The 111,278-nt window shown below is 61.2% G+C and carries 96 protein-coding genes and 1 pseudogene; 52 read left to right on the forward strand and 45 right to left on the reverse strand.

The window, feature by feature from the left end; translation table 11 throughout:
- Positions 1-79: 79 nt before the first annotated feature.
- A complete protein-coding gene (locus ACV4UY_RS04335; RefSeq protein WP_491606422.1) occupies positions 80-1,039 on the reverse strand; it encodes an Rpn family recombination-promoting nuclease/putative transposase in 960 nt (319 codons plus the stop codon).
- 249 nt (positions 1,040-1,288) lie between these two features.
- Positions 1,289-1,570 (reverse strand): Rpn family recombination-promoting nuclease/putative transposase, encoded by a 282-nt coding sequence (locus tag ACV4UY_RS04340; RefSeq protein ID WP_491606423.1) that lies wholly within the window; start codon positions 1,568-1,570, stop codon positions 1,289-1,291.
- A 545-nt stretch (positions 1,571-2,115) separates the two neighbouring features.
- On the opposite strand from ACV4UY_RS04340, the gene ACV4UY_RS04345 reads away from it, so the two are divergent.
- From ACV4UY_RS04345 to ACV4UY_RS04355, 3 genes are read left to right on the forward strand one after another with little or no spacing between them, the layout of a single operon-like run.
- Positions 2,116-3,264: an FIST signal transduction protein gene (locus ACV4UY_RS04345; RefSeq protein WP_491606424.1), complete on the forward strand. Its 1,149-nt coding sequence runs from the start codon at positions 2,116-2,118 to the stop codon at positions 3,262-3,264.
- A 3-nt stretch (positions 3,265-3,267) separates the two neighbouring features.
- Positions 3,268-6,345: a hybrid sensor histidine kinase/response regulator gene (locus tag ACV4UY_RS04350; RefSeq protein ID WP_491606425.1), complete on the forward strand. Its 3,078-nt coding sequence runs from the start codon at positions 3,268-3,270 to the stop codon at positions 6,343-6,345.
- A gap of 23 nt (positions 6,346-6,368) precedes the next feature.
- Positions 6,369-7,346: a diguanylate cyclase gene (locus tag ACV4UY_RS04355; RefSeq protein WP_491606426.1), complete on the forward strand. Its 978-nt coding sequence runs from the start codon at positions 6,369-6,371 to the stop codon at positions 7,344-7,346.
- A 338-nt stretch (positions 7,347-7,684) separates the two neighbouring features.
- Here ACV4UY_RS04355 and ACV4UY_RS04360 read toward each other — a convergent pair whose 3' ends face one another.
- On the reverse strand, positions 7,685-8,341 hold the full coding sequence (locus tag ACV4UY_RS04360) for an ArsR/SmtB family transcription factor (RefSeq protein ID WP_491606427.1): 657 nt from the start codon (positions 8,339-8,341) through the stop codon (positions 7,685-7,687).
- A gap of 354 nt (positions 8,342-8,695) precedes the next feature.
- On the opposite strand from ACV4UY_RS04360, the gene ACV4UY_RS04365 reads away from it, so the two are divergent.
- From ACV4UY_RS04365 to ACV4UY_RS04410, 10 genes are all read left to right on the forward strand, one after another.
- The gene (locus tag ACV4UY_RS04365; RefSeq protein WP_491606428.1) at positions 8,696-9,517 is read left to right on the forward strand and encodes a sterol desaturase family protein; all 822 of its coding nucleotides are present in this window, start codon (positions 8,696-8,698) and stop codon (positions 9,515-9,517) included.
- A gap of 14 nt (positions 9,518-9,531) precedes the next feature.
- Positions 9,532-10,758 (forward strand): 4Fe-4S binding protein, encoded by a 1,227-nt coding sequence (locus ACV4UY_RS04370; RefSeq protein ID WP_491606429.1) that lies wholly within the window; start codon positions 9,532-9,534, stop codon positions 10,756-10,758.
- A complete protein-coding gene (locus tag ACV4UY_RS04375) occupies positions 10,731-12,053 on the forward strand; it encodes a multiheme c-type cytochrome (RefSeq protein ID WP_491606430.1) in 1,323 nt (440 codons plus the stop codon). Before ACV4UY_RS04370 ends, ACV4UY_RS04375 begins: the two co-directional genes overlap by 28 nt.
- A 45-nt stretch (positions 12,054-12,098) precedes the next feature.
- Positions 12,099-12,587, forward strand: a complete 489-nt coding sequence (locus tag ACV4UY_RS04380) for a DsrE family protein (RefSeq protein ID WP_491606511.1) — start codon at positions 12,099-12,101, stop codon at positions 12,585-12,587.
- A gap of 23 nt (positions 12,588-12,610) precedes the next feature.
- Positions 12,611-13,609 (forward strand): VTT domain-containing protein, encoded by a 999-nt coding sequence (locus tag ACV4UY_RS04385; protein WP_491606431.1) that lies wholly within the window; start codon positions 12,611-12,613, stop codon positions 13,607-13,609.
- 7 nt (positions 13,610-13,616) lie between these two features.
- Positions 13,617-13,991 (forward strand): J domain-containing protein, encoded by a 375-nt coding sequence (locus ACV4UY_RS04390; RefSeq protein WP_491606432.1) that lies wholly within the window; start codon positions 13,617-13,619, stop codon positions 13,989-13,991.
- Entirely contained in the window at positions 13,988-14,752 is a 765-nt protein-coding gene (locus tag ACV4UY_RS04395; protein WP_491606433.1) for a multiheme c-type cytochrome, read from the forward strand. Before ACV4UY_RS04390 ends, ACV4UY_RS04395 begins: the two co-directional genes overlap by 4 nt.
- A gap of 71 nt (positions 14,753-14,823) precedes the next feature.
- The gene (locus tag ACV4UY_RS04400; protein WP_491606434.1) at positions 14,824-15,885 is read left to right on the forward strand and encodes a methyltransferase domain-containing protein; all 1,062 of its coding nucleotides are present in this window, start codon (positions 14,824-14,826) and stop codon (positions 15,883-15,885) included.
- A 357-nt stretch (positions 15,886-16,242) separates the two neighbouring features.
- A complete protein-coding gene (locus ACV4UY_RS04405; protein WP_491606435.1) occupies positions 16,243-17,337 on the forward strand; it encodes an NADH:flavin oxidoreductase/NADH oxidase in 1,095 nt (364 codons plus the stop codon).
- Between the two features lie 104 nt (positions 17,338-17,441).
- Positions 17,442-17,933 (forward strand): pyrimidine dimer DNA glycosylase/endonuclease V, encoded by a 492-nt coding sequence (locus ACV4UY_RS04410; RefSeq protein ID WP_491606436.1) that lies wholly within the window; start codon positions 17,442-17,444, stop codon positions 17,931-17,933.
- Between the two features lie 289 nt (positions 17,934-18,222).
- Here the strand turns inward: ACV4UY_RS04410 and ACV4UY_RS04415 are convergent, their stop codons facing one another.
- On the reverse strand, positions 18,223-18,348 hold the full coding sequence (locus ACV4UY_RS04415) for a hypothetical protein (RefSeq protein ID WP_491606437.1): 126 nt from the start codon (positions 18,346-18,348) through the stop codon (positions 18,223-18,225).
- A gap of 540 nt (positions 18,349-18,888) precedes the next feature.
- Here ACV4UY_RS04415 and ACV4UY_RS04420 point away from each other — a divergent pair.
- The 5 genes from ACV4UY_RS04420 (at position 18,889) to ACV4UY_RS04440 (ending at position 26,293) form a co-directional block, all read left to right on the forward strand.
- Positions 18,889-19,686 (forward strand): sensor histidine kinase, encoded by a 798-nt coding sequence (locus ACV4UY_RS04420; protein ID WP_491606438.1) that lies wholly within the window; start codon positions 18,889-18,891, stop codon positions 19,684-19,686.
- 7 nt (positions 19,687-19,693) lie between these two features.
- Positions 19,694-21,907 (forward strand): sensor histidine kinase, encoded by a 2,214-nt coding sequence (locus ACV4UY_RS04425; protein ID WP_491606439.1) that lies wholly within the window; start codon positions 19,694-19,696, stop codon positions 21,905-21,907.
- Positions 21,908-22,420: 513 nt separating this feature from the next.
- Positions 22,421-22,879, forward strand: a complete 459-nt coding sequence (locus tag ACV4UY_RS04430) for a response regulator (RefSeq protein ID WP_420905802.1) — start codon at positions 22,421-22,423, stop codon at positions 22,877-22,879.
- Positions 22,880-23,045: 166 nt separating this feature from the next.
- Positions 23,046-24,314, forward strand: coding sequence for a sensor domain-containing diguanylate cyclase (locus ACV4UY_RS04435; protein ID WP_491606440.1), 1,269 nt, complete (start codon positions 23,046-23,048; stop codon positions 24,312-24,314).
- A gap of 5 nt (positions 24,315-24,319) precedes the next feature.
- Entirely contained in the window at positions 24,320-26,293 is a 1,974-nt protein-coding gene (locus tag ACV4UY_RS04440) for a response regulator (protein WP_491606441.1), read from the forward strand.
- Positions 26,294-26,373: 80 nt separating this feature from the next.
- Here the strand turns inward: ACV4UY_RS04440 and ACV4UY_RS04445 are convergent, their stop codons facing one another.
- The 10 genes from ACV4UY_RS04445 to ACV4UY_RS04490 all read right to left on the reverse strand — a co-directional run bounded on the left by ACV4UY_RS04445 (position 26,374) and on the right by ACV4UY_RS04490 (position 39,953).
- Positions 26,374-28,215, reverse strand: a complete 1,842-nt coding sequence (locus ACV4UY_RS04445) for a two-component system response regulator (protein WP_491606442.1) — start codon at positions 28,213-28,215, stop codon at positions 26,374-26,376.
- Entirely contained in the window at positions 28,212-28,655 is a 444-nt protein-coding gene (locus ACV4UY_RS04450; protein WP_491606443.1) for a response regulator, read from the reverse strand. Before ACV4UY_RS04450 ends, ACV4UY_RS04445 begins: the two co-directional genes overlap by 4 nt.
- Before the next feature lie 110 nt (positions 28,656-28,765).
- Positions 28,766-31,357 (reverse strand): sensor histidine kinase, encoded by a 2,592-nt coding sequence (locus ACV4UY_RS04455; protein ID WP_491606444.1) that lies wholly within the window; start codon positions 31,355-31,357, stop codon positions 28,766-28,768.
- Positions 31,350-32,387 (reverse strand): uroporphyrinogen decarboxylase family protein, encoded by a 1,038-nt coding sequence (locus tag ACV4UY_RS04460; RefSeq protein ID WP_491606445.1) that lies wholly within the window; start codon positions 32,385-32,387, stop codon positions 31,350-31,352. Before ACV4UY_RS04460 ends, ACV4UY_RS04455 begins: the two co-directional genes overlap by 8 nt.
- Positions 32,384-33,040, reverse strand: coding sequence for a cobalamin B12-binding domain-containing protein (locus tag ACV4UY_RS04465; RefSeq protein ID WP_491606446.1), 657 nt, complete (start codon positions 33,038-33,040; stop codon positions 32,384-32,386). Before ACV4UY_RS04465 ends, ACV4UY_RS04460 begins: the two co-directional genes overlap by 4 nt.
- Before the next feature lie 469 nt (positions 33,041-33,509).
- Entirely contained in the window at positions 33,510-36,068 is a 2,559-nt protein-coding gene (locus ACV4UY_RS04470; RefSeq protein ID WP_491606447.1) for a spermidine synthase family protein, read from the reverse strand.
- The gene (locus ACV4UY_RS04475; RefSeq protein WP_491606448.1) at positions 36,065-36,943 is read right to left on the reverse strand and encodes a protein-L-isoaspartate O-methyltransferase family protein; all 879 of its coding nucleotides are present in this window, start codon (positions 36,941-36,943) and stop codon (positions 36,065-36,067) included. The genes ACV4UY_RS04470 and ACV4UY_RS04475 overlap by 4 nt, the downstream gene beginning before the upstream one ends.
- A 397-nt stretch (positions 36,944-37,340) precedes the next feature.
- Complete coding sequence (locus ACV4UY_RS04480) at positions 37,341-38,096, reverse strand: energy-coupling factor ABC transporter ATP-binding protein (RefSeq protein ID WP_491606449.1); 756 nt, start codon at positions 38,094-38,096, stop codon at positions 37,341-37,343.
- On the reverse strand, positions 38,093-38,905 hold the full coding sequence (gene cbiQ, locus ACV4UY_RS04485) for a cobalt ECF transporter T component CbiQ (RefSeq protein WP_491606450.1): 813 nt from the start codon (positions 38,903-38,905) through the stop codon (positions 38,093-38,095). The genes ACV4UY_RS04480 and cbiQ overlap by 4 nt, the downstream gene beginning before the upstream one ends.
- A gap of 7 nt (positions 38,906-38,912) precedes the next feature.
- Positions 38,913-39,953, reverse strand: a complete 1,041-nt coding sequence (locus ACV4UY_RS04490; protein WP_491606451.1) for an energy-coupling factor ABC transporter permease — start codon at positions 39,951-39,953, stop codon at positions 38,913-38,915.
- Positions 39,954-40,054: 101 nt separating this feature from the next.
- Between ACV4UY_RS04490 and nikR the strand changes: the two genes are divergently transcribed.
- The 17 genes from nikR (at position 40,055) to ACV4UY_RS04575 (ending at position 52,714) form a co-directional block, all read left to right on the forward strand.
- Positions 40,055-40,480, forward strand: coding sequence for a nickel-responsive transcriptional regulator NikR (gene nikR, locus ACV4UY_RS04495; protein ID WP_491606452.1), 426 nt, complete (start codon positions 40,055-40,057; stop codon positions 40,478-40,480).
- Between the two features lie 275 nt (positions 40,481-40,755).
- Complete coding sequence (locus ACV4UY_RS04500) at positions 40,756-40,941, forward strand: hypothetical protein (protein ID WP_491606453.1); 186 nt, start codon at positions 40,756-40,758, stop codon at positions 40,939-40,941.
- 134 nt (positions 40,942-41,075) lie between these two features.
- Positions 41,076-41,309 carry a hypothetical protein gene (locus tag ACV4UY_RS04505; RefSeq protein ID WP_491606512.1) on the forward strand — a complete coding sequence of 78 codons (234 nt, stop codon included), beginning with the start codon at positions 41,076-41,078 and terminating at the stop codon, positions 41,307-41,309.
- Positions 41,293-42,426: an ABC transporter permease gene (locus ACV4UY_RS04510; RefSeq protein WP_491606454.1), complete on the forward strand. Its 1,134-nt coding sequence runs from the start codon at positions 41,293-41,295 to the stop codon at positions 42,424-42,426. Before ACV4UY_RS04505 ends, ACV4UY_RS04510 begins: the two co-directional genes overlap by 17 nt.
- Positions 42,423-43,100 (forward strand): ABC transporter ATP-binding protein, encoded by a 678-nt coding sequence (locus tag ACV4UY_RS04515; RefSeq protein WP_491606455.1) that lies wholly within the window; start codon positions 42,423-42,425, stop codon positions 43,098-43,100. Before ACV4UY_RS04510 ends, ACV4UY_RS04515 begins: the two co-directional genes overlap by 4 nt.
- Positions 43,101-44,099: a hypothetical protein gene (locus ACV4UY_RS04520; RefSeq protein WP_491606456.1), complete on the forward strand. Its 999-nt coding sequence runs from the start codon at positions 43,101-43,103 to the stop codon at positions 44,097-44,099.
- A 102-nt stretch (positions 44,100-44,201) separates the two neighbouring features.
- Entirely contained in the window at positions 44,202-44,699 is a 498-nt protein-coding gene (locus ACV4UY_RS04525; RefSeq protein ID WP_491606457.1) for a TlpA family protein disulfide reductase, read from the forward strand.
- 70 nt (positions 44,700-44,769) lie between these two features.
- Positions 44,770-44,967 (forward strand): hypothetical protein, encoded by a 198-nt coding sequence (locus ACV4UY_RS04530; RefSeq protein ID WP_491606458.1) that lies wholly within the window; start codon positions 44,770-44,772, stop codon positions 44,965-44,967.
- Between the two features lie 85 nt (positions 44,968-45,052).
- A complete protein-coding gene (locus ACV4UY_RS04535) occupies positions 45,053-45,289 on the forward strand; it encodes a hypothetical protein (protein WP_491606459.1) in 237 nt (78 codons plus the stop codon).
- Positions 45,286-45,954: a hypothetical protein gene (locus ACV4UY_RS04540; RefSeq protein WP_491606460.1), complete on the forward strand. Its 669-nt coding sequence runs from the start codon at positions 45,286-45,288 to the stop codon at positions 45,952-45,954. The genes ACV4UY_RS04535 and ACV4UY_RS04540 overlap by 4 nt, the downstream gene beginning before the upstream one ends.
- Complete coding sequence (locus ACV4UY_RS04545; protein WP_491606461.1) at positions 45,941-48,469, forward strand: heavy metal translocating P-type ATPase; 2,529 nt, start codon at positions 45,941-45,943, stop codon at positions 48,467-48,469. The genes ACV4UY_RS04540 and ACV4UY_RS04545 overlap by 14 nt, the downstream gene beginning before the upstream one ends.
- Positions 48,462-49,145 carry a sulfite exporter TauE/SafE family protein gene (locus tag ACV4UY_RS04550; protein ID WP_491606462.1) on the forward strand — a complete coding sequence of 228 codons (684 nt, stop codon included), beginning with the start codon at positions 48,462-48,464 and terminating at the stop codon, positions 49,143-49,145. Before ACV4UY_RS04545 ends, ACV4UY_RS04550 begins: the two co-directional genes overlap by 8 nt.
- Before the next feature lie 54 nt (positions 49,146-49,199).
- Positions 49,200-49,814, forward strand: coding sequence for a nitrous oxide reductase accessory protein NosL (locus tag ACV4UY_RS04555; RefSeq protein ID WP_491606463.1), 615 nt, complete (start codon positions 49,200-49,202; stop codon positions 49,812-49,814).
- Positions 49,811-50,329, forward strand: a complete 519-nt coding sequence (locus ACV4UY_RS04560; protein WP_491606464.1) for a nitrous oxide reductase accessory protein NosL — start codon at positions 49,811-49,813, stop codon at positions 50,327-50,329. The genes ACV4UY_RS04555 and ACV4UY_RS04560 overlap by 4 nt, the downstream gene beginning before the upstream one ends.
- Positions 50,326-50,580 (forward strand): hypothetical protein, encoded by a 255-nt coding sequence (locus ACV4UY_RS04565; RefSeq protein WP_491606465.1) that lies wholly within the window; start codon positions 50,326-50,328, stop codon positions 50,578-50,580. Before ACV4UY_RS04560 ends, ACV4UY_RS04565 begins: the two co-directional genes overlap by 4 nt.
- Before the next feature lie 179 nt (positions 50,581-50,759).
- Positions 50,760-51,077: an STAS domain-containing protein gene (locus ACV4UY_RS04570; protein WP_491606466.1), complete on the forward strand. Its 318-nt coding sequence runs from the start codon at positions 50,760-50,762 to the stop codon at positions 51,075-51,077.
- Between the two features lie 551 nt (positions 51,078-51,628).
- Complete coding sequence (locus tag ACV4UY_RS04575) at positions 51,629-52,714, forward strand: KamA family radical SAM protein (RefSeq protein WP_491606467.1); 1,086 nt, start codon at positions 51,629-51,631, stop codon at positions 52,712-52,714.
- Between the two features lie 70 nt (positions 52,715-52,784).
- Here ACV4UY_RS04575 and ACV4UY_RS04580 read toward each other — a convergent pair whose 3' ends face one another.
- The 7 genes from ACV4UY_RS04580 to ACV4UY_RS04610 all read right to left on the reverse strand — a co-directional run bounded on the left by ACV4UY_RS04580 (position 52,785) and on the right by ACV4UY_RS04610 (position 61,435).
- Positions 52,785-54,212: a sigma-54-dependent transcriptional regulator gene (locus tag ACV4UY_RS04580; RefSeq protein ID WP_491606468.1), complete on the reverse strand. Its 1,428-nt coding sequence runs from the start codon at positions 54,210-54,212 to the stop codon at positions 52,785-52,787.
- Between the two features lie 4 nt (positions 54,213-54,216).
- On the reverse strand, positions 54,217-55,722 hold the full coding sequence (locus ACV4UY_RS04585) for a hypothetical protein (RefSeq protein ID WP_491606469.1): 1,506 nt from the start codon (positions 55,720-55,722) through the stop codon (positions 54,217-54,219).
- A gap of 209 nt (positions 55,723-55,931) precedes the next feature.
- Complete coding sequence (locus tag ACV4UY_RS04590; RefSeq protein WP_491606470.1) at positions 55,932-56,798, reverse strand: FkbM family methyltransferase; 867 nt, start codon at positions 56,796-56,798, stop codon at positions 55,932-55,934.
- A gap of 46 nt (positions 56,799-56,844) precedes the next feature.
- Positions 56,845-58,893, reverse strand: a complete 2,049-nt coding sequence (locus ACV4UY_RS04595) for an O-linked N-acetylglucosamine transferase, SPINDLY family protein (protein WP_491606471.1) — start codon at positions 58,891-58,893, stop codon at positions 56,845-56,847.
- The gene (locus ACV4UY_RS04600; protein WP_491606472.1) at positions 58,893-60,029 is read right to left on the reverse strand and encodes a DegT/DnrJ/EryC1/StrS family aminotransferase; all 1,137 of its coding nucleotides are present in this window, start codon (positions 60,027-60,029) and stop codon (positions 58,893-58,895) included. The genes ACV4UY_RS04595 and ACV4UY_RS04600 overlap by 1 nt, the downstream gene beginning before the upstream one ends.
- Before the next feature lie 29 nt (positions 60,030-60,058).
- Complete coding sequence (locus tag ACV4UY_RS04605) at positions 60,059-61,054, reverse strand: NAD-dependent epimerase/dehydratase family protein (protein ID WP_491606473.1); 996 nt, start codon at positions 61,052-61,054, stop codon at positions 60,059-60,061.
- A 102-nt stretch (positions 61,055-61,156) separates the two neighbouring features.
- The gene (locus ACV4UY_RS04610; protein ID WP_491606474.1) at positions 61,157-61,435 is read right to left on the reverse strand and encodes a hypothetical protein; all 279 of its coding nucleotides are present in this window, start codon (positions 61,433-61,435) and stop codon (positions 61,157-61,159) included.
- A 354-nt stretch (positions 61,436-61,789) separates the two neighbouring features.
- Between ACV4UY_RS04610 and ACV4UY_RS04615 the strand changes: the two genes are divergently transcribed.
- The 11 genes from ACV4UY_RS04615 (at position 61,790) to ACV4UY_RS04665 (ending at position 76,386) form a co-directional block, all read left to right on the forward strand.
- On the forward strand, positions 61,790-61,882 hold the full coding sequence (locus ACV4UY_RS04615; protein ID WP_491606475.1) for a potassium-transporting ATPase subunit F: 93 nt from the start codon (positions 61,790-61,792) through the stop codon (positions 61,880-61,882).
- Positions 61,883-62,126: 244 nt separating this feature from the next.
- Positions 62,127-63,935: a potassium-transporting ATPase subunit KdpA gene (gene kdpA / locus ACV4UY_RS04620; protein ID WP_491606476.1), complete on the forward strand. Its 1,809-nt coding sequence runs from the start codon at positions 62,127-62,129 to the stop codon at positions 63,933-63,935.
- A 14-nt stretch (positions 63,936-63,949) separates the two neighbouring features.
- Entirely contained in the window at positions 63,950-66,013 is a 2,064-nt protein-coding gene (gene kdpB, locus ACV4UY_RS04625; RefSeq protein ID WP_491606477.1) for a potassium-transporting ATPase subunit KdpB, read from the forward strand.
- Positions 66,014-66,026: 13 nt separating this feature from the next.
- The gene (gene kdpC / locus ACV4UY_RS04630; RefSeq protein WP_491606478.1) at positions 66,027-66,662 is read left to right on the forward strand and encodes a potassium-transporting ATPase subunit KdpC; all 636 of its coding nucleotides are present in this window, start codon (positions 66,027-66,029) and stop codon (positions 66,660-66,662) included.
- A gap of 35 nt (positions 66,663-66,697) precedes the next feature.
- A complete protein-coding gene (locus ACV4UY_RS04635; protein WP_491606479.1) occupies positions 66,698-69,388 on the forward strand; it encodes a DUF4118 domain-containing protein in 2,691 nt (896 codons plus the stop codon).
- A gap of 314 nt (positions 69,389-69,702) precedes the next feature.
- On the forward strand, positions 69,703-70,407 hold the full coding sequence (locus tag ACV4UY_RS04640; protein WP_491606513.1) for a response regulator: 705 nt from the start codon (positions 69,703-69,705) through the stop codon (positions 70,405-70,407).
- 397 nt (positions 70,408-70,804) lie between these two features.
- The gene (locus ACV4UY_RS04645; protein ID WP_491606480.1) at positions 70,805-73,342 is read left to right on the forward strand and encodes a tetratricopeptide repeat protein; all 2,538 of its coding nucleotides are present in this window, start codon (positions 70,805-70,807) and stop codon (positions 73,340-73,342) included.
- On the forward strand, positions 73,339-73,692 hold the full coding sequence (locus ACV4UY_RS04650; protein ID WP_491606481.1) for a J domain-containing protein: 354 nt from the start codon (positions 73,339-73,341) through the stop codon (positions 73,690-73,692). Before ACV4UY_RS04645 ends, ACV4UY_RS04650 begins: the two co-directional genes overlap by 4 nt.
- A gap of 1 nt (position 73,693) precedes the next feature.
- Positions 73,694-74,350, forward strand: a complete 657-nt coding sequence (locus ACV4UY_RS04655) for a nucleotide exchange factor GrpE (RefSeq protein ID WP_491606482.1) — start codon at positions 73,694-73,696, stop codon at positions 74,348-74,350.
- A 3-nt stretch (positions 74,351-74,353) separates the two neighbouring features.
- Positions 74,354-76,090: an Hsp70 family protein gene (locus tag ACV4UY_RS04660; protein ID WP_491606483.1), complete on the forward strand. Its 1,737-nt coding sequence runs from the start codon at positions 74,354-74,356 to the stop codon at positions 76,088-76,090.
- Positions 76,091-76,098: 8 nt separating this feature from the next.
- The gene (locus ACV4UY_RS04665) at positions 76,099-76,386 is read left to right on the forward strand and encodes a hypothetical protein (protein WP_491606515.1); all 288 of its coding nucleotides are present in this window, start codon (positions 76,099-76,101) and stop codon (positions 76,384-76,386) included.
- Between the two features lie 152 nt (positions 76,387-76,538).
- On the opposite strand, the gene dtd is transcribed toward ACV4UY_RS04665, so the two are convergent.
- The 7 genes from dtd to ACV4UY_RS04700 form a co-directional block, all read right to left on the reverse strand.
- Complete coding sequence (gene dtd / locus ACV4UY_RS04670; RefSeq protein ID WP_491606484.1) at positions 76,539-77,003, reverse strand: D-aminoacyl-tRNA deacylase; 465 nt, start codon at positions 77,001-77,003, stop codon at positions 76,539-76,541.
- Between the two features lie 68 nt (positions 77,004-77,071).
- Positions 77,072-77,491 (reverse strand): response regulator, encoded by a 420-nt coding sequence (locus ACV4UY_RS04675; protein WP_491606485.1) that lies wholly within the window; start codon positions 77,489-77,491, stop codon positions 77,072-77,074.
- Positions 77,460-78,224 (reverse strand): response regulator, encoded by a 765-nt coding sequence (locus ACV4UY_RS04680; protein ID WP_491606486.1) that lies wholly within the window; start codon positions 78,222-78,224, stop codon positions 77,460-77,462. Before ACV4UY_RS04680 ends, ACV4UY_RS04675 begins: the two co-directional genes overlap by 32 nt.
- Before the next feature lie 47 nt (positions 78,225-78,271).
- Positions 78,272-78,583, reverse strand: coding sequence for an Hpt domain-containing protein (locus ACV4UY_RS04685; RefSeq protein ID WP_491606487.1), 312 nt, complete (start codon positions 78,581-78,583; stop codon positions 78,272-78,274).
- Positions 78,584-78,701: 118 nt separating this feature from the next.
- A complete protein-coding gene (uvrB, locus tag ACV4UY_RS04690; RefSeq protein ID WP_491606488.1) occupies positions 78,702-80,888 on the reverse strand; it encodes an excinuclease ABC subunit UvrB in 2,187 nt (728 codons plus the stop codon).
- Between the two features lie 80 nt (positions 80,889-80,968).
- Positions 80,969-82,153, reverse strand: a complete 1,185-nt coding sequence (nhaA, locus tag ACV4UY_RS04695; protein ID WP_491606514.1) for a Na+/H+ antiporter NhaA — start codon at positions 82,151-82,153, stop codon at positions 80,969-80,971.
- A 488-nt stretch (positions 82,154-82,641) separates the two neighbouring features.
- Positions 82,642-82,908: a hypothetical protein gene (locus ACV4UY_RS04700; protein WP_491606489.1), complete on the reverse strand. Its 267-nt coding sequence runs from the start codon at positions 82,906-82,908 to the stop codon at positions 82,642-82,644.
- A gap of 343 nt (positions 82,909-83,251) precedes the next feature.
- On the opposite strand from ACV4UY_RS04700, the gene ACV4UY_RS04705 reads away from it, so the two are divergent.
- Together ACV4UY_RS04705 and ACV4UY_RS04710 are read left to right on the forward strand one after the other, a co-directional pair.
- Entirely contained in the window at positions 83,252-87,436 is a 4,185-nt protein-coding gene (locus tag ACV4UY_RS04705) for a PAS domain S-box protein (RefSeq protein ID WP_491606490.1), read from the forward strand.
- A gap of 206 nt (positions 87,437-87,642) precedes the next feature.
- The gene (locus tag ACV4UY_RS04710) at positions 87,643-88,587 is read left to right on the forward strand and encodes a diguanylate cyclase (RefSeq protein WP_491606491.1); all 945 of its coding nucleotides are present in this window, start codon (positions 87,643-87,645) and stop codon (positions 88,585-88,587) included.
- 35 nt (positions 88,588-88,622) lie between these two features.
- Here ACV4UY_RS04710 and ACV4UY_RS04715 read toward each other — a convergent pair whose 3' ends face one another.
- Positions 88,623-90,746, reverse strand: a complete 2,124-nt coding sequence (locus ACV4UY_RS04715) for an AMP-binding protein (RefSeq protein WP_491606492.1) — start codon at positions 90,744-90,746, stop codon at positions 88,623-88,625.
- A 119-nt stretch (positions 90,747-90,865) separates the two neighbouring features.
- Between ACV4UY_RS04715 and ACV4UY_RS04720 the strand changes: the two genes are divergently transcribed.
- Positions 90,866-92,449, forward strand: coding sequence for a formylglycine-generating enzyme family protein (locus tag ACV4UY_RS04720; protein ID WP_491606493.1), 1,584 nt, complete (start codon positions 90,866-90,868; stop codon positions 92,447-92,449).
- A gap of 244 nt (positions 92,450-92,693) precedes the next feature.
- Here the strand turns inward: ACV4UY_RS04720 and arsJ are convergent, their stop codons facing one another.
- From arsJ to ACV4UY_RS04755, 7 genes and pseudogenes are all read right to left on the reverse strand, one after another.
- Positions 92,694-93,926, reverse strand: coding sequence for an organoarsenical effux MFS transporter ArsJ (arsJ, locus tag ACV4UY_RS04725; protein ID WP_491606494.1), 1,233 nt, complete (start codon positions 93,924-93,926; stop codon positions 92,694-92,696).
- Between the two features lie 141 nt (positions 93,927-94,067).
- A complete protein-coding gene (locus ACV4UY_RS04730) occupies positions 94,068-95,081 on the reverse strand; it encodes an ArsJ-associated glyceraldehyde-3-phosphate dehydrogenase (protein WP_491606495.1) in 1,014 nt (337 codons plus the stop codon).
- 33 nt (positions 95,082-95,114) lie between these two features.
- Positions 95,115-96,182: an ACR3 family arsenite efflux transporter gene (arsB, locus tag ACV4UY_RS04735; protein WP_491606496.1), complete on the reverse strand. Its 1,068-nt coding sequence runs from the start codon at positions 96,180-96,182 to the stop codon at positions 95,115-95,117.
- 50 nt (positions 96,183-96,232) lie between these two features.
- A complete protein-coding gene (locus tag ACV4UY_RS04740; RefSeq protein ID WP_491606497.1) occupies positions 96,233-96,736 on the reverse strand; it encodes an arsenate reductase ArsC in 504 nt (167 codons plus the stop codon).
- Between the two features lie 33 nt (positions 96,737-96,769).
- Positions 96,770-97,003, reverse strand: a complete 234-nt coding sequence (locus ACV4UY_RS04745) for a thioredoxin family protein (RefSeq protein WP_491606498.1) — start codon at positions 97,001-97,003, stop codon at positions 96,770-96,772.
- Between the two features lie 18 nt (positions 97,004-97,021).
- Positions 97,022-97,987 (reverse strand): permease, encoded by a 966-nt coding sequence (locus tag ACV4UY_RS04750; protein WP_491606499.1) that lies wholly within the window; start codon positions 97,985-97,987, stop codon positions 97,022-97,024.
- 237 nt (positions 97,988-98,224) lie between these two features.
- Positions 98,225-98,443: pseudogene (locus ACV4UY_RS04755) on the reverse strand (IS1 family transposase); the annotation flags it as partial.
- Positions 98,444-98,777: 334 nt separating this feature from the next.
- On the opposite strand from ACV4UY_RS04755, the gene ACV4UY_RS04760 reads away from it, so the two are divergent.
- On the forward strand, positions 98,778-99,896 hold the full coding sequence (locus ACV4UY_RS04760; RefSeq protein ID WP_491606500.1) for a glycosyltransferase family 4 protein: 1,119 nt from the start codon (positions 98,778-98,780) through the stop codon (positions 99,894-99,896).
- 3 nt (positions 99,897-99,899) lie between these two features.
- On the opposite strand, the gene ACV4UY_RS04765 is transcribed toward ACV4UY_RS04760, so the two are convergent.
- Genes ACV4UY_RS04765 through ACV4UY_RS04780 form a run of 4 tightly spaced genes read right to left on the reverse strand, consistent with a single transcriptional unit; the run spans position 99,900 to position 103,207 of the window.
- Positions 99,900-100,946, reverse strand: coding sequence for a lysylphosphatidylglycerol synthase transmembrane domain-containing protein (locus ACV4UY_RS04765; RefSeq protein WP_491606501.1), 1,047 nt, complete (start codon positions 100,944-100,946; stop codon positions 99,900-99,902).
- Between the two features lie 25 nt (positions 100,947-100,971).
- Positions 100,972-101,274, reverse strand: a complete 303-nt coding sequence (locus ACV4UY_RS04770) for a hypothetical protein (protein WP_491606502.1) — start codon at positions 101,272-101,274, stop codon at positions 100,972-100,974.
- Positions 101,271-102,626 carry a hypothetical protein gene (locus ACV4UY_RS04775; protein WP_491606503.1) on the reverse strand — a complete coding sequence of 452 codons (1,356 nt, stop codon included), beginning with the start codon at positions 102,624-102,626 and terminating at the stop codon, positions 101,271-101,273. The genes ACV4UY_RS04770 and ACV4UY_RS04775 overlap by 4 nt, the downstream gene beginning before the upstream one ends.
- A 41-nt stretch (positions 102,627-102,667) precedes the next feature.
- On the reverse strand, positions 102,668-103,207 hold the full coding sequence (locus tag ACV4UY_RS04780) for a hypothetical protein (RefSeq protein WP_491606504.1): 540 nt from the start codon (positions 103,205-103,207) through the stop codon (positions 102,668-102,670).
- Positions 103,208-103,513: 306 nt separating this feature from the next.
- Here ACV4UY_RS04780 and ACV4UY_RS04785 point away from each other — a divergent pair, with 306 nt between their 5' ends.
- Complete coding sequence (locus ACV4UY_RS04785) at positions 103,514-104,023, forward strand: prepilin-type N-terminal cleavage/methylation domain-containing protein (protein WP_491606505.1); 510 nt, start codon at positions 103,514-103,516, stop codon at positions 104,021-104,023.
- 8 nt (positions 104,024-104,031) lie between these two features.
- Here the strand turns inward: ACV4UY_RS04785 and ACV4UY_RS04790 are convergent, their stop codons facing one another.
- The 4 genes from ACV4UY_RS04790 to ACV4UY_RS04805 form a co-directional block, all read right to left on the reverse strand.
- Positions 104,032-104,970: a 4-(cytidine 5'-diphospho)-2-C-methyl-D-erythritol kinase gene (locus ACV4UY_RS04790; protein WP_491606506.1), complete on the reverse strand. Its 939-nt coding sequence runs from the start codon at positions 104,968-104,970 to the stop codon at positions 104,032-104,034.
- A gap of 5 nt (positions 104,971-104,975) precedes the next feature.
- Positions 104,976-105,788 (reverse strand): lipoprotein insertase outer membrane protein LolB, encoded by an 813-nt coding sequence (locus tag ACV4UY_RS04795; protein ID WP_491606507.1) that lies wholly within the window; start codon positions 105,786-105,788, stop codon positions 104,976-104,978.
- Positions 105,785-107,605, reverse strand: a complete 1,821-nt coding sequence (locus ACV4UY_RS04800) for a tetratricopeptide repeat protein (RefSeq protein ID WP_491606508.1) — start codon at positions 107,603-107,605, stop codon at positions 105,785-105,787. Before ACV4UY_RS04800 ends, ACV4UY_RS04795 begins: the two co-directional genes overlap by 4 nt.
- A 473-nt stretch (positions 107,606-108,078) precedes the next feature.
- A complete protein-coding gene (locus tag ACV4UY_RS04805) occupies positions 108,079-108,297 on the reverse strand; it encodes a DUF1858 domain-containing protein (protein ID WP_420904016.1) in 219 nt (72 codons plus the stop codon).
- Between the two features lie 337 nt (positions 108,298-108,634).
- Here ACV4UY_RS04805 and rpmB point away from each other — a divergent pair, with 337 nt between their 5' ends.
- Positions 108,635-108,931 carry a 50S ribosomal protein L28 gene (gene rpmB / locus ACV4UY_RS04810; protein WP_491606509.1) on the forward strand — a complete coding sequence of 99 codons (297 nt, stop codon included), beginning with the start codon at positions 108,635-108,637 and terminating at the stop codon, positions 108,929-108,931.
- A 427-nt stretch (positions 108,932-109,358) separates the two neighbouring features.
- Here rpmB and ACV4UY_RS04815 read toward each other — a convergent pair whose 3' ends face one another.
- A complete protein-coding gene (locus ACV4UY_RS04815) occupies positions 109,359-110,555 on the reverse strand; it encodes a cofactor-independent phosphoglycerate mutase (protein ID WP_491606510.1) in 1,197 nt (398 codons plus the stop codon).
- Between the last annotated feature and the right edge of the window lie 723 nt (positions 110,556-111,278).

A 111,278-nucleotide genomic window follows, 5' to 3' on the forward strand; every position in this document is an offset into this window, starting at 1 on the left:
TGTCAAACTGCTACTGTCACCCCGGCAGAGCCGGGGGTTTACCTGTTTTAATTAGAGGCTTTGGCAGGCATGGCTTCAGTCAATGCCGATCGACAAATACCTCGTCCAAGTCGTTGGCGAAGACGAAGTTGTCGCTCCATGCTTCAATCAATTCCATGTCTGCCGATTTCACCTTTTGGGCTACCCAGTCTGGTGCCTGGCCGAATTTGCGGCGCATCAGTTTGAGCAGCATGGAAGCGGCTTCGTCTTGGCGGCCTCTTTGTTCGCCGATTTGGATTCCTTCCTTTCGGCCTTCCTTTCGGCCTTCCTTTCGGCCTTCCTCCCGGCCTTCCTCTCGCGCCAACTCGACTCGTCCACGTGCATCCGCAATGGCGATGCCTGCTTTGTCGTAAAGCTCCAACTCATCCGCTGTCATGTTGGCGACTCTGGCTTTTTCGAACGCATGCCGAATCGGCGCGTCACACATTTTGGACGGAATCTCCTCGATGGATCCCGCATATTTGATGAAGTACAACCATTGATCAAATATGCGGTCACACGCATCCAGATCCTTGGTGAATTTGGGCAACTCCACAAAGTAGTGGATGATGTCTGAAAGATGGGATTCGCCGGTGATGGTCTCGCGGGATTCGTGGAGGGAGACGCAGTGGTCGAATCCCTCAAAGAGGACAAAATCCGTGATGGTGATGGCGATCACCTGTTTGAGTCGCGGATAATCCTCGCCGCGATTGATCTGTCCTGTGTAAGCCTTGGCGCTGTTGAACTGAATCCGTTTCAAGAATGCGGCAACTCTCTCGACCTGCATCTCGACGATGTAGGAGATACCACGGTGATCCTTGCAACGCACATCCAGAATGGTGGATTTGAGATCCTTCAGACGCGGGGCCAGGAATGGATCCAGGATGGTCAATTCCGCGATGCGCCGGTCACCTTCCAGTCCGAGCAGGTTTTCCAGGAAGGAGATGAGGATATCCTTGGCATCTTCGCTACCGAAGATCTTCTTGAAGGCGAAATCAATGCGCGGGTCGATGAATCGCATGGTGGCTGCTCCGTGGGCCAAGGCAAGAGCCCCCGCAAAAAGCTGTTTCTGGCCAAAGACAGGCTTCGCAACCTGTTGATGTTTCTAAACCATATCTACCATGAATGTCTGGTAAAGGAACTGTTGCGGGGACGCAGGCAAGAGCCTATTGCTTCTTGATATATTACCCCCTCTGGGCGACCGGAAGCCACGGATTTTTTATGCGGAGAACGTTTCCTCGCCTCTGCGCCCCCCTCCAAAGTGCTTAAATCACCCAGGTGCCCAAGCGACACTGTCCGCCTCGAACAGGCCATGCATGGACAGCGTTCGTATAGGTTTGCCGCGGATCGTCCTGGCCTCGAACAGACGATCCGAGAAAAAGGGGCGCAGGTTTTCCTCGACAAAACTGCCCTCGACCCGTTGCTGCGGTTCGGAGGACAACAACTGCGACACCTCCGGCGGCAAACGCTCCCGCAGCAAGGCTCCCGCCGTCTCTGGCATGGACAGAAGTACCCGGAACAGCCAGTCATGGGGTTGGGAGATTTCGCGCATGGGGTGAACCTATCAGATTCAAAGGGCGGGATGGTGGTGCGCTGGTTGGTTGTGCGGTCAGGACACCCTACTCCCGACCCGCCATGACAGGATGCATGCCCCTGCCATTCAGTTTTGGGTCAGGCTGGCAAATGCAGGCAGCACATTTCAAAGTCCAACGCAAAGAACCATTTCCGAGAAAACAACGGGGATTCAGACTGAATAAACTCCAACGGACTCTGTCTGTCACGAACGCCGAAATAAAAATTATACAGAAATTGCAATAAGAATTATCATTAATAATATGCTTTATATTGAATTAATGATGCGGACTCACCAGTCGATGCAGTCATGATCACGATGCAAAACGGTATCATTTTCAATAAACCATCACAAGTCATGCCGATTTTTTTGACTGTAACCAGAAATTTGGGATTGTTACCTCCATGCCGCTACGCTATGCTTTCTGGTAATCATGGTGCGGCATTTAATAATAATAAAACAACAATTACATCAAACGTTAAATCTTTACATCATATATTATAGGCAAATTGGAGCATCAACCCATGGAAGTCAAACAAATCCAGTTCCATCATGGCGTCTTGGATACGACACTTCTAAAACCGCTATATGAATTTGATCCGGATTTGGTCATCATCTTCTTTGATAAGAAATATTTTCGTGATTCATCGCTGGTTTCCAAATGGTTGACCGCCTTTCCAGACACATCCCTGGTGGGGGTCTCCACGGCAGGGGAACTCTCCAACCAAGGCGTGCATGACGGTTCCTGCGTGGTGAGCGCGGTGCGGTTCGCGCAAGGGAGTGCTCAGGTGGAGACGTACGAACTGCCTGACCCGCGCCTTTCCAATGAGGTCGGCAGGGCGTTGGGAGACAAGCTCTGCTCGCGGGAATTGCGTGGTGTTCTGCTGTTCGCTCCCGGATTGGCGGTAGACGGAAGCGCTCTGCTGGCCGGCCTTGGCGCAACCTTGCCCGCCGGCATTCCGGTCGTCGGCGGCTTGGCCTGGGATGCCCAGGCCGGGGAAAACGCCATGGTGCTCTCTGGCGCGGGCACGAGTGCCAGACAGGTCGTGGCCGTGGGACTTCACGGCAGTCGGATACGCGTCCATGCCCATTCGCGAGGCGGTTGGGCTCCCTTTGGTCCGATGCGTCGTATCACGCGCTGTGATGGCGATCTGTTGCTGGAACTCGATGGCGAACCGGCCTTGCGGTTCTACAGTCGCTACCTGGGCGAATATGCCAGGGAACTGCCGGAATCCGGGCTGCGTTTTCCATTCGAGATGCACCCCTCCGATCAACCGACCGACCCCGGATTGATCCGCACGGTGATCGGGGTGGATCGGAAACGGGACGGTCTGCGGTTGGGTGGACGGATCGATCCGGACGCCTGGCTGCGATTGATGCATGTCACCGGTTCCAAACTGGTGAATGGCGCCGGCCAGGCTGCGGCGTGGGCTGCCGATCAAGCGGGAGAATCCCCATCCGGCTTGGGGATCTTGATCAGTTGCGTGGGACGCAAACTCATCATGGGCGAGCAGATCGCCGACGAACTGGAGGAGGTGCATGAACGGCTGGGTCGCCGGCACACGGTGGCGGGATTCTATGCCCACGGCGAGATCGGCCCGATGGGGCTTGCGAATGAATGCGCGCTGCACAACCAAACCATGACCGTGGCCTTGATCGTCGAGGAGGCGTGAGCCATGCATCGTCTGCTGCGTCGGCAGTTGCTCAACGCACTGGGCATGACGGAAGAGGCACGGGTCGCCCGGTTGCTGGATCCGCAAGAGTCCGGAGCCGACGGATCGAATCTTCTGGCTGGCTTGGATGTGATCGGCCTGCTCAAGAGTGTGAATGCCGCTTACATCCGCCATGAAAGGGATCTGGCGCTTTGCGATCGCAGTTTGAATCTCTCCTCGGAAGAGTTGAACCAGGTCAATCAGCGACTGCGTCACGAATTGGCCTCCCAGGCGCGGGTCTTGACCGCCCTGCGCGAGACGGCCAATCAATTGTTGCAGGCCACGGATCAGCCGCTGTTGACCGACGACGCCGGCGGCTTGGAATCCTTGACCCGCCTGATGGCCGATATGGTACGGGAGCGGGAACGTTCCCGCCAGGATCTGGCGGAGAGCTTCTCCCAGATGAAGCGGGCCATCATCGAGAAGGCGGCCAATGCCATCGTCACCATCGATGCCACCGGCATCATCCGTTCCTTCAATCCGGCTGCCGAGAGCCTGTTCGGTCACACGGCTGCCGACATCATCGGTCAACCCCTGCAACGACTCATGCCCGCGTGCCGGCATGCCGCCTTCGAGCGCGCCCTGAGCAATCATCTGACCCACGGCATTCATCACATCATCGGCGTTGCCACGGAGATGGAAGCGGTGCGTGCGGATGGCGCTGTCGTACCGATCGAATTGACGGTGAGCGAAATGGTGGTCGGTGGCGCGCACATGTTCGTGGGCATCATGACCGACATCACGTCGCGCAAGCGGGCGGAGGAACGGCTGCGTCACAGCGAGGCCACGATACGCGCCATCGTCGAGACGGCGGTGCATGGCATCGTCACCATCGATGCGACCGGCGTGGTTCACTCGTTCAATCCGGCGGCAGAGCGGCTTTTCGGCTATCCCGCCTCCGAGGTGATTGGACAAAACGTCTCACGGCTCATGCCTTCTCCGCATCGAGAGGCCCACGATGGCTATCTGCGGCGCTACCTGGAGACCGGCAAACGACACATCATCGGCTCGGGTCGCGAGGTGGAAGGGGTGCGGCGTGATGGTCGTTCGTTTCCCATCAATCTGGCGGTCAGCGAATTGGGTGTCGATGGGGAACGGATGTTCGTGGGGATCATCACCGATCTGACCGCGCGCAAGGCCGTGGAACAGGCTCTGGTGGATGCCCGGCAACTGGCCGATCAGGCCAATCGCCTGAAAGGCGATTTTCTGGCCAACATGAGCCATGAAATCCGCACCCCCATGAATGCCATCATGGGGATGACCCATCTGGCGCTTCAGACCGCACTGTCGGAAAAGCAGCGCGACTATCTGGGACGGATTCAATATTCGGCCCGACATCTGTTGGGCATTCTCAACGACATTCTCGATTTCTCCAAGATCGAGGCCGGCAAGTTGACGATGGAGAGCATCCCGTTCCGGCTCGAGGAGGTTCTGGATCATCTGCATGGCATGCTGGTCACCAAGACCGAGGAGAAAGGCTTGACGCTGCGGATCGAACGCGCGGCGGATCTGCCCGAACGGCTGGTGGGCGATCCGCTGCGACTCGGGCAGGTGCTGATCAATCTGGGCAACAATGCGGTCAAATTCACCGAGCGGGGCGAGGTCCGCATCGAGGTGACGCCCCTGGCGACCGAGGGTTTGCGGTTGCAACTGGCTTTTTCTGTCCAGGACAGCGGCATCGGCATGAGCGAGGCGCAGTGCAAGAAACTCTTTCAACCCTTTATCCAGGCAGACTGCTCGACCTCGCGCCGTTACGGCGGAACCGGTCTGGGGCTTTCCATCTGCCATCGGCTGGTGACGCTGATGGGCGGAGAAATCCGTGTGGAGAGTTGTTCAGGCCTGGGCAGCACGTTCCGATTCACGGCCTGGTTCGACCTGCCCGCTCCAGTCGCCGAGGCCGATTCCGGGAGCAGCCTGCCGGAACGGACGCGTCGCGACCAGGGAACGACCCGGAGGCGGGATGGGGACGCCATTCATGCCATTCTGGGCGCCAGGGTGCTGCTGGTCGAGGACAATCCGATCAACCAGGAGGTGGCGACCGAATTGCTGGAGTCCAACGGCGTGCATGTCACCGTGGCCGGCAATGGCGTGACCGCCTTGAAGATCCTCTCCGAGACAACCTTCGATCTGGTGTTGCTCGACCTCCAGATGCCGGAGATGGACGGTTTCGCCTTGGCGCGGGCCGTGCGCCGTGAGCCGCGTTGGCGCCATCTTCCGCTCCTGGCCATGACAGCCCATGCCATGGCCGGCGATCGGGAGCGATGTCTCAAGGCCGGCATGGATGACCATATCGCCAAACCCATCGATCCGGACCGACTCTTCGAGATGCTGGTGACCTGGATTTCGTCCAGAGAGCACGACGCGACCGCGACTCCGCCAGCCATGAACGCCGCGCACCAGGCGGAAGAACGTTTCCCGACCAACCTGACCACCATCGACCTGGTGGTCGGCCTGCGACAGGTGGGAGGGAAACCGCCTCTGTTTCGCAAGCTGCTGCGTCAGTTCCATCGGGACTACCGCACGGTGATGGTACGTCTGCGTCGCTTGATCGCCGAGGAAGGCGCCATGCCCGAGGCTCTGCGGCTGGTGCACACGCTCAAAGGGGTGGCAGGATCGCTCGGTGCGCTGCCGGTGGCCCAGGCAGCCAGTCGCCTGGAGGTCGAATTGCAGTCACGGGAAGCCATGACCGATCCGACCGCGTTGGATGGACTGGAGACGCAGGTGGATCGACTCTGGTGCGAACTCTCCTCCCTGGTGCGCGAGGAGGAACCGGTGGTCGCGGAGATGACGAGCGACAGCGATACGGTCGATTCGGTCGTGGAGCTGGATCGGATCGCGGCATGCGTGACGGAACTGGTCAAACTGCTGCGATCCGGCCACTCGAAAAGTGGTGCCAGGATGGCCGAACTCCGGGCATTGGCAGGCCCTTCGCAAGATGCCGCTCTGGCGGAGTTGACGACCTTGATCGAGGAGTACGAGTTCGATTCGGCCCTCTCCGGTCTGTTGTCGTGGTCACATCGATTGAAAATCAAGATCTCATGAATGGAGAAGGAGCAGTCAACGACATGGACACGCCACGCGCCACCCTGTTGCTCGTCGATGACGAGCGCCTCAATCTTGAGGTGTTGCAGGATCTGTTGGAACCGGATTACGACCTGTTGCTGGCCAAGAGTGGCGAGCAAGCCTTGCAGCGGCTGCGAGGCGAAATTCGACCCGATCTGATTCTGCTGGATATCATGATGCCCGGCATGGATGGATATGAAGTGCTCGAACGGTTGCGCGCCGATCCGGCGACACGGGATATTCCGGTGATGTTCGTCACCGCCATGGGTGAGGTCGCGGATGAGGCCAAAGGGCTCGGCATGGGGGCGGTGGATTACATCACCAAGCCGATCTCCCTGGCGATCGTGCAGGCACGGGTCCAGACCCATCTGGCCCTGCGCCGCAGCCTGGTGGCCGTTCAGGAGATGAACCTGCAACTCACCGCCCAGAACAACCGTCTGGAAGAGTTGAATGCCCTCCTGAAGAATATGGCGATGCAGGACGGGCTGACCGGTATTCCCAATCGCCGCCGTTTCGATCAATACCTGGAGCAGGAGTGGAAGAGGGCGCTGCGCGAGGGTTCGGTCTTGTCCCTGATTCTCATCGATATCGATTTCTTCAAACTTTACAATGACCATTATGGTCATGCCGCGGGAGATGACTGCCTCAAGGCAGTGGCGCAAGCGATGGCCGGAAGCATGTCGCGGAGTGTGGATCTGCTGGCCCGCTACGGTGGCGAAGAGTTCGTTTGTCTGCTCCCGGGGACGTCTCCGGAAGGGTTGGCGGAAGTGGGTCGCAAACTGAGGGAGAGCGTACTGGCGCTCTCTCTCGAACATGCCCGCTCCCAGGTGGCCTCCCAGGTGACCCTCAGCCTCGGTGGAGCCAGCATGATCCCCACCAGCGATACGACACCCCTGGCTTTGGTACAGGCTGCCGACGCACGACTCTATCGGGCCAAGACATCGGGACGGAATCGCATGGTGTGCGAACTTGACGGATGAGAGGCAGGTTGAACCGTTTGACCTTCAAACCTCACCCGGTTTGGAATGTGTGTGGTGTCTCACGTCAACCTAACCACGCTCCCATCCATCTGTTATCGAAAGAATGGGGCGTGACACAGAGGTTTGAAGATTGCACCATGTGGCTTCCAGGATACCCAATGGGAGAAGCAAGATGGCGCATTAGGGACACCATACCTGACTCTGGGGACACCACTGAAATCTGGAGAATCTGGGGACACCAAACGGGAGAATCTGGAGGCACCATACCAACTTCACTTTATAGCCATAGATTCAATCGGCATCGTGTTCCCTGAATCCTGATGCCCCCCTGAATCCATTCAGTCACACTGTTCCACCGGCAATGCAGCCTGCCGCCACTCCGGAAACCCCTCCTCCAACCGTCTGGCTGCAAACCCTTGCTCGCGCAACCGGGCCACGGCCTCGAATGACAACACGCACCACGCCCCGCGACAATAGGCCACCACCTCGCGACCCGGTGGCAACTCGTGCAACCGTCGCTCCAACTCCCGCAACGGGATGTTGAAGGAGCGCGGCAGATGACCGGCCTGATACTCCTCGTGCGGTCGAACATCCAACACGGTCACGGTTCCCTCCCGCATCCGCTCCAGCAAGGTCTCGCGCGGAAGCGGTTCCATGTTGTCCTTGGTCAGCAGATAGTTGCGAACCAGAGCGTCCACTTCGGCCAGATGACGTTCCGACAGTCGCCGGATGACACCCAGCAGCGTGACGATCTCGGGATCCGACAATCGATAATGAACATACAACCCCTCCTTGCGCGCCTGCACCAAACCCGCATGACGCAACTGTTGCAAATGCTTCGAGGTGTTGGCAACCGACAAACCACTCAACTGCGCCAACGCTTCCACACTCCGTTCCCCCTGGGCGAGAAACTCCAGAATGGCCAATCGATGCCCCTGCCCCACAGCCTTGCCGATGCGTGCCAGATGGTCGAACAGTTCTTGTTTGAACGACATGGATCTTTACCCTGCCCCCCTGGAGCGGTTCATGGGAATGCTGGCTGTATGTTTCCAGAATGGAAAATTCCGGGCAAGCACAAACTTGCATGATGGGGACGCCCCCCTCACCCACCGACCCTGAACCGTTCTGACGGGCGTTCCAGGGTCAAAAAATGCTTGACAGACGATCAACAAGGTGATTGAATTTAATTCAACCAATTGGTTGATTATTCCCTCGCTTCGTTTACCTCGAAAGGATGGTCCGTGTGGCACGGAAGGGTTCCAGCGATTGATCAACAATTCAACCACAACCGGCGTCCGGTGCCGGGTTCATGAATGGACATTGCCAGTGGGTTGAGGGAGGAGCATAAAATGGCGCATGAAGCCCTATTACGGCTGGGTGTTTTCGTGGGCATGCTTGGGGTGATCGCGGCCTGGGAAGCGCGCTTTCCCCGTCGCCCACGCACGCTCACCCGTCAGGCGCGCTGGATTCCGAATTTGGGATTGGTGGTCATCAATACCATGCTGGTCCGCATGCTGTTCCCGGTCACCGCCGTGGGGGTGGCCGCCCTGGGACAGACGCGCGGCTGGGGGCTTCTGAACCAATTCGACTGGCCGGAATGGGTGGAGATCCTGTTTGCGGTGATGCTGCTGGATTTCGTGATCTATCTTCAACATGTGCTTTTTCACGCCTTGCCCGTGCTGTGGCGGTTGCACATGGTGCATCATGCCGATCTGGAGGTGGACGTGACCACCGGATTGCGTTTCCATCCCATGGAGATCCTGCTTTCCATGGGGCTCAAACTGGCGGCGGTGCATGCCATCGGCGCCTCTCCGATGGCGGTTCTGATCTTCGAGGTGCTGCTCAACGGTATGGCCATGTTCAACCATGGCAACATCCGCATTCCCGAGCAGATCGATCGGGTGATACGGTGGATCCTGGTTACCCCGGACATGCATCGTTCCCATCACTCCCACCTCTCCCCGGAGGCCAACATGAACTTCGGATTCAATCTTTCCTGGTGGGATCGTATCCTGGGAACCTATTGGCCACAACCCGCCGAAGGGCACGAAGCCATGGAGATCGGGCTGGAGCATCAACGCGAACCGGAGAAATGTCAACCTCTGATCGCCCTGTTGCTGATGCCCGTGCGTTCCAAATTGGGGGAGTACACCATCAACCGACGTTGGTGAAAAAAGGCATCGCGATGAATCACTCCCTTGCCGAACAGGGTCCGCCAGCTCCCCGACCAGCCGAACGGACGCGCGCCCTCCACCGGGTCCAGCACCTGCGCTTCATGCCGGCAAACCAGCAGCGCTCCCAGGCCGGACGCTATGCCTGGTGGGTCAAGGCGCTCAGCTGGGTGACCTTTGGCTGGGCCTTTCTCGGCTGGCTCAATGAAACCTGGTTCTTCAAGTTCGACTCACCGCTCTGGCTCAACCGGTATACCGAATCGGCGCTCATTCTGGCTTTCGGTCTCTGGCGCATCGTGGCGGAAAAAAATCCCTACACCCGACGCCGGTTGATCATCCTGGTGGCCAACGTCACGGTGCTCTGGTGGCTGATCCCCTGGGCCTACCCCTTCATCGAGCCGTATGTGGGGTATCTGGCCGGATTGCCGGCCTTCCCGTCGCTGCACACGCCGGGAACGATCACCTTTTTTCTGGTGCTTGTTGCCGTATTCCTGTTCGGACGCCGCGTCATCTGCGGTTTCAACTGCCCGTGCGTCGCCATCCGCGAGGTGGTCGGGTTTCCCTTCCGGCACGCCGATCATGTGCCGCGTTCGCCTTGGGCATGGCGTCTGCGCCATCTGAAATGGTTCTGGTTCGCGTTGTATCTGGGCGCGATGTGGGCGGTGATGCAACCGGCCAACAACAGCACCTCGGCCTATCTGGGCTTCTTCGGACTGATGGTCGGCCTGCCCTACTTCATCACCTTTCTGCTCTCGCCCTGGATCGGCAATCGCGGCTATTGCCGCTTTTTGTGCCCGTTCGGGGCCACCTTCGGACTGCTCAACAAGGTTGGCCAGTTCCGCATCGATTATCGGGCCGACTCGTGCATCCAGTGCGGCAAGTGCGAAAAGGTTTGCGATATGTCAATCCCGGTCTGGCGCATGGGTGCGGCCAATCAGGGGGTGGTGGATACCACCGAGTGCATGGGTTGCGGTCGATGCATCACCGAATGTCCCACCGGCAGTCTGGCATTCCACGATGTGCGCAACCGGCTCTTTTCGGGCCTGCATCAGGATCGCAAACATCTGCTCAGACGCACGGAGTGGAAACGAAGCGTCGTGCGTTGGCGCTCCGTCGGCTATGTGCTGGTTCTGGCCTGGGTTCTGGCCGAAGCGATCCACCATGCCAACCAGGTGGGCACCTTGAACGAACTTCCGGCCCGAATGGGGGCACTATGCGGATTGCCACACATCTCCTGGTAGCGATGCTGTTCTGGCCATGGTTCGCCTGGTCCGGGCTGGAGCCGGCAGCCATGGGCACGGGCGAGCACGCCGAACAGTGGCGTCCGGATCCCATGCATGAATATTGGGATCCGGGAACCCACCATCAACCGGAGCGTGATCGGGTGGAGGGAGTTTTCAAGGGCGAGGCGTGTCTGGAGTGTCATCTCGTGGTCACACCCGGCATCGTCAAGGATTGGCGCGACAGCCGTCATGCCCAGTCACCCGAACCGGTGCTCTGTCCGGCCTGTCACGGGGAGGATCACCAGAAGTTGAGCTTTCCCACGCCACAAACCTGTGGCGCCTGCCATCCGCAACGACTGGCCCAGATGGAGGAAGAGAAAAAATACGGTTTTCCCAGCCATGCCCTGGCCATGGAGCGCGCGGTGGATTCCAAACACTTCGCGGACAAACCCAAGGCCGAGGTCGCCTCGTGTCTCCAGTGCCATTCCGTGGCCACCAAGTGCGACTCCTGCCACACCCGCCATCGCTTCGATGCCGCCGAGGCACGCCGTCCCGAAGCCTGCATCACCTGTCACAGCGGGCCGCCTCATCCGGATGATGAATCCTTCTTCGACAGTGCGCATGGGCGGATCTATCAACAACAGGGAAAACAGTGGGATTGGCGCCAATCGCTCGCCAAGGGAAATTATCCCGCACCCACCTGCGCCTATTGTCACATGAAGGATGGCAACCATCAGGTCGCGGACAAGGCGGTGTGGAAATTCGGCATCCGCCAGATCAATCCAAGGAGCGCCGAGAATCAGATCAAGCGCAAACGCTGGCTGGAACTCTGCACCGATTGTCATGCCCCGGAAGTGGCCAAGAGATTTTTTGGTGAACTCGATGCCGAACGCTCCTTGGCCTGGGACAAACTCTACGGCGTGGAACGGCTGCTCAAGGGGTTGCGCGGCGAGGGCCGACTCATACCGAGCGCCGGGGATCGCCCCCCTTATCCCATGGATTGGCTAAGCAAACTCTGGCCCAGGGAGCGGATCGGCTTTTACGAGGGCCAGGCGTCGGCGTTCTACAATGTCAGCGCCATCGAACGGGACTATTTCGATCTGTGGTATTTTTCCAATCTCGGCGCCTACAAGGGAATGGCGCACGGAGCCAAGGAGATGTCCATCCGGTTTCACCAACGCATGGATGGCCAGGTTCAGGCCATCGGCAGCATGACCGAACGCTTGAAAGAGGCAAAACCACCACCGACCATTGACCTGAAATCCTTGTGGATGGAAGGGGAATACACGCAGTTCAATCGTGACAACAACTGATCCATGAAAAGGATGATAACGATGAAAAAATGGCTTGGGGGCTGGATGTTTGGCGTGGCCTTGTTGCTGGGTGCGCATGGGGCCGTGGCGGCGGAGCCTGCCAGGGAACCGCTCAACGATGTTGATGCCCTGCGGGGGGTGACGGTTGGCAAGGTGGTGTTCGACATCGGCATGGGCAATGCCCAGACCCTGCCGCTCTATTTGAAAGTGATCACCCAGACCCATGCCGATCTGGAACGTCAGAAGGTCAAGCCGGAGATCGTGCTGGCTTTTCATGGGGGCGCGGTGAAATTGATCTCCACCAACCGCGAGGCGTTGCCCATGGATCAACATCCGTTTCTGGAAGAGGTCGCCGCGTTGCTCGCCGATCTGGGAAAAAAACCCGGCGTGCGCATGGAGGCGTGCGGTCTGGCGACCAGGCTGTTCGGCGTGGATAACGCCACCATCCTGCCGGGCATCAAGGTGGTGGGGAATACGTTCGTCTCCCTGACCGGCTATCATGCCCAGGGCTATGCCGCCATTCCGATCTATTGATTTTTCCGCAAGGAGCCAGTTTGATGAACGCATCGCTCCCTGGGATGGCGCCAACGCGCAACCCCAACCGGATACGCTGGATTGCCGGAGTCGTCTTGATGCTTGCCGTTGGCACGGCCCTGTACCATCGGCAGGATCTGGATCCCGCGCGGCTCGAGGTCTGGGTTCGCGCCTGGGGAACCATGGGCATGATGTTGTTTGTCGGACTTTATGCCCTGGCCACGGTGCTGTTTCTGCCCGGATCGGTGCTCACCCTGGCCGGGGGCGCGATCTTCGGCCCCTGGCTCGGCGGCGGCTTGAGCCTGTTGGGCGCCACGATCGGTGCGGGGATCTCCTTTCTGATCGCGCGCCATCTGGCCGGGGCGTGGGTGGCCGGAAGATCGGCGGGGATGAGCGCCCGTCTGCTGGCTGGCGTGGAACAGGAGGGGTGGCGTTTTGTCGCCTTCGTGCGTCTGGTGCCGGTTTTCCCTTTTAATCTACTCAACTATGCGCTCGGGCTGACGCGCATCCGCTTCGATCACTACCTGATCACCTCCCTGCTGTGCATGGCGCCTGGCGGGCTGGCCTATGCCTGGTTGGGACATGCCGGCAAGGAGGCGGCCACGGGCAGTGCCGATGCGGTGCGCACCGGCCTGTGGGCCATGGCTCTTTTGACCGTGGTCATCCTGCTGCCGCGCTGGATCCGCACGATGCGCGGACAGAAAAACAGTCTCACCACATCGCGTCTTAAAGAGATGCTCGAACAGGGCGCAAACTTCGTGGTGCTGGATGTGCGCGATGGCGCCGATTTTTCCGGCGAGAACGGTCATCTGCCCGGCTCGATCAACATTCCCCTTCCGGAGTTGGATGCCCGCATCGACGAAATACGCCGCATCGGGCGTCCGTTGGCGCTCATCTGCCATACCGATCGGCGCTCCAGCGAGGCCGTGCGTCGGCTCGACGCCCTGGGCATCGGGCCGCTCCATCTGGTGTTGGGCGGGGTCAAACAGTGGCGACAGGAAGGTTTCCCGGTGGAACGATGAGGGTGCCATGGAAAAAAAATCCCTGGTGCAGCGCATGGCCGAAGCCCGGGAGATCCTGGGAATCGGCGAACAGGCGACCTTGGCCGAGATCGAAGCCAGGGGCAAGGTTCTGTTGAAACGGTGGCATCCCGACCGGTGTACGGATGATCCGGAACGCTGCACGGCAAGGACCCGGCAGATCGTGGATGCCATGGAGACGATGCGTCACTACTGTGCCCATTACCGCTATTCGTTTCATGTCGAGGAGGTGAAGAAATATCTTTCACCCGAGGAGTGGATGGCGATGCGGTTCGGTGGAAAGCCCTTCTGGGCCTCCGGAACGGACGACGCCGTGGACAGGATCCGCAGACCTCACGTCACCATGGAGCGTAAAAAAAGATGAACCGGATTCTGAAATGGCGCTTGGGGCTGTTTTTGTTCGTTCTGTTGGGCGTGTGCTCCCCGACGTTGGCCCAGGCGTGTCTCTCCTGCCACCAGGAACGGGATCCGGAGATGGCCAAGGCCTGGGAAAAGAGCGCCCATGGCCGCTCCGGGGTCGGATGTCCGGCCTGTCACACCGAAAATCACGATGGCGCCATGGCAGCCCATGCCCGACGCAACGCCACCTGTCTCACCGGCTGTCATGAGCGGGAGAGGAGCAGTTACACCTTGTCCAAACATGGGGTGATCGCTACTCTGGAAGCGGAGCGCGTGAATTTCTCCCTGCCCTTGAAAGAGGGGAACCAACGCTCCCCATCCTGCGCCTATTGCCATCTGCACGACCAGGAACACGATGCCGGGAGGGGCATCCTGCCATTGGACCCCTCCGGGCTCACGCCCGGACCAGACCTGGCCGCACGCATCGAGGCGCGTGACGCCCCCTGCCGGGACTGCCACTCCCCACGTTTCGTGGATACCTGGTTTTCGACCGGGGATCGGATGGTCGAGATCGGTCGCATGAAAGTGCGCGAGGCCGAGAGGGTGGTGTCGCGATTCGACACACACCAGGCTCGGACCATCCTGCGCCAGATGAAGGAGCGACATCTGAAAAATGTACGACTGGGCGTGGGTCACGCCTCCCCGGACGATCAGTGGTGGCATGGTCATCCGGCCTTGGATGGCGACCTGTTGCGCATCAAATCGCTGGCGGGGGCCGGACCTTAGCTGGTCTGGCATTGGAATCGCATGCACCAGGATGTTTTGCCCCCCATTTTTCAATGTTGTCAGGAGCAGGCATGAAGCAAGATCAACTCGATCGCGAAGGGATCAAACACTACTACGGCACCGTGCTGCAAGGGAGTCAGGATCTGAAAACCAACGCCTGTTGCGCAACGGATTCCGGCCTCACGCCCACCCTCAAGGCAGCCCTGGCCAACCTCGACGCGGAGGTGGTGCGCCGCTTTTATGGATGCGGCTCACCGATTCCGCCGTTGCTCTCCGGCTGTACGGTGCTGGATCTGGGATGCGGATCCGGTCGGGATGTCTATCTGGCCGCGCAACTGGTGGGACCACGGGGACGGGTGATCGGCGTGGACATGACCGAGGCCCAATTGGCCATCGCCCGCGCCCATCTCGACGCCCACATGGTCCGCTTCGGCCATGCACGGCCCAATGTCACCTTCTTGCAGGGCTACATGGAGGATCTGGCGGGCATGGGGATCGCGGACAACTCGGTGGATGTGGTGGTCTCCAACTGCGTTCTGAACCTGTCACCCGACAAACCCAGGCTCTTCGCGGAGATTTTCCGGGTGCTCAAACCGGGCGGGGAGCTTTATTTTTCGGACGTCTTCGCCGGTCGTCGTGTTCCGAAAGCCCTGCTTGGTGATCCGGTGCTGCATGGCGAGTGTCTGGCCGGGGCCATGTATCGCGAAGATTTCCGACGCATGCTGCGCGACCTGGGCTGTGCCGACTACCGGGTGACCGAATCCCGGCCCATCACCCTGGACAACCCGGAGGTGGCCCGTCGCATCGGCATGATCGATTTTCTCTCGGTCACGGTGCGGGCCTTCAAGCTCAACGATCTGGAGGATATCCGTGAGGATTACGGACAGACGGCGGTCTATCGGGGGACGATTCCGGACTGGCCGCACCACTTCGATCTGGATGACCGCCACCGTTTCCTCACCGGCAAACCGACGCTGGTCTGCGGCAACACCGCCTCCATGTTGAATCAAACCCGCTACCGGGACCATTTCAGCGTGCAGGGCGACCGTTCGGTTCATTACGGTCCTTTCGACTGTATGCCGACCGTTTCCAAAAGCCGCCCCAACGGAAATGCCGATGGCGACTGCTGCTGAACGGGTCCTGAGTGATCGTGCGTTCATGGCCTGACCGTTGATCACTGATCACCTGCGAGAAGAACCAAACGCGTATCTCAGAATCGTTTGAACTTCTTGTATCTTGTAAAAAACACCCCGGAAGGAAAGACCGTGATTTTTTCTGGACCAAGCGGGCATGAATCCGGGAAAATCAGATCGGAAGGGACCGCAGGAATCGTCCATCACAGCCTGTCATGCTGGGGAGTATCGGTTGTCTGATCTGGATTCAGGATACAAACCATCTTTTCAGCCATGCCGAGATGGTCCAAGATCTCAGGCCCATTCAATCAGAACTCCGCCTGGTGCGACTCTTTAACCATGGAAAAGGAAATCCCCATGTCCACACTCTTCTCCCCGTTTCGTCTCAAGGATGTGACGTTGCGCAACCGCATCGCGGTTCCGCCCATGTGCCAGTACAGTGCCACCGACGGCCTGAGCAACGACTGGCATTGGGCCCATTACGCCGGCATGGCGCGGGGCGGAGCCGGTCTGGTGATCGTCGAGGCCACGGCGGTCGCGCCGGAAGGGCGCATCAGCCCCGCCTGTCTGGGGTTGTGGGATGACCGGCAGATCGAGGGACTCGCCCGGGTCGCCCGCGCCATCCAGGCGGGTGGCGCAGTGCCCGGTATCCAGATCGGTCATGCCGGACGCAAGGCCAGCGCCAACCGTCCGTGGGAAGGGGATGACCACATTCCCGAAGGGGACCCGCGCGGCTGGCAGACGATCTCCCCCTCGGCGGTCCCCTTTGGTGCCCATCTGTCGCGCATGCCGCGCGCCATGACCCTGGAAGATATCGACCGGGTGCGCGCCGATTTCGTGGCCGCAGCCCAACGGGCCCGAGCCGCTGGTTTTGAGTGGCTGGAGTTGCATTTCGCCCACGGCTATCTGGGGCAGAGCTTCTTTTCGGTGCATGCCAACCAGCGCACCGATGGCTATGGCGGAGATTTCGCGGGACGCAGCCGCTTTCTGCTCGAAACCCTGGAGGCGGTACGCGCGGCATGGCCGGAAAACCTGCCCTTGACCGCCCGTTTCGGAGTGATCGAATTCGATGGTCGCGACGAAGAGGGGCTGGCCGAGTCCATCGCCCTGACCCAGGCCTTCCGGGAACGCGGACTGGATCTGCTCAACATCAGCGTCGGTTTTTCCACCCTGACGGCCAACATCCCCTGGGGACCGGCATTTCTGGCCCCGTATGCCAAAAAGGTGCGCCAGGCCACCGGAATCCCGGTGGCCTCATCCTGGGGCATCCATGCCCCCGAAGTGGCCGAACGGGTGATCGCGGAGGAGGCGATGGATCTGGTGATGATCGGTCGCGCCATCCTGGCCGATCCCCACTACCCGTACCGGCTGGCCCAGGCATTGAATGTGGAGCGTCCGGCCTGGGTGCTGCCCGCTCCGTATGCCCACTGGTTGCAGCAATATCGGATGTAACTTGTGATGGGGTGAGTCCCCTCACCCCCCGCATCATGGACCTCCCTTCGGGAGGTCCATGATGCGGGAGTCCATCGATCCACCCGCGACGCGGGATGCCACGCATGGCATCCCGCGTTCTGCCCGATGATCCTCTGCCGAGTCGACCCATGCGCATCTGGACCCTGCACCCCCGCCATCTCGACCCGCAAGGATTGGTGGCCCTGTGGCGAGAGACCCTGCTGGCCCAGAAGGTGCTCCAGGGGCTGACGCGCGGCTATGCCCGCCATCCGCAACTGTGGCGTTTTCGGGAACAGGATGAGCCGGTTGGCGCGGTATCCTCCTATTTGTGGGAGGTGCATCGGGAGGCGACCCGGCGGGGCTACCGATTCGATGCCGACCGCATCGCGGCGATGCCCTGGAGTGGCCGCATCGAGGCGACCAGCGGGCAACTGCTCCATGAGTGGCGCCACCTGCTCGGCAAGACCGCCCTGCGCAGTCCCGCCCATCATGCCATGCTGCTGACGCTTTCCAGGCCCGAACCCCACCCCCTGTTCACGCTGGTGACGGGTGACATCGCGATCTGGGAGCGGTCCGTGGGGAGTTCCATCCCTTAGCAAGGTCGGCGAGAGGCGCGCCTGCGACTCCTCCACGCGGATCACGCGGCGGAGTTCGTCGGGTCGTCATGCCCGCGCTTCCATCCGTTCCAGCTCCTGCCTCTCCCGTTGACAGGCAGGCCCGCGGTCGCCGAAAACCACCGTCAGGCGGCCAATGCCTTTTCGAAACGACTCTGCGCATAACGCCCTGCCGTGCCCGCGGCCTGTTGCATGACCGCCGCCTTGTCGAACCTGCCAGCCCGATTCAGCGCCTGGGCCAGCGCCTCGGCATGGCCGGCATGATCCCCGCTCAGCGCTCGATCATGGCACCGCTGAAAGCCTTGAAGATCGGTTTACCAGGTGTTGCAGAACCGAACGGCTGTCCGTGCGGATATCCGCCGAGCAGATACATCTCACCAGAGTGATTGGGATTCATGGTTGATCTCCAAGAATTTACCCTGAAATTCCCAAAGAAAAGGCCATGATACGGAGGATCCCCCCATCATGCACGTTACGAACAACGATTCATACTGTCGCAGTCTCCATCATGAACATGCAACAATAAAAATAATCAAACATTTAAGCGTATACTATCCCATTCAACAGCAGAACCAAAAGAACAACTGTCAACAACACCGATAAAATCAATCCACAATTACCGAACCATGCCTGGGAGTTTCAACAAGATCTGGCAAATTTGTTCAGCAACACACCCATTCAGCTCAATTCTGACCATCGACACATCATGACTTTAATTATCAATTCTTCCAGGCCGATTGGTGAATTCCGGATCGGGCCAGGATATCCTCCTCCCGCGTGACTTGAGCCTTGCCTCGCCCGCCCAAAGGGAACAGAATGACCCCATAAAAATGGAATGCCTTGCCATGGAACGCCCGAAGGGTGGTCCATGGCAAGGGGGGTGAGGGAGTTCTCCCCCCATCATGCACGTTTACTTCCGGGGGACACGATGGAAACCATGCCGGAGCCGATCACCGGGGCGGAGGGGAATCTTCTCGAACCATTCGAACCATCGCCCCGCGCGGTGCCTGAGCCGGACGATCCACGCCCGCGGCGCGACCAGGAGCTGGAGCAAATCCGCCAAGACCTGCGGCAGTTCGTCCATGCCGCCTCCCATGATCTCCAGGAGCCGTTGCGTCTGGTGGCCGGTTTCGCCCAACTGTTGCAGAACCGCTATCGCGGCACCCTGGACAGCAAGGCCGACAGCTACATCAACACCATCACCGCCGAGGTCGGTCGGATGCAGGCCATGCTCCAGGGCCTCACGGAACTCTCCCGAGTCGATTCCCGCGGGGGGGCGTTCGTGACCACCAGCCTGGACGAGTCCCTGGATCAAGCGCTCCTCCAGTTGCGCGCCGAACTGCGCGAAACCGGTGCCAGCATCCTCCGCGAACCCTTGCCCACCGTCCAGGCGGACCCGATCCAGATGGTTCAACTGTTCCGGAATCTGGTCGGCAACGCACTCCGCTTCCGGGGCGAGCCCACCCCGGAGATCCGAATCCGCGCCGAACACCGGGACAAGAGCTGGGTCGTCTCGGTGCGGGACAACGGCCTCGGCATTCCCGATCGCTTCGCCGAACGGGTGTTCGTGGTCTTCCAGAGACTCCACCCCCACGGTCGCCATCCCGGCATCGGGATCGGTCTGACCCTCGGCAAACGGATCCTGGAACGGCATGGCGGTCGCATTTGGGTGGAATCCGGACAATCACCGGGCGCCACGCTCTGTTTTTCCTTGCCGGATAAGGACGCCAGATAATCCCATCATGATCGCTCCGATCAAAATTCCCGAAACCGCGCGCATGCTGCTGCTGATAGGGCTGATGGCCGCAGTGGGGCTGATCATGAGCGGAATCGCCATCGTCATTCTCTACGACACCGCCTTCACCGAAAATGGGCAGCGTCTGAAACAGACCGTGGAGAGCTATGCGCGTCTGATCGAAGCGATCGCCCGCAACGAGCAGACCCATATCGCGGACCATGACATCCCGTTGACGTCGGCCATGCTCGAAACGCTGGTCATGGAACAGGTGCGCGAAGCCCATCGTCACTTCAAGGGGTTCGGGGAGAGCGGCGAATTCACCATGGGGCGGCAGGAGGGAGACGACATCGTTTTCGTGCTGCGTCATCGTCATTCCAACCAGGATGAACCCTTGCCGGTCCCCAGGAACTCCGGACTCGCCGAGCCGATGCGTCGGGCGTTGCAGGGCGAGTCCGGGGTCATGGTCGGGCTCGACTACCGGGGCGCACCGGTATTGGCGGCGCACGAACCGGTGGCCGTTCTGAACATGGGCGTCGTGGCCAAGATCGATCTTGACGAACTGCGACGCCCGTTCATCCGGGCGGGATTCCTGGTTGGCGTCATCGGCTTGCTGGTGATCATCGCCGGAACGGCGCTGTTCTACCGGATCGGCAAACCGATGGTGCGGCAACTCACCGAAACCTCGGCCCTGCGTGAAAGCCGCCAGGCACTGCTGCGTGTCCAGGTCGCCATGCAGGAGACCACGGCACAGCTCGACAGCATTCTGCGCGCCGCGGATCTGGCCATCGTGGCCACGGACTTGAAACAACGCATCCTCTATTTCAATCCCGAGGCGGAACATCTGTTCGGTCACGACGCCACCCGCACCCTGGGGGAAACGTTGGGATCCCTGCATCCGGCCTTGCGCGGCGACGATCTGTGCCAGGCCCTCCTCGCGGGAACGGAAAACCAGGACTATCCCCTCGAGATCTGCTTGCAGGTCGAGGGGCATGATTGCCGACTGGAAGCGGTCTTGTCGAAAATCATCAATCATGCCGGCGAATTGAACGGCTTCCTGCTGCTGGCCAGGGATGTCACCGCGTCACGAGCGGCCCTGGATGCCCTGATCCTCTCCGAGCGGCGTTACCGTCTGCTCATCGAGTCGGCCAACGATGCCATTTTCATCGCCGATGCCAAAACCGGGATCGTCCTCGACGCCAATCCGATGGCCGGAGAGCTGATGGGCCGCCCGGTCACGGATCTGATCGGCATGCATCAGACCGAACTGCACCCCGAACGGGAACGGGAACATTACGCCAAACTGTTCCAGTCACAGATCCGCGAAGGAAGCGGACTGGTGACCGGTATCCTCGTGGTTCGCCAGGATGGCTCCGAGGTGCCGGTGGAGATTCGCGCCGCGGTGACGGATCTGGGCGATCAACAGGTGATTCTGGGTATCTTTCGGGATGTAACCGAGCGCATCCGCCTGGAACAACGACAACAGGCCCTGAACCTGGAACTGGAACAGCGGGTCGAAGAGCGTACCCGCGAACTGAACCGCTCCAACCTGGATTTACAGCAGTTTGCCTATGTGGCCAGCCATGACCTGCAGGAACCGTTGCGGTTGATCGCCGGTTTTGTGCAGCTGCTGGAAAAGCGCTACCGGGGCCGGTTGGATGACCAGGCGGACAAATACATCGCCAGCGCCATCGACGGCGTAAACCACATGCAGAGCCTGATCCAGAATCTGCTCGGTTACGCGCGGGTGGCCAACACCCCCCGCGAACAGGTCGAGATCGATCTGAACGAAGTGCTGGCACAAGCCTTGCAACATCTGGAAACGATCCTCCACGACACCGCAGCGGTCGTCAGCCACGATCCGCTTCCGAAGTTGCGGGCCGATCCGATGCTGATGGGACAGTTGTTGCAGAATCTGCTCGGCAATGCCTTGAAATTTCGCGGCGAGGATCCCCCCCGCATCCATCTGGGCGCCACCCGGAAAACGGGGCTCTGGGAGATCTCGATCGCGGATAACGGCATCGGCATCGAACCCAGGCATCAAGAGCGGATCTTCCTGATCTTCCAGAAATTGCACTCCAGGGCACGTTATGAGGGAACCGGCATCGGACTGGCCCTGTGCAGACGGATCGTGGAGCTGCATGGCGGGCAGATCCGGGTGGAGTCCACACCGGGTCGAGGCAGCACGTTCCGCTTCACCCTCCCGAGTTCCGGAACCTGATCCTCAAACCCGTGGACAGATGGCGCATGATGTGTTAATGATGTGTCAGAAATATTGAGACCTGCTGGGGGGAACCTCCTCACCCCCCGACCGAAGACCTTCCCGGCGGGAGTGCCACGGCAACTGGCATGATGGGAGGAGAACCCCTCACACCCCGACCATGGACCTCCCTGACGGGAGTTCCATGGTCAACAAGACCAGATCAAATTCAGCAACGACCCGGCTGCTTTCGCCCGTGAACCAGACAACGACCCTGGATCCGGCAGTTGCGGGCGAACACCTGATAACGTGCATGATGGGAGGAGACCCCCCTCACCCCCCCATGGACCTCCCTTCGGGAGTGCCACGGTAACAACCTCGTGATCCATCCGGACAATCGGAACAAGGCCTCATGGCCGGCAAGGCAACTCCGGTTTCTTGCCATGCACCCTGCCCCCCATGCGTGCCCATGCAAGCCCCCGCAACCGCCGGATCCAGATCGAAAACGCCTTGTCAGACAAGGGAGATGCCCTGATGGACCCGGAACATGCCAAACCCGTCGAAATCCTGCTGGTCGAGGACAGCCCAGGCGATGTGGAACTCACCCGCGAGGCGCTGGCCGACTCCAAGCTGCTCAATCGCCTCTACGTCGTCGAGGACGGCGAGGAGGCCCTGGACTTTCTGCGCCGAAAGGGGCGTTTCGCCCATGCCGTCCGGCCTGATGTGGTGCTGCTCGATCTGAATCTCCCGCGCCGGGATGGCCGGGAGGTGCTCGAGGAGATCAAGGGGGATCCAGAACTGAAAGCCATCCCCGTGGTGGTGCTCACCACCTCCCGCGCCGACGAGGACATCCTGCGCACCTATCAGCTCCACGCCAACTGCTACATCACCAAACCCGTGGATCTGAATCAGTTCTTCGCGGTTGTCAAGTCCGTGGAGAACTTCTGGTTCTCGGTGGTGAAACTCCCCCCCAAAAACGGCGACGCCCTCTGACATGGGGATCCCCACCGTTCCAGAACGGAAAACCCCGACTTCCGACGCGGAACGATGCGGACGACGAAACAATTCCAGCCACTCCGACCCTTCTCAAAGTACGGCCCCCACCCATCCGGAAACGCATCGGCACGCTGTCGAACACCCGAAACGATCCACTGAAAACATGAACGATCAGGACAAGTTGGCGTCGATCGACGCAGGTCAATTGACCAACCTTGTAACCACCATGGCACAGGCCATCGCCGCACGGGATCATCTGCAAGAGATCCTGGACGTCATGGTCAACCCGGTCATCGTGAGCAGCCCCGAAGGAAAGGTCAGCAAAGCCAATCAGGCCGCCTGCACGCTTCTGGAACGACCCCCGGAAGAACTGCTCGGCACGGAGGTGTGGCACCTTCTGGCGGAAGGCAGACTGTGGGTCGAGGCGTGCATGCTGACGATCACCCATCAAGGCGCGATCCGTGATCAGGAGGGGTGGCTGCTCTCCGGAAAGGGCCGCAAGATCCCGGTGATTCTTTCCGTCTCCGCGCTGCGCACCCAGGATGGCTCCCTGGCGGGATACGTCTGCTCCGCGCAGGACATCTCCACCCAACTCAACCTTCAGGCCGCGCTGCGCGCCAGCAAGGATGGCTTCCAGTCCATCGTGGATAAAAGCGTGGATGGCATCCTGATCCTGGACGAAGAGGGACGCGTGGTCTTTGTCAATCAGGCAGCCACGAACATGTTGAACCGGGAGGCAAACGCCATGATCGGCCTGCCGTTCGGTTTTCCCGTCGGCTCCGACAGCGTTACCGAACTGGATGTGGTGCGTGCCGACGGACAGGTCGGAATCGTCGAAATGCGCACGGTCATCTCCCGCTGGCAGGAACGGGATTCCCTGCTGGTCTCCTTGCGGGATGTGACCGAAAATGTCCAGTTGCGGGATCAGTTGCGTCAACTCTCCATGGAAGACGAACTGACCGGACTCAACAACAGACGGGGATTCTTTCTGCTCTCCTCCCAGGAGTTGTCCGTTTCCGAACGCACCCATACCCGCTTTCTGATGTTCTTCATCGATCTGGACGGCATGAAAGGGATCAATGACCGCCTGGGCCACAAGTTCGGAGATCAGGCGCTGGTGGAAACCGCGGGCGTCATGCGCCGGGCGTTCCGGAAGTCCGATATCCTGGCCCGTCTGGGTGGCGACGAATTTCTGGCGCTCTCGCTCCGCATGAAAAGCGATCACGCTCCCGCGGACTCCATCCTCACCCGCCTGGAAACCGAACTTGCCCGTCTGAATGCCCAGCCCGGTCGCCCGTTCAAACTCTCGTTCAGCATCGGCCATGTCGAGGTGAATTGTCAGGCCGGATGCAACCTGGAACAACTGATCCTCGAGGCCGATGCCGCCATGTATCAGGTCAAAACCGCCAAAAGACAAAACCAGACGAGATGAGCGCCATGCCGTCCCCTTCGATTGCCATCCTGCTGATCGAGGATCACCCCGCCGAGGCCCTGCTGATCCGGGAGCTTCTCGAAGAGAGCGATCCCCTCCCCTATCGGGTCACGCTGGCCGACACCCTGCGCGATGGCCTGCTGGCCCTGGATCAACACGATTTCGATCTGGTGCTGCTGGATCTGAATCTTCCGGACAGTCAGGGGCTGGATACCCTGCACGCGATCCGCATCGCACAACCCCGCCTGCCGGTGGTGATCCTGACCAACCTGGATGACAAGGAGTTCGCCCTGGAGGGCGTCCGACGCGGCGCTCAGGATTTCCTGGTCAAAACCGCGCTGCAAATCGCCCCCGGCGATTTTCTCTCCCGTTCGGTCCGGTATGCCATCGCGCGCCACCGCACCCAGATCCGTCTGGTGGAGAGCCACTCGAGTTTCCGGCATCTGGTGGAAAATGTCGCGGACGGCATTCTGATCGTGGACCAGGATGGCATGATCCGTTTTCTCAACCGGGCCATGGAACAGATCCTCGGCGGTCCGGCCTTGTGCGTCGGCGACGAATTCGGGTTTCCCATCGTGGGAGACAATCAAACCACGGAGCTGGACGTGGTGCCGGCGGGCCGAACGGAACGGCGGGTGGTGGAGATGCGGGTGAGCCGGATTCTCTGGGAGGGAGATCCGTGTTGGCTGGCCTCGATGCGCGACATCACCGAACGCAAACTGGTGGAAGAGGAGTTGCGTCGCGCCAAGCTGAACGCGGAAAAGGCCAATCTGGCCAAAAGCCGTTTTCTGGCCACGATGAGTCACGAAATTCGCACGCCCATGAATGCCATCATCGGCATGGCGGATCTGATGAGCATGGAGCAACTGCCCGAGGAACAGGCCCAGGCGATGGCGATCATCAAGGATTCGGGCCATGCGCTCCTCACCCTGATCAACGACATACTCGATCTGGCCAAGATCGAATCCGGCGAAATGCGCGTGGATGAGGAGGAGTTCTCCCCGCGCGCGCTGCTGGACGGCGTATGCAACATCATGCGGATCCCGGCTGAACGACAAAAGGGGTTGCGCCTGATCTGCGAGGTTGGGACAAGCGTGCAGAACGCGGTGAAGGGGGACTATCGGCGCGTTCGTCAGGTGCTGATCAATCTGGTGGGCAATGCCATCAAGTTCACGGAACGCGGTTGGATTCGGGTCTCCGTGGAGCACGATTTCAATCAACAGGGATCCTGGTTGATGTTTTCGGTCGCCGATACGGGAATCGGCATCCCCGCCGAAAAACTCGGGGAGATTTTCGGACTCTTCGTCCAGGCGGACGACTCCATTTACCGCAAATTCGGTGGCACGGGTCTGGGACTCGCCATCAGCAAACGGCTGGTGGAGATCATGCGCGGCAACATCTGGGCCGAGAGTTCACCTGGCGAAGGGAGCGTTTTTTATTTCACCATTCCCATTCCCGCAACCGAAGGCGTTCCGTTCCGCCACGGCCTGCATCCGCTCCGCGAGGAGTCCCGGTTGGGAGCGCTGCCCGGCGCAACGGACACGGTCTCCTCGAGGCTCATCAAACGGCTCAAGGGACTGCCGGTCCTGGTGGTGGAAGACGATCTGCTCAATCAACTGGTGATCTTGAAAATGCTCAAGAAATTGGGCGTGCGACCGGATCTGGCCGGCAATGGACGCGAGGCGCTGGACATGATCGCCGTCAAGACATACGCGCTGGTGCTGTCGGATGTTCAGATGCCCGAAATGGATGGTCTGAGCGCCGTGCGAATCCTGCGACAGCAGGAGCGGGAGAACGGACGACCGCCCCTTCCGGTGATGGCGATGACCGCGTTCGCGATGCCCGAAGATCGACAGGCGTGTCTCGATGCCGGCATGGACGATGTGTTGTGCAAACCGATTCGCAACGACGATCTGATCGAACTCCTCTCCCGCTGGCTATCCGACCGCTCCCCCCGTGAAAACGGACCGCCGGGTTGACGAAGCCCCTTGATCCCCCGCCGACTCCTTGCACCGGTGGAAAAGTCGCGAACCCCGCCGGAGATCTCCCGGTTCCGGGCCTATCCCGCAACCGCCGGATCCGGGACCATGGCCGGATCGTGGAAATGGAACGTGGCACGCCCCGCTTTCTTCGAGCGATACATCGCCTCATCCGCGCACTTGACGAGAGTCTCCATTTCCCGGGCATCGTCCGGAAAGATCGCGATGCCGATGCTTCCGGAAATATGCGCCTCCCGACCGGTCGGGAAAAAAGGGCGTTCCAGCTGTTCGAGTATCTTGAGAGCCACCAGGTCCGCGAGTCTCGGATGCACGACATTGTGGAGAATCACGGTGAATTCATCCCCGCCCAACCGGGCCACGGTATCCGAACGCCTCACACACGACGCGATCCGATTCGCCGCCTCCTTCAACAACGCGTCTCCCGCATCGTGTCCCAAGGTATCGTTGACCGCCTTGAACCGATCCAGATCGACGAACATCAGGACCATGTAGGTTCCGCTTCGCTCTGCCAGGGCCAGCGCCTGTATCAGGCGATCCTCGAACAAACGTCGGTTGGGCAGGCCGGTCAGAGGATCGTATTCGGCCTGGGTGCGCAACCGCTCCTCGACCTCCTTGCGCAACGTCAGATCCTGCTGAACCGAAACGAAACGGCTCACCCTGTCGGCACGGTCCCGAACCGGTGAAATGGTGGTCTCCTGAAAATAGAGACGACCATCCTTGTGACGATCCACCATCTCGCCCCGCCACACCTGACCATCCCGAATCGTGTTCCACAACTGACTGTAGAACGCGTCATCATGCCGTCCGGACTTGAGGATGCGCGGCGTTCCGCCCAGGATCTCCTCGGAGGAGTAGCCCGTGATGCGGAAGAAGGCATCATTGGCCCAGAGAAAACACCCTTCCGCGTCGGTTATGAAGATCGCGTTCGCGGCCATCTCCAGCGCCGTGGCCTGGAGCCGCATCGACTCCTCCAGACGTTCCCTCCGCAAAACGGCTCCCAGGATGCTGGCCGCCGATTGCAGGGCATCGAGTTCCAGCGCGGACCAGATACGTTCCGGGCGACGTTCATCGAAACGCAACACGCCCCACAAGGATCCAGCCAGAAAAATCGGAATCAACAGCGTGGTGTGAAGTCCAAGCGCGATCAGGCGATCCCTTTCACCACCGACACACGATCCGGCGGCCAGAACAACGGCTTTTCCGGCCAGCAGATCCCGCGATTCGGACGGGGAGAGCATCTCCTGGAAATGCAGATCCGGATGCGACAGCTCCGGGGAGTCCTGGCCCGGGAGATCCTTCACCCACTCGAACAACAGTCCGGCAACCGGTTCGTCATCGGTGCCGGCACGGTTCCGAAGCTGGAACACCCCCGCCCGCCGCACGTTCGCAGCCGTGCCCAGGGCGGCCAGCAGGGCCGACATGCCATCACGCCAATCCTCGGATTTGAGCAGGATCTCCGCGGCCAGCGTGATGGCGGTGAGAATCGCGTCCCGATGACGCAAGGCGCGTCGGTCCTGTATGCGTTGCAAGGCCGAACGAATGGTGTGTTCCAACAGATCGAGCGACAAGGTATCCTTGGTCAGATAATCCACCACGCCGGCCCGCAACGCCTGAACCACCACCTCCTCGTCCCCCTGACCGGTCAGGAGAATGAAATCGCTGTCATTGCGCACCTCTTCGGAAACGCCGCGCACCAGATCGAGTCCGGTGCCCGCGCCCAACTGGTAGTCCACGAAGACGATATCGGGCGTGAAATCGCTCAACGTCTCGTGCGCCGCTTCGATCCCAGCGCTCTCGCGGATCTCGAAACGCCAGCCGGACAGCCGTTCCATCCAGCGCTGCACGCGCCGACGGTCCGCGGGATTGTCGTCAACGATCAACACCTTGATGATCGAATTCATGGCGCCTTCCCCTCAACGACGCCGGATGGCGTGACCACCAACTCGAACCAGAACTCGCCCAGCTTGCGTACCACGTCGAGAAACCGTCCCGGATCGACCGGCTTGGTGATGAAGGCATTGACACCTCTGGCGTAGGCGTCAACCACGACCGGTTCGTCGTCCGAGGTGGTCAGCATCACCACCGGCAGAGAGCGCAGGTCGCCATCCGCGCGAATGCGTCGCAACACCTCCAGGCCATCCAGTTTCGGCATGTTCAGATCCAGCAGCAACAGATCCGGACGCGGACAATCCTGACAATCCGCGTACCGGCCCTGTTTGAACAGATAATCCAGACACGCCTCCCCATCCTCGACCATCAACAACCGCACCGCCAGCCGGGCCTTGACGAAACCACGCTCCACCGTGCGCCGATCCGGTTCGTTGTCTTCGGCCAACAGCACGACGGCCTTTCTGCCTGATTGATCCGTAAACACCATCTCTCCCCCTGCTCCCCTTGTCGCCTGTCAAACGATCTTCCCGGACATCACCGTCCGATCTCGCGCGCCCCCTTTCAGGATACGCTCCCATCGTCATGCCAACACGGCAGAGTCACCGTGAAAACGCTGCCCCGCTCCGGTTCGGACTCGACCCGAATGCCACCGCCATGACGTTCGACGATCTTCTTGACGATGGCCAACCCCAGACCGGAGCCCGGATAGGCCTGTCTGCCGTGCAACCGCTTGAACGGCAGAAAGATGCGCTCCAGATATCTCTCCTCGATGCCGATCCCGTTGTCCGAAACCCGGATCCGCCACGCCTCCCCGTCCGCCTCCGCCTCCACGCGCAGCACGGGCGACACCCCGGATCGACGGAACTTCAGACCATTGCCCAGCAAATTCTGGAACACGCTGATCAGGGCCGACCGTTCTCCCCGGACCGTGGGCAGTTCACCCCAGGTCAGCGTTCCCGCGCACTCCTCCAGACTGGTTTGCAGATTCTCGCGCACCATCGTCAGACAGGTTCCCAGCGCCACCGGATGATCCTTCACCTCCAGCCGCCCGGAACGGGAATAGGCCAACAGATCCTGAACCAGGGTCTGCATCCGCCTGGCCGCATCGGAGATGAAGCGCAAATCCTCCTCAACGGCTCCCTGGATCAACGCCTCGCCCAGATCCTCGCGCAAGAACTCGGCGTAGCTGTTCATGGTGCGCAGCGGTTCCTGGAGATCGTGACTGGCCACATAGGCGAACTCCTTCAACTCCTGGTTGAGCGCTTCGAGTTCCGCGGTTCGCTGCATCACCCGCGCCTCCAACTCCACGTTGAGCGTCCGGATCTCCTCTTCGGCCCGCTTGCGCTCGGTGATATCCTGAAGGGTGCCACGCAGCATCCGCACCGCGCCATCGGCATCGCGCATCACCTCTCCACGGGCCGTCACCCAGCGCGTGCCGCCCCCGTTTTCCGGCACCACCTCGGCATCGAGACCAAAGGGCGTCCCATGCGCCAGGGTCTGTTCCACGGCAGCGGCCAGGGGTTCCCAACTCTCCCTCGTGAAAAAGGCGCTCACCTCCGGGTAGCCCACCGGCGACCGGGAAGAATCACGCCCCAGCAGATGAAACACCTCTTCCGACCAGGCATGCGTTCCGGTGCGCACATCCCATTTCCAATCCCCCAATCCCGCCAATCTCCGCGCCTCGCGCAGATGGGCCTCGCTCTCCCGCAGGGCGGATTCGGCCTCCTTGCGCGCCTGGATCTCCTCGATGACCGCGATGAAATAATCCGGTTCCCCGGAGGCGCGCCAAACCAGGGATGCCGTCAGGTTGATCCAGACCACATCGCCGTTTTTGTGGAAATAGCGCTTCTCCATGCTGTAGTTGGCGATCTCTCCGGCCAGCATGCGCCGCACATTCTCCAGATCCTTGTCCAGATCATCCGGATGGGTGATCTCCTGACAAGTCAGATGCATCAACTCCTCGAGCGCATAGCCGACGATCTGGCACAACTTGCGGTTGACCCGCAACCAGCGTCCTTCCGGTGAAACGACGGCAATGCCGACCGCGGCCTGTTCGAACGTGGCCTCGAAACGGATCTCGCTCTCCCGCAACCGCTCGGTGGTGGCGCGACGCAAGGCGGCTTCGGCCCTTTTGATCCGCCGCAGGGCGCGGGCATTCTCGATCACCAGGGTGCAAATGCCCGCCAGCGAACGGGCGGTCTCCAGATACCCCTCCCGATAGGCCGGGAAAGAGAGCCCCTCGACGACGAACACCCCCTGGAGATGGCCGGAACGCTCCAGTCGCAACAGGAATCCGGTGTCCGACGCGGTCCAGGCCCACTCCTCGCGCAACCCGCGAACCTGCGCGCTCAAGGAGGGAGAGAGCGCTTCCAACCCCTGCCATACCCCCTCCGCCCAACCGACGAAAAACAACTCCGAAGGCGCGAACAGCATCCGGAACATCTCCTCGATCGCAGCCACCGCCTCCGGTTCATCCTGGAGCATGGCCAACTGTCCGAGCAGATCCATCGCCGTGGTCAGATCCGCCACCTCGCGGGCCTGACGCCGATCCTTGCGCCGCACCCGACGCCGCTCCAACTCCCAACGCAACCGATTCACGGTCAACCGCAGCAGAAGGCGCGTGATGTCCAGACCCACCCGTTCCCGCCGCGCCGGCAGACCCACGGCCTGACTCATGGACTGCAACCGCTCCCCGGCATCGGACAACTGCCCGCTGTCGAGCAGCAGCAGTTCACAGGCGAAATCGCGAAAGAACTCTCCCGCCTGATCGGGTTCGAATCCCAACTTCGCCAGATGCGCCGGCCATTCGGCCAGCCACGAGGCGGTCATCAGGTAGGATCCCCGCGTGATGGCCTCGTTCACCAGGGTTGGCGCCGCGACCAGATGGAAACACTCCTGTTGCGGCTCGATCAAGGTCACCAGCTCCGAACCTTCCAGGGGTTCCAACCCGTTCAGACAGGCCCGCCCCATCACCGCGACGCCCGTCGTGCCCGCCGGCAGCAGCGGCAACAGCTCCTCCCAACGCACCGCCGGACAGCCACACCGCACCGGATAGGGGATCACCCGAACATCGTCCCACCCTTCGGCCCGCGCCGCGGCTTCCAGTTCCGGATGGAAAGCCTGGCAGCACAAAACGCTCAGCAATTCACGCATCGCACCAATCCAACGGATAACGTCCCCAGCGGCGCACCGCCTCCCCAATGGCCAACAGCACCGCGTCGGGAACCTGGAAGGGGATCTCCCCGTGGTTGTCGGACAACACGAAACCGCCCCCCACGCCCGCGCGACGAATCGCCTCCTTCACCTCCCGCTCGGCATCCTCGGGCGTCCAGCGACGCATGGCCACACCATTCAGATTGCCGACCAGGGTGAGTCGTCCGGCTGATGCCGCCTTCCAGTCGCCCAGATCCTCCAGGGCGCTCACCCCCACGCCCACGGCCCCCGTGGCCACCAGATCATCGACCAACGGCAACCCCCGACCCGCCGCCAGATGGATCAACGTGGCCCCCTGAATCCGCGAGAGCATCCGACGGGCGATCGGAAATCCGGTCTTCAGAAAGATCTCGCGGGGAATGTTGGTGGTGGACGACACCGGATCCGCGTAACCGATGGCCGTGGCTCCGGCCTGCAACTGGGCGTTGGCCCACTCCGCGCAGAAGGCTTCGTTGATCGCCATGAGCCGCTCAAAACGGGCCGGATGTTCGTAGATCAACTCCACGTAGCGGTCGAATCCCATCTGCATCACCGGCAGGGAGAACGGCGAGATCACCGATCCGGCGATGGGCACCTGGTCGCCCAACCGCTCCTTGAGTCCCCGGATGGCATCCAGCATGCGGAACAACGGTGGAGAGTCGGCAACCCGTGGCGGTTCGAGCCGGTCGATGTCGTCGAACTCCCGGATGATCGGCGGACCGGAGTTGGGTGGACCGTCGTCCACGAAAAGCGTCGAACCCCCAAACGCCTCCATCTCCATCGACGCATAGAAAAACGGGGTGACACAATCCCCCCCGTACCTGGCCAGCAGCCGCATCTGCCCCTCGACCACATGTTCGGCGCGTGCGTAGTAGTCGCGAATGGTCAGGCCCAGTTCCCTGGCGCCGTGCATGGTGGTCAACAAGAACCAGGGCACCCGGTCCGGTTCCCGATAAGCCAGGGTGGTCTGCACCCTCTGCATGGGAGTCATGACGCGAACGCTCCCTTCTGCCAGCGACGCAGCACCCGGATCCCGTCGGCGGCACTCCGCCCCATGGCATCCGCCTCCACCTCCCGCCACAGTTCCGGATCGAACAGAAACGGCGCGCCGCCCACGAGAATCCGAGGCTGCACACCCCGCTCGCGCAGAGCGTGACGCAACGCCTTCACCTTGAGCGCGGACGGCAACATGAGCACCGAAACCAGCAACTCGTCCAACCGGTCGGCGATCACCCGCTCCACCACCTCCTCGACGGACATGCGTCCGTAATCCAACAGACGGATGCCGCTGGCGCGCAGCATCGAATGCACGATGCGCTTGCCCATCAGGTGATAGTCATGCAGCACCACGATCGCCCGCCTGGGTTGGGACTCGTCCATCTCCGGGGCATCCACCGGAAAGGCCCGGCTGACCAGACTCTCGCAGATCCGGCCACTCATGTAGATCTGGGAAAGGGCCACGCGACCGCTCTCCCAATCGCCGCCGATACGCTCCAGAACGGGCACGATGAGCGTTTCCACCATCTCCAGCGGAGAACCCATGGCGAGCGCCTGTCCGAACAACCGCTCGGCCAGGGTCCGATCAAACGATTCCAGCGCCTGCCGGAACTCTTCGAACAACGGATGTTCTTCTGGGGTATTCATGTCCCTGGCTGACCTGCCCTCTCCTGATCCATCACACGGTGGCGATCTGCCGACCGCCGGACCTCTTGGCCTTGTACATGGCAGGATCGGCCCGTTCCGGGAATTGTTTCGGTGTCACGCCGCGATCCGGGAGGCAGGCCAGTCATGCTCGCCGAAGGGTATACGATCGTTCCCGACAACTGCAACGGTTGCTCTCCCGACGTTTGGAATAGATTTTCGGAATGCGGCCTCGAGGAGGGCCGAGACATTAGGCATGGACCTTGGGATGCGGCCCCGAGGAGGGCGGACCAAAGAGGTGATGCGCGCGCGTGTCCTGGGGGAAAGGCCGAACGGATGATCGACCAGGCGTCGCCGGAAGATCGGGAGAGGATGATCCATGACATCAAGGCCGAACGGATGCCCGGCATGGTGATTATCAAGAAAGCCATCCGTGACATTTTGACCGCAAAAGCAGAGAGAACTGCCGGAGTCAGGTCAAAGGGGATGGACGCAACAAAGCGAAGAAACAGGGCCAGGCCAGCAGGTAGAGCGCTGCCGCCAGATAGAGGTTGGCCGAAAGACCCACACTGACGGAGATGAGTGGCACGAGAACCGCGCTCATCACGGAAAACATGCCATTGATGCCCCAGGCCCACAGAAAGAAATGTTCCTTGCCAAGCCTGGCCAACCAACTCATGCCGGTGGCAAATGGAAAGCCCATCAAGAACGCCAACGGGAAAATCAATAAGATGCAGGCGACAATCCGCCAGGAGAGCGTTCCAATCGCCGGCAACCACACCCCCAGTTGGGTTCCATACAAAACCAGGAGACCCGCGATCGACGAAAAGATCAGGGGCATGACCGTCTGGGATCGCGCCAGAAAGCGTCCCGCCACCAAGGACCCCAGACCCGTACTGATCAACATCCCGGTGATCAATACGCTGGTTGAAATCACCTGGTTACCCAAGGCACTGATGAATTTCCCGATCAACGACACCTCGACCAGGATGTACCCCAACCCGAGCGAGAAAAAATATCCAAAGATTCCAAGCTTTCCGGGTTGTGGCGCGAAGATCGTTTTCCAGGCGAAAAGGAGAGGCAGCGAAATCAAGATGCACCCCGCCAGAACGGATTGACCCAAGGTCAACCACAACAACAGATAACCCCACTCGTCGGAAATGGTCTCCAGTCTGTTGGCAAAGGCGGGAATATCCTTGAGCCGAATGAAACCGCTGAAATAGGGTCGGTCGTCGGTGAGGCGTGCGATATCGAATGGATACGCGGCCAGATCCTCCGTATGCTCTCCACGGATCATACGATCCAGCAGGAGCCGATAAACAGCGGCCATCGAGAAATCTTCGCCCTCGTCCACGTCAGGAAGATGGGCCTCTCCTTCGTTCCGATCCGTGGACGCGACACCCAGAACGTTCTGGCGCACACCGGCCAGCAGGAGGGATGCCTTCCCTTGAAACCGTTCTCCAGGTCGGTATACCACGTCGAAAGCCATCTCCTTGGCATGACGATCGAGCCTGGCGATCTCTTCCGGAAGAAAGCCCCCTTTCTTGTATAGCACGGTAACCGTGGATAGAAAAACCTGCACGACGTAGAAAGAGTCGGTGACCTGTTCCCTTGCCACGGTTCGCCCGACCGAGGCCAACGTCGATAAAAGACGCAGGGTCGATTTGGGCGGATCCTCTTTATTCCACACCGTAACCGCCAGAATCCCACCCGGTTTCAGGGCATTGATGTAGGCCGTGACGGTCTCGTGCGTATAAAGGTACTTCTCCGTGACGGCAAACCCGCCTGGGCTGGAAAGTCCGGAAGAGTCGGGCAAACTCAAATCGATGACATCGAACTTCTGGTCCGTGTTGCGTATGAACAGGTGCCCATCCATCGGCACCAGAGAGATCCTGGGGTGCGTGAACAGATCCCCCGTGAATGGACGCATCGTTTCACTGGCCAGGGCAGTCTGGATCATGGGATTTCCCTCTGCCACGGTGATATGATGCGCACCACCGGCCAATGCGACACGCGTGGAGATTCCTCCACCGAACTGAACGACAAACAGGTTTTCAGGTTGGGAGTTGATCAGGTAAGGCATGAACATGGGGAGAAAACGGAAATAGTCCTGCTTGTCTGACGGAATCGGCTTCATGATGCCGACAGGTCCGTCGCTGTCCATGAACAGGCCCAGATAGGTATTTTTCGGAAGCTCTCCCATGGACAGGGATGCCATGTCGCTTAGGCCCGGTGCAAAATGAAAGTATGAACTTGCATAGATTTCCAACAGACCGTGCGTACCGGTTGCCTGGTACAGGCGATTCGCGTCCGGGAATTTGGTGACATAGCTCACCCCTTTGTAGGGGGAAACCTGAATCTGGGGCAACCAAACAAGCAAAACAATTGTAATGATTCCGGAAAGAGAGACCCACCCGGAAAAGCGTTTGTCACCCCAGGAGTGGAACCACGCCATGGCACCAGCCCACCAGAACAGGATGGGCACGACCAGAAGATAATCGGGTGGCACCCAGAGCATGACACTCAAGCAAACAAGGCCAGCGACACCCGAACCGAGCATGTCGGCGGCATACGTCGATTCGAAGCGGTGACGGCCAGCAAAAAAGGCGATTCCCAGCAAAAGCGACCCGGCGAGGAATGGGGTGGCATAGGCCAGAAAGTTGATGAACAGATTGACGATTTGATGGTTGTCGGTCAGCAGGAAAATCGGGTTGAACTGTGCATCCTGGGCCACCACGTTACCCAACACGCACAGGGGACCGAAGAGCAGCCAGCCAATCCGGGCCAGAAGTTCCATTCGGCATTCCAGCCATCTTTTGCCAAGGCACAACAGGGTGCTGGACAACCCAAAGCCAAACATGGCGACGCTGATCACCGTGGAACCGAAATGGGCCCAACCGGAAATGGCATACAGCCGCATCGCGATGATTTGCAGCGAAATGATGGCCCCTGCAATCAGGGCAACCGCCACAAAGAAAGAGAACCGGTGAGTCTGTATCGTCAGGACACCGCCTGATGGATGCCGGCTCAATGGGTACCCTTCCCGCTCCAGGTACCGCCATCCGCCTTGGTGAAGGGAACGAATGAGACGGAAAGCCTGCCATTGTAGACATCTTGGCGCGTGATGGTGGTTTTGCCCTGTTCATCCACCTCTTTGGTAACCTTGAGCAGGGTTTGTTTACCAGGAGGTCCCACGGGAATCACCATGATGCCGTTGGGTGCCAGTTGCTGCAACAGCGGCGGTGGGATGTGATCGACGGCGCAGGTGACGATGATTTTGTTGAAGGGGGCGAACTCGCTCCATCCATGGTAGCCATCGTCTGACTTGAGTTTTATGTTTTCGAATTCAGCCCGACCATTCTTGACAAGGTTGTCGAACACGTCCCTGGTTCGTTTGTGTAGTGGTTCAATGATTTCCACGGAGTGGACCTGGTTGGTGAGGTGGGCGAGCACCGCGGACTGATAGCCGGACCCGGTACCAATTTCCAGGACTTTATCAGAAGGTTGCACATCCAGGGCAGAGGTCATGCGCATCACCAGATGGGGACCGGAGATGGTGACGCCATAGCCGATATCGAGAAAGGCATGCTCGTAGGCGCGACGTTGATTCCGCTCCAGGGCGAACGCCTCGCGTTCGGTGCGCAGAAAGGCGATTTTCTCCTTATCTCTGCTCACATCTTTGTTGTTGACCAGTGCCTGGAAACGCTGATAACGCAATTTGAGCATTTCACGATTATGGCCGTATTTTTCATTCATGAAGTTGACGAACGATGTCTGGGCATCTCGCGCCTGCATGGCATCGGATTTTACATAATCCTGTATTTCCTCGGCAAAGGAAGCCGTCGTCGGGCTGCAAAGAATCAGCAGAAGAATCGCGATCACAACATATTGATTTTGTTTGCACATGACTCTTATTCAAGTGTGAGTATCCCACGGGAAAGCCGTGGCTGCATGGAAAAGCGTGCCGCGAACCTGAGCAATGGGCCGGATTCGGAGTTTTCCAGGGCCATGCGATTCACGATGGCCTCAAGGCGACCCATCTCGTCACGCCATGCAGACACTCTAGCACAAATCCGCCACTCAATGCACGGAGGTGAGACGGTCTGGTGATTCAACGGTCCGCAAAACTTACAGATGGGGGGACCCCCTCATCCCCGAACCATGGACCGCCCTTCGGGAGTTCCATGGTTCGGTGTTTGGCGATGCACGAGGTTCTGGCTCATCCATGCGTCCTCTCCCTTTGGAGCGGGAGACACGAACAAACGGATCACGCGGCAAGGCGCCCTTTTCATGACCGCATTCGTCACCAACCCGCGCCACACCAGGGGCAGGCATGCTCCGACGGCGACTCAAGCAATCCGCATCGGATCAGCACTTCAGGGTTGTCCCGCAAGGCCGACACGGGCCGATCCGCGAACACCCTGCCCTCATGCAGCACGACGACCCGCTGGCAACGCGGCAGAATCCAGCCCAGATCGTGGGTGGCCACGATCCAGCCACAAGAGAGCCCCGCCAGGATCCGCTCCAGCGCGTGCCGTCCCTTGGGATCCAGTCCGGAGGTCGGCTCATCCAGAAGCAACAAATCCGGACGGAGCGACAAAACCGCGGCAATGGCCACCCGGCGTTTTTCTCCGCCCGAAAGACGATACGGAGGACGATGGCGCAGTTCCCACACCTCCAGGCGTTCCATGCTCTCCCGAACCTGCCGCTCCCGCCGTTCGACGGGCAACCCCAGATTCATCGGACCAAACGCCACATCCTCCAGCACGGTCGGCATGAACAGCATGTCGTCCGGGTCCTGAAAAACCAGCCCGACGCGGTGTCGCAACCGTTCCTGGGCCGAGACCGGGATGGGCTCCCCATCCAGCAGGAGCGTACCGGTCCGCTCGGTCCGAACACCCGCCAGAAGCTGCAACAAGGTGGACTTGCCCGCGCCATTGGCGCCGATCAGCGCGATCCGCTCGCCCGGATCCACCCGCAGGGAGACCTCGGAGAGCGCCCGCGTCCCGTCGTCATGGGTGAACGTCAGTTGGATGGCTTCGAGCAACGACGCGCTCACGGGACGAATCCCATCAGCCAGCCTCCCAGACGCGGGACCGGATCATCGAAGCGCAACAGCAGAAACAGCACCGTCCAACCCATCAGAAACACCCCGTCCCGCGGGTGAAAACGCAAGAGAGTCCGCGCGGGCAACGTTCCATCGAACCCCCTGGCCAGCATGGCCTGATGCAACCGTTGCGCCCGCTCCAGGGAGCGCAGCAACAGGTGTCCAACCAGGCGGGCCGCGACCGGCCAGGCAGGACGCTTGACCCCGAAGGCCCGCAGATCGTGGGCGCGGCGCATTCGTTCGCCCTCCTCCGCGATCAGAAAAATGGCGCGCCAGGTGAGAAGAAGAACGGAAATCACCCCAGCCGGCACGCCGAAACGTCGTGCCGCCGCGCCCAGGGCAGGCATGCCGGTGGTGGCGGTCAACAGGAACAAGGCACTCAAGGCCAACAAAAATCGCAGCAGAATGGAGGTCAACGAAAACCAGCCTCCGGCGATCTCGACACCCGGAATCAACGCAACCGGCGCGCGGTCCAGAAGCGGATTGAGAGATCCCATCGCCAACACGAATGGCAGCGCCGGCCTGAGCGCCTTGCCGATGCGTGTGGGTGAAATCCCGGAGATCCTCGACACCACCAGGGGAAAACAGGCAAAAGGCAGCAGACCGGCAACGGCATGCGCGTCGAAGGAGGTCACGCACAGCACAAAAAGCAGGGTCGTCGCGAGTTTGGCGCGCGGGTCCAGCCGATGGACCGGAGAGCACCCCAAGGCCAGTTCATCCACCCGCGCGAGAGTCGCCAGGGGATGGGTTGTGCCGGACATGGCGGGTTCAAACCGATCGCGGATCGTCCGGACTCTTCCGCCGTTGCGGAATGCCGACGAGCAATCCTAGAATCAGCAGGGTGAGGAGTCCGCCCGCGATGCCGGCCAGGGAGGAGGCACCGTCCGGCGCACCCCAACCTTTTTCGCTTTTCTCTTCCGGCGCATCGGATGCGGGCCGAAAGGCGTAATCCGGCATGGGCGCGATGCTGGCCTGAATCCGCGCCGCCATGCGATGGAACGCGCTGTTGCCATCCAGGGATTCCGCCTTGCCGGTCAGGCGGGCCACCGACCACTCCAGCCCGTCGGGTGAGGCCGAGGCGAACCAGGAGAGCACGCCACCGGTCAGCAGGGCCGCGATTCCCACCGCCACCGGCAGTTTGCCCCAGCCGCGAGGCGTCGTCGGGGTCTGCCGGGTCAACGGCCAGTCGGGACGCGCCTTGAGCAGCAGTTCGACCACGACCACGGTGATGGCGCCCTCGACCAAGCCGATGGCCAGATGGATCGATCCCATGGTCAGAAGAAAGGGCGTGAACGACAATTCGGAGATTCCGGACAGCCAGGTTTCCAGCACCACGCCCAACGCGCCGACCAGCAAGGCGAGCCAGGCCGACATGAACACGGCGACCCGCAACCGTCGTCCCACCACCGGTTGCGGGCCGGCCATAGAACGAAACAGCAGCGGGTGGATCACCAGACAGGGGATCACCCCCATGTTGACGATGTTGGCCCCCAGGGCCAGCAGACCGCCATCGGCGAAAAAAAGCGCCTGGATGGTCAAAACCGAGGTCATGGCGAGCAGCGCCGGATGGGGCCCGAGCAGGATCGCCAACAGCATGCCTCCGGCCAGATGACCGCTGGAGCCGGTGCCGGGGATGGTGAAATTGACCATCTGCGCCGCGAAGACAAAAGCCCCCATCACCCCGGTCATGGGCGCCGCATGAGAAGAGATCGCGCGAACCCGTCGAGCGGCCAACGTCACCGCCGCACCGGAGGCCAACCAGAAGGCGGAACCCACCGGCGCGGACAACAAGGCATCGGACATGTGCATGACAAAGACTCCTGGCAATGGTATGAAGAATTAAAAAAAGATCATAACATCGTCCAGAGTTTAATGGATCGACGTTTCGCTTGTCAAAGGAGAGATGCGGCATGAGCCGGAATGTGGAGCGCTTCACCATTTCGCTGGAACCGGAGCTGGCGCGACAGTTCGACGCCCTGATCCAGGAGCGGGGCTATCGCAACCGTTCGGAGGCGATTCGGGATCTGTTGCATCGGGAGTTGGCCGAGGCGCGTCTGTCCGGCCCGGAGGAGTCCGAAGGGGTCGGGGTATTGGTCTATGTCTATGATCACGAAGCCCGAGACCTCTCCCGCCGTCTGACCCGAAAGCAGCACGACGGTCATGATCTGATCCAGGCGACGCTGCATATCCATCTGGACCATGACCGTTGTCTGGAAAGCGTGGTGCTGCGCGGCGGGGTCGGTCGCCTGGAACGGCTTTCACAATCGATCGTCGCCGAACCCGGCGTGCGGCATGGCCAGTTGCACCTGGTGCCACTGCGCGATGACCAGGCGTGAAAGGCACGCCTCGCTGCGGAGGTCGTAGCCGGATCGCAGAGCGGCGATGCGACGCTCCACCCGTCCGGTGCAACGACACAACCAAACCATGTGACCCCGCGCCCATCTGTGTACACACTGTGTCAGATCACACGGCAGGTGTGTCGATTGACACGGTAAAACACCCTTTTTCCAGATGACTAACCTTTTAAATCAAACAGATACAATTTGGATGGCATTATGCTAGAGTGTGTCGGGATACCACCCAACCCTTGCACGCGCTCCGGGAGTCACGCATGAAGTCGCCCTCGCCATCCGTTACGCGCCACAAGCCGATTTCGTTGGGCTCCTTGTTGCTGGGTACGGGGCTGACCCTGACCGCGCTCATCCTGATACCGGCCATGGCCCAGCGCTGGGGAGTGGGCGCCGGATTGACCGGAGCCTTGCGGGTGGCGGCCACGCGCGCGGCACAGAAAGTATGATCCCCCCTTTCGCATCTCGACGCGGAGGCGTGAAAATCGACGCCCGCAGACCGGCACGCACGGTGGTCCGGCTGGGAGCGGTCGGTCTGATCGCCTTTGGCGCCACCCTGCTGGACAGCTTCGGATGGCGCGGTATCCATCACGACAGCGCCGCGTCGCGGCAACTGGTCGAAAAGCTGCTCCTCACCGATCTGGCCCTGTTCACCGAAGCCCGCTACACGCGCCACATCACCCAGGCGGATCGTCACACCCCGTTTCAGGATCATCCCGTGGCCCTGGAGCACTTTCCGAGCGGTTCCCTGGTGCAGCCGGCGCGGATTCCGACGTACGATGCGACAAGCGAGGGCGATGATGTCCCCGTGGATTGAGCGTCAGGCGGCCTTCATCGACCATGCGGTCCGCGCCATGGGCCGACGCCGCGCCCATCAGATCGGGCTGTGGCTCGTCTACACCCTGCTGGTGTTCCTGCTCGCCTCGGTGATGCTGTTTGCGCACGCCCTGCGTCACGAGGCCCGTCAACTGCTGCGCGATGCCCCAGAGCTGGTGGTGCAACGCATGGAGGGGGGACGACACGCGCTGCTCTCCGCAGATCATCTGGAGCGTCTGCGGGGCATCCGGGGCGTGGGACGACTCTTTCCCCGGCTTTGGGGGTATCATTATGATCCCATCTCCCGCGCCAACTACACCCTGATGACCCCGCACGACGATCCGCCGCCACCCGGTCGGATGATCATCGGCGCCGGTATCGCCCGGGTGCGCGGGTTGGCGGTCGGGGATCTCTTCTCCTTGAAAGGGGGCGATGGACACTCCCGCTCCCTGACGGTGCAGGGAACCTTTTCGGCGGCCTCGGAGCTGATCAGCAGCGATCTGATCCTGATGAACGAGGCGGATCTGCGCCCCTTGTTGGGTATCCCGGAAGGGTGGTACACCGATCTGGCCCTGACCGTGGCCCAACCCCGCGAGGTGGGCAAGGTGGCCGAGAAGGTGCTGCAACGCCTTCCCGAAGCGCGTCCGATTCTGCGTGCCGAGCTGTTGCGCACCTATCACGCCCTGTTCGACTGGCGGGAGGGGATTCTGCTGACGCTGTTGAGCGTGGTGCTCCTGGCCTTCGTGATCCTGGTGTGGGACAAAGCCAGCGGTCTGGGCGCGGAGGAGCGCCGCGAGATCGGCATTCTCAAGGCGATCGGCTGGCAGACCGGCGAAGTGCTCGCCATGAAGCTCTGGGAGGGGGCGATCCTGTCGTTGAGCGCTTTTCTGGTGGGGTATGTGCTGGCCTATGTGCATATCTTCGTGGCCCCGGCGCCGCTTCTGGCCGCCATGCTCAAGGGGTGGGCGGTCCTCTATCCGGCATTCGTCCTGCCGCCGCGCGTGGACGGCTTGCAGGTTCTGACCCTGTTCTTTTTCACGGTCTTCCCCTTCATCGCCGCCATGATGATCCCGGCCTGGAAGGCTGCGGTGACCGATCCGGACGCGGTCATGCGATGATCCAGCTCGAAGGGGTGCGCAAGATCTTCAACGAGGGGCAACCGAACGCCTTTGCCGCAGTCGATGGCATCGATCTGGCCATTCGTTCCGGCGAGGTGACCCTGTTCACCGGCCCCTCGGGCTCGGGCAAAACCACCTTGTTGACCTTGATCGGCTGTCTGGCCAGACCCAGCGAAGGGCGTATCCATCTCGACGGCAAACCGGTCTCCGGGTTGCCGGAACGGTTTCTCACCGACTTGCGCCGCACCACCTTCGGGTTCATCTTCCAGCGCTTCAACCTGATCCACGGTTTGAGCGTGTTGGAAAACGTCATCCTGCCGGCAGCTCCCCTGGGGATTCCCCGGCAGCAGGTGATACGCTCGGCCCTGGAGATTCTGGAGCGGCTCGATCTCACCCGCCGGGCCGACAGCCCGGTGGCGTGGCTCTCGGGAGGCGAGGCGCAACGTACCGCCATGGCGCGCGCCCTGATCAACCGCCCGCGCGTGGTGATCGCCGACGAACCGACGGCCAACCTCGATTCGCGACTGGCCGGCGCGTTTCTTGAGATCATGGCGGAATTGCGCGCCGAGGGGCATACGGTGCTGATGACCAGTCACGATCCGCTGGTGGTACGATCGCCGGTGGTCGAACGGGTGGTGATGCTGCGCGATGGTCGCATCGTGGAGAGCGGGTGAATGATCTTTCAACCCGCGATCCTGGCCTTGCTGTTCGCCGACCTGGTGGCCATCCTGCTGCTGGGCTGGACCCTGGTGCTGGCCTGGCGGGTGGTGCGCCACTGGGACGTGAACCGATCCACCGCGTTGCAGGTGCGGCTGGAACGGCAGACGGTGCTGGCGGGCGCCCTGGTCTCCTTCGCCTGTCTGACCCAGGGGGTGTCGCTGCTGCTGCTGGTGCATACGGCGGATGCCCTGTCGGAACTGTTCACCGGGGCGATGTGCGCGGTGGGCACGCTGAATGCCGCGCCGGGGGGATTCATCGCCCTCGATCTGCGCATCGGCCTGTTTTTCCTGGCCGCCGCCTGGCTGGTGGTGCATCTTCTGGATGGGCAGTGTCCGGATTATCCGTTGACACGGGCCAAATTCGGCCTGCTGCTGGCGGTCCTGCCTCTGGCTCTCCTGGCGGCCTGGTGGCAGGGGTTCTATTTCCTGGGGCTCAAGAGCGATGTGATCACCTCGTGTTGCGGCGGACTGTTCGATGCGCGCGGGGAGAGCTTCTCCTCCGAGTTGAGCGGCTGGCCGGTGCGGCCCGCCATGTGGGCGGCGGGAATCTCCTGGCTCACCTTTACCGCCGCCGCGGGTCGGGTGGCCCGCTCCGGCAACGGCGCGCGACTCCTGGCCCTGCTGGCCGTGATCAACCTGCTGGTGACGGAGGCGGGCGTGGTGTCGTTCGTGTCGCCGTATGTCTACGAACACCCCAACCACCACTGCCCGTTCTGCCTGCTGAAAGTCGATTATCAGGCCATCGGTTATGGGATTCATGGGCCTCTGTTCCTGGCCACGGCCTTGTCTTTGGGTCTGGGCATGACCGCGCACTTGAACGCAACGCGCGACATTCCGGATCCGGCGCGGCCTCTGGCCCGTCGCCTGGCGCATGTCGTGATCCGGTTGTCCGGATTGCTGGCGCTCGTGCTGGTTTGGGTGGTGCAACGCTCGCACCTGCGTTTGATGGAGTGACGGATGAAAGCTGAAACGTGCCTGCCGAGGGGAGAATCCCCTCACCCCCCGACCGTGGGCCTTCCTGTCGGGCGTGCCACGACAAAACGATGGATGATGCGGATGATCACCACCGTCCTGCTGGCCGGATCGCTGGCCGGATGCGAAAAAGCGCCGGTGCTGGCCAAGGGCGATCCCGCCCCCCCGTTCAAACTCGAGGCGTTGCGCGGCGAGGCGCTCGCGATTCCCGAGGGCGTGACCGGACATCCGGTGGTGGTGCGTTTCTGGGCCGACTGGTGTCCCTCCTGCCGTTCCGAGATGGCGGTGCTGGAAAAACAGTACCAACAGCGCAAGGAGAAAGGATTGCGGGTGGTCGCGGTCAACGTCGGACAGGATCGCGCCACGGCGCAACGCTTTGCCGACGAATTCGCGCTCACCTACGACGTGCTGCTGGATGGCTCCTCCCAGGTGGCGCGTCGCTACGGGGTGAATGCATTGCCGATGACCTGTCTGATCGGACCGGACGGAAAGATCGTCAACAAAATCATCGGGGAAATCGACGAGAAGACCCTCGCCGGCCAGTTGGACCGACTGATGGAACCCGCCGTGCGGGGGCGCTGACTTGATCCGAAGGCTCATCCGGTTCATGATGGGCTCCAATCCACCTGATTGTTCGGGGGAGAAACGTGCGATGTCCGTTGCATCCGCTCTTTGCCATCTGTGTGGATTGCCCCTGCCCGCCGACCCGCCCGCCGTGCGGACGGACGACGGACGGCTGTTCAGCTTTTGCTGCGACAGTTGCCGACAGATCCATCAGATGCTCAATCCGGGAACCACGCCCATCGGGCACAAAGGCGGACAGGCCCGCGCCCCCGACCCGGACCCCTGACGCATCCCGCATGCATGCCGGCGGACAGAGGGACGCGGACGACGCATACCGATCATCACTCACTTTAATCTATGAAGGAGCCATCATGGCCATCAGCCCCTCGTTTTTCCGTCATCCCCTGGTCATGTTCGCGCTGGGCGCGGCCACCGGTGTCCTGGCCTACAAATACCGCAAGGAGATCGCGGGCGCCGTCTCGCGCGCCAGCGACGCGGGCCGCGATTTCATGCTGCACCAGAAAGAGTCCCTCAACGACCTGCTGGAGGAGGCGCGCGAGGCCGAAGCGACGGGCAACACCCCGGCCACGCCCCGCCACGATTCATGAGCGATCCGATGGAGCTGTTCTCCCAGGTGGCGGTGCGCCATCGGGGTGAGGGGCTGTTGCGACTGGAACTCCCCCCCTCCCTGCGCCATCCCGCCGTGGGACGCTATCTGACCGCCGGTCTGCGGGCCGGCTTCGGGGTGCGGCGCGTGGGATTCGATCCGGAGGGCGGACGGCTGGCGATCCACTATCTGCCCACCATGACCGATGACCGACGGATCGCCCGACTGCTGGCCAAACTCCTGGTCCGTCTCAAGTCGCCGTCGTCCGTCTCCCCGGCCCCGGTCCGCGCGCCGAGCCCCCTCGGCACCTCCCGTCCGTCGATCTCCCGGAGCCTCAAGGAGCGACTGTTGGCCATTCCGGCGCTCAAGAACACCCTGGGCCGGATCCCGCTGTGGCGCGCCCAGGCGCTGGTGATCCGACGCATGATCGGTCAGCAGATGGAGAACCGTCCGGCGTTGCAGATCTTCGGCAAGCGCCCGGAGACCGCGATCATCCATTTCATCAACGAAATGGTGACCTTCTACCTGATCCGCGTCCACTGGGACCGGATCACCAAGGTGTGGTTGCGCCACCCCCTGGGCCACTACAAGGAGTGGCTGGCCCTTGGTTACCTGGTGTTCCTGCTGGTGCGCTCGCGGCGGAGTGAGGACGATGACGACGCCTGATGATGCCCGTTTCGCGGTGGCGCATCGGCTCAACCGGCGTCTGCGGGTGGTGATTCCCGGATTGCGGCGGGACGAGGAGCGCTGCGCGCTGATGGCGGTGCTGCTCATGAAACACTCCGCCATCCGCCAGGTGCGGGTGACGGCGCGCATCGGCTCCCTGGCGATTTATTTCGACCCGGAGTCCATGGCCGAGGCGTGGCTGTTGCGCCTGCTCGGCGGGATGCTCGCCCAGGTGGTGGCCGCGCGCTTGTCGTCGGCGGTCGACATCGCACCGGTCGATCCCGACGCTCCGGCGGCAAGCGGGGCCTGCACCACCCTGGCGGTGGAGGGGATGAGCTGCGCCTCGTGCGCCATGCTGATCGAAATGCGTCTGCGGCGCCATCCGGGCGTGACACGGGCCCAGGTCCATTTCGCCACCGGGATGCTGGAGGTGGCGGGCCGACTCGACCGGGGCGAGGTGGCCCGCGTGGTGAGCACGTTGGGCTATGCGGTGCGCCCGCTGGACACCCCGACCCAGCGCCGGCTGGTGATCGAGCGGGAACGGCAGCTTCTGGCGCAAGCGCGGCGACGCCTGCTGCTGGCCGCGGCACTGACCCTGCCGGTGGCGGTGCTGGGCATGCTGATGCCGCGCGGTTGGGGCTGGAAAACCGTGGAGTTCCTGCTGGCCACGCCGGTGGTGTTCGGGGCCGGGGCCTCGATCTTCAAGCGGGCCTGGCTCCTGGCACGCCAGGGCAGCGCCAACATGGACAGCCTGATCGCCCTGGGCGCCGGTTCGGCCTATGTGTACTCGGTGCCGGTCTGGCTGCGCGGCGGGCATCATCTCTACTTCGAGGCCGCGGCCAGCATCATCACCTTCGTGCTGCTGGGACGCTATCTGGAGGAGAAGGCCAAGGGCAAGGCGGGCGATGCCATCCGACAACTGATGGAACTGCAACCCGAAACCGCCACCCGGATCCTGCCGGACGGTCGCGAAGAGTTGGTGCCGATCGATGCGTTGCGGGTCGGCGAGCGAATCCGCATCCGGCCCGGCGAACGGATCGCCGCCGACGGGGTGGTGGTGGCCGGCGACTCCTCGGTGAACGAATCCCTGATCACCGGCGAAAGCCTGCCGGTGGGCAAGTCGCCGGACGACAAGGTGGTGGCCGGATGCATCAACGGCGCCGGCTCCTTGCAGGTCGAGGTGCGGGCCGTGGGGGCGGATACGGTGTTGGCCGGCATCATCCATCTGGTGGAGCAGGCGCAGAACAGCCGGTTGCCGGTGCAAAAACTGGTGGATCGGGTGTCGGCCCGCTTCGTGCCCGGCGTGCTGCTTCTGGCCGGCATGACCGCCCTGTACTGGCTGGGGCGCGGCAGGCCGGTCGGCGTGGCGTTGACCAACGCGGTCTCGGTGCTGCTGATCGCCTGTCCATGCGCGTTGGGACTGGCCACGCCGACGGCGATCATGGCCGGAACCGGACACGCGGCCCGTCGCGGGATCTACATTCGCGGCGGCGAGAGCCTGGAGATCGCCTCGCGGTTGCAGGTGGTGATCCTCGACAAGACCGGCACCCTGACCGCCGGCCATCCGCGGGTGATCGATTTTCACACGCTCTCGCCCTGGTCCGATGCGCGAATCCTGACCCTGGCGGGCAGTGCGGAGTTGCCGTCGGAACACTTTCTGGGGCGGGCGGTGGTGAACCATGCGCGCGCGCTCGGTCACGCGCTGGAAAATTGCGAAGCCTTTGTCGTCCATCCGGGACAAGGGGTGGAGGCGCGCGTGGCGGGCCGGTCGGTTGCCATCGGCAATGCCGCCTGGCTGGCCGAATCCGGAATCGATACCGCGCCGTTGCAGGCTGACGCGGATCGCTGGGCCTCGCAGGGAATGACGCCTTTGCTGATGGCCGTGGATGGCGCGGCGGCTGCCGTGTTCGCGGTGGCCGATCCGGTGCGCGCCGATGCGCGCTTGGCGGTGCGACGGCTGCGACAGATGGGGTTGCGGGTGGTGATGGTGACCGGCGATCTGCACGCCACGGCCCGGCATGTGGCCGAGCGGGTGGGAATCCGGGAGATCCTGGCCGAGGCCCGCCCCCATCACAAGGTGGCGGTGGTCCAGCGGCTCAAGGCGGCGGGGTTGCGGGTGGCGATGGTGGGCGACGGCATCAACGACGCGCCGGCTCTGGCGGCGGCGGATGTGGGCTTTGCCATGGGCAGCGGCGCGGACGTGGCCATGGAGACCGCCGGCATGACTTTGGTGGGGGGTGAGCTGTTGAAACTTCCCGAGGCGATCCTGCTCAGTCGCCGAACCCTGTCGGTGATCCGGCAGAATCTCTTCTGGGCCTTGATCTATAACCTGGTGGCCATTCCCGAGGCGGCAAGGGGCCGACTCAATCCGATGATCGCCTCGGCGGCCATGGCGATGAGTTCGGTTTCGGTGGTGTTGAGCGCGTTGCGGCTGCAACATGGGCCGCCCGAGGAGATGGAGAACGGTAGCGAGGAGGAAGAACAGGCCGCTTCCGGGAGCGCGGCGCATGGCTGAGATTCTCGTGATGGCGTTTCTGGCCGGCCTTTTGGGCAGTGGCCACTGTCTGGGAATGTGCGGCAGTCTGGTTTCGGCCTTTTTCATCCGTTTCGTCCCCTCCGAGGCCCGCATCGGCGCCATGATCGCCTACCATGGCGGTCGCATCGGCATGTATGCGCTGGTGGGACTCCTGGCCGGCGCCCTGGGGATGGCGTTGACCTCCACCGGCATGATCGGCAAGGTGCAGGGGGTGTTGCAGATCGTCGTGGGCGTGGTGGTGATCGCCCTGGGTCTGGATCTGCTTGGTTTGAGCTGGTTTCGGGTCAACTACGATTTCTGGCCGATGAACCGTCTGTATCGCTTCTTCCAGCGGGCAGGCGAAAGCGGACCGGTGAAGGGGGCCTGGATCGGCGGCATGATCAACGGTTTGATGCCCTGTTCCCTGACGCTCGCCATGGCGGTCAAGGCCACGGCTGCCGAGAGCGCCGTGACCGGTGGCGCGTTGATGCTGGCCTTCGGGATCGGCACCCTGCCGGCCATGCTGTTCGTCAGCACCCTGTTCGGACGGTTGGGCGCCACGGTGCGCGGCTATCTGCTCAAGGCCGCGGCGTTGGTGGTGATCGTGCTGGGTGTGGGCACCCTGATGCAGGGGGTGGCTTATTTCAATGTCATGCGGCATCTGGCGGATCATTAGCCTGCTTTTTTTTCAGTTTCATTCACACCCCTTTTGACCTGGAGAACCCTCTTCATGAATACGAGTCGTCGTCAATGGATCCTGGGTACGCCGTGGCTGGTGGGCGCGGCGGTGGTCGGTGGGTTGATTCCGGAGGCCGAAGCCTCCGCGTGCCCCACCGACGGCACCCCGGAGCAGTTCACCCCGAAAAAGCCCAGGGATCCCAATCCTTTGGACAATGAGCTGGAAAAATATCCCACCTGTCCCTATTGCGGCATGAATCGGCGTGAACACCACGCCAGCCGTCATCTGATCCACTTCGAGGATGATTTGGTGGATGGGGTCTGTTCGTTGCATTGTGCCGCAATCAGTCTGGCGATCAATCTGGATCGCGGTCCCAAGGCGATTCATGTCGCCGACTTCGGCGGCAAAACCGAACCGCGCCCCCTGGTCGAGAGCGACAAGGCGATCTATCTGCTAGGCTCGACGATCAAAACGGCCATGACCACCCGCGGCAAACCCGGTTTTGCCGATCGGGGCGTGGCCGAGGCGAGGCGCAAGGAGCAGGGCGGGGAACTGGTGACGTTCGAGGCAGCCCTGACCGCAGCCCATGCCGATATGGCCAAGGATACCGTGGCCATCCGCAAACGCCGCATGGAACGACGCCAGAAAACGGGTCAGGGCGGATGAAACAGCGGATGGAGAGTCGCTCCTTTGTGCCGATCTGGCTTGCCTTGATATTCTGGATCGGCGCCTGGAACGCCAGCGCCGGAGAGTCCCCAGCCGACCGGGAAGTTCCGTCTGGGGCGAAATGCCCGGTGTGCGGCATGTTCGTCGCCAAATATCCGGAGTGGGTGGCCCTGGCGCGCTGGTCGGATGGTACGGTACATTATTTCGATGGCGCCAAGGATCTGTTCCGGTTTCTGGCCAATCCGGAACGCCATGCGCCCGGACGCGATCCGGCGGGCCTCGGGGAACTGTACGTGACCGACTATTATGGTCTGAAGCGCATTCCGGCCCGTTCGGCCTGGTATGTCGCAGGTTCGGACGTGCATGGTCCCATGGGACACGAATTGATCCCCCTGGCCCATGAACAGGAAGCGCGGGAGTTCATGCAGGATCACGGAGGACGGAAACTTCTGCGCTTCGAACAGATCACGACGGACCTTCTGTCCGCCTTGGATAAAACGGGAGATGCACCATGACTCAAGCCGTGATGACGGTGGAACGCGTTCCAGCCAATCGGAAGCGTCGGGATCGACAATGGGCCAAGGTGGGCATGGGCACTGCCCTGGTCACGCTGGTCGGCACCGCCCTGATCGGCGGACGCGTCCTCAAACAGGTGCATCTGGTGTCCGGGGTGGCCCTGCTGGGATTCACCCTGTGGCACTGGCGGCTCAATCGACCCGGAACCCGTCCCGGAAACGCCGCATTCCACACGGATCGGACGGTTTGAATGGGCATGGCGATCTTTTTTTCTTGCAAAATTTAAAATATGGTAGAAAATGGAGCCCATATTCGTCAAATATGAACCGTGCCGATTCCATGCATTGTGTCTGGAAACGGCACGGTGGATAGATGATGGTCGGTCGATCTTGGGTTCTGATTGATTTTTGTTGTCAGGAGATGACTATAATGGCGCAATTGAATGTGGAAATGATTAACAATTCTGCAAAGATTGAACTTCCAGAGGTGTTTGATTACTATCTGATGGAAAAGTTTTTGAACAGCTCAAAATCTTTGTCCGAATGCGAATCCATCGTGATAGACTTCAAGTACACAAAATACATCGATTCGCCAGCAATCGCCACCCTGTTCCGTTTGAGAGAACTGGTCAAAGAGAGAGATTGCATCAAGATCATCAACATCAATCGTACCATTTACGATCTTCTCACGATAACAGGTTATGTTGGGCTGCTGGGAGAAGGGAATTTTGACAACATCACCGCCTAGACTCAGGCTCGTCCAACCACGGAACACGCAATAACAAACCTGCCTGGGGGGAGCCCCGCCCCCCCCCGATCGTGGACCTCCCTTGCGGGCATTCCACGGTAAACCTGCCTGATGGGGCGAACCCCCACCCCCCGATCGTGCTCCCCTTGCGGGAACGTCTTGCCAGCCCCAAAAAATCACCAACCGATAAGCCTCAACCCGGACCGGGACTCCCGTCCTGGTCTTTCCGCTCCCGCGCACGCCATGCGGCGATCACGATCCGTCAAGGCACGGAACCGGTTCCCGGTATCGGCAAAGGGTGCCAACCCTGCAGCAACAACAGATCAGATATCCGCCCGCACTGTTGCACGCCCAAGGGTTTTCCGAACCGATTCCATTGCATGCATGCAACACGATCGGGGGAGAAAACGGCAAAAAATCGTTATAAACTATTGAAATAAATGCATTTATACCAATATGGCCCACATTCTGCAATTTTTAATGAATCCCAAGACCATCCAAACCGCACCCATTCCCCCACCGGGGTATGGCCCGTGACGAAAGGATTATCCATGAACAAGCAAAACACCTCCGCAATCGAAGCCTCAAACCATCGCCACGGAACTGCCGCGCATCCCGTACATGCCATGTTCGGCGTTTCCAATCAAGATTCGTTTCTATCCAACACCTATTATCTGTCCCTGATCGATTGGGGCAACCCGGCGGATCCGATTCGTCGTCTGGTGATCCCTTCCGAACAGGAGCATGAGGCGTGGGGAAGCGAGGATCCTTCCAACGAGGCGCAGTACATGCCGATATGCGGTCTGGAACACAAATATCCCAGCACGGCTCTGATGCTGATCTCGGACCGTTGCGCCAGCATCTGTCGCTACTGTTTCCGCAAGCGGATCTTTCAAGATGACCATTCGGAGAAGGTTCGCGATTATGATCAGGTTTTCGCCTATCTTCACCAGCACGAGGAGGTCAGCAACGTGTTGCTGAGCGGCGGCGATCCGTTGATGCTACCCACCAGAAAACTGGATCGACTCTTGACCCGGTTGCGTGCCATCGACCATATCGACATCATTCGCATCGGCAGCAAGATGCCCGCCTTTTTGCCCCAACGCATCCTGAAGGATGATGAACTCCTCAAGGTGTTGAAACGGCACTCCATGCCGGAAAGGCGGATCTACCTCATATCCCATTTCACCCATCCGCGGGAATTGACTCCCGAAGCCTTGGCCTGTCTGGACCGTTTGACGGCCAGTCGTGTGATCATCTTGAATCAATCCCCATTGATACGAGGGATCAACGACAAACCAGAGGTACTGGTCCAACTGTATCGGCAACTGGCGGCTACGGGTGTTCAGCCCTACTATTTGTTTCAGTGCCGGCCATCCAGAGGCAACCGACATTTCACCGTGCCCCTGGAGACCGGTTTGCAAATTCTGAATCAGGTGCAGGTGGAATGCTCTGGACTGGTCAAAAGAGCGCGATATGTCATGTCCCATCACACGGGAAAAATCGAGATGGTCGGACTGACCGACACGCATATGATCCTCAAATACTGGCGCGCGGCCAAACGGGAAGACAGCAACAGAATCATGACGTTCAGAAGGAATCCGCGCGCATGCTGGCTGGAGGATTACCAATCGTGAGCCGGGCATGACCCGCTTTCTCCGGCGGCGCGCGCCTGGGGGTGATCAAAGGGGCGGTTCCAGCAACCCGTCACTCAGGGGCGGGTTCGTCGGTTGGATGCAAGGTGTTCTCGGGTTCGGAGCGCCCGTGAATTTTCTTCAATCGACGCCACAAGGAGACCCGATCCATTCCCAGGACGCGCGCCGCCTCACCCTGGTTGCCTTGCAACTGCTTGCAAACCCAGAGAATGTAGTCACGTTCCATCTGTTCCAGCGAGGGATAGGCGCCCTCCTGGAGCGATGCGAACATTCCGACGGGTGCGCGCTCCTCCAGAAAGGAGGGCAGATCGCTCACCTCCACCTGATCACCAGGGGCGAAGGCCACGGCGCGCAGAATGATGTTTTCCAGTTCGCGAATGTTCCCGTGGAAAAGGTGACCGCTCAACCGATCCAGCGCAGGCCGTGAAATGCCCGTCACGGAGCGCTGCAACGCCTTGGCATGCTTGTCGATGAAGTGTTGAGCCAGCAGAGGCAGATCTCCCAACCGGCAAGAGAGGGGCGGAAGATGAAACTCGATGACATTCAACCGGTAATAGAGATCGCGGCGGAATTGGCCGGCTTCCACCGCGGCGCGCACATCCCGATTGGATGCGGCCATGAAACGCACATCCACGCTGACCGGGCGGGTCGAGCCCAGGCGCAACAACTCCTTCTCCTGGATCACCCGCAGCAGCTTCACCTGCATGGATAACGACATTTCGGTGATCTCGTCGAGAAACACGGTGCCGCCATGCGCGGTTTCCAGCAACCCCTTGCGATCGCGCACCGCGCCGGTGAACGCTTCCCGGACGTGGCCGAAAAGCTCGTTGGTCAAAAGCTCTTCCTGAAACGCACCGCAGTTGATCGCCACGAAGGGTTTGGAGGCACGATTGCCCATGTCATGAAGATATTTCGCCAGGATCTCCTTGCCCGTTCCGGTCTCTCCCGTGATCAACACCGGCAGTTCGAGCGATGCCGAGATGGTCGCCTGCTCCAGGATCTTCAACATGGCCGGATCCCGCGTGATCAGCGACGTGGCGAGCGATCGTCCTTGCGTTGGGGATGGTTTGGCCCGGACCTCTCCATCCGCCACGCGTCTCGCGAAGGCATGGGTGATCGCCTCGCGCAACTCCTGGGGTCGGATCGGTTTGATCAGATAGTGAAACGCCCCCAGTCGCATGGCTTCCACCACGGAGTTGACGGACACGGTATCGGAAATGAGAATCAAGGCGCATGCGGGACACAGGCGCAAACAACGACGCAGGAATTGACTCGCGTCCATGGGGTCGAGCCCCAGATCGGCGAGAATGACCTGAACCATCCGCCCGGTTCCACGGGCGGACTCCTCCAGATACCGCAAAGCGGCGGCGCTTCCAGGTGCAACCGCGACAGGATGCCCCTCCTTGCGCAGAATGTGTTCGAGATTCTGCACGGCCATCTTGTCGCGATCCACGATCAGTATCTGCGCGGCTTCCGACATGGGGTCAGATCTCCACCATCCGGTCAACCCGCCCCCCCTCGGAAGCCGGCAGCCACAAGGCAAATCGCCAACCGGCATCCCCATCCCCTTCAAACAGCAGCATGGCGCCCTGATGACGACGAACGATGCCCGGCAGCAGGGAGATGCCGGGAGATCCATCCTCACCCGGCAGACAGAGCCAGGAGACATCCGGATCGGTCTGCGAGAGGATGGGTTGAATCTCTTCGCGCCAGGGCAAGGAGAGTTCCACCACGTCACGACAGTTGGCGGGCAGCCAAACCAGGGGGCGCAGTACCGAGCGATTCACCAGCGCCTGCATCTCATCCGGACCGACGCGACGGGCCTGAAGGCTTTCGTCCGTGGATGCCGGATTGCGTTGCAAGGCCTGCATCATCCAATCGACCAGACCGCGTTCCAAAGATTTCGGATTGCCCGCCACTTCCAGACCAGAGGCGATTTCCATCTTCCATACACTGGATATTCCATGGGATTCGTGCAGATTCACCAGGACTCTCTCAAGCAGGTGTTTGAGATTGACGGGACGGTTGTTGCCATCCTGCTCTTGAACATACTCGCGAATATCGGCCAGCAGCCGACTGCCCTGTTCGGCCTGCTGCTGCACGCATCCGATCATCTCCCTGGTCTCTCCCGACCATCCGGAAGACTCTTCCATGAGAATCTGACAACTGGTCGAGATGTTGGTGATGGGTTTTTCAAGCGTCTTGACCAGCCTGGAGAGCACCTCATCGGAAAAGGCCAAGGGTGAGCGACGCATCGCCTCCTTTCGTTGCAGGTTGGCGTGTTCGATCACCTTGTTGATCACCGAGGTGGCATGGTTCACCTCGGAATCGGGGGTGATCATGCGCACCCGATCCTGTTGGCCCTCGAGCACCCGTTCCAGCTCGCGACGCAGATCGCACCAGGGGGAACAGGCCCTGCGCAAGAACAGAACGCCATAGAAGACCATCAGCATGATGAAGAAAAGATCCATGAAGACAATCGACGTGCGGGTGTTGTCCAGGATGGCGACGAGATTGTCCTCGGTATCTGCCGCCAACTGTTCGGAGAAGCCGATCAGTTTCTTGCCCAGTTGATGAATCGCCACCTCTTGCGCCTGGGTGGAATGGGGATCCTGTTCCAGCGCATTGAGATGTTTGAACAGGGCCTCCCGATACTCCAGGGTGACTTGCCCCATGCCCTGAAAGATGCGGTCTCCATGCTCCCTGGAGAGAATGGCGCTTCGATGTTCGCGCACCTGCCGCTCCACCTGATCCAGATAGCCCATGGCGTTCTCGAAGGCGCCACGATCCCGGAAGATGAAATAGTTCTTTTCGTATCTTCTCACCTCCAGCACGGTATTCAGAAGACTCAGGAACCCATGATCGTTCATGGCCTGCTGATGGATCCGACCGGTCTCCCGAAACAGGAAAAAGGAGATCGAAATCAGCACAACGCACAGAATGACCAATCCAACCACCACCATCTGGCTCAATGATGGAATTTTGCGCATGCTTTGGTTTTTCCTTGTGTGGATGGAAGCGTGGTTCAACGACTCTCCAGGAACGACCTGAAACCGTTCGATCTCCTCTGGTTGAGACAAGGCGTGATGGCGGCTTGCACGGAGTCTCCACCCAATCCGCCTTGGCGGTTGTCTGGCGATGGCCAAACAGCCGCCCATGCATCGTCATGCATCCTGATCGGCGTGACCGGTCGGACCGATCATGCGGCGGGGGTCAGGCACTCCTCGAGATGATCAACATACCATTTACCAGGGTTGTGATCCACCTCCTTCCTGCTTGCCAATTCATTCAAACAAAGCAGGACGACATCCATGGATTGATAACAATAATGAAGAATCAGGGCCATCTGTTTGAGCAATTCGGTCGGCAACTGCCCAACTTTCCGATAGTCCGCCACATACACCATTTCCGCGACCAGCAACTGCCTGACTGGCCAGCCAGGACTGTTGTTGATGATCAGCGGCTTGACGCCCCAGGTCTTGATCAGGGGCATGGCGTGCGGAATCAGCCCCATGGATCGAAGTTGCAGATCCAGCTCCCCGATGGTCGGTTGAGCCTGATACAGCGGGATAAAGGACACTTCGAGCTGAACAACCGCAACATCGGACAACTTGTTGCGACCATGAGCGAGAATCATCTTCTCGGATCCGCACACATTCATTTTCAAATGGTCGATCCGCGGAATCTCCTCGATATCGTCCAGGGCCCGCGTCCACACGTTCTTGCGCTCCACGACCTCGGTCAACTGATCAAAACGGTGGAAAAGCCCGCAAGCGACCGGATCGGGTTCCAACAGACTGGTCATCACCGAGGCGCGACACATGCGCAGCGTATGCAATCGTCCGTCACCAAGCAGATAGGGCAAATAGATCTCCTGGTGTTTGTGCAGGACGTTCAACCGCGCGGTGGTTTCGGCCTGGGGCTCGAATCCAAACAGTCGGCTGGGAATCTGTCCCAACAAGGGTCGATAGTGCCCAGTCGGATCCATGGGATTGGCGCCGGCATCCACGATGATCGTCTCAAGGGTTGGTCGGATGCGTTGAAGCAAGGAACGCGCGCGCGACATGTTCGTTGTCCTTATGCTGTTGTCATCATTGTTGGCATGATTACGGTCATTGACGCGATTCGCACCAGATGCGCCACATCCGTCGCCATGCCTGGGTCAGATTCCAGGCAAATCTCCGGTGGTCGAACAAAGGCGAATGCATGGCGCGCGCGCGCAACTCCGACCGCAAGCGCGCCAGTCCGTCCCGATCCGCGGCAAAGGCAACCGCTTTTTCCACATACGCGTCGCAATCTTCGGCAATCCATTCGGACAGTCCGACACAGGAGAGAATCGACTCTCCCTGGTGCGAAAGATAACGACTCCCCTTTCGGGTGACGAAGGGCACGCCCATCCACAACCCTTCCACGCTGGTGGTCACGCCAGGATAGGGAAAGGTATCCAAGGCCATATCGACCTGGTGATAGCGGGCCAGGTAGAGATCCCTCGATGAGGCCCCTTCCAACAGCAGGCGGTCGGCGTCGATGCCGCGCGCGGCAAATCGCCGGGTCATCAACGCCCTGGCTTGCGGCTCGATGAACGAACGCCCCTTCAACATCAGACGGCTGTTCGGAACCCGCCGCAGAATCTCGCTCCAGCAACGAATCACCTCGTCCGTGATCTTTCCGAGATGGTTGAACGAGCCGAAGGTGAAATGACCCTGGGTGAGCACCGGAAGTTCGGATACCGGTGGCGAGGGATCGGGAGGCGTCAAACACAGATAGCAATCCGGCAATCTCCAGGGTTTCTCGCAAAAATGGCCCGCCTCCTCTTCCGGCAGATTGATCGGGTCACCCAGGATATAATCCATGGCCAGAACCCCGGTCGTGGCAAAATAGCCCAACCAGCTGATCTGTACCGGAGCCGGTTTCCAGGCAAAGACCGGCAATCGGTTGAGCGCGGAGTGTCCGGACAAATCCAGCAGGATATCCACGCCATCCGCATGAATCATGCGGGCAACCGTTTCATCCCCAAGCCCGACCACGGATTGCCAGCGCGCCATGCGCGCCTTCAACCGTTGGGTCAGATCGTCTTCCAGGGTCCGATTGGAGTACGCATGAAATTCCACGACATTCGGGTCCATGACCGACAGGACGTTTTCCAGGAAATACCCAACCGGATGCTGAAGAAAATCCCCGGAAACCAGGCCAATCCGCAATGTCTTGTCCACTTGCCCAGGGTCGGGCCGATGCACGATGGGCCGGGCCAGACGGGCAACCGCCTTGCCATATTGAAGCGCCTCGCGCAGGGCCGCGACGGAATCTTCAAGATAATAGTTCTGGAGATACAGAAGATTGCCCCACACATCGAAATGCTGCGGATGCCTGGAAAGGATCTTTCGGTAACAATGGTCCGCCTGGGCGTGCTGGCCGAGTTCGGTATGAACCAATCCAAGATTCGTGAGAATCTGAACATCTGCCGGCTTCTTCGCGAGCGCACGTTGCAAGATTTCATGCGCCGATCCGAGCTTGCCCATCGAAATGAGCACATAACCAAGATTGTTCATGGCGGCGGTGTCGTTCGGATTGGCTGTCAGAACCTTCTGGAAACAGACTTCCGCCTCCTGCAAACGCCGGCTGTTGAACAGCATGTTGCCCAGGCCGATCCAGAGATCGCGTGAATTCGGATCGTGGCGCAGCCCGGTTTGATACACCTGCTCCGCCTCTTCCAGTCGCCCGGAAACCTGTAGAACGCTCCCAAGCGTGGCCAGGGCCAGAATCGAATCCGCCTGCCTGAGCAAGGCCTGACGGCAACTCTGTTCGGCCTCCGACAAACATCCCCTGCTCAATTGCGCGTTGGCCAGATTGACGTAGCCATTGACATAATCCGGCTCGATCTCCAGGGCGCGGCGGCAGAACCGTTCCGCTTCCAACAACCGTCCCTGCGTGCTGCGAATGATGCTCAGATTGCCCAGGGCACCCACATACTCCGGTCGGTCCGGGGTGATCCGCAGATAACAGGACTCCGCCGTGACCAGATCCCCTTTCAGATGGGCTTGCAGCCCGCGTTTCCACCAATCGACCGTTGGCCTGAACATCCGGATCGGGGTGGTGGTCAAACCCGTGGCATGACACTTCTGCAAATCGCCCATTTGGGAGGATGCCAGTTGTCGTGACATCACGCACGAACCTCCCACCCGGAAAAATCGTTGATGGCCTCCACCACCGTTTCCACCTCCTCGGGGGTGAGAAACGGATGGCAGGGCAAGGAAAGACAGGTTTGGGCATGCGTTTCGGCCCTGGGGAGCCCGGCGGGATCGATGCGGACCGTGGCGCCGCACGCCGGTTGGCGATGAACCGGCAGGGGGTAATGAAGGGCGGTTTGGATGCCACGGTCCTCCAGACAGGTACGCAAGGCATCCCGCACGGGCGAATTGACGACAAACAGATGATGCACATGGGAACCCTCGTCCGCGGGCAGGGCGGGCAGGGAAACCAGGGGATGACGGATGCCATCGTGATAGGCGCGCGCGATTTTCCTCCGGGTGTCGTTGCACTCTTGCAACCAGGTGAGACGGGTGGTCAGGAAAGCGGCCTGCAGTTCGTCCAACCGACTGTTCAGTCCGGGCACGCGATGAGGCGATCCAAGGCGGTCACTGTCGCGCCCATAATCCCGCCATTGTCGCGCCGTTGCCGCGATCGATTCATCGTGGGTGACGACCATGCCACCATCACCGATGGCGCCGAGGTTTTTGGTGGGGTAAAAACTGAATGCGCCAGCCCGCCCAAAAGATCCTGCCGCTCTTCCCTGAACGCGCGCCCCATGAGCCTGGGCGGCATCTTCGATCAAGATCAGGCCATGCTGGTTGCAAAAGGCAACCCAGGCGTCCATGTCGGCCAGACGTCCATAAAGATGGACCAGAACAACGGCTTTTGTGCGCGCGGAGAGAACACGGCGCGCACTTTCCCTGTCGAGGAGCGCGGTTCCAGGCTCGATATCCGCCACCACCGGGGTGGCGCCGGACCTGAGCACGGCCAGCAAGGTGGCAAACGCCGTGATGGCCGGCACGATCACCTCATCGCCAGGAACGATGCCGCTGGCGCGCAGCGCGATTTCAATGGCATCCATGCCGTTGCCCACGCCGATCCCGAACCGCGTGCCACAGGCGCCGGCCCAAAGCGATTCAAAGCACTTCACCCGCCAATCCAGAACGTAGCGTCCGGAGTGCAAAACCCGCTTGAGATCGGCCAACAGGGCCTGCTGCCGCTCCGCGGGTTCTCGCGTGAAATCGTTCATACAGATCTTGAGTGACATGGCGCAACCTCGTCGCGATAACGATCCGATCACTGGACCCGTTGTGTTCCGAGATACAGCGAAAAGTGGCGACGATAGTAATCCACCGTCCTGGTCAGGCCGGTTTTGAGATCCATGCGCGGATGCCAGTCGAGATCTTCCGAAATCCTCTGGAAGTTGCAATAGGCGCTCCCGATATCGATCTTGCGCTGATCGCATGGAAACGGTACCAGGCTGTAGGCGCCACCAAACCATTCCGCCATTCGGCTGCCCAGTTCCAGCATGGAAATCACTTCGTTTCCACCCAGCAAATAGGTCTGTCCAATGGCCTTGGGATGCATGCCCGCCAGCAGCAGAGCCGCCACGCAGTCATCCACATGATTGAAATCCCGCCGTTGCCCGCCATCGCCATAGATGGGCAGAGGCTTGCCTTCGATCAACAAACGAATCCAGAAGCCGAGAAAGGACAGACGGGAATCCATGATGCGCATGCCATTTCCATACGTGTTGGTCAGTCGCAGAATGGTGACCGGCATGCCATGGAATGCGTGAAACAAACGGTGATAGTGTTCACCCGTGACTTTGTGAATGCCATTGATGTCCACGGGTTGAACCGGATGGGATTCATCGATCGGGAGTTGTTTGGGGCGACCGTGAACCTGGCGCGTGCTGGTGAAGACCACCCGGATCGATGGGTTGCAAGCCAGACACAATTCAAGCAATTTCAATTGCGCCTGGACATTGATGTCCAGATCCGCATGGGGAGCCGTCATGGAATCCCAATGGGATGTTTGACCCGCCAGGTTAAACATCACGTCATGGCCTGGAAGGCATTCGCGCATGGCATGCGTGTCGCGGATATCGACCTGATGCAGTTCCACTTGCCCCCGAATATCCCGGATGTTCCAGAGATTGCCCCCCTGTCCTGGAAGCAGTGCATCCACGATCGTCACACGGGCGCCCTGACGAATCAGGTGTCTCGCCAGATGCGAACCGATCAGTCCCACTCCTCCGGTGATCAAGACGTTTGCCTGCGAATAGTTCATCGTTCGGTTCCCGAAGATTGCATCATTCGTCTGGAGGCTGTTTGGCCATGGCTGGAATCACCAAACAGTCCTTCAAGGGTGACAGATACGTTCACCTGGATTTCAGCAATTGACGAGCCAGAACAAATTATCTTTATTTACCAATCCAATAACCGGAAAACCAAAGACCCGGACACCTGGCGAGCGTTTCATGAATGCAACACGCATCCATCCGATGTTGCACGATTCAAACAGCGCCACGGTCCGGCTGAGACAGGCGGCGGTCTCCTTGGGAACGCTGTCGTGGTTCGTGTCCACCTCCACCTTGACCGTGTTGGGGCTGATTCCAAGCTCTTTGGCAATGCGTCCCTTGCCCCAACCGAGTCGACGCAGCCGCAGCATCTCGCGAACATCATCTGCTTGAAACCGAATCTTTCGTTAATGTCATCTCTCCTCCTTTCCGGAGGAGGGGGGCAATGCCTCGTGTCGCCAGGGGGGCAGTTGCTCATGTCGCCTGACATATCAAACCGTATAAAACCAATCATGAAACCCGCATGAAGAACATTTACGATATTTTTACATCCGCATTCCAACCTTTTTTTCTGTTTTTACTTTTCATTGTCTAACATCTTGTCCATCGATCAATCCCATCCACAAGGAGTCATCATGGACGTTTTCCATCTCATTCTGGCTGTCGGTTTCTTTGCCCTGTCCGGATTCGTGGTCTCTCTATTCGAACGACTCCGGAGGCGATGAATGAACCCACTCTACCTGATCGGCTTGCTGGCAACAGCATTCGTGTTCGTTTATCTGGTTGTCGTCCTGTTTGTGCCTGAGAGGTTCTCATGAGTCACGCCATCCGCTCAAAAGGATTCGCCTTGGCATCCCTGCTGGTGCTTTCATGGCCCGTTGCCTACCTTTCAACCTCTGCTGACGCAGGTCGGGATCATCGGAACACCGTCCTCAACGGGTACGACACGCGCCGACATGTCGAACAGAATCCTCTGTCCCATGCTCCATCTCAACGAACCATCAAGGCGTTCCGCATGGGACTGGATTCGGATTCCCCCCTGTTTCCACGGAGGACGGCTCCATGAACAGCAACGGATATCTCCAACTTGTCTTGTATGTTCTGGTGTTGTTGCTGCTTTCCTGGCCCCTCGGACTGTTCATGGCCAAAATCTTCGCAGGGACACACCCTCGCGCCATGCGTTGGCTCTCTCCCGCGGAAGAAGGCCTCTATCGCCTGTGCGGAATCCGGGCGCACGACGAGATGTCCTGGACCCGCTATGCCTTTGCGGTGCTGACCTTCAACTTGCTCGGTTTCCTGGCGGTCTACGCACTGCAACGCTTGCAACCACTCCTGCCTCTGAATCCGCAGGCCATGACCGCCGCCACGCCGGATCTCGCCTTCAACACCGCGGTCAGCTTTGCCACCAATACCAACTGGCAGGCCTACGGCGGCGAAACCACCCTCTCCTATCTGACGCAGATGTTTGGCCTGACGGTGCAGAACTTCGTATCCGCGGCCAGCGGCATGGCGGTGCTGGCCGCCCTGATGCGGGCCTTCACCCGGCGTGAATCGCCCGGCATCGGCAACTTCTGGGTGGACATGGTGCGTTCCACGCTTTACATCCTGCTGCCGTTGAGCATTCTGCTCGCCGTGGCGCTGGTCGGAGAGGGGGTGGTGCAAAGCTTCTCCCCCTACCAGAACGCTCAACTGCTCCAGCCGATCGGGTACGACGCACCGGTCAACGGTCCCGATGGCCAGCCGATCAGGGACGACAAGGATCAACCGGTCACGGAAAAAAAGATCGCCAGAGAGCAACTCATCGCCATCGGACCCGCCGCCTCCCAGGTGGCAATCAAGCAGCTGGGCACCAACGGCGGGGGGTTCTTCAACGTCAATTCGTCGCATCCCCTGGAAAATCCTACCCCGTGGTCCAATTTCCTCGAACTTCTGGCCATTCTGCTGATTCCGGCGGCGCTCTGCATCACCTTTGGCCGTTTCGTCGGCGACGTGCGCCAGGGTGGCGCGATCCTGGCCGCCATGACGATCGTCTTCGTGGGGCTGCTGGCGCTCTGCGTCGGGTCGGAACAGCGCGGCAATCCGCTCTTCGACCGGTTGGGTCTGGCGACTCACGCCTCGGATCAGGCCCCCGGCGGCAACATGGAAGGCAAGGAGAGCCGGTTCGGCATCGTCAATTCGGCGCTCTGGGCCACGGCCACCACCGCCGCGTCCAACGGCTCGGTCAACGCCATGCACGACTCCTTCACCCCTCTGGGCGGACTGGTGCCGATGTGGATGATCCAGCTCGGGGAGGTGATCTTCGGCGGCGTCGGTTCCGGATTGTACGGCATGATCGTCTTTGCCATCGTCGGCGTGTTCGTCTCCGGATTGATGATCGGGCGCACGCCGGAGTATCTCGGCAAGAAGATCGAAGCCTTCGAGATGAAAATGGCCGCTGTCGCCATCCTCACCCCCTGTCTGACCGTCCTGCTCGGCACGGCGATCGCCGTGGTCAGCGAGGCCGGCGTGGCCGGCATCGCCAATCCGGGGGTGCATGGCTTCTCGGAGATTCTCTACGCCTTCTCATCAGCGGGCAACAACAACGGCAGCGCCTTCGGCGGACTGACGGTCAACACCCCCTTCTACAACACCCTGCTCGGCCTGGCCATGCTGCTCGCCCGCTACTGGGTGATCGTGCCGGTGCTCGCCATCGCCGGATCCCTGGCCGCCAAGAAAAGCATACCGCCCTCTGCCGGCACCCTGCCCACCCATACCCCGTTGTTCGTGATCCTTCTGATCGGCACCGTGATCGTGGTCGGCGCGTTGACATTCCTGCCCGCGCTTGCCCTGGGTCCGATCGTGGAACACGTCCAGATGGTCCACGGACATTGATTTGGGAGAATTCCATGCAAAAATCACGCTCACTGCTCGATCCGGCACTGCTCCAGGAAGCCGTGCTGGACTCTTTCAAACGGCTCTCCCCGCGTTATCAGATCCGCAATCCGGTGATGTTCGTGGTCTGGCTCGGGAGCCTGTTGACCACCGGACTTTATCTCCAATCGCTGATCGGAACCGGAGAGGCACCCTCCTGGTTCATCCTGAGCATCACGCTTTGGCTGTGGTTCACGCTATTGTTCGCCAACTTCGCCGAGGCCATGGCCGAAGGACGCGGCAAGGCGCAGGCGGCAGCCCTGAAAGGATTGCGCAAGACGGTCATGGCCAAGAAACTCAAGGAGCCGAAACGGGAGGCTCTCTCGGTAAGTGTCCCTTCGGAAAGTTTGCGCAAGGGGGATGTGGTGCTGGTTTCCACCGGCGACATCATCCCCGGCGACGGCGAGGTGATCGAAGGGGTGGCCTCGGTGGACGAATCGGCCATCACCGGCGAATCGGCGCCGGTGATCCGTGAATCGGGCGGCGACTTCTCGGCGGTCACCGGCGGCACGCGGGTGCTCTCGGACTGGCTGGTGGTGCGGGTGACGGTGAATCCGGGCGAGACCTTCCTGGATCGCATGATCGGCATGGTCGAGGGGGCCAAACGGCAAAAAACACCGAACGAAATCGCCTTGACCATCCTGCTGGTGCTGCTGACGCTGGTGTTTCTGTTGGCCACCGTGACATTGCTGCCCTTCTCGATCTACGGTGTGGAGACCGCCCATGCCGGATCGCCGGTCACGGTCACGGTACTGGTGGCACTGCTGGTCTGCCTGATTCCGACCACGATCGGCGGGCTGCTCTCGGCCATCGGCGTGGCGGGCATGAGCCGCATGATGGAGCGGAATGTCCTGGCCACCTCGGGCAAGGCGGTCGAAGCCGCCGGTGACGTGGACGTGCTGCTGCTCGACAAAACCGGCACCATCACCCTCGGGAACAGACAGGCGTCGTTGTTCGTCCCATCGCACGGGGTGAGCGAGCGGGAGTTGGCCGAGGCGGCGTTGCTGGCCTCGCTGGCCGACGAAACCCCGGAGGGGCGTTCGATCGTGGTGCTGGCCAAGGAGGCGTTGCATCAGCGCGGTCGGGACATCCATGCCGATGGCGCGACCTTCGTCCATTTCACGGCGCAGACCCGCATGAGCGGTCTGGACTGGCAGGGCCGTTCGATCCGCAAGGGGGCCGCGGAGGCGGTGCATCGCCATGTGGAGTCCTGCGACGGGGTGTGGTCGCTGGCGATCCAGTCGTCGGTGGACGAAATCGCCCGGCGCGGTTCGACCCCCTTGGTGGTGGCAGAGGGAAATCGCGTGCTGGGGGTGGTGGAGTTGAAGGATATCGTCAAGGGTGGGATCAAGGAGCGTTTCGCGGAACTGCGGCGCATGGGGATCAAGACGGTGATGATCACCGGTGACAACCGCCTGACCGCTGCGGCGATCGCCGCAGAAGCCGGGGTGGATGATTTTCTGGCCGAGGCCACGCCAGAGGCCAAGTTGGCCTTGATCCGCCAGTATCAGCAGGAGGGACGGCTGGTGGCGATGACCGGTGACGGCACCAACGATGCCCCGGCCCTGGCGCAGGCCGACGTGGCGGTGGCCATGAACAGCGGCACCCAGGCGGCCAAGGAGGCGGGCAACATGGTGGATCTGGACTCCAACCCCACCAAGCTGATCGAGGTGGTGGAAACCGGCAAGCAGATGCTGATGACCCGAGGCGCGCTGACCACTTTTTCGATTGCCAACGACGTGGCCAAATACTTCGCCATCATTCCGGCGGCCTTCGCGGCCACCTATCCGGCGTTGGACATCTTCAACATCATGGGGCTGGCCACGCCCGCCTCGGCGATCCTGTCGGCGGTGATCTTCAACGCCCTGATCATCATCGCCCTCATTCCCCTGGCGCTCAAGGGGGTGGCCTATCGGCCCGTGGGCGCGGCGCTGCTGTTGCGGCGCAATCTGCTGGTCTATGGTGTGGGTGGATTGCTGGTCCCCTTCGTGGGCATCAAGGCGATCGACCTGATCCTGGTCGCTCTTCATCTGATCTGATAAGGATACACCCATGTTCAAGGAACTGCTCCCCTCCCTGCGGATGCTGATCGTGATGACCCTCCTGACCGGCCTGCTCTATCCGGCCCTGGTCACGGCGATCGCGCAAGGACTCTTTCCCGGCAAGGCCACCGGCAGCCTGTTGCGGGCCAACGGCCAGGTGATCGGCTCCGCGCTGATCGGACAACCCTTCACCGATCCGCGTTACTTCTGGGGTCGCCCCTCGGCGACCGCGCCCATGCCCTACAACGCCGCCGCTTCCAGCGGTTCCAACCTCGGACCGCTCAACCCGGCCCTGGAAGAGGCGGTCCAGGCGAGAATCCTGGCGCTCAAGGAGAGCGATCCCACCCAAAAGCAGCCGATCCCCGTGGATCTGGTCACGGCCTCGGGCAGTGGACTGGACCCGCACATCTCGCCCGACGCGGCCATCTGGCAGGTGCCGCGCGTGGCGCGCGCCCGGAATCTCTCCGAAGCGGAGGTTCTTCTTCGTGTCCGGAAACATACCGAAGGACGCACCTTCGGCATTCTCGGAGAGGCGCGCGTCAACGTCCTGGCCCTGAATCTCGATCTGGACACCCTGGCCGCGCAACGGACCGGCTCCCGGAATCCTGACACGCAGGTCGTGTTTTCCGTGGCCAAGACGTTCTGATCCGCACCGACAACACACTTCCGGAGTCACGATGCATGGCGACCGATTCCCGTTCCGACCGTCCCGACCCCGATGCCATCCTGGCACAACTGGTGGCCGAGGAGCACCGGGAGCGGCGCGGCAGGCTGAAGATCTTTTTCGGCGCCTGTCCTGGCGTCGGCAAGACCTTCGCCATGCTGAGCGCCGCGCGGAGTCTGAGCGCCCAGGGGGTGGACGTGGTGGCCGGCGTGGTGGAAACCCATGGCCGCGGCGAAACTGCGGAGCTGTTGCATGCCCTGGAAATTCTGCCGCGCCAGAGGATCGAATACAAAGGCCATCTGCTCGAAGAGTTCGATCTCGACGCATCCCTGCGACGCAATCCGCGGATCATCCTCGTGGACGAGTTGGCCCACGCCAACGCGCCCGGAAGCCGTCATCCAAAACGGTGGCAGGATATCGACGAACTGCTGAATGCGGGCATCGACGTGCTCACCACGGTCAACGTGCAGCATGTGGAGAGCCTCAACGACGTGGTGGGCAAGATCACCGGCATCCGCGTGACCGAGCGGGTGCCGGATCACGTCATCGATCGGGCGGACGAAATGGTGCTGGTGGACCTGCCCCCCGAGGAGTTGCTGCAACGTCTCCGTGAGGGCAAGGTCTACATGCCGCGTCAGGCGGAACGGGCCATGGAGCACTTCTTTCGCAAGGGAAACCTGCTGGCGCTGCGCGAGTTGGCCTTGCGGCGCACCGCAGACCGGGTGGATGGCGACGTGCGCGCCTGGCGCCGGGAAAAATCGGTGACAACGGTCTGGCCCACCCGTGAATCGGTGCTGGTGTGCGTGGGACCCGGACCGGACAGCGAAAGTCTGGTCCGGCGCGCCGCCCGCAGAGCCAACCTGACCGGCGCGCCATGGCACGCGATCGTGATCGAGACCCCATCCATGCAGCAATTGCCGGATGCGGCGCGGGCACGCATCTTTGGCATTCTGAAACTGGCCCGGGAGATGGGCGCCCAGACGGCCAATCTGTCGGGTCCGAATCCCGTGGAGATCGCCATCGCCTATGCCCGCGAATACAACCTGGGCACCCTGCTGGTGGGTCGGGATCGTTACCGACGTCTGCCCTGGCAGCACGGCTTCGCCGAAAAGGTCGCCCGTCTGGCCCCGGATCTGGAACTCCTCCAGGTGGCGATCGAAAAGCAGGAGCGTGACCCCTCCCACCGTTCTCCGGTTCCGGATCAACCAGCCCCCAGAAACGGATGGTCGCCGTATCTGATGGCCTTTCTGATCGTGGCGTTGGTTACCGTGGTCAGCGAGCCTCTGCACGCCTTGCTGGATCTGGCCAACATCGTCATGATCTTCCTGCTGGCGGTGGTCTTCACGGCCATCCGCTTCGGACGTGCCGCCGCCGTGCTCTCATCGTTCCTTTCCGTGGCAGCGTTCGATTTCTTCTTCGTCCCGCCCCGTTTCACCTTCGCCGTGCATGACGCTCAATATCTGGTCACGTTCACGGTCATGCTGATCGTGGCTCTGGTGGTGGGACAACTGACGGCTGGTTTGCGATTCCAGGCATCCGAGGCCTGCAAACGCGAACAGCGCATGCAGGCGCTCTACGAAATGTCCAAGGATCTCTCCAGCGCACTGAGCGTGGAACAGATCATCGGCATCTGCCGGCGCTTCATCCAAAGAGGGTTCAACGCCTCGGTCGCGGTGTTCGTTCCCGGAACGCGGGAAAACCTGGAATTGGCCGAGGGATCCGCCCCATCGGACGCGGTGGACGGCGGCATCGCCCAATGGAGTTTCGATCATGGGGAAAACGCCGGTCTGGGCACCACCACGCTGCCATCGGCCCATGCCCTTTATGTGCCGCTCAAGGCTCCGTCCCGTTTGTGCGGCGTGCTGGCCCTGGTGCCGGAAACCGCGACATGGGAGCTTCCACCCGGTCAACAACAGCTCCTGGACACCAGCGCCAGCCTGATCGCCATCGCCCTGGAACGCGTTCATTACGTCATCCTGTCCCAGGAGTCCCAGGTCCGAATGGAATCGGAACGGTTGCGCAACTCCCTGCTGTCGGCCATTTCCCATGATCTGCGCACCCCCCTGACCGTCATCACCGGTCTGACGGATGCCATGTGCCTGGCCACCCCTCCGTTGTCCGAACCCCATCTGAGTCTGGCGGACGCCATTCGGGACGAGGTGTCGCGCACCGTCACCATGGTCAACAATCTGTTGGACATGGCCCGCATGCAGATGGGACATATCGTGCTCAAAAGGAGTTGGCAGACTCTGGAGGAGGTGATCGGATTGTCGATGAATCACTGCGCCTCGCTGCTCTCCCGTCATGGGGTGCGCATCGCGATCCCCACGGATCTGCCCTTGCTCGAACTCGATACCGGACTCATGGAACGGGTTTTCAACAATCTTCTGGAGAACGCCGCCAAACACACCCCACCGGGCAGCGTGATCCTCGTTTCCGCGCGACACGAAGAGGAGCGCGTCAGAATCTCGATCTGCGACAATGGACCAGGCATTCCACAAGGCCTGGAGGAGACCCTGTTCGACAAATTCACACGCGGGAAAACGGAATCCTCGGTGATGGGTTTCGGGTTGGGACTGGCCATCGTGCGCGCCATCATCGAAGCGCATGGCGGATCCGTATGGGCGCACAACGGCCCGGACGGAGGTGCCTGTTTCACGTTTCTGCTGCCCGTGGGCACTCCACCGCACATGCCTGAAGAACCCTGATGACCGCTCCCGGATCCCCTGCCCCCGATCGGGTCGCATCCATGGCACGCCCGATCAACGACACCCGACGCATGCCGACCCATGCGGGCTTGTCGCGTGCCTCGCGGGGAGCGCTGCACGGGGTGAATTCACGAATCCGCAGATTCACCCCTCCGATCCGCGCCGACGCTTCGGGGGTCGGAACGCCTTCGGTGGAGAAGCCGGTCGATCCGGGCTGTCAGGTTGAGGCTTGCGCCCCCGTGCCGATGGTGAAAAAATTCTTCCGCACCGCTCCAGTTGCCGCGGCGTCCATTCACCTTTCCGGGAGAGTTCTGATGGGTCATGCCCCCTCCTCCACGACGCTGATCGCGTTGATCGAGGACGAACCGCAAATACGTCGTTTCATTCGGGCCGCGCTGGAAGCGGAGTCGTATCACGTGACGGATGCCGCGACCGGGAAACAGGGGCTCATCGATGTCGGGACGCGTCGTCCCGATCTGGTCATCGTGGATCTCGGCCTGCCGGACATGGATGGTCTCGAGGTGATCCGGGACATGCGTTCCTGGTCCAATCTTCCCATCTTGATTCTTTCGGCACGGGATCATGAAGCCGACAAGGTGCAGGCCCTGGATATCGGGGCAGACGATTATCTCACCAAGCCGTTCGGCGTTCCCGAACTGCTGGCCCGGGTCCGCGCCCTGTTGCGTCGTTCAGCCCGCACGCATGGGGATGAGACACCGGTTGCCACGTTTGGCTGCGTGGAGGTGAATCTGATGCAACGCCTGGTGACCCGCAATCACGCGCCCGTTCACCTGACCGCCATCGAGTATCGGCTGTTGGCACAACTGATCGCCAACGCCGGGCGGGTCATGACGCATCGCGTTCTGCTTCGGGATGTCTGGGGACCGGGACATGCCGACAATACCCACTATTTGCGGATCTACATGTCCAACCTGCGTCGCAAACTCGAAGAGGATCCGAATGTGCCCAAACACATCCTGACCGAATCGGGTGTCGGCTATCGCCTGGTTCTATCCTGATGGTATCCGCTCTCCCCTCACTCCCGGTCACGCAGCCTGTTCATGAGATCCTCCACCGACAACCGGCCACTCAGGCGTCCGTCGCCCAAAGGAACGACCCCCCCTCCCGTCCACGCAGCAACTCCAACAACCGCTCCAGCTCCAAGACCAATCCGTCGTCCAGGGTAAGCTCGCCGCTCATCGCATCCGTTCACGACTCATTCCGGATGACCACCGTTGCCCGGTCAGGTTGGATCCTTTACACTTAACTCAAGGGCCGAATCGTCAAAATGCGATTGAGCGTTCATCCTGGGCCAGGGCGATTCAGCAAAGCCCTAAAACCGTCCATCGCGCAGGATATCTGCCGATGTTGCGAAACCCCGATGAATCAACCGCTTCAAAGAGCGAAAGATTTCAAATGAAACGCCGAATCGCCCAGTCCGCCTCCACCCCGACCTTGCAGAACCGCTCGACCGACGATCTGGCCGCACAGGCACGCCAGTGGTTCGAAAACGGACGGTGGCGGGAAGCGATCGACGCCTTCAAGCAGTTGAACAAACAGGATCCGGGCGGCGGATGGGAGGTTTCCCTAGCCTCGGCCTACGAGAAACGCGCCGAGGAGTTGTCCGGCAAGGAGATGTTCAAGGAGGCCCTGATCCTCTTGGACAATGCCCAGCGTTTGACGAACCGTCCCGCCGCGCTCTCCTTGCGACTGACCTGCCTGCTGGGCTCTGGACGCGTGGAGCAGGTGGTGGCCTTTTTCGTGCGGGAAGAGGCAGGCTTGCAAGCCTTGCGTCCCGATCTTGCGCCCCATGTACGGGAGTATGTGGCGGTTGGTCTGCTGACGACCCCCGAACTGAAAAAGGAACTGCCCGCGAATTCCCCCTGGATGGCCCAACTGGAGACCGCCCAACGCGCCATGGGCGCGCTCTCCGCCCCCCCTGCCGATCTCGAACCGTTGCTCGGCGCCATCTCCCTGAAGTCCCCGTTCAAGCCGTTGCGAATGGTCATCAAGGCGCTCACTTTGGTGCGGGCGCAACCGGAGCGTGCCGTGCAACTGGTCGCGGCCATTCCGGCCACCTCGCCCTGGGCAGCCTTGAGTCGTCTGGTCTCCTGGTGCGTGATGGATTGGGAACCGTTGTTACGCCGGATGGGTGAACTCACCACCCTGGAGATGGAGGTGGTGTGCGCCTGGCGCGGCATTCAGCCGGCCAGTTGGCGCAAGGCAAGGGAACTGCTCACCGCCTCCCCGGACAAGCTGCTGCCGCCGCTCACCGATCCGGCACACCCCTGGCCGGTGCCGGACCCGGCCCTGCGCCGGTTGGCCTGGCTGGCCCTGGTGAGAACGCCTGGGGGAGTGCCGCGCTTCGAACGCCGGTTTGGTCCCCTGGACGAGGCCGAAAAGCTGCGTCTGTCCGCCCTGGCGCGCCATGATGGCCATCCCCATGAACGTCTTTCGGCCTGGCATCGGTACTTGAAAGGGTTGAAATCCCTTCCGGAATCGACGGAACGCAGGGTTTGCCTGGCGCTGACCTGTCAATTCCTGGCAGGCTTGCACGCCGCGGAGGATGAAGGCGACCCGGCGGTTGGTGATCTTCTGGAACAGAGTGTCGAACTGGATCCCGGCCAGAGAAAAACCCACCATGCCTTGTTCGTCTGGCATCGGCTCAACGAGGATGACAAAGGGTGCCGCCGGGTGCTGGATCGCGCCCTGGATCACTTTCCGGACGATGCGGAGTTTCTGCATGATGCGGTGCGGATCTCCTTGAAGAATCAAACCTTCAAGAAGGCCTCCCGCCTGGCGAGGCGTCTGCTGGCCATCGATCCGTTGCATGCCGGGGTGCGCGGCGAGTTGATCGGCGCCTGTCTGGCCCAGGCGCGCAAACAGGTGCGGGGTGGACGAACCGATCTGGCGGAAAAAGAGTTGGCCGAAGCCGAAAGCTGGAAGCGTCCCGAGGACCGGGACGGCCTGATCGCCATCAACCAGGCCTTTCTGGCCTGGCTGACACAACGCGAGGAGGAGGGCAACGGGCTGTTGGAACAGGGGGTGAAGGAGGCGGGTGGCGACGTGTCCGCCCGGTTGCGCGCCCATCTGGAAGGGGTGCGCATGGGGTTGCCCACCCCATGGTTGACCCGCCTGCTCTCCGCCACCCAGAAAGCAGCCGCCAGCATGCCGATCACCCGCGAGGCGATCCTGGCGGTGACGCGGGTGGCGCATGCGTATGCCCAGGAAGAGAAACTCGGCAAGCTGTTGATGGATCTCTCCGGCATGCTGACCAAGGGCTGCAATCTGGCCTTCTCCATGGAGGAGATGCGTTCGATCTGTCAGGTGTTGGCCAAGGCGCGGCTGTTCCCCATGCTGGATCGCTATGCCACGCGGGCCGGCAAGAGCTGGCGCGATCAAACGGTGTTCGATTACTATCGATTGCTGGCCAAGTATCGCGGTCCCCAGGAAGAGATCTCCGCTGCCGACCGGCGGCAGTTGGAACGGGCGCTGGATCAGGCCGAGGCGCGTGGCGACCGGGAATTGATCGCCGAACTGAACGACTGGTTGTTCGATGACGAATTTTATGATGACGACGATGACGATGACGACGATGACATTTTCGGTCCCGGCGCAAGGCCGGACCTTCCCAGGATGCCCAGCCAGCGACCCGGACCGGATGCGATGCTCGCCATGATGCTGCTCGCCGTGGCCCGTGAATTCATTCAGAAACAGGGCGAGCGGGCCACCCGCGCCATGACCCGAAAACACCTGGTAGGATTCATGAAGGCGCAGGGAGCCCCCGCCGATGTGCTGCGCTTCGTGGCCGAACCGGGAGGCATGCTGGATGATCTTCTCGACAACATTTTCTCACCCACGGGTGACGTGCCGTTTGGATCTCCGCGCGGGAATCCTCGCCGCGCGCCAAACTCCAGGCAACAACGGATTCTGGATCTGGATGGTGACGCATGAACGATCCCTTTGCCTTGTTGGGCGTGGCTGAGGATGCGGATGACGAAACGGTGCGCAAGGCCTATCTGCGCCTGGTGCGGATCCACTCTCCGGACAAGGATGCCGCCCGTTTTCAGGAGATCCGCGCAGCCTATGATCACATTGCCCAGGCTTCCGATCGATTGAGCCACCATCTGTTTGGTGCTCCCAAACCGGATCCGGTGCCTTTGGTGGCGGCCTGGTTGCGCAGCGAGGAGAAACCAGCCACCCCAACGGACCAGCCCTTGATCGCCCTGTTGCGGGAGTCGTTGAAGAACTACCGTTTGCCAGGCGAGAACGCTGGCACCCCCTCCCGATCCGGAGTCGCCTGACATGCTCACCCCAGGCCAGGAAGCCTTGTTGGCGCAATTCCGCGACTATCTGGAGCAGACCGGCGAGGCATCGGTCGCGGACGAACCCCAGGTGGACCTCTATACGCTGTTTGGTGAACTGGCGGCCCTGAAAAACGAAATCCGCATCGAGTCCCGTCAGGTCAAATCCGCGTTGGAGCAGTTCCGCGCCCTGGTGGATCCCTTGCAGGCCGGACATGCCGCCATGCAGGAGAAGATCCAGCGCCTGCGCGAGGAACCACGATTGGCCGGACAGGAAGCCTTGCGGCCCGTGCTGCTGGAGCTGTTGGAACTGCGGGATCGTCTGCTCGCCTCGTTGGAGATGTCGCCGGCCAAACAGGGCGGCAAACGGTTTTTCAAACGTCTGTTCCGCAAGCAGCAGGAGAGGCTCGAAGCCTGGCACGCGGGTCAGGAGATGCTGCTCTGGCGGCTCGATCAACTGCTGACCGCGCAGGAGGTGCACCCTCTGGAGTTGCTCGACCGGCCCCTGAATCCCCGCCTGGCGCGGGCGGTGCGGGTGGAGCGTCACAAGGAGGTCGCGGATGGCGTGGTGCTGACCGAGATGCGCAAGGGATTTCTGTGGCGGGGTGAACTGTTGCGCCTGGCGGAAGTGGTGGTCAACAAGATTGGAGAGCACTGAGTCATGATGGATGAATGGGTGATTGGCATCGATCTGGGAACCACCAACTCCGAGGTGGCGATTTATCGTCAGGGCCGCGTGGAGGTGATTCCCGATGCGCGCGGCAACCGCATTCTCCCCTCCTTTGTCGGGGTTGCCGAGGATGGCACCCTGTTGGTGGGGGAAGAGGCGCGCAACCAGTATGTGGTGTTTCCGGAGCGCACCATCCGTTCCGTCAAGCGGCGCATGGGCGAAACCACGCCGGTGACCATGGCTGGTCAGAATTATCTGCCGCAAGAGATCTCCGCGATCATTCTCAAGCGCCTGAAATCGATGGCCGAGGCCCATCTGGGGCAAGCGGTCCAAAAGGCGGTGATCACGGTGCCGGCCTATTTCTCCGATGCCCAGCGCCAGGCCACCCGCGAGGCGGGCGAGATCGCCGGTCTGGAGGTGCTGCGCATGATCAACGAGCCGACGGCGGCGGCGTTGGTCTACGAAGCCGGACGGCAGGCCGGAAAGAAGATCCTGGTGTACGATCTGGGGGGCGGCACTTTCGATGTTTCGGTGGTGCGCATCGAGGATGGGGTGGTCGAGGTGATCTCCAGCCATGGCGACAACCATCTGGGTGGGGATGATTTCGACGAAGAGATCGTCACCCACCTGCTTGAACACTTCAAGGCTCGACATGGCGTGGATGCCGCCAGCAGTCCGACCGCCCTGGCACGGCTGCGGCGTGCGGCGGAGGCGGCCAAACGACAACTGTCCGATCGCCCGTATGTCACCATTGCCGAGGAGTACCTTCTGGAGCACAAGGGCAAACCTCTGCATCTCAACCTGGAGTTGAGCCGGGACGAATACGAGGAGATGATCACCCCCTACCTGGACAAGACCCTGGAGGCGGTGCATATCGCCTTGAACGGATCGGGTCTCACCGCCTCGGATGTGGAATCCATTCTGCTGGTGGGTGGCGCGACCCGAACGCCGCTGGTCTCCCGACGTTTGGAGGAGATCTTCGGGATGCGGCCCCATGGCGAGGTCGATCCGGATCTTTGCGTGGCCATGGGCGCCTCGATCCAGGCGGCCAGCATCCTGGGCGCACCGGTTTCCGCGGTGCTGGTGGATGTCACCCCCTATACGTTCGGAACTTCCGCCTATGGGGAGCTGGATGGCGTCCCCTCGCCGGATCTGTTCGTGCCGGTGATTCTCAAGAACTCGCCGATTCCGATCAGCAAGAGCGAGGTGTTCTACACCATGGTCGAAAACCAGCAGCTGGTGGAGGTCCAGGTGTTCCAGGGGGAGAACATCGATGCCTTGAAAAACCGGCTGATCGGCGAATTCACGGTGGAGGGGTTGAGTCCGGCCCCGGCCAACAGTCCGGTGGTGTTGCGCATGGATCTGGATGCGGATGGGGTGTTGCATGTTTCGGCGACCGAGAAGAAAACCGGGATCTCCAAAAAGATCAGCATCAGCCATGCCATGGAGCGGCTGGACGAGTCGGAGATGATCCAAGCCCGGCAGCGGGTTGCAAACCTGTTTGCCAACGGGGATGACGCGGACGAAGAGGACCGACAAGAGGTGGTGCGCGCGCGTGCCCTGGTGGAAAAGGCCGAACGGATGCTCGACCAGGCATCGCCGGAAGATCAGGAGGAGATGATCAATCACATCGAAGAGATCCGCCAGGCTCTCGCCGACAACGCCATCCCCAACCTCCAGGAGCCCTGCGAAGGGCTGTCGGAGATTCTGTTCTATCTGGAAACGTGAGGCCGATCGTGATCGAACGCTGCCCCGCCTGTGGCGCCCGCACTCCGGGTCACGAGGTGTGCCGTCGCTGCGGTGCGGAGTTGCACTGGCTGACCCGCATCGACACCGCCCGCCGACGCGCGGAGCGCCTGGCCCTGCAAGCGCTGGTGACAGGGGACCGGATCGGGGCGCTGATTCATTTGGAGCAGGCCATGGCTTATCGCCATCACCCCATGCAGAATCAATGGGTCAGATTTGTCAATTCCCTGGCCAGCGACCAGGACGCCTCAACCACACATCCCATTTTTTCTGGGTAAGGCGGTACCTGGACATGGACGAATTCGCGAAACAGGCCTCTGCACGCACCGCCACCGGCAAGGGCAACAACGTTGTTGCCCTTGCCGGCTGAACGACCACACGACATCAGCCGGACTGAAAGGGAATGGACAGCAATTATTGGACGTGACGGTTACGAATGAGAGTCCAGACCACCGGACGTGAAGGAAAGCGTGAAGGTGACCGGCCCGTCGTTGATCAGCCGGACCTGCATGTCGGCACCGAAACGACCGGTGGTCACCTCGACACCTTCGGCATGCAGACGTTGACAAAAGGAATCGAAGAGCATCCGGGCACGATTGGGCTCCTCGGCGCGATCGAAGGAGGGCCGGAACCCCTTCTCCAGATTGGCCGCCAGGGTGAATTGCGAAATGGCCAACACCCCGCCGTGAATATCCCGCACCGAGTGGTGCATGCGCCCCCGTTCGTCGGGAAAGATGCGCAACCCGGCGATCTTGCGGGTCATGCGGGTCACCTCGTGCTCCCCGTCGCCGCGCTCCACGGCCAACAGCACCACCAGACCCGCACCGATCGCGCCGATCTCCTCGCCGGCGACCGTCACCCCCGCCTCGCTGACCCGCTGCACCACCGCTTTCATCGCGCTTTCAACCGTTCCTCACGCCGCTCCGGCATCCCGGAGCCATCGAAGCCCTCCGAAAAACCGGATCACAACCCTTCCGCGTTCCAATCCACCTCGTCGGGATGCCAGTCCGGGAACAACTCCCGGATCGAGGTCAACAACTGTCCCCGGAACACCGGTTTGAGCAGCACCCGCACCCGATCGCGCAACCGTTCGTCGGCCAGTTCGTGGGCTTCGAGGTGGGCATCGATGCCATCCATCAAGGCGATGATGTGGGTTTCGGGATAGGCGCTCGGCAACTCCCGCAGGATTTCCAGTCCTTCCGCGTCGGTCAACGGCAGATCGGTGATCACCAGATCGCAGGGCGCGGCGCGCAACACCCGCCACCCCAACCCCTCGACCGGCGCACCCAACACCTCGAGGCCCACCCCTTCCAGAATGGAACGCAACAAGGCGTGCCGCAAGCGGTCGCTGTCAATCAACAGGACTTGAATCGTCCTCGACATGGTGCTGCTCCCCTCCCCGCTCCACACGCACCGCCAGGACATACCCGGAGCTGCGCACGGTCTTGATCAGCGCTGGTTTTTTGGGATCGTCGCCCAAACGACGCCGCAGGCGACTGACCTGCATGTCGATGGTGCGGTCGAAGGGTTCGATTTCGCGACCATGGGAGAAGTCCAGGAGTTGGTCGCGACTCAACACCCGATTGGGGTGGTTCAAAAAAACCCGCAACAGGGAAAATTCGCCGCCGCTCAGGAAGATTTTCTTCGACTTGGGGGAGTAAAGCTGACGGGTGGGCACGTCCAACACCCAACCGGCGAACCGGTAGGTGGTGTTGGCATCCTCTTCCTGGGTGTCGCCGGGCAGGGAACGGGCGCGACGCAACACGCTCTTGACCCGCGCCAGCAGCTCGCGGGGGTGGAACGGCTTGCCCAGATAGTCGTCCGCGCCCATCTCCAGACCGATGATCCGATCCATATCCTCGCCGCGGGCACTCAGGATGATCACCGGAATGTTGGAGCGGGAGCGCAGATTGCGACACAACACCAAACCATCCTCATCGGGCAGCATCAGGTCCAGGACGATCAGGTCGGGTTGACTCTTTTCGAGCAGTTGCCTCAGCCCCTTGCCATCGGCGACCTTGCTGACGCGAAAACCGTTCTTTTCCAACAGCCGTCCCACGAGGGTGCGGATGTCGGGGTCGTCGTCCACCACCAGGACATGATCCGGAGTTGACATCTCACGGTTCCTCCCAAGGTTGAACGTCCAAGATCCCTGGACGAGAACTAGGCATACACCACTTCCAATCGCTCCAGATAGGCGACCAACTCGGCGATGCCGTGTTCCACGCCCGGTCGATCCTCACGCTTGGCAGCCTCCTCGATGGCCCGTCCGATCTCGCTGATCGCATCAAAGCCATAGCCAGCCCCGGAACCCTTCATACGGTGACCCAGCGTGCGCAACAGATTGAAATCCCCGCTCACCAGCGCCAGAGGCAACTGCTCCAGATCCTTGCGGCGATTCTCCAGGTATCCCGGCGCGATCTCGGCCAAGTCCGCATCGATGCGCACCACGATCTTCTCCAACCCGCCACTCATCCCGAACACTCCCCATGCAAACGTTCCCGATTGTCGCTCCAGCCTTGCCAAGGCCGAACCACGACGCCATGCCCCAACAGTCAATCGCGCCCCTGGCGGGACGCATTATAACAAAATATCATCTTTTCGGAAGGGTTTTCCCCGCGCGTTCTCGTTTGTCCGGCAAACTGGGGTCATCGGCCAGCGACAACCCAGGCAGAAACAGCTCCTTTTCCAGGGCGATCAGCCGGTCCCGATAGAGCGCGGCCAGCTCGAAATCGAGATTGGCTGCGGCATCCTTCATTTTTTTCTCCAGTTGCTTGATCTCGCGGGCCGGATCGCCCGCCGGGATCCGATACCCCTCCCCCTCCTCGGCGACGCGCGCACGCGCCGGCGCGGCGGGCGTGCGTGTTCCGAAGACATCGCCCGGCGTATCCATCACCCGCTTTCGCACCGATGCCGGCTGGATGCCATGTTCCCGGTTGAACGCCTCCTGCAGGGCACGCCTGCGCCGGGTCTCGCGCAACGCCGCCTCCATGGAGCCGGTGATCTGATCGCCATAAAGAATCACCCGACCATCGACGTTGCGCGCCGCCCGCCCGATGGTCTGGATCAGCGAGGTCTCGGAACGCAGAAACCCCTCCTTGTCGGCATCCAGAATCGCCACCAGCGCCGTCTCCGGAATGTCCAACCCCTCGCGCAACAGGTTGATCCCCACCAGCACGTCGAACACCCCCAACCGCAGATCGCGAATGATCTCCAGCCGCTCCAGGGTGTCGATGTCGGAATGAAGATAGCGCACCCGGATCGCCAACCCCTCCAGATACTCGGTCAGATCCTCGGCCATGCGCTTGGTCAGGGTGGTGGCCAACACCCGCTGGCCGCGCTCCACCACGGTGCGAATCTCGGCCAGCAGATGATCCACCTGCCCGGAGGCCGGAACCACCACGCACTCCGGCTCCAACAGTCCGGTCGGACGGTTGATCTGCTCGACCACCACCCGGCGACTGCGCTCGAGTTCATACTCGCCCGGCGTCGCGGAGACACAGATGGTCCGCGGTCGCATGCGATCGAACTCCTCGAAGGTCAACGGTCGGTTGTCGAGGGCCGCCGGCAGACGAAAGCCGTATTCGACCAGGGTCGCCTTGCGACTGCGATCCCCACGCGCCATGCCGCGCACCTGCGGCAGGGTCACATGGCTTTCGTCCACGAACAGGATGGCATCGTCGGGAAGATATTCGAACAGGGTCGGCGGCGCCTCACCCGGCGCCCGTCCGGTGAGATAGCGGCTGTAGTTCTCGATGCCGGTGCAGTACCCCACCTCGCGCATCATCTCCAGATCGTGGGCGGTGCGGGTTTCGAGGCGTTGCGCCTCCAGAAGCTTGCCCTGATCGCGGAACGCCTTCAGGCGCGCCGCCAGATCGCGCTTGATCTCCTCCATGGCGCGCAACACCACCTCGCGCCGGGTGACGTAGTGGCTGGCCGGAAAGATATCGAACCGCTCCAGGTCGCGTATCGGCGTGCCGGTAAGGGCGTCGATGGAGCGCACCCGTTCCAGCAGATCGCCGAAAAACTCCAGCCGCACGGCGCGATTCTCCTCGTGGGGCGGAAAGAGTTCCAGGGTATCTCCGCGCACCCGGAAGGTGCCGCGGGCGAATTCGATGTCGTTGCGGGTGTATTGCATCTCGACCAGCCTGCGCAACAGGGTGCGCTGGTCGATCTCCTGGCCGACCACCACCTCGAGGGACATCTCCTGGTAGGACTCGGGGGAACCGATGCCGTAGATGCAGGAGACCGAGGCGACGATGATCACGTCGCGGCGTGACAGCAGGGAGCGGGTGGCCCCGTGTCGCAACCGATCGATGCGGTCGTTGATGGCCGAATCCTTCTCGATGAAGGTATCGGTGCGCGGCACGTAGGCTTCGGGCTGGTAGTAGTCGTAATAGGAGACGAAGAATTCGACGGCGTTGTCGGGAAAAAAAGCCTTCATCTCGCCGTAGAGTTGCCCGGCCAGGGTTTTGTTGTGGGCCAGGATCAGGGCCGGCTTGCCCAACTCGCGGATCACATGGGCCATGGTGAAGGTCTTGCCAGACCCGGTGACCCCGAGCAGGGTCTGATCGCGCTTGCCGGCCCGCCACCCGTCGGCCAACGCCCGTATCGCCCCCGGCTGATCCCCGCGCGGCGGAAAATCGGAGACCAGCTCGAAGGGATACTCCCGCCCCGCCTCGGGCTTGCCGGGAAACCTCCGCGAGGGATCGCCACCCTTGGGTGTCACATGGGAACTCTCCCCATCCCGCCCACTTGGAAGGTGCTTGCCGTACGCCATGCCATTCTCCCTGGATCATGCCATGACAAGGATAGCCAAGCCCTTCTCATGCCCATTGCCTAAAGAAAAAGACCACACACCTATTCCGATTCCCGCAACCGTCGGCGCAGCAGGAGATACCCCCCCACCGCCGACAACATCGAGCCACACAGAATACCGATCCGATTGGCCATGACCAAGTGGGATCCTGCCTCACCCGACTGTTCGAAGGCCAGAGATCCAATGAACAGGCTCATGGTGAAACCGACTCCGCACAGCATGGACAGGCCATGAAGACGTCCCCATGTCATACCATCGGGCAATCGGGCCATGCCGAGCCGCACCACCAGCCAGACGCTTCCGAGAACGCCGATTTGCTTGCCAGCAAACAGCCCCAGAAGGATTCCCATGGGAACGGGATCGAGCAAGATCTCTGGCGTGACTCCGGCCAGGGGGACTCCGGCATTGGCGAAAGCAAAGAGCGGCAGCACGCCGAAAGCCACGACCGGATGCAGATCGTGTTCCAATTGACGCAGGGGTGGATGACCGTTGGGAACCTCCACGCGCAAAGGGATGGTCAGGGCCAACACCACGCCGGCCAAGGTGGCATGGACGCCGGATTTGAGCACGCACAGCCACAGCAGCACGCCAACAAGTCCATAGAGCACGATGCTGGTGAGTCGCAGCATGTTGAAAAGAATCAACGCGGCCATGCAAAGCACGGCCAATTGCAGCGCGGAGGTCGAAAGCCCGGCATTGTAAAACAAAGCGATGATGATGATGCCAGCCAGATCATCCAGCACGGCCAGGGTCATCAAAAAGAGTTTGAGGCTGACAGGAACCCGATCACCCAGCAACGTCAGAATGCCCAGGGCAAAGGCGATGTCGGTGGCCGAGGGAATGGCCCAGCCGTTGGTCGCCACCGGATCACCGTGGTTGAAGGCCATATAGATCAAAGCCGGGACCACCATTCCTCCCAAGGCCCCGAACGCCGGAAGAATCACCCGAGACGGTTCGGAAAGCTCCCCTTCCAAGATCTCGCGTTTGATTTCCAGCCCGACCAGCAGAAAAAACAGAACCATAAGCCCATCGTTAATCCATAACAATAGAGGCTTTGAAACGATCAGCGCACCCACCTGCACCACCACTGGAGTATCCAAAAAAATGTTGTAATACACCCCCAGAGGTGAATTAACCAGCACCATGGCCAACATACCAGCAACCACCAATACGATTCCGCCGGCTGCCTCCAACTTGAGAAAATTCGTGAACGAAACTTGCAACATGTGCTCGACTCCCCCGGGAGAATTCCAATTGTTCCGATTTCTGATTAGGAAAGGGACATGCTTTGCGAATGTGACGAAAATTCCGTTATCACGCTCAGAATGGGAACGATCACTGTCTTCCCCAGACCAGGGCGCGCTCCTCGCGGGAGCCTCATAATAACCGTTCAACCAAGTACTGGGTTGGGGTTGCGCCTGCAAATACCTGATAAGAAAGGCACGGCAAGGTGCATCGTCCATCCATGATCTGTCCATGCAAACATGATGCCCTTCGGGTAAAAAGTCAAAGGCAAAGTCAAAAGCAACACCACGACTCCCTGCCCCGCACCTTGATGGGAAACGCGCTGCTTTCCATGCCCATCACGCCTGTGGAAATGCCTTTTTGATTGATAACCATTCCTCGACCTTGGCCATTTCATTCAGCAGGTGAAAGGCAAAGATGACTCTGGTATACTGATTATCGAAACTCAATCAAAAAATCGGGAGAAATTTCAGATACCATCCTTGCCAATGAGCAGTTTACTCGTTTTGCTGCCGTTTTCCGAGCTGTCTTCCGCTCCAGTCTGGTGCCCTGTACGTTTGATGGTGACAGGAGCGATTTTGTGCCAGGAGCCTCGGACGGTGGTGTCGATCTTGCGGACATGGGGCGCTCCCACGAAAAGAGATTCGAGAAGTATCACCACGTCCTGAGTCACGCCAAATGGTCTGGATTGCAGGGAGCCAAAATTCTGCTTAGCCTTCGTGGATCGCTTCGTCATGCTGTAACTTGCATGATGGGGGGGAGAACCCCCTCACCCCCCGTACCATGGACATCCCTTCGGGAGTTCCATGGCAACTCAATTCCGCAGACTGACTGCGTACAATGGACCTGTAGAGGTATGGGGGGGCCTTGATGTATCAATTGACCGCCACAGCATGAAATGGCCAAAGTCGAGTCCAGGCCATGGCAACAATCCGTAACAGCCCGTTCATATCGGATGTATCACATTGTAACCCCCTCTGGCCAAAACCAGATCAATTTGTCATCATATAATGTTGGGGCATTGCAAGGCAGCCCATCACTCCATTCAATCCACCAGCCGCGCACCGGAATCCCAGGACATGGCATCACCTCTAGACAACAGCATCTGGCGAATCCAGAAGCCGATCATCGCGTCGTTTCTGTTGGCCTACGGGTCGCTGTTGGGGCTGTTCCTGCTCTCCCTGAACTGGATGCTCGCCGAACAGGAGCAGGGGTTGAACAACCGCTTCCACCAGGAGGTCGAGTCCTCCCTGCGCCTGATGCTCGAAGAGAGCCGCCGCGCCATGGAAGGTCAACTGCTCGGTCTCACCCACGATCCGGAAATCCAGGCGCTCTTTCGCGCCCGTCAGCGCGATGCCCTGCTGCGCAAGAGCCTGCCCATGCTGCAACACTGGCAGCGCGAACAGGCGATCTCCCATCTCTATTTCCACGACGACGCCGGCACCAACATCCTGCGCGTCCACAACCCCACCCTGCACGGGGATCGCATCCAGCGACTCTCCACCCGTCTGGCCATCGAATCCCTGCAAACCGCCCACGGTCTGGAGATCGGGCTGAACGGGGAGTTGAGTCTGCGGGTGGTGCTGCCCTGGAAGGTCGATGGGGAGTTGATCGGGCTGTTGGAGATGGGCAAGGATCTGGCCGGCATGCTCCCCACCCTGCGCAAGAGCCTGCATGCGGATCTGCATTTATTCCTGAACAAAACACATCTTGACATGAACACCTGGAAGGAGCGCACCGATCATCCGACCGCCGCCGAGGAGTGGGATCACTTTCCGGATGTGGTCCGTTCGATGGGCACCCAACACGCCCTCCCGCCGGAGATGGCCAGACAGGTGCGCGCCAACCAATGGAAAGGCGGCCTGCTGGAGACCGTTCTGACCGACACCGAGGGGGTGAATCATCTGCATCACTTCACCCTGCCGCTCCGTGACATCCGGGAGCGGGACGTGGCCCGACTGCTGGTGATCCACGAGGATCAGATCCTGGACAAGATCACCAATGCCCACAAAAACCGGGTCATCCTCGGCATCACCTTGAGCGCCCTGTTTCTGGCCTGGGTGTTCCGCCATCTGCTGTCGCGGATCGAGGGCAACCTGCGCAAGGCCACCGCCGAACTGCGGCACGGCGAGGAGCGCAACCGCGCCATCCTCGACACGGCCCTCGATGCCATCATCTCCATCGACACCCAGGGTCGAATCCTCGAATTCAACAAGGCCGCCGAACGGATCTTCGGCTTTCGCAAGCAGGATGTGCTGGGTCACGACATCGCCGAAACCATCATTCCCCCGGAATTGCGCGAATCCCACCGCCAGGGCATGGTCCGTTATCTGTCCACCGGGGAACAGAGGGTCATCAACCAGCACATCGAAATCCACGCCATCAACGCCAGGGGGATGCGCATTCCCACGGAGATCGCCATCACGGTGATCCCCGGCGAACAGTTCACCTTCTTCACCGCCTTTCTGCGCGACATCTCCGAACGCAAACAAATGCTCACCTCGCTCAACGACGCCATCGCCCAGGCCGAATCGAGCAACCTCAAGATGCGTCAGGAGATGATCCGCCACGAACAGACCATGGCGCGTCTCCAATCCAGCGAGGAGCGGTTCCGTTCGGTCACCCTGTCGATTCGCGATGCGATCATCGCCGTGGATTGCGCGCAGAAGATCATCTTCTGGAACAAGGGTGCCGAGGCGCTGTTCGGGTATTCCAAGGAGGAGATCCTGGGGCAGACCCTGCGCCCCCTGATTCCGGATCGCCATGCCGAAGCCCATCGGGTGGGTTTCGAGCGGTTCCTCCAGACCGGACATGCCCCGATGCTCGGGCTGACCACGGAGATGAGCGGACGGCGCAAGGATGGCCAGGAGTTCCCGCTGGAAATGTCGATCAACTCCTGGACACATGCCGATGGAACCCGGTATTTTTCGGCGGTGATCCGCGACATCACCGAACGCAAACAAACCGAGGCGGCCCTGTTGGCGGCCAAGGAGAGCGCCGAGGCGGCCAATCGGGCCAAGAGCCTCTTTCTGGCCAACATGAGCCATGAAATCCGCACCCCGATGAACACCATCATCGGCCTTGGCTATCTGCTGTCGCAAACGCCGCTCACGCCGGGTCAGCAATCGCGCATGCGCAAGATCCAGTACGCGGCAGAAACCCTGCTGGGGATCATCAACGACATTCTGGACTTCTCCAAGATCGAGGCCGGACGCATGGAACTGGAACTCCACCCCTTCCAGCTCGGCGAGGTGATGGAGAAGGTGGCCAGCATGGTGTCGATGCGCGCCGAGGAGAAAGGGTTGGAGATTCTCTTCTCGATCCCGCCGGATCTGCCCCGCTCCCTGATCGGCGACGCGCTGCGTTTGGAGCAGATCCTGATCAACCTCGGCACCAACGCGGTCAAGTTCACCCAGGCCGGGGAGATCGTCTTCCGGGTCGAGGCGCAGGAGGTGAGCGACGAGACGGCCCGTCTGCGTTTTTCGGTCAAGGACAGCGGCATCGGTCTGACCGAGGAGCAGATCACCGGCCTGTTCCAGCCGTTCGTGCAGGCCGACTCCTCGACCACGCGCCATTACGGCGGCACAGGGTTGGGACTGGCGATCTGCAAGAGTCTGGTCGATCAGATGAACGGTTCGTTCACGGTGATCAGCGCGCCTGGAGAGGGGAGCGAATTCGCCTTCACGGTCCCCATGGCCCGACAATTCCCTCAAGAACCGGTACAAATCTCGCTTGCCGGCCACCATTCGGGTATTCTGCGGGTGCTGGTGGTGGACGACAACGACAGCTCACGGTTGATCTTAAGCGAGATGGTGCGTGGTCTGGATTGCACGGTTCAGGCGGTCGCCTCCGGCGAAGATGCCCTGGAGGAGATGCGTCGGGCCGTCGATTCCTGGGAACGGCCCTATGATCTGGTGCTGCTCGACTGGCAGATGCCGGACATGGATGGGATCGAAACCGCGCGTCACATTCGCGAAATCGCGGCCAACAACTCCTCACTGGTGATCATGGTGACCGCGCACGGGCGTCAGGAGGTGATGCGCGAGGCCAAGGATGTGGGCATCAACGGTTTCGTGCTCAAACCGGTCACCCCCTCCACGCTGCTCAACACCATCCAGGAGGCGCTCGGGCGCGGGATGGTGGCCCAGATGTCCGGCCCGGTCAAAAGCCAGGAGCGCATTCCCGCCCATCTGAAAGGCAAGCGCATTCTGGTGGTCGAGGATCACGAAATCAACTGGCAGGTGGCGGAGGGGATTCTGGCCAAGGCCGGCATCGCCTCGGAGCATGCCCTCAACGGAAAAGAGGCGCTCGAACGGGTTTTCGCGGATCCGGATCGCTACGATCTGGTGCTCATGGATCTGCAAATGCCGGTGATGGATGGCTACGAGGCGACGCGCCGCTTGCGGCTTCGCCTGGACGCCGGGCGACTGCCGATCGTCGCCATGACGGCCAATGCGTTAAAAAGCGAGAAGGATCAATGTCTGGCGATCGGCATGAACGACTACCTGACCAAACCGGTGGTGGTCGCGCATCTGTTCGCGGTGTTGGGTGGACTGATCCCGGACCCGGGGACGACGCCGGCCACGGAGGCACGGGGACCAGAAGCGGCGCCTCCGGAGCGGTTGCCGACGAATGCGGCGGGGATCGTTGCCGAGATGCCTCTTCCCGAGATCGAGGGGATCGATATCCACGCGGCCATGGAGCGGTTGGATGGGGATGTCGATCTGTTCATGCGCCTGACCCGTCAGTTCATCACCGCCCATCGAAACACGGTGGAACGAATCGCCGAAGCGCTCGCGGATGGCGACGCGGAGACGGCGCGGGCGTTGACCCATGGCATGAAAGGGGTGGCGGGCAATCTTTCGGCCAACCGGATCGCGGAGCAGGCCGCGCGGCTGGAGGCGTTGGTCAAGGAGGGGGATCTGGACGGTGCCCGGCATCAACTGGAAGGGTTGCGCGGAGAAGTTTCCACCCTGATCGCGGCGATCGACCGGCAGGCCGACATGGAACCAATCCCGGCTTCGATGATCGAACCCCTGGAGCCATCCACCCTCCCGCCCGGCGAGATGGAACGTTTGTTGGACCTTCTGATCGATGGGGATTTCGAGGCCCGTGAATTGTTTGGCAGGCTCGTCCCTCGTTTGAGAGGTCGGGCGGACACCGGTCGTCTGGATCGCATCCAACGGCATCTGGAGATGCTGGAGTTCGAGGAAGCGGCCAGAGAGGTGGCCGATGAAATGGCGGCATGGGCCGAACAGGGATGAGGAGCGGATACGGGTATCGGTGGGCATCACCGGTTCCGACGGATCTTTGAGAGGCTGTTTGGTGATTCCATTCATGGCATCACCAAACCGGCACGAATCGAAAAAATCGCTTCGTGTTTCTCAAATTGCGGCGCAATTTGGCGGGCCATGAATGGCCCGCGTCGGCTGTTTGGCATGGGCCATTCAGCCTCTGAGGGATACGAGGCATGGCGAGAGAGAACGTACAACCCACGGTGCTCGTGGTGGACGACGAGGCGACCAACATCGAGGTGCTGGCCAAGCTTCTGCAACCGGATCACCGGGTGCTGTTCACCACCGACCCATCCAAGGCGATGAATCTGGCCGAGATGAAAGGACCGGATCTGATCCTGTTGGATGTGATCATGCCGAGCATGGACGGCTACGAGGTGTGCCGGCGGTTGAAGAGCCGCGCCTCGACACGGGACATTCCGGTGATCTTCGTCACCGCCATGGGCGAGGAGCAGTTCGAGGCGATCGGATTCGAGGCGGGCGGCGTGGACTACATCACCAAGCCGGTCAAGCCCTTTTTGTTGCGCGCCCGGGTCAAGACCCACATCGATCTGAAACGCCAGAGCGACCTGCTGCGACGTCTGGCCTCCCTGGATGGTCTGACCGGCATCCCCAACCGCCGCAGTCTGGACGAATTCCTGCGCCAGGAGTGGCATCGGGGTCTGCGTCACGAATCCAGGCTCTCGGCGATGTTGATCGACGTGGATTTTTTCAAAAAGTTCAACGACGTTCAAGGCCATCAGGCCGGAGATGTCTGTCTGCGCCAGATCGCCGGAGCCTTGTCACGGGCGTTGGAGCGCAAGACCGATCTGGTGGCCCGTTACGGCGGAGAGGAGTTCGCCTGCATCCTGCCGGAGACCCCCTTGCAAGGGGCGGTGCATACCGCCGAGAAGATCAAACAGGCGGTGGCCGCGTTGGCCATTCCTCATCCCCAATCGGATGTGGCCGACATCGTGACCCTAAGCATGGGGGTGATCTCGGTGACACCCAAACACGGACACGAGCCCGAGGAGATCCTGGCCGCGGCGGACCAGTTGCTGTACATGGCCAAGCTCTCGGGGCGCAACCAGATTCAGTCCGGGCTGCACGCCTGGAAGGCGGAAACCGCCGCAAACGCCTGATCCGTCCCTGTCGAAACCACTCTTTTCCCATCACATCATAAACCGGTTTCCATAAACCGGATCACGGTTTGATAATCCATCTTGCCCGGCCCGAGCTGGGGAATGGTCTCCATGTGCTCGATGCGACCCGGCACGAACAGCGCGGACATCCCTTCCCGTTTGGCCACCGCGATCAGGGTGTCGCGATCCGGAGTCGGGTACTCGGTGGCCAGGACGATCCGTTCCCCCTTGCGGGAGTCGGAGAGGCTCACGGCGGCATGGCGATGGTCGGGCCAGGCGGCCTCGGCCAGGGACTCCACCGCCGCCAGCGAGACCATCTCCCCACCGATCTTGGCAAACCGTTTCAACCGTCCCACGATCCGGATGAAGCCATGCGCATCCACGGTCACCACGTCGCCCACATCGTGCCACCCGGCGCCCGGTCCGGAAGCATGAACCGGCACCACCCTTCCATCCCCGCGCGACGGGATATAGCCGAGCATGAGGTTGGGACCGCTCACCAGCAACCGTCCGCCCTCGCGGACCCCGGCAACCGGTTCGAGCATGATCGAAACGCCGGGCAGCGGCAGACCCACGCAACCCGAATCCCCTTTCAAAAACGGGGTATCGACCGCGATGGCCGGAGCGCATTCGGTGGTGCCGTACCCCTGATAGACCGGCACACCGAATTTCTCCAGCCACAGGTGACGGGTCCGTTCGCGCAGAGGTTCGCCCCCGGCGAAGACCCGGCGCAAGGATTGAAAATCACCGGGGTGTGCCACCCGTCCGTAACCGGCCAGAAACGTATCCGTACCGACCAGGAGGGTAGGCCGCAGGCGTTGGGCCATTTCGGCGATGGCGCGGTAGTCGAGGGGCGAGGGGTGCATATGGAGCTTGAAACCGGACAGCAGCGGGGCCAGTCCGGCGACGGTGAGGCCGAAGGCGTGGAAAAGCGGCAGAACGTCGAGCATCAGGTCTTGGCCGGGAGCGGAGAGCAGCCCGACCCGAACCTGGACCTGGCGGATGTTGGCCATGAGCGCGGCGTGGGAGAGGGCCACCCCCTTGGGTTCGCCTTCGGTGCCGGAGGTAAACAGGATCACCGCTTCGTCATGGGGGTGAACCGAGGGGCCTGAACGGCTGAAAGAGGCCAGCCAGGCGCGGAGCAGGTTCCAGGGACGACGGGCCGCACCGGCCAGATCCTCAAGGTGGCGTACCGTGGTTTCGTTGGCCAACTCCGCGACGAGGGGGGCGAGATTGGCCTTGTCCACGAAGCGCCGGGAGGTGAGCACGAGACGGATGTGGGCGGTGCGACAGGCGGAACGGACGGCACCGGGTCCGACGGTGAAGTTGATCAGGCCCGGCACGCGACCGATGGCGAACAGGGCGAAGAGCACCACCAGGGATCCGGCGGAGGTGGGAAGCAGCACCCCGACCCGTTCGCCGGGTTGTGTCCACTCGGCCAGCAGACGACCGAGCAGCCTGGCGCGAAACAGCACGCCGCCGTAGTCGAAGCGCGCGCCGGTGGAGTCGGCGAGAATGGGAAAGGCGCGCCCCAACGTCTCGGCCATGTGGACCAGACCCAGCCAGGGGGTGGCCGGGTGACCACGAGCGTTGAGGGCCGCATCTTCCAAAAGGGTTGACAGGGCCAACTCGGCGGCGCGAGTGCGATCCGAGCCGTGACCGGGATCGAGATGACGCGGCGGCAGGATGGTCAGGTTTGGGGAAGGGTGATACCCTTTCACGCGCCACCAGGCGGTGTAATCGATCCACAGGCCGATCACCGGCACGCCGGCCAACTCCGGCAGACGGGCCAGACCGGCATGGATCCGTCCCACCGCGCCATCGCCGAAGCCGCCGCCGGTGGGAAAGAGCGCCACCCTGCCCCCTTCCTTCAGGTGTCGCGCCAGGGGCTTGAGCTGTTCGGGCTCCAGAGGGTCGAGAGGAATGAAGACCAGCCAATGGCACCAGGCGCGCAGCCAGGCCGGCGGCATTTCGCCGGGATGAAGGGCGAGCCGGCAGCCATCGGGCAGGAATGGCGCCATGAGGAGCCAGTCCAGGCGGTGATCGTGGTTGGCGAGGGCCAGCCAGCCGCCGGTGGTCGTGGAGAGGATCTCTGCCCCATGAACAGGGGCCCGCCGCCGGATCAACCAGGCGGTGAATCGCTTGCGCCATGTAGCCACGTCGTCATCCTTGCTCAAGGTTTGGGATAGGGATGCGGCAATCCTTGCAAAACGGTTTCAACCGGTCATAAAATAAAAGAATTTCAATCGTCTTTCAATGCGATGCGCGGAAACTTCCCATGAATTCATCCCTGCCCCGATCGACCGGTTCGATTTTGTCCCTGCTCACGCTCGCAACCCCGCTCATGTGGGGTGACGCCAACGCCGCCGATCCCAAGGAGACCATCCGCGCCCTGGCGGCCAGCGCCGAAAAGGATCTGCGCGGTCACAGGTTCACGCAACCCGTTGGGATGAATGCCCTGGAAAAATACCAGAAAATCATTGCCATCGATCCAGAGAATCCGGCAGGTCGCGAAGGGTTGAAAAAGATCGTCTCCTCGTTCCAGGAACTGTCAAAAGAGGCGGAAACCGAGGGCAATCCCAATCTGGCCCGCCAACGCAGCGAAAAGGCCAAACGGATCCAGGCCATGATCGACCGGATCGCGGCCAGCGACAAAAGCCGCGCCAAGGCCGAATCCACGCCCAAGAATCCGCCCGCCAAACCCTCGAAACCCAAGGCAGAACCCGAGTCCATGGCGGATACCGGCAAGGAGGATCTCGCCAAACCGGAGAAGAAAGCCCAATCCGGCGAGACTCCCGAGAGCGGCAAGCGTCCCGCCCCACCGCCCCTGCCTCTGCCGGGCCCGGACGCGACATGGATCACCGAACCCCTTCCCCCACTCGACAAACCCGCCACCGACCTGGCGCAAACCGGTGAAACACATAAACCGGCTGACACATCAAAACCGGATGGAGCCGCCCCGGCGATCTCCCCGCCCACACCGGGCCCGGACAGGCCCGTGACCAGCAGCCCGGACGGGTCCGATCCGTCGAGAAAAACGCCCCAGCAAGAGCCCAAAATTCCCGAGGCCACCCCCAAGGTGTCGAAGAAGGGGGAGGTGAACGGCCAGTGGCGGGTGCAGGCCGAGCCGGTGACCGGGTTGGAGTTTGTCGAAATTCCGGGTGGTTGTTTCCAGATGGGCAGTGACGGTAACGACCTGGATGAGAAACCGGTTCATGAAGTGTGCGTACAGAGTTTCTGGATGAGCCGCACCGAAGTGACCAACGGCCACTATCATCGTTTCGATGAAAAACATGTGAGCGGCGCCTATGACGGGCATGACCTGAATGGCGATCTGCAACCGGTGGTGAATGTCACCTGGGATCAGGCCAACCGCTTCGCGGGATGGATGTCGGGTCGCGGCGGGGTCCATTTCCGTCTGCCCACCGAAGCCGAATGGGAGTATGCGGCACGGGCCGGTTCCAAGAGCGCCTTTCCCTGGGGGGAACCTCCTGGCGACGGCTGCCGTCATGCCAATGTGGGGGATGCCACCGCCAAGAAAGCCTGGCCGAAGTGGAACGTCTTCCCCTGCGAGGACGGCTTTGCGGAGACCGCGCCGGTGGGGATGTTCATGCCGAACGGCTTTGGTCTGTACGACATGATCGGCAACGTCTGGGAGTGGGTGGCAGACTGGTACTCCCCGAGCTACTACGCCAGCTCACCCAAGGATGATCCTAAGGGACCGGCGCAAGGGTTCTTCCGCACCGCCCGAGGAGGCAGTTGGGCGGTCTGGCCCGACTACGCCCGAACCGCCAACCGCACCGGCATCGACCCCACCCACCCGGACGTGCATGTGGGGTTCAGACTGGTGATGATGCCGTAACGTCAAGGCATTGTCTGACCTGGCAAAGGCATTCGGATCGATTGGCAGGAACATTCAAAACAAGCCCGTGCATCGATTGCTCCGCGCGCTTGTGCCCTTTTTTCGCAAAAGGCCCGAAAAAAGGGCTATCGTGAAACGCGCGCGTAAGGCTAAACCGCACCCATCACGGGATGCGTAGTTCTATTATCAAGGGTCCAGGAGGATCATCCCCCTGGACCCGAGCCGTTTTGACCTTCCTTTGATGTCACCCTTCCGCCGACTTCCGCTCTCCCGGCAACAGCATCGACAGCAACGCCGCGCCCAACACAAACCCGGTGGACCACCACAAACATCCCGTCAACCCATCATTCTGGAACGCCCAACCCGACAACAACGTTCCGGTCAAACGTCCCGCCGCATTGGCGCTGTAATAAAATCCCACATTCATCGCCACCTTGTCGTTGTCCGAATACGACAAGATCAAATACGAATGGACCGAGGAGTTGATCGCGAACAAAACCCCGAACACCCCCAGACCGACGATCAACGCCAAGGCCGGGTCATACCCCTGGAGCAAGGCCAGGGCGATGCCCGCCGGAGAGGCGGCCAACAAAAAAGCGACAGTGCGCGCCGTGGTCCCGGTGGGATGCCACCTGCCCCGCAACAACAACGGCGCTCCGGCCTGGACAAATCCGTAACAAACCACCCACATCGCCAGAAAACTGCCGACAGACACATGGCTCCAACCCACCACCGACTGCAAAAAGACCGGCAACCCCACCACGAACCACACATCCCGTGAACCGAACAGAAAAAAACGGGCGGCAGAGAGCAGATTGATCTCCCGGGTGTTGGAAAAAATCTGAGAAATCTTGGCTTTGACCTTGGTGACCCCCATGCTGCCGGGCAACGCCCACCAGGTGAGCAGATAGACCACCAACAAAATAGCCGACATGGCCATCAGGGTGTGCTGAAACCCGAGCAACTGCAACAACAACGCACCCAGAAAAAAGCCCGCGCCCTTCAACGTGTTCTTCGAACCGGTGAGCACCGCCGCCCACTTGAACAACCGCGATTCGGAGTCCGCCCCCTTCGGCGTGACCAGCCTGACCCCGGCCTTGGCGCTCATCTTGTTGAGATCCTTGGCGACTCCCGAGATGGCCATGGCGGTCATCACGTAGGCCACCGTCAACCACGACGGATCCATGGCCAGCATGCCCAACGCGAACACCTGCATGAACCCACCGATCACCATGGTGCGGTTCAGTCCGATGCGACTGGCGATCCACCCGCCCACGCCGTTGGTGATGATGCCGAAGACCTCATAAAAGAGAAACAAAAAGGCGATGGCCATGGGCGTATAACCCAAACCGTTGAAATGGAGCACCACCAGCATGTGGATCGCCCCATCGGTCAGGGTGAAAGCCCAATACGCCAGGGTGATCACGATATAGAGCCGGAACCCCAGTGTGCCGCCATTCTCGGTTTCGGTGGACATATTTTTCTCCTGCTTGAACGTGCCTGATAGGGAAGCCCCCGACCGTGGGCCACCCTGCCAGGCGTTCCAAGGTGGGAATGTGGGCAAGGGAGGCCCGTCCCCCTTCCCCGAACCGATGCAACCGATCGGCATGCAACCGTCCTACATGGAACGAGCCACCTGAGCGGCCAACTCCACCATGCGGTTGGCATAACCCACCTCGTTGTCGTACCAGGAGAGGATCTTGACGTGGGTGCCGTCGATCACCATCGTGGAGAGGGCATCGACAATCGAGGAGCGGGTATCGTTGTTGTAGTCGATGGAGACCAGAGGCAACTCCTCGTAGCCGAGAATCCCCCGCAACGGACCCTGCGCCGCCTCCTTGAGAAAACCGTTGATCTCCTCGACAGTGGTGGGCCGGGGCACCTCGAACACCATGTCGGTGATGGAGGCGTTGAGCAACGGCACCCGCACCGCCGTACCGTTGAGCTTGCCGGTCAGCTCCGGAAAAATCTGGGTGATCGCCTTGGCCGAACCGGTGGTGGTGGGGATCAGCGAGAGCGAATTGGCCCGCGCGCGGCGCAAATCCTTGTGGCCGAGATCGATGATGGTCTGGGTGTTGGTGATGTTGTGGATGGTGGTCATGGAGCCGCGCACGATGCCGATCTTCTCCAGGATCACCTTGACCACCGGGGCCAGACAGTTGGTGGTGCAGGATGCGGCGGTGACCACATCGTGCCTGATCGGATCGTACAGGTGGTCGTTCACCCCCACCACCACGTTGAAGGCCTGGGCATCCTTGACCGGACAGGCCACCACCACCTTCCTGACCCCGCCTTCGAAATAGGGTTGCAAGGCCGGCATGGTCTTGAACTTGCCCGTACACTCCAGCACCAGATCCACCCCGAGCCCCTTCCAATCCACGCCACCGTTGGCAGGCGCGTTGGAAAAGCTCATGCGCTGGCCATCCACCACGATTCCGGAACCGTCCGAGGAGACCTCACGATCCCAGCGACCATGCACCGAATCGTATTTCAGCAGATGCGCGGCGCAGGTGGCATCCCCGAGAATCTCATTGACATGCACGAACTCCAGCTCCGGCAGTCGTCCCCAGGCCGCCCGCAGTCCCAGACGTCCCATCCGACCAAACCCGTTGATGCCCACGCGGATCGTCATTTTCATTATCTCCAATTCATTTTCGAGTGATGATCAAGAATGATACCATTCACGGGTGCGCTGGGTGATGCGCACCACGGACAACATGACCGGAACCTCCACCAACACGCCAACCACCGTGGCCAAGGCCGCGCCGGACTCAAAGCCGAACAGTCCAATGGCCGTGGCAACGGCCAACTCAAAAAAATTGCTCGCGCCGATCAGTGCAGCCGGAGCCGCCACGCAGTGGTCCACCCGCAACTTCCGGGAGAGCAGATAGGCCAGTCCGGCGTTGAAGTAGACCTGAATCAGAATCGGCACGGCCAGGAGAAGGATCACCACCGGTTGACGGAGGATCTGCTCCCCCTGAAACCCGAACAGCAGCACCAGGGTGGCCAGCAGCGCACCCAGGGAGACGGGATGCAGGCGGACGAGCACCGCCTCCAGGGCCGCCGACCCACCGCTGGCCAGAAGCCGCTTGCGCCACCACTGAGCCACCACCACCGGCACCACGATGAACAGCGCCACCGAGATCAGCAAGGTCTCCCAAGGCACCACGATGTCTGAGAGCCCCAACAAAAACGCGACGATCGGCGCAAAGGCCACGATCATGATCAAATCGTTCAAGGCCACCTGGGTGAGGGTGAAGTGAGGTTCCCCGTCCGAGAGTTGACTCCAGACGAACACCATGGCGGTACAGGGTGCCGCCGCCAGGATGATCAATCCGGCGATGTAGGAGTCGATCTGCGCCACCGGCAACCAGGCGTGGAACAGATGCCGCACGAACAACCATCCCAGCACCGCCATGGAGAAGGGTTTGACGCACCAGTTGATGAACAGGGTGATCCCGATCCCCTTCCAGTGGGCGCGCACCTCGGAAATCGCCCCGAAGTCGATCTTGAGCAGCATGGGAATGATCATCAGCCAGATGAGCAGGGCCACCGGCAGGTTGACGCGGGCGATCTCCATGGTGCCGATGGCCTGGAACGGCGCGGGCAGGGCATGTCCGAGGAGAATCCCGACCCCGATGCAGAGCGACACCCAGATCGACAGATGCCGCTCGAAAAACCCCAGGGAAGCCCCATTCTCTTTTTCAACTGTTACCGTGCATTGCCGACTCATGACGACCCTCTCCTTGTCAATCCGGTGACGGACATCTCACCACCGCCAACTCAATCCATGCCACCGATGCGATCCAACTCCCGTTTCAACGCGTCGGGATCCAGCGTTTCCAGGGACAACCCCAGAAAGGCCTGTACCCGCCGTTCCAACCGCTCCAAGGTGGTGCGAAACACCCCCAGGGCCGCATGATCATCCAAACCCTCGGCCATGCGGCCCGGCTCCTCCATCCCCCAGTGGGCCTTGAGCGGCGCCCCTGGCCAGATGGGGCACATCTCGCCTGCGGCGCCATCGCACACCGTGATCACCACCGACATGCGCGGGGCCTCGGGCAGGGCGAACGCATCCCAAACCTTGCTCCGCGCCCCCTCCACGGAGATTCCCCGTTCCGCCAGGACGCGCAAAGCCAGGGGATGGACCTGGCCACTCGGATGGCTGCCGGCGCTGAACGCACCGACCCGACCTCCGGCGTGATGGTTGAGCAGCGCCTCGGCCAGGATGCTGCGCGCGGAATTATGGGTACATAAAAAAAGCACGTTCAAGCGGGACATGGCCATGCAATCTCCTCTGGGACAATCAGGATTATATGATTAAAGCAACCATTGATCCACTTGCGAGGCGCCGGGAACACTCCCGACGTGAATCACCTTGCCATCCAGCACCACGCCCGGGGTGGACATCACCCCAAAGCCGAGAATAGCGGCCATGTCAGTGATCTTCTCCAACTCGATCGCCACGCCCAACGCCGAGGCTCGGGTTTCGATCAACTGGGCGGTGTTCAGACAGTTTTTGCATCCAGGTCCCAGCACCTTGAAGGATTTCACGTCCACTCTCCCTTTGTTTCAGGCAAACAGCTCGTTGAGCAGATAGCCGACGACGGTGAAGGCCATCGCCAGAAAAATTCCGAAGAAAAACAGCATTTGCGGCTTGAGAACCTTGCGCAGCATGACGAACTCCGGCACCGAGATCCCCACGATGCTCATCATGAAGGCGATTACGGTACCGATCGGCACCCCCTTGTCGAGCAAGGCTTCGGCGACCGGGATGATGCCGGTGGCATTGGAATAGAGCGGCAGTCCCATCAGCACGGCGGTGGGCACGGCCAGGGGGTTGTCCGGCGCGGCGTACTCCAGAAAAATCTCGCGCGGCACATACCCGTGCAGAGCCGAACCTACTCCGATTCCCACCAGGACATAGACCCAGATACGCCGGACGATGGTGTCAACCTCACCGGCGGCATAGCGAATGCGCCCCATCAGGGAGTCATCCACCTCGCCCATGGCGACCGCCCCCATACGGATCGACCAGACGTACCCCTCGACCCATCGCTCCAGGCGGAACCGATCGATGAGCAGACCGCCGAGGATTCCCACCCCCATGCCGGTGACCACATACACGATGGCCATTTTCCAGCCCATGATCGAGGCCAGGATAACCACCGCCACCTCGTTGACCAGCGGCGAGGTGATCAGAAAGGCCATGGTCACCCCGAGGGGAATACCGCCCTCGAGAAAACCGATGAACAGAGGGACCGAAGAGCAGGAACAGAACGGGGTGATCGCCCCCAGCATCACGGCCAACAGATACCCCACGCCATGGGATTTACCGGTGATATAGCCTCGCACCTTCTCCGGCGCGAGCCAGGTGCGGAACAGTCCCATGATGAACACTACCGCGACCAGCAAAAAGAAGATCTTGGTCGTGTCCTCCACGAAAAAGTGGACGGATTGGCCCAGTTTGGAGTCCGACGCCAGTCCCAGCCAAGAGAAGACCAACCGGTCCGCGAATGTGGAGAAGAGTTCCAACATGGTTCATCCCATCCCAACCGAGCGCGCGTGTCGTAGTGATCTCCCGACCATCGGGAGATCACCGGGATGGCGCAACTCCGGGCTCAACATATCTTTGAATCCTAATATGCATCAAAACAGATATACAGTCAACCGTATTTTATGCTCTGCCCGAAAAATGGCACTGGGCTCCGACTGTTCACAAATACCACCATGGAACCAATTGGACCGGTTCCTCTTGCCGATTCCCCATCACAATCAAGCGACCTTCCTCATCCGCAAGATCGTTTCCACCGAGAGTGGGGCCTTCCGAATCCCCAAGTTGACAGCAGGCACCTTACCAGTCGTCCAATGATGACCAACAAAGTTATGGATGATTAAATGGGCATCCAGTGTCCTTTGCAGCCCATCCTTCGTTTTGGCGTAGGTGTTCGTTCGTCGTCGGAAAGCGCTGTTACGACGGCGGGTGGCGGCATCACCAAACAGACTCTTACAGGTTGCGCGTGCATGCCATCCCCAAGACACGAATCGGTTTGACTGGACGACAGGTCATACCGGATCCTGTCGGACGAAGCGATGACACGAATGACCTGAGTCGGAAACGTCCAAATATCTGTTAAATCAAATATATATTTATACAAATATACAGTTAACCATATTTCTTGATGAAGAAGTTACCGTAACTTTTAAACTTGACCCCTCCCCGGCGCGGCGGCAAGATCGAACGCCGACGGTTACGATGCGGCCCGCCCCATCCTCCAACCCCACCCTGCCCGTCCACGCGGATCCATCACCCCTTGGAAGAAGGTCCATGAACACCCCTCTCAAGATTCTACATACCGAATCCTCCCTCGGCTGGGGCGGACAGGAGCTGCGCATCCTCACCGAATCCCTCGGCATGATGAAGCGTGGCCTGGATCTTCGCCTGCTCACCCCTCGGGAGGCGACCATCTTCCAGGAGGCCCAAAAACGGGGCCTGCCGGTCGAGGCCGTGCCCATCGCCAAAAAAAATCTCCCCGGTCTCATCACGTTGCGCGAGCGGATCCAGACCCTGCAACCCGACGTGATCATCACCCACAGCTCCACCGACTCGTGGCTGACCGCCCTGGCAACCCGTTTCCTGGCCAATCGACCCGCACTGATCCGCCTGCGTCACATCTCGGCCCCGGTGCCGGTCAATCCGGCCAACCGCTGGCTCTACGGCACGGCCAGCCTCCAGGTGGTCACCACCGGCGAAGGAATCCGCGAACGGCTGATCCGGGTCAACGGCATCCCGGCGGATCAGGTCCACTCGATTCCCACCGGCATCGATCTGGAACGGTTCTCCCCCGGAGATCGACAGGCGGCCCGTGTCACCCTCGGACTGCCGGCAGAGATCCCGATCATCGGCATCGTCGCCACCCTGCGCAGCTGGAAGGGACATCACGATCTGATCGACGCCTTCGCGCGACTCAACCATCCCCGAGCCCTGCTGGTGATCGTCGGCGATGGTCCGCGGGAGGATTTTCTGAAACAACGCATCGCCGCCCTGGGGCTCTCCCCCGAGCGGGTGCGCATGACCGGACGTCAGGAGAACGTACCCCTCTGGTTGCGCGCCCTGGATCTCTTCGTGCTGCCGTCACTGGCCAACGAAGGGGTGCCCCAGGCATTGATCCAGGCCATGGCCACCGCCTTGCCCATTGTTTCGACACCGATTGGCGGCATTCCGGAGATGATCGAATCCGGGGTGAACGGCGTTCTGGTGACTCCTGGGGATGTACCGGCCTTGAGCGCGTCCATGGGGAGAGTTCTGGAGAATCCGTCCGGGGGACGGGCGCTGGGCATGGCGGCCCTTGAAGTGGCGCGTGCGCGCTGCTCCACGGAGACCATGCTCGATCGGATGGAAGGGGTGATTCAGGAGGCGTCGCGGCGTCGCGACCGGGGGCGGTGACCCCTACCCGGAGGCATCCAGGGGATCACGCGGATGCATGGCATCCCGCACCTCCTGGCGGGCGAAAAAGAACAGAATCAAACCGGGAAAGCTCCCGAGCATGGTGAGCATGCGATACATCAGAAAGATGGTGCCGTAAGGGGCCCCGGAGGGGGAGGATTCGATCCAGCGGCACACCTGATCGAAAGTCGCCTCGCCCACCCCGATGCCACCGGGGGTCAGGGGGAGAAAATTGGCGATCCAGGCCCAGGGCGTGGCAAAGACATAATCCAGGGAGGCGAGCGGACCGAGATCCAGGGACTGGGCCACCAGGACAAGGGCGACCAGCATCAACGACTGGGCTACCACCGAAAGAAGGAACGCCTGGGCCAACTGTCGGCGCGCGTTGCGGTAAAGACGCACGATCTCGATCATGCGGGCGGTCAGGCGTCCGAGGCGTCCGGAGACCAGAAAGGCGGCGAAGCGGGGCGAACGGCCCACATGTTTGGCCAACCGGTAGATCAACAACGCCCCAAGCGGCAGAGCCAGCACGAACACCGCCACCGTGATCGCCATGAAACGCAGGGTGACGGACCCCATCACCAGTTGCGGCTGAAAAGCCACCACGAAAAGCGCGATGACCAGCATGACATGCAACCCCACCAGTCGATCGACAAACAGGGTGGAGAGGGCTTCCAGTTTCTGAGTGGGAGCCACGCGCATGGCGTGGGCCATGCGGACCGCATCGCCGGCCATGCCGCCGCCGGGCAACACCAGATTGCAGAAAATGCCCAGATAGGTGATCCGTTGTCCCCAGGCGAAAGAGAGCGGAATCTGCTGGGAACGGAGGAGAATCACCCAGCGCAGGGAGATCAGGGAGTAGCTGATCAGACTGAGCAGCACCACGGCGAAGATGGTCCAGGGCGCGGCGGAAAGCTGGCCCAGGGCGGTGAAGTCGAGCTTGCCCTGCTGCCACAACAAGACGATCAAACCGGATGAAAGGATGAATTTCAACCACGGCACCAGCCGTTGCCACACACCTTGCATCACCGCTTCGGTCCCCCCGTGCATGATCGATCAGCGCGCGCCCGGCGTGTTACCGGGAGTCCCTGGCACCCGCCGCGGTCGTCTCGGAAAAACCGAGCATGGTCAACGGGATCGGCTCGACCTCCCGGACGACCGGCGTACGCAGGCCGGAGAGCTGGGATTGCCGTTCGCGGATGATCTTGCCGAGGGAGGGATCGATCGGCTGGGAGTGGGTTGAGGGGGTGGTCGCGACGGGCATGGTGAATACCGGGGCCGGAGCCCCCGGACCGGCCAACAGCCCGATCAACACGGTGATGAAAAGCCCCGTGCCGAGGGCCGCCACGGCGATCAGAGCGGTTTGCTTGACCTTCATCGACGCGCCCCCCGTTCCAGTTTCAGGTTGAAACGCAATTCGGTGACATCGGTGGAAAGTTCACGGGAGAGAATCCCGTACCCCCGCTCGCGCAGACGTCCGGCCATGGCCTCGAAGTCGGCGCTGGCCCCATCGAAAAGCTCCTGGACCCGGCCCTTGAGGGTCAGTTGGATCCTGGCTGCGTCGTCCTGCTCGATCATCACCTGATCGAAGACGATTCGGCGCCCTTCCGCGGCGTCGTGCAACTCCTTGAGCAACTCCCGCCAGGAGGGTGCCTCGCGCAGGCGCGCCAGACCATCGACAAAGGTGACCATCTTGCCCAGGGCCGGATCCACGGGCTCGGGTTTGGCGGTCGCGACCGTCAACTCCCGCTCGATCCGGTTGGCCTCGGCGTCGAGGAGTCCGGCGCGGGTATTGAACCACACGCCGGTCAGAAAAAGGAGCACGGTGAGGCCGAAAGCGATCGCCAGCACGGTCGGCAGGAGTCGTTGGGCCTGATATTGCAGCCGATCCACCACCGGCAAGGAGGCTTGGGAGACCGTCAACACGCGCAGCAGCGACGGAACGGCACTGACGATGAAGCCGTCGTCCGAACGTTTCAGAACCGTGACCGGCAAGGTTTCGAAGGGGAGCTGAAGAATCCGTCCCAGATCCCCGACCCAGGCCGCCTCGCGCAGCCGTTGCTGCTCTCCGGCGCGTTCGGTTTCGTCCGCGCCCACCCCAAGCAGCCAACCGAAATGCAGAATGCGATTCAAGGTGGCCTTGGCGCCGATCACCAGGGCACGCAACTCGCTGGCGATCGATTCGGCGAGATTCTCCTTGGCGGCGCGGCCACTGCCGTAACTGGAGACGCGGCTGGCCGCCAGCACCTGACCGGCACGCCCGATCAGGATATCCACATGACGATCGTGCTCGAAAAGCACCGCCACGGTGCGATCCTTGGGCTGCTGGTTCAAAAGGAGATACGGCAGAACATGCATGGAGAAGAGCAGATGGTGATGCGGGTCGTCATGGGCGCGATCCTCGTGGACACGCAGCCTCTCCCCCTCGACCACGGTGCAATAAAGTTCGGTGGATGTCTTTCCACGCGCCCGTTTCCAGTGGGTCAGCAGACGGGTATGCTCCTGGGCCTCGCCGCTCTCCTGGAGACGACGCCGGGCCACCACCTCGGCATAGGCCTTCGGCGCCTCGACGGTCATGAACCGGGCCATGGCCCCGCCCAAGTCGCTCACGACCCATTTATCCCCCTGGAGCGCGGCAGGATCGGCAACCGGTTCCGCCCGTCCCTCCCCCAACCGGTGGGCCAGCCCATCCAGATCCACGATCCATGCATCCGACTCGGAGATGTTCATCGTCCACCCACGCGGTTGACCATTGCGAACGCTCCCACCCCTCAACCCGGTGGAGAGACCAGATAGTGCCCGGTCAGGGAGATCAGCACCTTCTCACCCGGCACCGGCGCGGGTTCCGTCCCCTTCTCCGTCCCCCGCATGCGCGCCAGCAGTCGCGGCGGCAACCCCTCGCGGGCGGTGAGCGCGGTGATCTCGAGCTTGCCGGGCTTGAAATGGTAACGGGCGGAGGAGGTCAGATGGTTCAACAGGGTGCGCAACTCCTGTTCCGAAACGAGACGCTCCTTGATCTCGACGGCGTAGCGGGTCCACCCCTGGCGTTCGTCGAGCCGGTGTTCGGTGACCGACGCGGCGAAGCTTTTGAGTTCATCGAGGGATTTCCGATACTCCGCGGCGCGGGTCTTGGCGGCCTCCAACTCCGCGGAGCGGTTGCGGGATTGCTCCATCCGCACCGATGCGACCCGATGGGTCTCCTGGGCCGAGACCAGATAGGCCCCGGCGCCCGGCATGGCCACCATCAACCCCACGGCCATGAACAAGGAAAAACGTTGCGCCAACGCGCGCAGCCGATCAAACAGGTTCATCGTCCGCCACTCCAAGCCTGACTCGAGCATGATGGAAGCCGAGGGAATACCGACCGGCCCCATGATCACCGGAAATCAACCAGAATGCAACCTTGGCCACCCCTTTCCGTGAGGATAACCATCCCTCCGTCATCCCGTCAACCCGATGCCCCGCACAGCCCTGCTCCCACCCATTGCCCACACGAATGCATGGGACGCAGGGGTATTTTTTTTCATTGACAATACAATTCAATACCCTACCATTTGGTCGATACGTGTGTTTGCGCTCCACGGAACCCACCACCTGACAAGAGAAACCTATCGAACATGAATACCATCCGCGCCAAGCTCCTCAAGCGCCGGGAAGAGGGCTTTTCCCTCGTGGAAATGGCCATCGTTCTGGTGATCATCGGCCTGATCGTCTCGGCCATCGCCGTGGGCAAGACCACCATGGCCAAGGGTGAGGCCACCAAAGCCTTTCAGCAGTACATCAACCCCTACATCCAGGCCGTGTTGAGCAACTATCAGGGCACCGGCACCACAACCCTGAGCGCCGCCACCCAAAAAGAGCTTCTGGCCTCCTACAAGTACGGCGACGGCTCCATCGAACTCGATGCCGCCAACACCAAGGCGACCGCCTCCGGTCAGCTGACCGTGGCCTTCAAACTCACCGGACTCTCCGGCGATCAGGGCGGCGAGTTGGCCAATGTCTTCCGCAACGCCCTGGCCGGCACCACCCTGGACGCCAACGGCTCCTCCACGGTCAATGCCTCCAACGCCCTGCTCTCCGCCACCTTCCGCGTGCCCGCCGTCAACATCGGCGCCGCCGCCAACTGATATCCACCCTACCGTGGACCTCCCGATCCGGGATGTCCACGGTCAGGATCCCGCTCGTCTCCCCAGCCCGCGTAAAACGGGTGCCGGTTGAGAATCACGCCTGAAAAAACCCGCCAATCCGCATGGTTGGCACCGATTCCGGCCACCGCTTCCATCGCCCGTGCGACATCCGGAAACACCCCGAACACCGTCGAACCACTGCCGGACATCAACGTCGCCCGCGCGCCCGCCGCTTCAAGCGCCGCGCGGGCCGCGCCGATCTTCGGCTCGATCTCCAAGGCCGGCGCTTCCAGATCGTTCTCCAACGCGCCAATCCACCCCTCGCCCGCCGCTGGCATGCCAAGCGGGTCGGCGCGTACCGGAAATCGACCGTTCAACCGTTGAAACACCCGTCCGGTCGCCACCCCCGCTCCGGGAAACACCAACACCAACGCCCCGGTCAACGCCTCGGCAAACGGAATCAACCGCTCCCCGATTCCCCCGACCCAGGCGGAACGCCCACCCAGGAAAAAGGGGACATCCGCACCCAACCGCACCCCCAACTCGATCAGCTCCGCCAGACTCCGCTCCAGCCCCCACAGCCGGTTCAAGGCCAAAAGCGTCAACGCCGCATCCGACGATCCCCCACCCAAACCCGCGCCATGCGGGATTTGTTTCACCAGTTCCAGCCGCGCGCCGCATGACACCGCATAACGCTCGGCCAGCAGACGGGCGGCGCGCCAGACCAGATTCTCCTCCACCGATCCGGTAACCGGCGGATCGCACGCCAGCGAGATCCCGCCGTCGGTGACCGTCACGGTCAATGCGTCATACAGCGGAAAAAAGACCATCCACGATTCGAGCCGGTGATACCCATCCGCGCGACGACCCACCACCCGCAGGGCCAGATTCAGCTTGGCCGGAGCCTGGAAACAGGCCGTTGCACCGAGGACCGCGCGCCCGGTCATGCGGACTACGGCTCCAGGGGACGCGACAGGGTGAAACCCGCGTCCAACGCCTGTTCGAATTGGGCTTTGGTGGGACCTTCGGACGGGAACCGCCAGTTCCGCAACACGAACTCCATGCGGATTTTCGGTTGATCCAGAGTGACCAGGATGGTCTCCGGCATCAGATGGGCGCTGGCGCGCCGCACGCCGGAATCGGGCCAGGTGTAGACCGTCCGATACCGGGATCCGGGAGCCACGGTGCCGGTTCGTTCACGAATCCGTCCGCTCTCCGGATCGAGCCACAACCACTCCCCGGAACGGCTCTCGATCCGTGCGCCGGAGGGCTCCAGGGGCAGGGTGGTGGCGGATTCGACCGCCTCGGCCTGTCCCATGATCCAGGCGAACAGACGCTCCGGAGGGATCGGCACGCCGATCAGATGGTGCAACCCCTCGGAAGTGGCCGGCACCTCGGTGACCATGCGTTTGTCGGGATCGACCCAGCGTATCCGCCCGTCACGGGCGAGCAACTCCGCCGCGACCTCTCGGAACGGACCGCGCACGCGCATGCGCACCTGCGACCCGCCGCTGCCCAGAAGCTCGATGCGGTTGCGTCGTCCCTGGTCCGAGGTTTCGATCTCCAGGGCGCCCTCGACCGCCCAGTGGAGAGGTCCCTCGCGACGCACCCCCTGCTCCTTCTGGTAGCGTTCGACCACCACCCCGCCCGGAACGGTGCGTGGCGACTCGCGCGACGGATCCTCAAGGACGGCGCAGGCGGACAGCAGCACGCCACAACCGATCGCCACGGCACGAATGAACGCGCGGGAATCGAGACGGATCAACGGGTCGCACCGTTACCGGAGAGATCATGCCTGGTTCCACCATTGGCATCGCTGCTCTTGGTGGACGCATCGCCCTCCTGGGCGTGACGGTCGATCTTGGCCCGCAAGGCATCGTTGGAGCTGTTGAGTTCCAGGGACTGACGCCAGACCGTCAACGCCTCCTTGATCCGGCCCGAGGCGGCCAGCACATCCCCCAGATGTTCGCGAATGGTGGGATCCTTGGGTTCCATGCGCACCGCCTCGCGCATGCGGGTCAAGGCCTCGTCCAGGCGGTTCATGCGGTAAAGCACCCAACCGAGGCTGTCGAGGATGAAGCCATCGCCGGGGGCCAACTGGGAGGCCCTGATGATCAGTTTGTGGGCCTCTTCGAGCTTTTCGTTGCGTTCCGCCCAGGTATAGCCGAGATAGTTCAGGGCGTGGGCATCGTCCGGGTTCTTGCCCAGATACTGTTGGAGATCCTGCTCGGCCTCGGGCCAACGTTGGAGTTTATCCAGGGCCATGGCGCGGTTGAACAGGAAGCGACTCTGATCCGGGGCCAGATGCAACCCCTTGGAGGCGGTATCCACCACCGCGTCGTACTCCTCCTCCTGGAAGAGAATCACGGTGAGGGCGAGCAGCACCTCGATCCGGTCCGGATAGGCATCGTTGAGGGATTTCAAACGACTGGCCGCCTCCTTGCCCTTTTTTTCGCTGGCATCCAGGAAGGCGATGCGCACCTGGGCCTCCAGATAGAAGGGGTCGTCCGACTTGATCGATTCGTAGGCGTTGCGAGCATCGCGCAGCCGGTCCAGGGACTCGAGGGTCTGACCGATGTAGTAGGCCACGCCGCTGTTGCCCGGACGCACCGCATCCGCCAGGCGCAACTCCTGCAACGCCTCCTCGAAGTGACGCTGACTCATCAGGATGAGCGCCGAGGTCAGCCGCGCCTGCACGCTGCCGGGGGAGAGACGGGCAATGGTGCGGAACTCTTCGAGCGCGGCGGCGCGATCCTCCTGGGTGAGCAGCAGGCGACCCAGCCGACTGTGGATGGTCTCGCTCTCCGGATTGCGCGACAGGAACTCCCGATAGATGGTCTCGGCCTCCTTGGGACGATCCATCTCCTGCAAGGCGGCACCGAGGGCCAGGATCGGCTCGAGTTGATCCGGAGCCTGTTTGCGCGCCTTGCGGAAATACTCAAGGGATTTTTTCAGGTCGTTCATGTGCACATAGGCGCGGCCCATGGCCAGATTGGCCTTCCAGGCCACGTCGGACTTGGCGAAAAGCGGCGCCAAAGCCCCCTTGGCACGGGCCGGGTCCTTGAGCCGACCATAAATCTGGGCCAGCATCAGACGCGCCGACAGATGATCGGGCTGTTTCCTGATCAACGCCTCGTAGTGGCTGGCCGACTCCGGATAGCGTTCCAGGGCGTTGAGGAGCCCCGCGAGCAGCAAACGGGCCTTCACGTTGTCGGCGTCGAGGGCGACCGCCTCCTGGGCATAGCGGGCCGCCACGTTGAGTTCGCCGCGCTGCGTGGCCAGATGCGAGACGATCAGTCGCGCCTCGACCGACTTGGGATCCCCCTCGGCCACCCGGACGAAGGCGTTCTCGGCCTCCTCCCAGCGCCGGTCGCCCATCATCATGTGCCCCAGGACATAATAATAATAGACGCCATCCGCGCTCGGTTTTTCCGGGGATGGGGGCTGGGATGTTCCTGCGGTCTCCACCCGGGCGCCCTGGTTTTTCTCGTCCTTGGGAGCTTCCGCGGATGCGGTTGGGGTGCCATTCACCGGTCCCACGGCCACGCAACCGGACATGACCAGTCCGGAGAACAGGCTCAACCACCGAACGCCCCTTTTACCACCCACCAATCGTCTCATCATGCCATGCCTTTGCCACCGGAACCCGTGACCGGTTACCGATATGAACGTGCTCGATGGAAGGAGAACCCCTCACCCCCAACCCTGGACGATCCTGACGGGATTCCACGGAATCGTGGCACGATGCGAACAGACCCAGCATCACCACACCCGTGTCGCTCCCTGACCAGAGTTCCATGCCTTAAAGCGCGATCGTGTGACGGAAACGGACCTGCTTCCGTCCACAAAAGCCGCGCGCTGACGCGCGCGCAGGACGAGACAAAGCAGGTCGAGCACCGGGAACGATCATGGAATTGTAATCGATTTCAAGGTAAACGCCGTGAGATGACCGCCTGGAACAGCAGCGCGGGAAAATCTTTTTGCGACCCTTCCGAACAGACAGCATAGCACGGATCCAAATGCCTTTCCAGCGCCATTTGGCTCCATGCGGAAATTCATGTCTCTTCGCTGACCTGGCCGTCGTCAGCCCACTGGATCTCCTGGATCAGTTTGGCCAGGTCCAATCCATACATACGCGCCACATCGCTCAACGTATCCACTTCGGAGGCCAGACACTCTCCGCAATCGATCCCCTTGAGCGCCAACATCCGCGCAAGTCCGGGATGTTCCCGCATCAAATGGGCCATGGTTTTGTTCGCATCGATGCCACCCATTCCCGCCCCCTTCCCTACCACCCTTTTCGATCGAAAGTTGCATGATGAGGGAGCCCCTCACCCCGTCTGAGCGCACACCCTTCGGACTCGTCACGATCGAATGGCGTGCGTTGCGCTTCCGCGGGTTTCCTTAATTGGAGAACAGTGTGCCATTCCCGCCATCGCATGGCAACAAGATTCCACGCGACCGGATCGCGCATTCAACCGAAAACCCGGGACGGACAAAATCAGAACCCACCCTTGCATCCAAGGCCACGATATGCGATACTTGTTTTTTGAGTTCAGACTCGATCTCGACCATTTCAACCCTCTGCTCTGAATTCACGGGAGAGCATTCGTGACAAGAAAACTGACCATGGGCGGTAAAGCCCCGCAAACCGGTTACCGGGTCTCCCACTCCCACCGGAGAACCAAGCATGTCTGGCTGCCCAACATCCAAAAACGGGCGCTGTTCAGCATGGCTCTGCGGCAGAGCTTCCAGATGACCCTGCCCACCGAGACCTTGCGCTCCGTGGACAAGGCCGGCGGCCTGGACAACTTCCTCCTGCAAATCGATACCGGGTTGCTCAACGAGCCGATGCGTCGCCTCCAGGCCCGCATCCGCGAGCGCGCCACCCGCGAAGCCACCGCCTGATCCCACGTCATCACGATCCTTGGAGGCTGTTTGGCATTTGCCAAACAGCCGACGCAGGCCATTCATGGCCCGCCAAATTGCGCAGCCATTTGAGAAGCCCGAATCGTTTTTTTCGATTCGGGCCGGTTTGGTGATGCCATGACTTGGTGATTCCATGAATGGAATCACCAAACCGGTCTCTTGAAATCTGTCCAGGCCATCATTCCTTATCATGGACCTCCCGAACATGATAAGGAATGGGTGAGAGGGTTCTCCCCCCCATCAGGCGAGTTCCATGCTCGACGTGTCTCCAGACATCCCAAAAAAGCGGGCCGTTCCGCAATCATGCGAAACGGCCCGCTTTTTTTAACCCGGATCCAACCAAAGACATCCTGTCGGCCAGGTCGAACGCCCGTTCGGAACGTCCGACCCAACCGTTGAAACACCATCACAACCCGTGATTGAGAAAATAAGGCATCAACCGGATGCCCGGATCAAAAGTCACCGAAGCGCTCTGCAACAAATTCTCGTCATAGACCTGGTTGCCATCCGGCGCGATGCCATGCCCGACCATCGCGAAAGGAACCGGACCCGGATCGTGGGTCTTGGTCACCAGCGGCGTCGGATGGTCCGGCAGGGCCATGGCCCGGAACGGACCTCGCCTGGCCAACGCCTCAAGCACCGGTCCCACCAACCGCGCGTCGAAATCCTCGATCGCCTTGAGCTTGTAATCCATGCGCCCGGCATGCCCCGCCTCGTCCGGGGACTCCACATGCACGAACATCAGGTCGCGCGTCTCCAACCCCTCCAGACAGGCCCGAGCCTTACCCTCGTAATCGGTGTCGATCCAACCCGTGGCCCCCGGCACATGCAACACGTCGAAACCGATGTGGGCCGCGATGCCGCGCATCAAATCCACCGCCGAAATGATCCCGCCGCTCTTACCGAACCGCTCCTGAAAACGGGGCAGGACCGGCTTGCGACCATGCCCCCACAACCAGATCGAGTTGGCTGGCCGCTTGCCCTGGGCCACCCGCGCCAGATTGACCGGATGGTCGGCGAGAAAGGCCCACGAGGCGCGCATCAGCGCGAAAATCGGCTCCGCGTCCGGTCCCTCCGGGGTGGCACCCTCGATCGGTTTGTCGGAAATGTCGTGGGGTGGACGGCTCGTCAACCGATCCCCGCCGTTGCGCCACACCAGCAGATGACGGTAGCTGACGCCAGGGTAGAATTGAAACCGATCCGAACCGAGCCGCTCGTTCAAGGTTTCGATAATTTTTGAAGCCTCGGCTGAGGAGATGTGTTCGGCGGAGAAATCACCCATGACCGAGAAATGGTCCGCCAGCGTGACCAGGTTGCAGCGGAAGGCGATGTCATCGGGACCGAGTTCGACCCCCATGGCCGCGGCCTCCAGCGGGCTGCGCCCGGTGTAGCTCTGGGTCACGTCGTAGCCGAGCACGCCGAGATTGGCGATGTCGCTGCCCGGATAGTACCCATCCGGGGTGTTGAGGGACCATCCACCGATCCCCTCGCGGACCATGCGATCCATGTTGGTGGTGCGGGCCGCCATCAGCGGCGTGCGGCCCCCGAGCGCCTCCAGGGGACGGTCACTCATGCCATCCCCGAGAAAAATCACGTATTTCATCGCCAACTCCCGTTTTCTGAGGCATCAGGACAGGCCGGAAGGCCACGGATCCGATGAGGCCTGCTCCGAGGCGATGCGCCCTGGCATGTGGGTGGGCTACCGGAATGCACGGACGGTTCAGCCCGGATACATCATCAGACCATCCGAACGAGAAAGAGTTTCATTCCGTCCGTTCGGAAGTTGTAACTATTCAGGACCCCCAAGTTGGCGGGGTCCAGGGGCCACTGGCCCCTGGTGGGATCCAAGGGCGAAGCCCTTGGGAAATTGCTTTTGATTTTGTCTTTTGCGCGCTCTTCACGATAAGCCAATTTTCGCGATTTTTGCGAAAATTGGCGCAAGCGCGCAGTCTTATGTGCCCTAAGTCGTTGCCGATTTTGGGCAACGACTTAGGGCACATGGCACATCAGCACATAAGCCGCACTCCCGCATCCTTGGAGCCGTTAAGAAATTACATGGACTTTTAACTGTTAACGTTTGTCAGAATAGCACATGTGGCTGGCACACAGAAGTCCAAGTTATTTTTTTACGGATCCTTTGGTTTCTTGGGCCATGTTCGCGGGAAGGTTTCGCCAAAGACGCGAAACCTTCCCGCAGCCAAGGCCGCGCGCAGCGATTTTTCGCATAAAAACGCGAAAAATCGCTCTTTTGAAGAGCGCGCTCAAGTCAAAAACAACACCTCGGAGGCTCTGCCTCCGAACCTCCGCCGGGGACCTTGCGGTCCCC

The sequence above is a fragment of the Candidatus Magnetaquiglobus sp. genome (assembly GCF_058402785.1).

Bases quoted from the DNA above. Each gene is read 5' to 3' on its own strand.
- ACV4UY_RS04400 (WP_491606434.1), top strand. From the start codon at position 14,824: ATGAAGCAAGATCAACTCGATCGCGAAGGGATCAAACACTACTACGGC.
- ACV4UY_RS04405 (WP_491606435.1), top strand. From the start codon at position 16,243: ATGTCCACACTCTTCTCCCCGTTTCGTCTCAAGGATGTGACGTTGCGC.
- ACV4UY_RS04465 (WP_491606446.1), bottom strand. From the start codon at position 33,040: ATGAATACCCCAGAAGAACATCCGTTGTTCGAAGAGTTCCGGCAGGCG.
- ACV4UY_RS04815 (WP_491606510.1), bottom strand. From the start codon at position 110,555: ATGAAATACGTGATTTTTCTCGGGGATGGCATGAGTGACCGTCCCCTG.
- cbiQ (WP_491606450.1), bottom strand. From the start codon at position 38,905: ATGTCCGGCACAACCCATCCCCTGGCGACTCTCGCGCGGGTGGATGAA.
- ACV4UY_RS04685 (WP_491606487.1), bottom strand. From the start codon at position 78,583: ATGAGTGGCGGGTTGGAGAAGATCGTGGTGCGCATCGATGCGGACTTG.
- ACV4UY_RS04395 (WP_491606433.1), top strand. From the start codon at position 13,988: ATGAACCGGATTCTGAAATGGCGCTTGGGGCTGTTTTTGTTCGTTCTG.
- ACV4UY_RS04600 (WP_491606472.1), bottom strand. From the start codon at position 60,029: ATGTCACTCAAGATCTGTATGAACGATTTCACGCGAGAACCCGCGGAG.
- ACV4UY_RS04350 (WP_491606425.1), top strand. From the start codon at position 3,268: ATGCATCGTCTGCTGCGTCGGCAGTTGCTCAACGCACTGGGCATGACG.
- ACV4UY_RS04720 (WP_491606493.1), top strand. From the start codon at position 90,866: ATGAATTCATCCCTGCCCCGATCGACCGGTTCGATTTTGTCCCTGCTC.
- ACV4UY_RS04575 (WP_491606467.1), top strand. From the start codon at position 51,629: ATGAACAAGCAAAACACCTCCGCAATCGAAGCCTCAAACCATCGCCAC.
- ACV4UY_RS04425 (WP_491606439.1), top strand. From the start codon at position 19,694: ATGATCGCTCCGATCAAAATTCCCGAAACCGCGCGCATGCTGCTGCTG.
- nhaA (WP_491606514.1), bottom strand. From the start codon at position 82,153: ATGTTGCAAGTTTCGTTCACGAATTTTCTCAAGTTGGAGGCAGCCGGC.
- ACV4UY_RS04460 (WP_491606445.1), bottom strand. From the start codon at position 32,387: ATGACTCCCATGCAGAGGGTGCAGACCACCCTGGCTTATCGGGAACCG.
- ACV4UY_RS04560 (WP_491606464.1), top strand. From the start codon at position 49,811: ATGAAACAGCGGATGGAGAGTCGCTCCTTTGTGCCGATCTGGCTTGCC.
- ACV4UY_RS04545 (WP_491606461.1), top strand. From the start codon at position 45,941: ATGACGACGCCTGATGATGCCCGTTTCGCGGTGGCGCATCGGCTCAAC.
- ACV4UY_RS04775 (WP_491606503.1), bottom strand. From the start codon at position 102,626: ATGAACATCTCCGAGTCGGATGCATGGATCGTGGATCTGGATGGGCTG.
- ACV4UY_RS04340 (WP_491606423.1), bottom strand. From the start codon at position 1,570: ATGCGCGAAATCTCCCAACCCCATGACTGGCTGTTCCGGGTACTTCTG.
- ACV4UY_RS04535 (WP_491606459.1), top strand. From the start codon at position 45,053: ATGGCCATCAGCCCCTCGTTTTTCCGTCATCCCCTGGTCATGTTCGCG.
- ACV4UY_RS04430 (WP_420905802.1), top strand. From the start codon at position 22,421: ATGGACCCGGAACATGCCAAACCCGTCGAAATCCTGCTGGTCGAGGAC.
- ACV4UY_RS04740 (WP_491606497.1), bottom strand. From the start codon at position 96,736: ATGGCCATGTCCCGCTTGAACGTGCTTTTTTTATGTACCCATAATTCC.
- ACV4UY_RS04780 (WP_491606504.1), bottom strand. From the start codon at position 103,207: ATGAACCTGTTTGATCGGCTGCGCGCGTTGGCGCAACGTTTTTCCTTG.
- ACV4UY_RS04645 (WP_491606480.1), top strand. From the start codon at position 70,805: ATGAAACGCCGAATCGCCCAGTCCGCCTCCACCCCGACCTTGCAGAAC.
- ACV4UY_RS04345 (WP_491606424.1), top strand. From the start codon at position 2,116: ATGGAAGTCAAACAAATCCAGTTCCATCATGGCGTCTTGGATACGACA.
- arsB (WP_491606496.1), bottom strand. From the start codon at position 96,182: ATGAGTCGGCAATGCACGGTAACAGTTGAAAAAGAGAATGGGGCTTCC.
- ACV4UY_RS04565 (WP_491606465.1), top strand. From the start codon at position 50,326: ATGACTCAAGCCGTGATGACGGTGGAACGCGTTCCAGCCAATCGGAAG.
- ACV4UY_RS04790 (WP_491606506.1), bottom strand. From the start codon at position 104,970: ATGACCGGGCGCGCGGTCCTCGGTGCAACGGCCTGTTTCCAGGCTCCG.
- ACV4UY_RS04515 (WP_491606455.1), top strand. From the start codon at position 42,423: ATGATCCAGCTCGAAGGGGTGCGCAAGATCTTCAACGAGGGGCAACCG.
- kdpC (WP_491606478.1), top strand. From the start codon at position 66,027: ATGTTCAAGGAACTGCTCCCCTCCCTGCGGATGCTGATCGTGATGACC.
- ACV4UY_RS04445 (WP_491606442.1), bottom strand. From the start codon at position 28,215: ATGAATTCGATCATCAAGGTGTTGATCGTTGACGACAATCCCGCGGAC.
- ACV4UY_RS04610 (WP_491606474.1), bottom strand. From the start codon at position 61,435: ATGCTGCGGCTGCGTCGACTCGGTTGGGGCAAGGGACGCATTGCCAAA.
- ACV4UY_RS04660 (WP_491606483.1), top strand. From the start codon at position 74,354: ATGATGGATGAATGGGTGATTGGCATCGATCTGGGAACCACCAACTCC.
- uvrB (WP_491606488.1), bottom strand. From the start codon at position 80,888: ATGGCGTACGGCAAGCACCTTCCAAGTGGGCGGGATGGGGAGAGTTCC.
- ACV4UY_RS04510 (WP_491606454.1), top strand. From the start codon at position 41,293: ATGTCCCCGTGGATTGAGCGTCAGGCGGCCTTCATCGACCATGCGGTC.
- ACV4UY_RS04440 (WP_491606441.1), top strand. From the start codon at position 24,320: ATGCCGTCCCCTTCGATTGCCATCCTGCTGATCGAGGATCACCCCGCC.
- ACV4UY_RS04490 (WP_491606451.1), bottom strand. From the start codon at position 39,953: ATGCACATGTCCGATGCCTTGTTGTCCGCGCCGGTGGGTTCCGCCTTC.
- ACV4UY_RS04500 (WP_491606453.1), top strand. From the start codon at position 40,756: ATGAAGTCGCCCTCGCCATCCGTTACGCGCCACAAGCCGATTTCGTTG.
- ACV4UY_RS04590 (WP_491606470.1), bottom strand. From the start codon at position 56,798: ATGTCGCGCGCGCGTTCCTTGCTTCAACGCATCCGACCAACCCTTGAG.
- ACV4UY_RS04655 (WP_491606482.1), top strand. From the start codon at position 73,694: ATGCTCACCCCAGGCCAGGAAGCCTTGTTGGCGCAATTCCGCGACTAT.
- ACV4UY_RS04385 (WP_491606431.1), top strand. From the start codon at position 12,611: ATGAACGCATCGCTCCCTGGGATGGCGCCAACGCGCAACCCCAACCGG.
- ACV4UY_RS04475 (WP_491606448.1), bottom strand. From the start codon at position 36,943: ATGTGCAAACAAAATCAATATGTTGTGATCGCGATTCTTCTGCTGATT.
- dtd (WP_491606484.1), bottom strand. From the start codon at position 77,003: ATGAAAGCGGTGGTGCAGCGGGTCAGCGAGGCGGGGGTGACGGTCGCC.
- ACV4UY_RS04375 (WP_491606430.1), top strand. From the start codon at position 10,731: ATGCGGATTGCCACACATCTCCTGGTAGCGATGCTGTTCTGGCCATGG.
- ACV4UY_RS04530 (WP_491606458.1), top strand. From the start codon at position 44,770: ATGTCCGTTGCATCCGCTCTTTGCCATCTGTGTGGATTGCCCCTGCCC.
- ACV4UY_RS04415 (WP_491606437.1), bottom strand. From the start codon at position 18,348: ATGAATCCCAATCACTCTGGTGAGATGTATCTGCTCGGCGGATATCCG.
- ACV4UY_RS04570 (WP_491606466.1), top strand. From the start codon at position 50,760: ATGGCGCAATTGAATGTGGAAATGATTAACAATTCTGCAAAGATTGAA.
- ACV4UY_RS04360 (WP_491606427.1), bottom strand. From the start codon at position 8,341: ATGTCGTTCAAACAAGAACTGTTCGACCATCTGGCACGCATCGGCAAG.
- ACV4UY_RS04700 (WP_491606489.1), bottom strand. From the start codon at position 82,908: ATGACGAAGCGATCCACGAAGGCTAAGCAGAATTTTGGCTCCCTGCAA.
- ACV4UY_RS04760 (WP_491606500.1), top strand. From the start codon at position 98,778: ATGAACACCCCTCTCAAGATTCTACATACCGAATCCTCCCTCGGCTGG.
- ACV4UY_RS04355 (WP_491606426.1), top strand. From the start codon at position 6,369: ATGGACACGCCACGCGCCACCCTGTTGCTCGTCGATGACGAGCGCCTC.
- ACV4UY_RS04635 (WP_491606479.1), top strand. From the start codon at position 66,698: ATGGCGACCGATTCCCGTTCCGACCGTCCCGACCCCGATGCCATCCTG.
- ACV4UY_RS04805 (WP_420904016.1), bottom strand. From the start codon at position 108,297: ATGGGTGGCATCGATGCGAACAAAACCATGGCCCATTTGATGCGGGAA.
- ACV4UY_RS04365 (WP_491606428.1), top strand. From the start codon at position 8,696: ATGGCGCATGAAGCCCTATTACGGCTGGGTGTTTTCGTGGGCATGCTT.
- ACV4UY_RS04550 (WP_491606462.1), top strand. From the start codon at position 48,462: ATGGCTGAGATTCTCGTGATGGCGTTTCTGGCCGGCCTTTTGGGCAGT.
- ACV4UY_RS04555 (WP_491606463.1), top strand. From the start codon at position 49,200: ATGAATACGAGTCGTCGTCAATGGATCCTGGGTACGCCGTGGCTGGTG.
- ACV4UY_RS04420 (WP_491606438.1), top strand. From the start codon at position 18,889: ATGCCGGAGCCGATCACCGGGGCGGAGGGGAATCTTCTCGAACCATTC.
- ACV4UY_RS04595 (WP_491606471.1), bottom strand. From the start codon at position 58,893: ATGTCACGACAACTGGCATCCTCCCAAATGGGCGATTTGCAGAAGTGT.
- nikR (WP_491606452.1), top strand. From the start codon at position 40,055: ATGAGCCGGAATGTGGAGCGCTTCACCATTTCGCTGGAACCGGAGCTG.
- ACV4UY_RS04520 (WP_491606456.1), top strand. From the start codon at position 43,101: ATGATCTTTCAACCCGCGATCCTGGCCTTGCTGTTCGCCGACCTGGTG.
- kdpB (WP_491606477.1), top strand. From the start codon at position 63,950: ATGCAAAAATCACGCTCACTGCTCGATCCGGCACTGCTCCAGGAAGCC.
- ACV4UY_RS04615 (WP_491606475.1), top strand. From the start codon at position 61,790: ATGAACCCACTCTACCTGATCGGCTTGCTGGCAACAGCATTCGTGTTC.
- ACV4UY_RS04640 (WP_491606513.1), top strand. From the start codon at position 69,703: ATGGGTCATGCCCCCTCCTCCACGACGCTGATCGCGTTGATCGAGGAC.
- ACV4UY_RS04410 (WP_491606436.1), top strand. From the start codon at position 17,442: ATGGCATCCCGCGTTCTGCCCGATGATCCTCTGCCGAGTCGACCCATG.
- ACV4UY_RS04680 (WP_491606486.1), bottom strand. From the start codon at position 78,224: ATGTCAACTCCGGATCATGTCCTGGTGGTGGACGACGACCCCGACATC.
- ACV4UY_RS04650 (WP_491606481.1), top strand. From the start codon at position 73,339: ATGAACGATCCCTTTGCCTTGTTGGGCGTGGCTGAGGATGCGGATGAC.
- ACV4UY_RS04730 (WP_491606495.1), bottom strand. From the start codon at position 95,081: ATGACGATCCGCGTGGGCATCAACGGGTTTGGTCGGATGGGACGTCTG.
- arsJ (WP_491606494.1), bottom strand. From the start codon at position 93,926: ATGTCCACCGAAACCGAGAATGGCGGCACACTGGGGTTCCGGCTCTAT.
- ACV4UY_RS04705 (WP_491606490.1), top strand. From the start codon at position 83,252: ATGGCATCACCTCTAGACAACAGCATCTGGCGAATCCAGAAGCCGATC.
- ACV4UY_RS04335 (WP_491606422.1), bottom strand. From the start codon at position 1,039: ATGCGATTCATCGACCCGCGCATTGATTTCGCCTTCAAGAAGATCTTC.
- ACV4UY_RS04540 (WP_491606460.1), top strand. From the start codon at position 45,286: ATGAGCGATCCGATGGAGCTGTTCTCCCAGGTGGCGGTGCGCCATCGG.
- ACV4UY_RS04455 (WP_491606444.1), bottom strand. From the start codon at position 31,357: ATGCGTGAATTGCTGAGCGTTTTGTGCTGCCAGGCTTTCCATCCGGAA.
- ACV4UY_RS04605 (WP_491606473.1), bottom strand. From the start codon at position 61,054: ATGAACTATTCGCAGGCAAACGTCTTGATCACCGGAGGAGTGGGACTG.
- ACV4UY_RS04525 (WP_491606457.1), top strand. From the start codon at position 44,202: ATGATCACCACCGTCCTGCTGGCCGGATCGCTGGCCGGATGCGAAAAA.
- ACV4UY_RS04710 (WP_491606491.1), top strand. From the start codon at position 87,643: ATGGCGAGAGAGAACGTACAACCCACGGTGCTCGTGGTGGACGACGAG.
- ACV4UY_RS04675 (WP_491606485.1), bottom strand. From the start codon at position 77,491: ATGTCGAGGACGATTCAAGTCCTGTTGATTGACAGCGACCGCTTGCGG.
- ACV4UY_RS04370 (WP_491606429.1), top strand. From the start codon at position 9,532: ATGAATCACTCCCTTGCCGAACAGGGTCCGCCAGCTCCCCGACCAGCC.
- ACV4UY_RS04765 (WP_491606501.1), bottom strand. From the start codon at position 100,946: ATGCACGGGGGGACCGAAGCGGTGATGCAAGGTGTGTGGCAACGGCTG.
- ACV4UY_RS04750 (WP_491606499.1), bottom strand. From the start codon at position 97,987: ATGTTGGAACTCTTCTCCACATTCGCGGACCGGTTGGTCTTCTCTTGG.
- ACV4UY_RS04585 (WP_491606469.1), bottom strand. From the start codon at position 55,722: ATGCGCAAAATTCCATCATTGAGCCAGATGGTGGTGGTTGGATTGGTC.
- ACV4UY_RS04390 (WP_491606432.1), top strand. From the start codon at position 13,617: ATGGAAAAAAAATCCCTGGTGCAGCGCATGGCCGAAGCCCGGGAGATC.
- ACV4UY_RS04785 (WP_491606505.1), top strand. From the start codon at position 103,514: ATGAATACCATCCGCGCCAAGCTCCTCAAGCGCCGGGAAGAGGGCTTT.
- ACV4UY_RS04580 (WP_491606468.1), bottom strand. From the start codon at position 54,212: ATGTCGGAAGCCGCGCAGATACTGATCGTGGATCGCGACAAGATGGCC.
- ACV4UY_RS04435 (WP_491606440.1), top strand. From the start codon at position 23,046: ATGAACGATCAGGACAAGTTGGCGTCGATCGACGCAGGTCAATTGACC.
- kdpA (WP_491606476.1), top strand. From the start codon at position 62,127: ATGAACAGCAACGGATATCTCCAACTTGTCTTGTATGTTCTGGTGTTG.
- ACV4UY_RS04770 (WP_491606502.1), bottom strand. From the start codon at position 101,274: ATGAAGGTCAAGCAAACCGCTCTGATCGCCGTGGCGGCCCTCGGCACG.
- ACV4UY_RS04380 (WP_491606511.1), top strand. From the start codon at position 12,099: ATGTTTGGCGTGGCCTTGTTGCTGGGTGCGCATGGGGCCGTGGCGGCG.